Genomic DNA, 115,343 nt, shown 5'->3' with positions numbered 1-115,343 from the left:
CACGTACATCAACGGCCAGCCGGTCCCCAAGTCCGGCAAGGCGCCGGTCGGCCCGAACGACATCATCGGCGTCGGCCACTCCACCTTCCGGCTGGTCGGCGACCGCCTGGAGGAGTTCGTCGACACCGGCGAGGTCTCCTTCTCGGCCCGCCACCTCACGGTCACCGTCGACGGCGGCAAGCAGATCCTCAAGGACGTCTCCTTCGGCGTCCCCGAGAAGTCGCTGGTCGCGGTCATCGGCCCCTCCGGCTCCGGCAAGTCGACGCTGCTCAAGGCGCTGACCGGCTACCGCCCCGCCAACCAGGGCGATGTCCTCTACGACAACCGGAACCTCTACAAGCAGTTCGCCGAGCTGCGCCAGCGGATCGGTCTGGTTCCGCAGGACGACATCCTGCACAAGGAGCTGACCGTCCAGAAGGCCCTCAAGTACGCGGCCAAGCTCCGCTTCCCCGGCGACACCGCGGAGGCCGAGCGCGAGGCCCGGATCGACGAGGTGCTGCACGAGCTCAAGCTCCACGTCCACAAGGACAAGAAGGTCACCTCGCTCTCCGGCGGCCAGCGCAAGCGCGTGTCGGTGGCCCTGGAGCTGCTGACCAAGCCGTCTCTGATCTTCCTGGACGAGCCGACCTCGGGTCTCGACCCGGGCATGGACCGCGATGTCATGCAGCTGCTGCGCGGCCTCGCCGACGACGGCCGTACGGTCCTGGTCGTCACGCACTCGGTGGCCGAACTCGGCCTGTGCGACAAGCTGCTGGTGATGGCGCCGGGCGGCGGCGTGGCCTACTTCGGCCCGCCCGAGGAAGCGCTCAACTTCTTCCAGTACGACTCCTGGGCGGATGTCTTCTCGGCGTTCGAGAACTACCGCGACTACGACTGGATGGGGCGCTGGCGCGGCTCCCCGCACTACCAGATGTACGCCGCGGACATCGACGCCGTCGCCCCGCAGTCGGTCAATGTCCAGGTGCCGCCGGCCCGGATACAGAAGTCCCAGAGCTGGGGCTCGCAGCTGTGGACGCTGATGCGCCGCTACGTCTCGGTGCTCGCCTCCGACCGGGGCTTCCTGGGCCTGATGCTGATCCTGCCCGCGGTGCTCGGTGTGGTCTCGATGCTGATCCCCAGCGATTACGGTCTCGGCTACGGCCCGGTCAACAAGAGCCGCACCAACCGCGACGCGAGCACGATCATGCTGATCCTCGCGGTCGGCATGTGTTTCTCGGGCGCCGCCAACTCGGTCCGTGAGCTCATCAAGGAACGGGTCATCTACGAGCGCGAACGGGCCACCGGTCTGTCGCGGTCGGCGTATCTGATGTCCAAGGTGATCGTGCTCGGCGTGGTCACGGCCTTCCAGGGCGTGATCATCGCGGCGATCGGTTTCTCCACCCGGAACATGCCCGACGAGGGCCTCGTGGTGGCGAAGGCCCCGGCCATCGAGATGGCGCTGGCGATCATCGCGCTCGGCTTCACCTCGATGATGTTCGGCCTGATCATCTCCGCACTGGTCAAGACCGCCGAGAAGACCATGCCGCTGCTGGTCATGTTCGCCATCGTCCAGGTCGTCTTCACCGGCGTGCTCTTCCAGCTCTTCGACACCGTGGGCGTCGCCCAGTTCGCCTGGCTGATGCCGTCGCGCTGGGCCGTCGCCGCGATGGGCGCGACCGCCGATATGAACACGCTCCTGCCGTGGGAGCCGGGCAACCCGGACCCGCTGTGGAAGCACCAGACCGGCGTCTATGTGATGGACATGATCATCCTGATCAGCCTGGGCATCGCGCTCGCCTTCGTCGTCGCGCGGCTGCTGCGCCGCCACGAGCCGGAGGTCATGCGCAAGTAGCGCCCTGCCGTATCCATGGCGCGCCCGAGGGGCGGCACCCGGTACCGGGTGCCGCCCCTCGGCGGTGTGCGCGACTGCGGACTGCCTGAACCGTCGGCTCAGTAGGCCGAGTTGACGTTGTCCATCGAGCCGTACTTGTCGGCCGCGTAGTTGCAGGCGGCGGTGATGTTGGCGACCGGGTCGTAGGCGTTCCAGGAGGTGCCCTCGACGTGGTACGCCTTGAAGGTCGGGGCGATCACCTGGAGCAGGCCCTTGGAGGGGACGCCGTTGATGGCGTTGATGTCCCAGTTGTTGATGGCCATCGGGTTACCGCTGGACTCCCGCATGATGTTGCGGTGGATGCCCTCGTACGAGCCGGGTATGCCCTTCTTGGCCATGATGTCCAGCGACTCGCGGATCCAGCCGTCCAGGTTGTCCGGGTAGGTCTTCTTGGCGGGCTTCGCGACCGGCTTCGCGACGGGCTTCGCGACCGGCTTCGCAGCGACCGCCTTCGGCGCGGCGGCGGGGATCGCGGTGCGTACGGCGGCCCGGTTCGCGGCAGCCTTCGCCGCGCGCGCCTTCTCGGCCTTCACTGCCGCGGCCTTCTTGGCGGCGACCTCGGCCTTGCCCTCGGCGGCGGAGTTCTCGGCCTGCTTGGCGATCGTGGCCTGCTGGGCCTTGGCGGCGGTACCGACCGCGCTGAAGGCAACCGGCTGGACGTTCTCGACGGCGGTGGCCTGGCTCTTGCCCTGATCGGCGTCGGCACCGGGAACGACGGTGAAGACCAGAGCGGCGGCACCGGCTGCGGCGACACCGGCGACGGAGAGCTTGTGCGTCCGGGTCAGGCGGCGGAGACCAGAAGTGGCGTGCTGAGGCATGGCAGGACAGACCTTCCGATGGGGGGACGACGCACGGGCCGAGAGCGGTGGCAAACGCCGTATTCCGATCACGGCGCCGAGCGACGGGAGCCATTCTTAGCGGCAGGAAATTCCCCCGGCAAAGGTGTGACGTACGATGCTGGTTAGTGGAACCAGGGTGGCGGATATTGCATCCCGAATAAGACTTTCCCAGCTCATGCACTATTCGGGGGTCCACTAACCCGGCTCGTAAGTGACCTGCGTCCTATGCGCGGCGTCACAGTGTGAAGACTTTTGTTTCGCCGGACGTAATTGCAAATGCACAGTCCGTATGCGTCGGATCTCCACGATGCCCTGGTCGAGCGACGTGCGAATCGGATCGAGCCTTTCGCATTCCGGCGCCGGACGGCCCACCGGCTCCTCGCCCCGTACGAATGCCGCGGCTGCTGGTGCGCGCCGGACCGCGCGGTGGCCGCGTCGGCGATCGTGGCCCCCTCGGTCCGGCAGCACCAGATGCAGAGCGCGGTGAGCGGACCGCCCACCGCCCGCACCTCGCGATGCGGCATCACGACAGGATCCGTCCAGCCCGCCGCGGCCCGTACCGGCCCTGGAGTCCACGCCGGTCGCCGACTCCAGGGCCCCGTACGGCCGTGGTCCATCGCCACGATCCGCCGGGGGAGTCCAGCGCGAACACCGACCGGTGTGCGGCCGGCGGCCGGTCCCGGTCCGTGCAGCCGTCGCGAATGGGTATCCCGTGGTGCCGCATCAGCCCCCTCACCCGGCCCCCGCTGCTCGGCCGGAACCCGGCTGCCGCCGCATGTGCTTCGACAACTACACCCTCTATCCCGATATAAGGGGGCGAATCGGACAATCCGGCATTTAGGGCATTCTCGGTATAAGGGTTTGAATCGTATGCCTGCACATTGTCGACATCCGCCGTATAAGACCTGTTCCCTGTATAAGGGGCAAGTTCTTCATACGAGGGCAGCTAGGAGGAACTGCGCAAGAGTGGCAAAGCCTCCTGGGGAAGGGAGAGCGGTGCCATCACATTCCCCTCCAGCGCAGCCCGCAGCCCGCAGCCCACGGCCCGCAGCCCGTCCACCAGCCGCACCAGCCGCACCGGCGGCTCGGCCCCCTGCACGCTCGCTTTGTTCACGCCGTCGGGCGCCGGACCGGCCGTGGCCAGGGCATTCGGCCTAGGCCGGTGGGCGTAGGCGGCAGCCGTCATCGGACCGATACGGGCTGGTCGCCCCGCCGGTACGGTGAGGCCATGACCAACGGAGCGGGAGCCGGGATCCCCGCGGTGAGCACCGCGATCCTGGCGATGAGCAGGCATCTGGAGGTGCGCGACGTCCTCAAGACGATCGTGGCCTCGGCCCGCGAGCTGCTGGACGCCGAGTACGCCGCCCTGGGCGTGCCCGACGACCACGGCGGCTTCGCCCAGTTCGTGGTGGACGGCGTCAGTGCCGAGCAGTGGAAGGCCATCGGCCCGCTGCCCCGCCAGCACGGCATTCTGGCCGCGATGCTGCACAACGCCACGCCCGAGCGGCTCGCCGACGTCCGCGAGGACCCCCGCTTCGGCGGCTGGCCGGCGGCCCACCCGGACATGTCCGACTTCCTCGGCCTGCCGGTCGCCGACGGCGACGAGATCCTCGGCGCCCTCTTCCTCGCCAACAAGCGCTGCCCCACCCCTCCCTCCCGCGGGGACGGCTGCCGCTTCACCGAGGAGGACGAGCGGCTGCTCGGGATACTCGCCCAGCACGCCGCCATCGCGCTGACCAACGCCCGTCTCTACGAGCGCAGCCGCGAGCTGACCATCGCCGGGGAGCGCGCGCGGCTCGCCCATGAGCTGCACGACGCGGTCGCCCAGAAACTCTTCTCGCTCCGCCTCACCGCCCAGGCCGCCACCGCCCTGGTCGATCGCGACCCGGCCCGCGCCAAGGACGAGCTGCACCAGGTCGCCGCGCTGGCCGCGGAGGCCGCCGACGAACTGCGGGCCGCCGTCGTCGAACTGCGGCCCGCCGGCCTGGACGAGGACGGCCTGGTCGCCACCCTTCGCTCCCAGGCCCAGGTCCTGGACCGCGCCCACTCCGCACGTGTCACCTTCGCGGCCCACTGCGTCCGGGCGCTGCCCGCCGCCCAGGAAGAGGCCATGCTCCGGGTCGCCCAGGAGGCGCTGCACAACGCCTTGCGGCACTCCGGTGCCGGACATGTCGAGGTGACCCTCACCCGGAACGGCCAGGGCGCCCTGCTGCGGATCGCCGACGACGGCTGCGGATTCGACCCCGGTACGGTCCGCCGGGCCGGCCGCCACCTGGGCCTGGTCTCGATGCGCGACCGCGCGGGCGGCGTCGGCGGAAAGCTCACCGTGAAATCGGAGCCCGGCAAGGGCACCGCTGTCGAGATGGAGGTGCCCGGTGGCTGACAAGGACAGGGACGGCGCGAGGGGCGTCCCCCCGGAGGAAGCCGGGGCGGGCTCCGGCCGTCGGTCGGCGGACGGGGGCCGGGCGATCCGCGTCCTGCTCGTCGACGATCACCAGGTCGTGCGCCGCGGACTGCGGACGTTCCTGGAGATCCAGGACGACATCGAGGTGGTGGGGGAGGCCTCCGACGGCGCGGAGGGCATCGCCGCCGCCGAAGAGCTGCGCCCCGACGTCGTCCTGATGGACGTCAAGATGCCCGGCATGGACGGCATCGAGGCGCTCCGCACGCTGCGCGAACTGGCCAACCCCGCCCGGGTGCTGGTGGTGACCAGCTTCACCGAACAGCGCACCGTCGTCCCGGCGCTGCGCGCGGGCGCGGCCGGCTATGTCTACAAGGACATCGACCCGGAGGCGCTGGCCGGCGCCATCCGCTCGGTGCACGCGGGCCATGTACTGCTCCAGCCCGAGGTGGCCGGTGCCCTGCTGGCCCAGGAGGAGAACAACGGCGGCCAGGGGCGCGGTACTTCCCTCACCGACCGGGAGCGCGAGGTGCTCGGCCTGATCGCGGACGGCCGCTCCAACCGCGAGATCGCCCGCGCCCTGGTGCTGTCCGAGAAGACCGTCAAGACCCATGTCTCCAACATCCTCATGAAGCTCGATCTCGCCGACCGGACGCAGGCCGCGCTCTGGGCCGTACGGCACGGCATCGGGGCCTGAACGCCGTACGGGAGCACCGCCGTGAGGGGTGCTCCCGTACCGTCGGCACAACCGGAATGTCGTCTTCAGATCCGAGATTCATACTGTCGTGTAGCGGTAGCCCATTCGGCGTATCCCTTCTCGGGCCGGGCCGTTGTCCAGTGCAGTCGTGGCGGCTGGCCACGGCAACGGCAACGAGGAGCTAGAGATAGTGAAGAACATCAAGCGCGCAGCGGTCCTCACGATGGCGGCGAGCGGCCTCGCCCTCGCAGGCGCCGGCGTCGCCTCGGCCCACTCCCCGCAGGCGCAGGGCGGCTCGGTGCACTCCCCGGGCATCGTCTCCGGCAACGTCATCCAGGCCCCGGTGCACGTCCCCGTGAACGCCTGCGGCCTCACCGTCACCGCCGTCGGCGCGCTCAACCCCACCTTCGGCAACCCCTGCGTCAACGTCTGACCGTCGCAGGGCCCGCCTGACCCGCGCGGCGCCATGGTCCGCGCGGGCCGGACCGGACCGGCCCCGGCACCCCTCGGGTGCGCGGCCGTCCCCCTCCCTCCACCACCGTCTTTCCGGCCCTGTGCCACCACGTGAGGAACACGCCCCCATGAACACCGCCAAGAAGGCCGCCCTCGTCCTCGCCGCCACCGGTATCGCCCTCGGTGCGGCCGCCGGATCCGCCTTCGCGACCAGTGGCGCGCAGGCCGACGGCGCGGCCACGCTTTCCCCCGGCATCGGCTCGGGCAACCTCGCTCAGGTCCCCGTGCACGTCCCCGTGAACGCCACCGGCAACAGCGCCAACGTCATCGGTGTGCTCAACCCCGCCTTCGGCAACGCCACCTCGAACAACTGAGGTTGTCCGATCAGGGCTGAACGGCTTCGCCTGCCCAGAGGCGTTCGGCCCCGTTCGGCGAAGGGCCCCGCCGGCCACACAATGGTCCGGCGGGGCCTGTTCCCGTTCACCCGCGGTGCCGCTCCCTCTCCTCCACCGCGGAGTTGTATGCCGCCACCTGCGCCCGACGGGCCGTACGCTCCACCGGCCGCAGCGCCTCGGCGCGGGCTGCGATCTCCGACGAGCTCACCGCGGAACCGTGCTCCCTGCCGTCCCCGCCGGCCTGCTGCGCGATATCGATGAGCGCACCGACGCGCTGCGCCAGCTCCAAGACCCGGACCGCGCGCGGCGGATACCCGGGGGCCAGCACCTGCCGGCCGGCCTCCGCCCGCGCCCGGTACGCCTCCAGCGCCGCCTGCGCCACGGGGCCGGCCCCGGCCACATCCAGCTTCGAGAGCAGCTCGGTCGCGTCCCGCAGCGCTTCCGCCAGCTCCCGCTCCGCCTCGCCCAGCGACGGCACATCGGCCGGCGGCCCCTCCCGCACCGGCAGACAGCGCCAGACCACCTCCACATGCACGTCGGGCGCGGCACCGCCCTCCGGCCCGGCCTCGTACGCCTCCGGGATCAGCCCCAGTCCGGCGCCCGCGGCGAGCACCGCCTCCTCGGCCTCCAGCGCCCGCGCATTGAATTCCGGCGGTCCGCACAGCCCCAGTGGATGGCCGGGCACCGGCAGGGCCACCCGCAGACCCTTCGCCCCCAGCACCCGCAGCCGCCCCAGCGCGAGCGTCAGCCCGACCGGTGCCTCCTCGCCGGGCAGGCCCTCCACGCGGTGTACCGCATCGTCGTCCGCGATCCGATGCGCGGCTTCATCAGGTGAGACAAGCCCGGCCAAAAGGGCATTTCCCCACGCCGCCAGCCGTCCTGAACGAGGTTCATTGAGCATGGTCCCCAGCCTAGAGAAGAGCACCGACAACGAGTGGCGTAGGTTTGCAGGGGGGCTGCGCCTACAGGTGTACGCGACGACCGAGAAGCAATGGGAGACAACGCGCTCATGAGCGATGTGCTGGAGCTGGTGGACGTATCCGTGGTCCGCGAAGGACGGGCTCTGGTGGACCAGGTCTCCTGGTCGGTGAAGGAGGGTGAGCGCTGGGTGATCCTCGGCCCCAACGGCGCCGGCAAGACCACCCTGCTGAACCTCGCCTCCAGCTACCTCTTCCCGACCACCGGCAGCGCGTCGATCCTCGGCGAGCAGCTCGGCCGGGTCGACGTCTTCGACCTTCGCCCCCGCATCGGTGTCGCCGGCATCGCGCTCGCCGACAAGCTGCCCCGCAGCCAGACCGTCCTCCAGACCGTGCTCACCGCCGCGTACGGCATGACGGCCGGCTGGCAGGAGAGCTACGAGGACATCGACGAGCAGCGCGCCCGCGCCTTCCTCGACCGCCTCGGCATGACCGCGTACCTCGACCGGAAGTTCGGCACCCTCTCCGAGGGCGAGCGCAAGCGCACCCTGATCGCCCGCGCCATGATGACCGACCCCGAGCTGCTGCTGCTGGACGAGCCGGCCGCCGGTCTCGACCTCGGCGGCCGCGAGGACCTGGTGCGCCGCCTCGGCCGCCTCGCCCGCGACCCGTACGCACCCTCGATGATCATGGTCACCCACCATGTCGAGGAGATCGCCCCGGGCTTCACCCACGTCCTGATGATCCGTCAGGGCAAGGTGCTGGCGGCCGGCCCGCTCGAACTCGAACTCACCTCCAGCAACCTCTCCCACTGCTTCGGCCTCCCGCTGATCGTCGAGCGCAACGGCAACGACCGCTGGACCGCGCAGGGTCTGCCCCTGACCTGACGGGCCGCCCATTGTCCGGCCGTCACCCCTCACGGAGCGTCTTCCGAGCGTCCTCCCCCCGGACTCGGTCCGGGGGAACCCCGTCATGGCGCCGCGCGCTCCCCTTGGCTGACCGATCGCGCCCTGTCCCGGACCGCCGCACCGATCTACCATGAACCCGTGGATCCATGGGTGTGGTGGCTGATCGCCGCCGTAGGACTGGGCATTCCTCTCGTCGTGACCGCGATGCCCGAATTCGGGATGCTCGCGGTCGGCGCCGTCGCCGGTGCCGTCACCGCAGGCCTGGGAGGCGGCACCGTCCCGCAATTCCTCGTCTTCGCCGCCGTGTCGGTCGCGCTGATCGCCGTCGTCCGCCCGCTCGCCAGTCGCCACCGCGGCCAGAGCCCCCAACTCGCGTCCGGCATCGACGCGCTCAAGGGCAAGAGCGCCACGGTCCTGGAGCGGGTCGACGGCGGAGGCGGCGGCCGCATCAAACTCGCCGGCGAGGTCTGGTCCGCCCGCGCCCTCGACGGCAGCCAGGTCTACGAGCCCGGCCAGCAGGTCGACGTCGTCGAGATCGAAGGCGCCACCGCCGTCGTCATCTGACCCGAACACGCTGCGCGACGAGCCACGACTCTGAAAGACTGATCAACGGCAAGCCGGTCGCCGGCCGGCAGGGACCAGCAACGAAGGGCACGGGAGCCGCTGTGGAACCGATCATCATCGTCCTGATCATCCTGGTGGTGCTCGTGTTCATCGCACTCATCAAAACGATCCAGGTCATCCCACAGGCCAGCGCCGCCATCGTCGAACGCTTCGGCCGCTACACCCGCACCCTCAACGCGGGCCTGAACATCGTCGTCCCGTTCATCGACTCCATCCGCAACCGCATCGACCTCCGCGAACAGGTCGTGCCGTTCCCGCCGCAGCCGGTGATCACCCAGGACAACCTGGTCGTGAACATCGACACCGTCATCTACTACCAGGTGACCGATGCCCGCGCCGCGACGTACGAGGTCGCCAGCTACATCCAGGCCATCGAGCAGCTGACCGTCACCACCCTGCGGAACATCATCGGCGGCATGGACCTGGAGCGGACCCTGACCTCCCGTGAGGAGATCAACGCGGCGCTGCGCGGCGTCCTCGACGAGGCCACCGGCAAGTGGGGCATCCGCGTCAACCGCGTCGAGCTGAAGGCCATCGAGCCGCCGACCTCCATCCAGGACTCGATGGAGAAGCAGATGCGCGCCGACCGTGACAAGCGCGCCGCCATCCTCCAGGCCGAAGGTGTCCGGCAGTCCCAGATCCTCACCGCCGAAGGTGAGAAGCAGTCCTCGATCCTGCGCGCCGAGGGTGAGGCCAAGGCCGCGGCCCTGCGCGCCGAGGGTGAAGCCCAGGCGATCCGGGTGGTCTTCGAATCGATCCACGCCGGCGACCCGGACCAGAAGCTGCTCTCCTACCAGTACCTCCAGATGCTCCCGAAGATCGCCGAGGGCGACGCCAACAAGCTCTGGATCGTGCCCAGCGAGATCGGCGACGCCCTCAAGGGCCTCGGCGGCGCCCTCGGCAACTTCACCCCGCCGACCGGCGGCGGTTCCATCCCGAAGCCCAGCTCGCCGAACCGTGAAGCGCCTCCCATCGACTGACCCGTTCAGCCTCGTGCATGATCAGTGGTGGCCCCTCGACCTTCATGGCGGGGAGGCGACCCTGACCATGTGAGGAGATGGCCTTGTCCATCGGGGAAGCAGTCGCAGTCTTCGCTGCCGGGATCGGCGCCGGCACGATCAACACCATCGTCGGTTCCGGGACGCTGATCACCTTCCCGGTACTGCTCGCCTTCGGCTTGCCGCCAGTCACGGCCAATGTCTCCAACACCCTTGGCCTGGTGCCCGGTTCGCTCAGCGGCGCCGTCGGCTACCGCCGCGAGCTGGCCGGCCAGCGCCGCCGTCTGCTGTGCTTCGCCGCCTTCGCCCTCGTCGGCGGCCTCGGCGGCGCGATCCTGCTACTGGCGCTGCCCTCCGAGGCCTTCGACACCATCGTCCCGGTGTTGATCGCCGTCGCACTCGTACTCGTCATCGCGCAGCCCAAGCTCGCCGCGAGGATCCGCGCCCGGCGCGAGCGCAACGGCACCACCGCCCATCCCGACGGTGGCCCCGCCCTGCTCCTCGGCCTGCTGCTGGCCAGCGTCTACGGCGGCTACTTCGGCGCCGCGCAGGGGGTGATCTACGTCGCCCTGATGGGCGTGCTGCTCAACGAGGACCTCCAGCGGCTCAACGCCCTCAAGAACGTCCTCGCGGCCGTCGTCAACGGCGTGGCGGCGATCTTCTTCCTCTTCGTCGCGGAGTTCGACTGGACCGCCGTCGCCCTGATCGCGGTGGGTTCCACCCTCGGCGGCCAGCTCGGCGCGAAGGTCGGCCGACGGATGCCACCCACCGCGCTGCGCGCCGTCATCGTCGTCGTCGGGCTGCTGGCGATCGTCCAGCTCCTCCTGAAGTAGGGGGAGCTGGACGCGCATTCCGGATGGTGTGCGCTACGCAGGCACCGGCAGCCACTCCGGCAGCCCGTCCCGCACCGAAACCCCCAGCGTCGACAGCAGCGCATCCGCCGGCGTCGGCTCGAACGGCCGCCGCAGCAGCTGCATCCCCGCCTGCTCGGGCGTACGGTCCGCCTTGCGGTGGTTGTCCTCCGCACACGAGGCGACGGTATTCAGCCAGGTGTCCCCACCGCCGTGCGACCGCGGCACCACATGGTCCACGGTCGTCGCCCGACGCCCGCAGTACGCACACCGGTGCTGGTCACGCACGAGCACACCCCGCCGCGACCATGGCGCCTGTCTTCGGAACGGCACCCGTACGTACCTGCTGAGCCTGATCACCTGCGGCACCGGTATGTCCACCGCGGCGGCCCGGATGCGCAGCCCGGGGTGAGCGTGCTCGACGACCGCCTTGTCCTGCATGACCAGCACCACCGCACGCCGCAGCGACACCGTCGACAGCGGCTCGAAGCTCGCATTCAGCACCAGCGTCTCGCGCATCCCGTCCACCTCCCGGACCCGCTTCGCCCCCGCGGCGAAGTTGCTCCACTGTGCAGCGGCAGGTATTCCCCGAACAACGCAATTTCCGCACGCCACAAGGGAAATGGAGGACGATCAGCAGATGAAGAAGAGGTGCCCGGCGGCGCTCCCCGGCCACGGAATGAGTGCGCTCCGGGTCCCGCCCCCGTGAAACACGCGAGACCCGGAGCGAACGGCAGCCGGCGAGGACGCCCCAACACGAATGCGGGCTCCGGCAAGCGGCCGGCGACACACCTGCGCCCCGCCGCTCCCGCCACTGCGGTACCAGCTGCCCGACGCCCTGATGAGGGGCGGCGGCACGGGTACCACTCTGCGTGCGGGAAGCGCCGGGGCGCAACGGAATTACGGCGCTCAGCCCGCCGCGGGCAGCTCGTACTCGGCGATCAGCTGAGCCCGCCCGAGCGTGTGGAACCGCAGGTTGAAGCCCACCACCGCGGGCGAGGCCTCGGCATCCGGACCGAGCTTCTCCTGGTCCACCGCGTACACCGTGAACACATAACGGTGCGGACCGTCCCCGGGCGGCGGCGCCGCGCCCCCGAAGTCCCGCGTCCCGTAGTCGTTACGGACATGCACGGCGCCCTCGGGCAGCCCCTTCATCTCCCCGGACCCGGCACCGGCCGGCAGCTCCGTCACCGACGCCGGGATGTCGAACAGCGACCAGTGCCAAAAGCCACTGCCCGTCGGCGCGTCCGGGTCGTAGCAGGTGACGGCGTAGCTCTTCGTCCCCGCGGGCGCACCCTCCCACCGCAGTTGCGGCGAACGGTTCCCCTCGGCGAAGACCTGCTCCGGCCGCAGCGTCCCGCCCGGCTCCACCTCGTCGCTCAGCACCGTGAACGCGGGCACCGGCGGATGGAAATCGTGCGGGAGCGGCCGCCGCTTCAGCTCGGACACTGCAACACCTCCTGGTCGCTTGCTGACACCTGTCCGGCCAGGTTAGAGCCAGTTCCGCTTACCGCCGACCTCCGCCAGCCACTGGTTGAGGTAACCCGCCCAGTCGGTCCCCTCGAAGTCGTTCAGCCCGACCGTGAACGACCGGTAGGTGTCCGAGCCCTCGCTGAACAGCCCCGGCTTCTTGTCCATCTCCAGGACGACGTCCATCTCCCGGTCGTCCGCCACGAACGACAGCTCGACCTGGTTCAGCCCGCGGTACTGCTGCGGCGCATGGAACTCGATCTCCTGGTAGAACGGCAGCTTCTGCCGCGTCCCCCGGATGTGCCCCTGCTCCAGGTCGGCGGCCTTGAAGCGGAACCCGAGCCGCCCGAACGCGTCCAGGATCGCCTGCTGCGCCGGCAGCGGATGCACATTCACCGGGTCGAGATCACCGGAGTCCACCGCACGGGCGATAGCCAGTTCCGTCGTCACCCCGACGTTCATCCCGTGCAGATGCGTCCCCAGGAACGTCGTGATCGGCGTCTCCCACGGGATCTCCAGCCCGAACGGCACGGTGTGCGCGGCACCCGGCTGCACCGCGAACGCACCACCCAGCTGCACTTTGGTGAACTCGATGTTCCGCTTGTACTCCTCGTCGCCGCTCTCGACCTCGACGCGCGCCTGCAGTCCGACGGACAGCCCCTGGATGTCCTGGGCCACGGACCCGCCCTGGATCCGCACCTCGCCCTGTACGACCCCACCGGGTACGACGTTCTCCTCGAAGAGCACCGTCTCCACCGACGCACCCCCGGCGCCCAGGCTCGCCAGCAGCTTCTTGAATCCCATGCTCGTCCTCCCCAGGCGGAACCGCCTGTGCTCTGTATTGCGCGCCGAGCTCTCGGCTTGATCCCTACGAACGCGAAACCGAACGGTCCGGTTCCACGGCCCACACTTTCCCAACCCCGACGCCCCCATGGCCAGCCGCCCTCCAAAACGGCTGCACTACCCTCGGTCCGCATGACCGACGTACCGGAACGTATGCCGCTCACCCACGACTTCTTCGACCGCCCCGTGGTGGACGTGGCCCCCGACCTCCTGGGCCGCACCCTCCTCCGCAACACCCCCGACGGTCCGATCGCGGTCCGGCTCACCGAGGTCGAGGCCTACGACGGCGAGACCGATCCCGGCTCCCACGCCTACCGGGGCCGCACCGCACGCAACGCCACCATGTTCGGCCCGCCCGGCCACGCGTACGTCTACTTCATCTACGGGATGTGGTTCAGCCTCAACGCGGTCTGCGGCTCCGAGGGCAAGGCGAGCGGAGTCCTCCTGCGCGCAGGAGAGATCCTCAGCGGCGAGCCCCTGGCAGCCGCCCGCCGCCCCAAGGCCCGCAACACCAACGAACTGGCCAAGGGACCGGCCCGCCTGGCCACCGCCCTCGACATCGATCGCACCCTCGACGGCATCGACCTGTGCGCCGGCGGCACCGCACCCCTCTCCGTACTCCACGGCCGCCCGCCCGCTCCCGAGCTGGTACGCAACGGCCCGCGCACCGGCGTTGGCGGAGACGGGGCCGGCCACCCCTGGCGCTACTGGATCGCCGACGACCCCACCGTCAGCCCCTACCGCCCCCACGTCCCCCGGCGCCGCACCTCCAGCGCTACTTGACTCTGCATCGCAGACCGCCTAACGTAGCCCGAGCCGCTGGAGACGGGCAGCGCTATTTGCGCAGACCGCCAGGCGGCACAACCAACTACTCCGATCGGTTCCCTAACGGGTCCAATTTCGCGTTGCCGAAATTCGATCAGGCCGACTCGATTATGAGTCGCCAGGGAAAGCCGCTAAAGTGGTGACCACGCCGAAAGAGCAGCAGTAAATAGCTGCTCAGGGCGAACCTCCGACGAATATCGGAACCGGAATCGAAACGAAACCGGGTCTGCTAGAGTCGGAAACGCGAAGAAGCCGAAAGGCGGAAACGCACCGGCGAAAATCGGGCCCGCAAGGATCTGATAGAGTCGGAAACGCAAGACCGAAGGGAAGCGCCCGGAGATCCTGGTGAAACAGGAACAAAGGAAGCGTCCGTTCCTTGAGAACTCAACAGCGTGCCAAAAGTCAACGCCAGATATGTTGATACCCCGTCCACTTCGGTGGATGAGGTTCCTTTGAAAGCCCACCACGGCCCATGCGGTCGGGGTGGCACACACAGCGAGGACGCTGTGAACGACCGGACCTATTCCGTCTGGTCGTTCCGCTCTCGTGTGTGTTGACCCGATTACGGGTAAACATTCACGGAGAGTTTGATCCTGGCTCAGGACGAACGCTGGCGGCGTGCTTAACACATGCAAGTCGAACGATGAACCTCCTTCGGGAGGGGATTAGTGGCGAACGGGTGAGTAACACGTGGGCAATCTGCCCTTCACTCTGGGACAAGCCCTGGAAACGGGGTCTAATACCGGATACGACACACGACCGCATGGTCTGTGTGTGGAAAGCTCCGGCGGTGAAGGATGAGCCCGCGGCCTATCAGCTTGTTGGTGGGGTGATGGCCTACCAAGGCGACGACGGGTAGCCGGCCTGAGAGGGCGACCGGCCACACTGGGACTGAGACACGGCCCAGACTCCTACGGGAGGCAGCAGTGGGGAATATTGCACAATGGGCGAAAGCCTGATGCAGCGACGCCGCGTGAGGGATGACGGCCTTCGGGTTGTAAACCTCTTTCAGCAGGGAAGAAGCGAGAGTGACGGTACCTGCAGAAGAAGCGCCGGCTAACTACGTGCCAGCAGCCGCGGTAATACGTAGGGCGCAAGCGTTGTCCGGAATTATTGGGCGTAAAGAGCTCGTAGGCGGCTTGTCACGTCGGATGTGAAAGCCCGGGGCTTAACCCCGGGTCTGCATTCGATACGGGCAGGCTAGAGTTCGGTAGGGGAGATCGGAATTCCTGGTGTAGCGGTGAAATGCGCAGATATCAGGAGGAACACCGGTGGCGAAGGCGGATCTCTGGGCCGATACTGACGCTGAGGAGCGAAAGCGTGGGGAGCGAACAGGATTAGATACCCTGGTAGTCCACGCCGTAAACGTTGGGAACTAGGTGTGGGCGACATTCCACGTCGTCCGTGCCGCAGCTAACGCATTAAGTTCCCCGCCTGGGGAGTACGGCCGCAAGGCTAAAACTCAAAGGAATTGACGGGGGCCCGCACAAGCAGCGGAGCATGTGGCTTAATTCGACGCAACGCGAAGAACCTTACCAAGGCTTGACATACACCGGAAACGTCTGGAGACAGGCGCCCCCTTGTGGTCGGTGTACAGGTGGTGCATGGCTGTCGTCAGCTCGTGTCGTGAGATGTTGGGTTAAGTCCCGCAACGAGCGCAACCCTTGTTCTGTGTTGCCAGCATGCCCTTCGGGGTGATGGGGACTCACAGGAGACTGCCGGGGTCAACTCGGAGGAAGGTGGGGACGACGTCAAGTCATCATGCCCCTTATGTCTTGGGCTGCACACGTGCTACAATGGCCGGTACAATGAGCTGCGATACCGCGAGGTGGAGCGAATCTCAAAAAGCCGGTCTCAGTTCGGATTGGGGTCTGCAACTCGACCCCATGAAGTCGGAGTTGCTAGTAATCGCAGATCAGCATTGCTGCGGTGAATACGTTCCCGGGCCTTGTACACACCGCCCGTCACGTCACGAAAGTCGGTAACACCCGAAGCCGGTGGCCCAACCCCTTGTGGGAGGGAATCGTCGAAGGTGGGACTGGCGATTGGGACGAAGTCGTAACAAGGTAGCCGTACCGGAAGGTGCGGCTGGATCACCTCCTTTCTAAGGAGCACTTCTTACCAACTTCGGTTGGTCAGAGGCCAGTACATCAGCGAATGTCTGATGCTGGTTGCTCATGGGTGGAACGTTGACTATTCGGCACACTTGATTGGTTGTCACTAGTACTGCTTCGGCGTGGAACGTGGGGATTGATGGAGTGGGCCGGGCACGTTGTTGGGTATCTGAGGGTACGGACTGTGAGTCTGGACCTTCGCGATGCCGGCCCCAGTGAACTCAGCCTTCGGGTTGGGGTGGTGGGTGGCTGGTCGTTGCTTGAGAACTGCACAGTGGACGCGAGCATCTGTGGCCAAGTTTTTAAGGGCGCACGGTGGATGCCTTGGCACCAGGAACCGATGAAGGACGTGGGAGGCCACGATAGGCCCCGGGGAGCTGTCAACCGAGCTTTGATCCGGGGGTGTCCGAATGGGGAAACCCGGCAGTCGTCATGGGCTGTCACCCGCTGCTGAACACATAGGCAGTGTGGAGGGAACGCGGGGAAGTGAAACATCTCAGTACCCGCAGGAAGAGAAAACAACAGTGATTCCGGGAGTAGTGGCGAGCGAAACCGGATGAGGCCAAACCAGTCACGTGTGATACCCGGCAGGGGTTGCGTGGTTGGGGTTGTGGGATCTCTTTACTGCAGTCTGCCGGCTGTGGGACGAGTCAGAAACCGTTGGTGTAGGCGAAGGACATGCGAAAGGTCCGGCGTAGAGGGTAAGACCCCCGTAGCTGAAACATCAACGGCTCGTTTAAGAGACACCCAAGTAGCACGGGGCCCGAGAAATCCCGTGTGAATCTGGCGGGACCACCCGTTAAGCCTAAATATTCCCTGGTGACCGATAGCGGATAGTACCGTGAGGGAATGGTGAAAAGTACCGCGGGAGCGGAGTGAAATAGTACCTGAAACCGTGTGCCTACAAGCCGTGGGAGCGTCGCACAAGGAACTTGTTCCTTGTGTCGTGACTGCGTGCCTTTTGAAGAATGAGCCTGCGAGTTTGCGGTATGTTGCGAGGTTAACCCGTGTGGGGAAGCCGTAGCGAAAGCGAGTCCGAATAGGGCGTTGAGTAGCGTGCCCAAGACCCGAAGCGGAGTGATCTAGCCATGGGCAGGTTGAAGCGGAGGTAAGACTTCGTGGAGGACCGAACCCACCAGGGTTGAAAACCTGGGGGATGACCTGTGGTTAGGGGTGAAAGGCCAATCAAACTCCGTGATAGCTGGTTCTCCCCGAAATGCATTTAGGTGCAGCGTCGTGTGTTTCTTGCCGGAGGTAGAGCACTGGATAGGCGATGGGCCCTACCGGGTTACTGACCTTAGCCAAACTCCGAATGCCGGTAAGTGAGAGCGCGGCAGTGAGACTGTGGGGGATAAGCTCCATGGTCGAGAGGGAAACAGCCCAGAGCATCGACTAAGGCCCCTAAGCGTGTGCTAAGTGGGAAAGGATGTGGAGTCGCAGAGACAACCAGGAGGTTGGCTTAGAAGCAGCCACCCTTGAAAGAGTGCGTAATAGCTCACTGGTCAAGTGATTCCGCGCCGACAATGTAGCGGGGCTCAAGCACACCGCCGAAGTCGTGTCATTGCAGCATGAGGACCAACGTCCGTTGTGATGGGTAGGGGAGCGTCGTGTGCCGGGTGAAGCAGCCGTGGAAACGAGTTGTGGACGGTTCACGAGTGAGAATGCAGGCATGAGTAGCGATACACACGTGGGAAACGTGTGCGCCGATTGACTAAGGGTTCCTGGGTCAAGCTGATCTGCCCAGGGTAAGTCGGGACCTAAGGCGAGGCCGACAGGCGTAGTCGATGGACAACCGGTTGATATTCCGGTACCCGCTTTGAAACGCCCAATATCGAATCCATTAATGCTAAGGCCGTGAAGCCGGCCTGGAGTCTTCGGACAAAGGGACGTGGTGGAGCCGCCGATCCAAGGTGGTAGTAGGTAAGCGATGGGGTGACGCAGGAAGGTAGTCCAGCCCGGGCGGTGGTTGTCCCGGGGTAAGGGTGTAGCCCGTCATCTAGGCAAATCCGGATGACATGAGGGTGAGACCTGATGCCGAGCCGATTGTGGTGAAGTGGATGATCCTATGCTGTCGAGAAAAGCCTCTAGCGAGTTTCATGGCGGCCCGTACCCTAAACCGACTCAGGTGGTCAGGTAGAGAATACCGAGGCGTTCGGGTGAACTATGGTTAAGGAACTCGGCAAAATGCCCCCGTAACTTCGGGAGAAGGGGGGCCATTGCTGGTGATGGAATTTACTTCCTGAGCTGGTGGTGGCCGCAGAGACCAGCGAGAAGCGACTGTTTACTAAAAACACAGGTCCGTGCGAAGCCGTAAGGCGATGTATACGGACTGACGCCTGCCCGGTGCTGGAACGTTAAGGGGACCGGTTAGTCACATTTCGGTGTGGCGAAGCTGAGAACTTAAGCGCCAGTAAACGGCGGTGGTAACTATAACCATCCTAAGGTAGCGAAATTCCTTGTCGGGTAAGTTCCGACCTGCACGAATGGCGTAACGACTTCTCGACTGTCTCAACCATAGGCCCGGTGAAATTGCATTACGAGTAAAGATGCTCGTTTCGCGCAGCAGGACGGAAAGACCCCGGGACCTTTACTATAGCTTGATATTGGTGTTCGGTTCGGCTTGTGTAGGATAGGTGGGAGACTTTGAAGCAGCCACGCCAGTGGTTGTGGAGTCATTGTTGAAATACCACTCTGGTCGTGCTGGATGTCTAACCTGGGTCCGTGATCCGGATCAGGGACAGTGTCTGGTGGGTAGTTTAACTGGGGCGGTTGCCTCCTAAAGAGTAACGGAGGCGCCCAAAGGTTCCCTCAGCCTGGTTGGCAATCAGGTGTTGAGTGTAAGTGCACAAGGGAGCTTGACTGTGAGACTGACGGGTCGAGCAGGTACGAAAGTAGGGACTAGTGATCCGGCGGTGGCTTGTGGAAGCGCCGTCGCTCAACGGATAAAAGGTACCCCGGGGATAACAGGCTGATCTTCCCCAAGAGTCCATATCGACGGGATGGTTTGGCACCTCGATGTCGGCTCGTCGCATCCTGGGGCTGGAGTCGGTCCCAAGGGTTGGGCTGTTCGCCCATTAAAGCGGTACGCGAGCTGGGTTTAGAACGTCGTGAGACAGTTCGGTCCCTATCCGCTGTGCGCGTAGGAGTATTGAGAAGGGCTGTCCCTAGTACGAGAGGACCGGGACGGACGAACCTCTGGTGTGCCAGTTGTCCTGCCAAGGGCATGGCTGGTTGGCTACGTTCGGAAAGGATAACCGCTGAAAGCATCTAAGCGGGAAGCCTGCTTCGAGATGAGTACTCCCACCCCCTTTGAGGGGTTAAGGCTCCCAGTAGACGACTGGGTTGATAGGCCAGATATGGAAGCCTGGTAACGGGTGGAGTTGACTGGTACTAATAGGCCGAGGGCTTGTCCTCAGTTGCTCGCGTCCACTGTGTGGTTCCCGGGTTGCGAACAGTCGCAATCGCTGGTTGAACCAAGTTCCACTCTTTTAACTAAAAAGTGTGCTTGTTCGCTAGAACCCGATAGGGTTTCGGTGGTCATTGCGTTAGGGAAACGCCCGGTTACATTTCGAACCCGGAAGCTAAGCCTTTCAGCGCCGATGGTACTGCAGGGGGGACCCTGTGGGAGAGTAGGACGCCGCCGAACAATCTTTCAGGACCCTTGGTCCCAGCGTTCATGCTGGGACCAAGGGTCCTTTTTGTTTTTTGTCGAAGCGCGCCGAACTCATTGGTGCGTGAGAATGAATGCAGTACCGAAGACAGGAGTCACGTCGATGTCCACCAACTCTTCCGACGATCGTTCGGAGCGCCGGCCGCAGCGGCGCGACGACGGTGACCGCGGTGGTTTCCGGCGTGACGACCGGGGGCCGCGTCGGGACAACAACGACCGCGGCGGCCGCCCGGCCGGCGGCGGTGGCGGTTACGCAGGGCGGGACAACCGCGGTGGTGACCGTGGTGGTGCCCGTCGTGATGACCGTCCGTCCGGCGGCGACCGTGGTGGCTTCCGCGGGGGCGACCGGCGGGACGACCGGCCGCGTGGACCGCGTCGCGATGACGAGCGCGGCGGCGGATTCCGGCGCGATGAGCGGGGTGGAGACCGCCCCGGTTTCCGTCGTGATGACCGTCCGTCGGGTGGTGACCGTGGTGGCGACCGGCGCGACGATCGCGGTGGCGACCGCGGTGGGTTCCGTCGTGACGATCGTCCCTCCGGTGGCGACCGTGGCGGGTTCCGTCGTGATGACCGGCGTGATGACCGTGGCGGCGACCGTGGCGGGTTCCGTAGGGACGACCGTCCTTCCGGTGGCGACCGCGGTGGTTTCCGTCGTGATGAGCGTCCGTCGGGTGGTGACCGTGGTGGTTTCCGTCGTGATGATCGTCCGTCGGGTGGTGACCGTGGTGGGTACCGCGGTGGCGACCGGCGCGACGATCGCGGTGGCGACCGTGGCGGGTTCCGTCGTGACGATCGTCCCTCCGGTGGCGACCGTGGCGGGTTCCGTCGTGATGACCGTCCGTCCGGCGGCGACCGTGGTGGGTTCCGTAGGGACGACCGTCCGTCGGGTGGTGACCGTGGTGGGTACCGCGGTGGCGACCGGCGTGATGACCGTGGTGGGGACCGTGGTGGGTTCCGTCGTGATGACCGTCCGTCGGGTGGTGACCGTGGTGGGTACCGCGGTGGCGACCGGCGCGACGATCGCGGTGGCGACCGCGGTGGGTTCCGTCGTGACGACCGTCCCTCCGGTGGCGACCGTGGCGGGTTCCGTCGTGACGATCGTCCGTCGGGTGGTGACCGTGGTGGGTACCGCGGTGGCGACCGGCGTGATGATCGCGGTGGGGACCGTGGTGGGTTCCGTCGTGATGAGCGTCCGTCGGGTGGTGACCGTGGTGGGTACCGCGGTGGCGACCGGCGTGATGATCGCGGTGGGGACCGTGGTGGGTTCCGGCGGGATGATGAGCGTGGGCGTCGGCCGTATGGTGCGGGGCGGGGGCGGGATGACCGTCGGGACGATCGACGGGATGACCGGCGGGATGACCGGCGGGACCGGGACCGGGAGCCGATCAAGCGGCTTCCGATTCCGGAGGATGTCACCGGTGACGAGATCGACAAGGATGTGCGTCAGGAGCTGCTGAGCCTGCCGAAGACGCTTGCCGAGGATGTCGCCAAGAACCTGGTGATGGTGGCGAAGCTGCTGGACGAGGACCCGGAGAAGGCGTACGGGTACTCGCGGGTGGCGCTGCGGCTGGCGTCCAGGGTTGCGGCGGTGCGTGAGGCCGCGGGCTTCGCGGCGTACGCGGTCGGCAAGTACAGCGAGGCGCTGGCGGAGTTCCGGGCGGCGCGGCGGATGACCGGCAGCGTCGAGCTGTGGCCCGTCATGGCCGACTGCGAGCGCGGTCTCGGGCGGCCGGAGAAGGCGATGGCCATGGCCGGCGAGCCCGAGGTGCAGAAGCTCGACAAGGCCGGACAGGTCGAGATGCGGCTGGTCGCGGCGGGTGCCCGGCGGGACATGGGGCAGGCGGACGCCGCGGTGGTGACGTTGCAGAGCCCGGAGCTCGCGTCGAGTGCGGTGCACCCGTGGACGGCGCGGCTGCGGTATGCGTACGCGGATGCGCTGCTGGCGGTCGGGCGCGAGGACGAGGCGCGCGACTGGTTCGCCAAGGCGCTGGAGGCCGACCAGGGCGGCACGACGGATGCCTCGGACCGGCTCGCGGAGCTGGACGGGGTGGAGTTCACCGACGCGCTGGACGAGGCCGACGAGAGGGACGAGGCCGCGGACGAGGGTGTGCGGGACGACGAAGGTCCGGCGAAGGACTGACCGGCTGGTGTCGTGAGATGAAGTGCCTGAAGTGATGGGCTGAAGGGCGGGACCCCCGTGGTGGGGTCCCGCCCTTCGGTGTTTGGGGGGAGGGGTCACGAGGCCGGTGCGTAGGGGGCGAGGGGGTTGCGGAGGGTGCCGATGAGCTGGAGGGCGCCCGCGGGGTCCTGGAGGTCGACCATCTGCTGGTTGTTGCGCAGCTGGAGGCGGTTGAGGCAGGAGAGGGCGAACTCGTCGGTGAACAGGTCGTACTGGCGGAACTTGTCGGCGAGGTGCGGGGCGGATGCCTGGTAGTCGGTGACGCAGGCGGCGACCGTGCGCCAGAAGGTGTCCTCGTCGAGGGTGCCGAGGTCGGCGAGGGTGGCGCTCAGGAAGCGGAAGAAGCAGTCGAAGACATCGGTGAAGACCGAGAGCAGCTTCTTGTCCTCGGGGACGTCGGCGCGGATGCGCTCGACGGCGGGGGGCAGGACCGCCTGGGGGTCCATGACGGCGATCTCTTCGGCGATGTCCTTGAAGATCACGCGCTCCACGGCGCCGTCCTCGATGACCAGGATGGCGTTCTCGCCGTGCGGCATGAAGACCAGGTCGTAGGCGTAGAAGGAGTGCAGCACGGGGGTGAGGTATGCGTCGAGGTAGCGGCGGAGCCAGACGGCGGGCTCCAGGCCGGACTCCTCGATCAGGGCGGCGGCGAACGAGCCGCCGTGGCGGTCGACGTGGAGGAGGGAGGCCATGGTGGCCAGCCGCCGGCCCGGTTCGAGGGCGGGGACGGGGCTCTCGCGCCACAGGGCGGCGAGCATCTTGCGGTACGGGGAGTCCTTGGTGGTGGCGGCCTCGTACTGGCGGTGGTGGTAGCCGAGGGCGGCGCGCTCACGGATGATCGAGAAGCGGGCGGCCTGGAAGGTGTCGTCCGCGGCGATCAGTCGGGCCAGCCAGTCGTTGATGGCCGGGGTGGCCTCCATGTAGGACGCGGACAGGCCGCGCATGAAGCCCATGTTGAGGACGGAGAGCGCCGTTTTGACGTAGTGCTTGGTGGGGCTGGTGGTGTTGAAGAAGGTACGGATCGACTGCTGGGCCAGGTAGTCGTCGTCGCCGGGGCCCAGGCACACCAGGCGCTGTTCGGCGACTTCGGCGGCGAAGGTGATGGAGAGTTTGTTCCACCACTGCCAGGGGTGGGTGGGGAAGAAGTAGTAGTCGGCGGGGTCGAGGCCGAGGGTGGTGAGGGTGGTGGTGAAGCGGGTGCGGGTCTCGTCGGTGAGCTCGTCGCGGATGAGGGTGTCGTAGTCGAGGTCGGTGCCGGCGGTGAAGGTGGCGTGGTCGCGGTGGGCGGCGAGCCAGATGAGCCGCAGGGGGCTCGCGGTTTCCGGGGCGTAGGCGTGGTACTCGTGGATGCCGAAGCCGAGGCGTCCGTTGTTGGCGACGAAGCAGGGGTGGCCCTCTGTCATGCCGGTCTCGATGGCCTGGAAGCCGGACTTGGTGAGTTCGGCGGCGGTGGGCTGCCGGGCGGCGAGTTTGTAGGCGGTGCCGGAGAGGGTGGAGCTGATCTCCTCCAGGTAGACCGGCAGGATCTCGTCGCCGAGGCCCAGCGAGCCGCGGAGTTCGATGAAGAATGCCAGGGCGTCCAGGGGGAGCGCGGTTTCGTCGCGGTGGCGGGTGATGCTGTCGGCATCGATCTGCCAGTGGTCCAGGGCCAGTCTGCGGGCGGCGAAGCGGTACGCGGTGGCGCCGTCGTCGCTGTGGACGACGTACTGGCCGTCCTGCGGGAGGCGCTTGGGGGCGAGCAGCCGCTCATGGGAGAACTCGGCCAGGCCCTTGCGGATCAGCAGGCGGTTGGCGCGGGCCCACAGGTCGGGCGTGAGGTGGGCGACGGCGTCCTGGGCGGGGAGGTGCGGGGTGCCGTCGGACGGGGCGGTCATCGGTGGTCTCCTCGGGTGGCCAGGAACTGGTCGCGGGTGCAGGTGCTGAGGCAGGCGTCTTTGGAGGGGAGCGAAACGGTCCGCAGGACCTCGAAGCCGACGGCCTTGTTGAGGGCGTGTACGGCCGTGTTGCGGGCGTCGGGTTCGACGACGACGCGGCGGGTGTCCGGGTCGGCGAAGAGCATCTCCATGACGGTGGTGAGCACGGCGAGGGTGAAGCCGTGCACGGGGGTGTCGGTGGGGGCCGACAGGAAGTGCATGCCGACGTCGCCGGGTTCGGCGGCGTGGACGCCCACCAGTTCGCGGTGGGCGGGGTCGTAGCGCTCCATGAGGAAGGCCGGGGTGCCGTTGTGCAGGCCGAGGAAGGCGTCGTGGAAGGGGTCGGCGGCTATCCGCGCGAATTCCTTCTCGACGGCGGCGAGGTCGCACTCCTGCATCAGCCAGAAGACGGATTTGGGGTGGGTGACCCAGCGGTGGAGCAGCTCGGCGTCGGCGGACGGGTCGACCGGGCGCAGCGAGAACTCTCCCAGCGCGGCGTCGGTGCGGGTGAAGAGCGGGGGCCTCATGCGGGGATCTCCATGGGGTGGTGCGGGCCGGCCGGGGCGGCGAACTCCTGGAAGGCGATGGACTTTTCGACCTGGTAGTACTCGCGGCCGAGCAGCTCTCGGACGATGCAGGCGTTGCGGTACGCGGCCATGCCCAGGTCAGGGGTGACGAAGCCGTGGGTGTGCAGTTCGGCGTTCTGCACGTAGATGCTGTGGCCGGCGGTGTCGATGCTGTAGTTGCGTGCCACGTCGTAGCGGCCGGCGTCGTCCCAGGCGATGCGGTCGCGTACGGGGGCGAGGAAGTCCGGTACGCGGTAGCGGTAGCCGGTGGCGAGGATCAGGCCCTGGGTGTCGAGGGAGAAGTCGGTGCCCTGTTCCTCCTGGCGCAGGCCGAGCGTGTAGGTGCCGCTCGTCTCGTCGTAATCCGCTTGGTGCAGCGCGGTGTTGGTGAGCAGGCGGGTGGGGACGGGGCCGGCCAGGTTCTTCTGGTAGAGCAGATCGAAGATGTCGTTGATCAGCTCGGAGTCGATGCCCTTGTAGAGGTTCTTGTGCTCGGTGTTGAGCCGGTCGCGGGTGGCCGCGGGGAGGGCGTGGAAGTAGTCCACGTACTCCGGGGAGGTCATCTCCAGCGTGAGCTTGGTGTATTCGAGGGGGAAGAAGCGCGGGGAGCGGGTGGCCCAGGTCAGGTGGTAGCCGTGGCTGTCGATGTCCTGGAGGAGGTCGTAGTAGACCTCGGCGGCGCTCTGGCCGCTGCCGATCAGCGTGATGGAGTCCTTGGCCTGGAGGGTGGCTTTGGCGTCCAGGTAGTCGGCGTTGTGCAGCAGATCGCCGCCCAGGCCCTGGCAGGCGTCGGGGAGGTAGGGCGGGGTGCCGGTGCCCAGGACGAGCTTGCGGGCGCGGTAGCTGGTGCGCTCTCCGGTGGGGAGGTGCTCGGCGAGGACGGTGTACAGCTCTTCGCTCTCGTCGTACTCGACGGTGGTGACCCGGTGGCCGAAGCGGATGCTGTCCAGTTTCCCGGCCGCCCAGCGGCAGTAGTCGTTGAACTCGGCGCGCAGCGGAGAGAAGTTCTCGCGGATGTAGAACGGGTACAGCCGCCCTGATTCCTTGAGGTAGTTCAGGAACGAGAAGGGGGAGGTGGGATCGGCGAGGGTGACCAGGTCGGCCAGGAACGGCACCTGGAGGTGGCTGCCGTCCAGCATCATGCCGGGGTGCCAGTCGAAGGACGCCTTGTCGTCCAGGAACAGGCCGTCGAGTCCGTCGATCGGCTCGGTCAGACAGGCCAGGCCGAGGTTGAACGGGCCGAGGCCGATGGCGATGAAGTCGTAAGGGGCGGACACAGAGTCTCCGAAGGGGGCTGCGGTGGGGGGAGGGTCAGCGCGCGCTGAGCGCCGGCCGGGGCTGCTCGGCGAGGAAGGCGCCGGCGTACTCGGCGATGAGATCGAGGACGGTGGCGATGTCCTCGAGGGTGGTCTCGGGGTTGAGCAGGGTGAACTTGAGGTGGTGGCGGCCGTCGACGACGGTGCCCGCGACGATGGCCTCACCGGAGGCGAAGAGGGCGTCCCGGGCGTGCAGATTGACCCGGTCGCTGAGTTCGGGGTCCTGGTCGGTGCTGGGGACGTAGCGGAAGACCAGGGTGCTCAGCTGGGGCTCGACGACGACGGAGAAGCGAGGGTCGTCGTGGAGGAGTTTCCAGGCGTCCGCGGCGCGGTCGATGACCTCGTCGAAGAGCTCCCCGACGGCGCGGGCGCCCATGATGCGCAGGGTGAGCCAGAGCTTGAGGGCGTCGAAGCGGCGGGTGGTCTGGATCGACTTGTCGACCTGGTTGGGGATGCGCTGCTCGACCATGCGGCGCGGATTGAGGTAGTCCGCGTGGTAGGTGACGTGCCGCAGGGTGGTGCGGTCGCGGACCAGGATGGCGCTCGAACTGACCGGCTGGAAGAAGGACTTGTGGTAGTCGACGGTCACCGAGTCGGCGCGCTCGATGCCGGTGAGCAGCGCGCGGCGGCGGGAGACCAGCAGGCCGCAGCCGTAGGCGGCGTCGACATGCATCCAGGCGCCGTATCCGGCGCACAGGTCGGCGATCTCGGGGAGCGGGTCGATGGAGCCGAAGTCGGTGGTGCCGGCGGTGGCGACGACGGCCATGGGTATCAGGCCGTCGCGGTGGCAGCGCGCCAGCTCCGCGGCCAGGCTGTCGGTGCGCATCCGCTTGTTCTCGTCGCTGGGGACCGCGATGACGGCCTCCGCGCCCATGCCGAGCAGGGTGGCCGACTTGCGGATGCTGAAGTGGCTGCACTCGGAGGTGAGGATCCGCAGCCGGGGGAGGACGTCCGTGAGCCGGGCGTCGGAGGGCGCGCCGTCGAGGGTCAGCGCGCGGCGGCAGGCCTCGTCGCGGGCGAGCAGCATGGCCTGGAGGTTGGACTGGCTGCCGCCGCTGGTGAAGATCCCGTCGGCGTGTTCGCCCAGGCCGATCCGGCCGGCCGTCCAGTCGATGAGCCGGCGCTCGATGAGGGTGCCGCCGGCGCTCTGGTCCCAGGTGTCCAGGGAGGAGTTGACGGCGGAGAGCACGGCCTCGCCGACGAGGGCGGGGATCACCACGGGGCAGTTGAGGTGCGCGAGGTAGCGGGGGTGGTGGAAGTAGACGGCGTCGCGGAGGTAGACCTCTTCGAGTTCGTCGAGCGCGGCGGTGGCGTCGTGCAGCGGGGCGTCGAGGTCGATGCCGGAGACGGCGGGCGCGAGGCCGTCGACGGTGATGCCGGTGAACGGGCGGGCGGTGCCGGCGATTTTGGCGCTGATCCGTGTGACGCTCTCGGTGACCGCGCTGTGGTAGCGCGCGGCCGTCTTCTCGTTGAGCAGATGTGTCCGGCTGTCGGCCGGGTCCTCGGCGGGGTGCGCGAGGGGACTCATGAAGATGTCCTCCCTGGTGCGGACTTGGCCACGTCCTGCGCAGGGCGAGAGGTGCGCAGAGGCAGGGAGACCCACCCGTGCGACGTGGTTAGGTAAGGCTAACCTAATTACGTCGCAGGGTGGCGTTCGGGGCTCCGGGGAAGGGGCCCGGCCCCGGGATTCAGGCCTCGTGGTCGTCCAGGACGCGCAGGACCAGACCCGTGGCGGGCTTGGGTCCGAAGGACGTGGACTTCCGCGGCATCGTCACACCGTGCTCGGCGAGTTGACGGACCGTCTCCTCGGAGGTGGCGCGCATCAGGACCGCGGTGCCGCCGTGCCGGGCGGCCTGTTCGACGGCGGCCCCGGTGTGATGCAGATAGCTGATGTCCGACGGGTGGTCAGGGATGTGCCAGACCTCGTCCAGCAGGACGGAGTGCAGCACCGTGGCGTCCAGCTGCCGCCAGGCCTCGGGCCGGTCGCGGCGGATCGTACGGTCCAGCAGCCCGGGGTCGGGACGGTCCAGGAGGTGGAAGGAGTCCGGACCGCCGGCGAGGACGAAGGCGGTGCCGGGTGTTTCCTGGAGGGTCTCCAGGGCGGCCGACAGGTCCCCCGGGAGGGTGCGGGCGCGGAAGGCGCCGGCCAGGTCCGCCAGCGCCTTGGCGGGCGGCAGATGCGGCAGTACGCGGTGGATCGCGCGGACCTGGAGCGGGTAGCGGGCGGTGTCGACCAGCAGCACCAGGCCGGAGGCCCACGGCGAGGCGGCGGTGGCGCCGGGCTGCTGCTCGTACAGCCGCTGGTAGGTCGCCCAGCGGTGGTGGCCGTCGGCGATCAGCGCCTGCCGGCGGCTGAGATCGTCGTGGATGGCGCCGAGGTCGGCGGGGTCGGTGACCGCCCAGAGGCGGTGCGCGAAGCCGTCCTCGGTAGTGGTGGCCAGCAGCGGGTCGCGCTCCACCGTGCGTTCGATGACCGCGGCGGCGCCGGTCGCGGTGCCCTGGCCGCGGTAGGAGAGCAGCAGCGGTTCGAAATTGGCGGCCGCCGCGCGCATCAGGGCGGCCCGGTCCTCGACCACCTCCGGGATGACGCCCTCGTGCGGCAGCACCGGACCGTCCAGGCCCAGCGCCCCGATCAGCCCGCGCTGGAGCATCTCGCCGGAGCGCTGCTCGTAGACGTACAGCGCCGGCTCCGCGTCCTGCGTCAGCACGCCCTCGGCGCGCCAGCGGCGCAGGGTGTCGGCGGCCTGGCGGTGGCGGGTCGTCGGGTCCGGGGCGTGCGGGAGGATCAGCCGGACGATGTTGTACGGGTCGGCGGTCTCCAAGTGGCGCACGCCGTCCGGCCGGACCACCACGTCATAGGGCGGGGACGTCACCGCGGTCAGACTGCTGACCCGGTCCTGGTCGTAACGCAGTCCGCGGAACGGGAGAAGGCGGAGGCCGTCGGTACTGGTCATTGAAGAATGCTATGCCGCCGGGCCGATGAGGGAAGATCGGGGCACAGCCCGTGCGTGGCTGGAAATATCGGTATGCGCGATACGGAGAACTGTGCATCCGGCGGCGCGGTGAGCGCGCCCCCGGAACGCGGCGGATCTCTTCGTACGACGTGTGGGAGTGAGGAGCGGGACGGCATGGACGAGCAGGTTCGCAGGCAGCCCGACGGGTGCCGGCGCGCGCTGAGCGAGACGTATGACACGGCGCTGCTGGATCTGGACGGGGTCGTCTACGCCGGCGGACAGGCCATCGCGCATGCCGTGGAGTCGCTGACGAGCGCGCGGGACGGCGGGATGCACCTCGCATATGTGACCAATAACGCCGCCCGGACCCCGCAGGCCGTCGCCGGCCAACTCTCCGGTTTCGGGCTGCCGACCGGTCCGGACGATGTGATCACTTCGGCGCAGGCAGTGGCGCGGCTGATCTCCGAGCAGGTGCCGCCCGGCGCGCGGGTGCTGGCCATCGGCGGTGAGGGGCTGTGGGTGGCGCTGCGCGAGCGCGGTCTGGAACCCGTCCGCTCCGCGGACGACGACCCGGCGGCCGTGGTGCAGGGCTTTGACCCCACGCTGGACTGGGAGCGGCTGGCGCAGGCCGCGTACGCGGTGCAGCGCGGGGTGCCGTGGTTCGCGTCCAACACCGATCTGACGATCCCCAAGGAGCGGGGCATCGCCCCCGGCAACGGTGCGTTGGTGGAGGTGGTCCGGATCGCCGCGGGCGGATCGCCGCAGGTGGCGGGCAAGCCGCAGCCGCCGATGCACCGGGAGACGGTGCTGCGGACCGGGGCGCGGCGGCCGCTGGTGATCGGCGACCGGCTCGACACCGACATCGAGGGCGCCACCAACGGCGAGGTCGACTCGCTGCTGGTGCTCACCGGTGTCACCACCCCCGCCGAGCTGCTGGCCGCCCCGCCGCAGCACCGTCCCGCCTACGTGGACCAGGACCTGCGCGGGCTGCTGAGCCCGCAGCCCGAGGTGACCGCGGACGGTGGCGGCTTCCGCTGCGGCGGCTGGCGGGCCGAGGCGGCCGGCGACGCGCTCGTCGTGGCAGGGGAAGGGACGCCGATGGACGGGCTGCGGGCGTTGTGCGCGGCGGCCTGGACGGCTGCCGGGGACGGCAGTTGCGGGGCGGACGCGGGGAAGGCGCTGGAGCGGATCGGGATGTGAGGTGGGGCCCGGCTCCCGGCGGCCGGGCCCTTGGCGGCGAATCAGTCCTCGTCGGTGGTCGTCGCGGCGGCGGTCAGCTCCGCGATCAGGTCCTCCTCGGTGGCGCCGCGGCGCCAGTAGCCGGTGAACTTCACGGCCCTGCGGTCGATCCCGCGCTCGCGGACGAGGTGCCGGCGCACCGCCTTGACGGTTCCGGACTCGCCGGCGATCCAGGCGTACGGCGTGCCCTCGGGCAGTTCGGCGGCGCGCAGTGCGTCGAGCACCGGCTCGCCGCCCGCGGCGGTCGTCTCGTCCCGGACGAGCCAGCTGATGTCGGCATCGGCGAAGGTCGGCAGCCGCTGCCGGTCGTCCTCGTGCGCGATCTCGATCCAGACCTTGGCCCGGGTGCCGGGGGAGAGCCAGGACAGGATGCCGGCGATCGCGGGCAGGGCCGTCTCGTCGCCGGTGATCAGGATCCAGTCGGTGCCGGCCGGCGGCCGGAAGTCGACGCCGCCGTTGTCCTCGACGGCCGGACCGAGGACGGTCAGCCGGTCGCCGGGCCGGGCGTGGGCGGCCCAGCGGGAGGCGGGTCCGCCCGCCGTGGCGGCGGCCCCCGGCCCGGCGCCGTGCAGCGCGAAGTCGACGTCGAACTCCCCGGAATCGTGGCGCTGTTCGCGGATCGTGTACGAGCGCATCACCGCGCGCTCGGCCGGATCCTGCGCCCGCCAGGCGGTGTACCAGCCGTCGCCGGTGTCGTCGAAGACCGGCGAGTCCTGGTGGGGCTGCGGGAGGAAGAGCTTGAAGCGCTGGTCCCGTCCGCCGGAGGCCAGCTCCGCGAGCCGTTCGCCGCCGAAAGTGATCCGCACCATGGAGGGGCTCAGCCGTCGGGACCGCACGACGTGCACATCGAAGAAGCGGAACGGTGCGGTGGAGGGAGCGGCGGTCGTGGTCATGCGGGGAACCTCCCGGGACGGTGGTGGGGGTGGGCCGGGCCGCGGCGGACCGCTGCGGCCCCGTGGGCGGCGGATCGCCGCGGCCGTACGTCAGTTGGCCTTCTTGGCGCCCTCGATCGCCTTGGCGAGCGACTCGATGAGCGGTGCGGCGCCCGCGTAGGAGAAGCGCGGCTCGCTCGACCAGGGGGTGATCTGGACGGCCTTGACGGCGGGCAGCTTCGCCCAGGAGGGCTTGGCGGCCAGTTCCTTGGGCTGGAGGGTGGCGGTCCGGTTGTCCAGCAGCAGGACGTCGGCCTTGTACTTGTCGGCGTTCTCCCAGCTCAGGCTCTCGAAGTAGCCGCCCTTGTCCAGGTGGTCGGGGACGATCAGGTCGACACCGAGGGACTTGTAGTACATGAGGTCGGCGTTGATGCCGGGGTTGGAGGCGTAGAAGAGGTCGGCGCTGCCGGAGCAGGCGAGCACCTTGACCGGGTGGGACTTGGCGGCCTTGCGCAGCGCCGCGGAGGCCTTCTCGAAGCGGGCCTTGGCGTCGGTGACCTTCTTGGCGTTCAGGTCGGCGCCGAGCGACTTCGCCAGGTCGGCGTAGCGCTCGATGATCTTGACGAGCGGGAGCCGGGACGAGGTGATGGCGACGGTCTTCGCCAGCGGGGTGATCTTGTCCTTGCTGTCGTCCGGTACGAACCACAGCGCGTCCGGCTCGTACATGTTCGTCACCAGCAGGTCGGGGCGCAGGGCCGCGTACTTCTCGACGTTGAACTGGTTGTAGGCGTTGCCGATGATGGTGACCTTGTCGACATCCAGGTCACCGGCCTGCGGGTCGGGCTTGCCGTTCTTGAGCTTGGTGGGGCCGAAGACGCCGACGATCTGGTCGTCGATCCCGAAGTCGTGCAGTGCGGCGGCGGTGCCGGTGAAGGCGACGATGCGCTGCGGGGTGTTCTTGAGGGAAACTTTCTGCTTACGGTCGTCGGTGAACGACCACGGGCCCGTCTTGGCATCGCCGTTGGCGCCTCCCGAGCCCTTGTCTCCGCCGCATGCGGCAAGCAGGGCGCCGATGCCGAAGGCACCGCCCGCGGCCAGGATGCCGCGACGGGACGGGGTGACGCTACGGGAGGTGCTCATGATGGCTGTGCTTCTCTCTGGGAGGGGCGGTCAGTCGGATGTGAGGGTAGGCTAACCTAACTTTCGTGTTGGTTGACAGTCCCCCCGAAGCAACAACGGCCCCGGTCTCCGTGACCCCCCGTAGGCGGCATCTCCTGCGCTCCGCGGGGCTGGTGGCCGCCGTGGCCGTACTGGCCGTGATCACCGTCCTCGGCATCGCCGTCGGCGCGAAACAGATCCCCCTCGACCAGGTGTGGCACGGGGTGTTCCACTACTCCGGCTCCGACACCGACGTGGTCATCCGCGATGTCCGCTTTCCCCGTACCCTGCTCGGCCTGATCATCGGCGCCGCGCTCGGTCTGGCCGGCACGGTCATGCAGGCGCTGACCCGAAACCCCCTCGCGGACCCCGGAGTTCTCGGCATCAACGCCGGTGCCTCGGCCGCGGTCGTCTCCGCCATCAGCTTCTTCGGCGTCACCTCGCTGAGCGGCTATGTGTGGTTCGCGTTCGCCGGCGCCGCGGTGGTCTCCGTCGCGGTGTACGTCCTCGGCGGCACCCGCAGCGCCACGCCCGTACGGCTCGCCCTCGCCGGTACCGCGCTGACCGCCGTCCTCGTCGGCTACATCAACGCCGTCAACCTGATGGACACCGCGGCCCTGGACAAGATGCGCTTCTGGACGGTGGGTTCGCTGGCCGCGGCCACCATGCCGACGGTCAGCCATATCGCGCCATTTCTCGCGGTGGGCGGCCTCCTCGCGCTGCTGATCGCCCGGCCGCTGAACGCCCTCGCGCTCGGCGACGACCAGGCGCGGGCGCTGGGCGCCCGGCTGACCCGCACCCGGGTGCTGGCGATGCTCGCCGTCACCCTGCTGTGCGGCGGGGCGACCGCCGCCTGCGGCCCGATCGTCTATGTGGGCCTGATGGTTCCGCATGCCGTACGGGCCATCACCGGGCCCGACATGCGCTGGATCCTGCCGTACTCCGCCGTGCTCTCGCCGGTCCTGCTGCTCGGCGCGGACGTCCTCGGCCGGGTGGTGGCCCGGCCCGGCGAGCTACAGGTCGGCATCGTCACGGCCGTCGTCGGCGGCCCCGTCTTCATCTATCTCGTACGGCGTCGGAGGATGGCCCAGCTGTGAGCGCGACTGTGAAGTCCCGGAAGGGCACCGAGGAGGAGACCGGGACGGCCGCGAAGGCCGGGCGCGGACGGCGGGCGGGGACGGCCCGGCGGGTCACGGTGCTGCGGACCAGGGGCGGGCTCTCCGTGCGCCTGGACGTGCCCGCCGTGGTGGTCGGAGTGGTGCTGCTGGCCGTCGCGCTGGCCGCCGGTGTCGCACTGATCGGCTCCGGCGACTACCCGATGACCCCGGCCGAGGTGATCAGTACGCTGACCGGCGGCGGCGACGCCGGGCAGGTGTTCATCGTGCAGGATCTGCGGCTGCCGCGCGTGCTGGTGGGGCTGCTGGTCGGCGCCGCGTTCGGGATCGCCGGGGCGGTCTTCCAGATCGTCTCGCGCAACCCGCTGGGCAGCCCGGACGTCCTCGGTTTCGCGCAGGGATCGTCCGTCGGCGCGCTGGTCGCGATCGTCTACTTCCAGGCCGGGACCTTCGCGGTCGCCGCCGGAGCGGTCGTCGGCGGCGTGGTCACCGGCATCGCCATCTTCCTGCTCGCCTGGAAGCGCGGCATCCACGGCTACCGCTTCGTCCTGGTCGGCATCGGCGCCGGCGCGATGCTCTACGCGATGGTGCTCTACCTCCTGACCAAGGCGAACATCGTCGAGGCGACCCGGGCCACCACCTGGATGACCGGTTCCCTCAACGGCCGCGACTGGGACCAGCTCCGGCCGCTGGCCGCCGTCTGCGTCGTCCTCGTCCCGCTGCTGCTGTGCTACGGGCGTCCGCTGCGCATGCTGGAGATGGGCGACGACGCCGCCAGCGCGCTGGGCGTACGGGTCGACCGGGTCCGCATCGTCGTTCTGCTGGCGGCGGTGGTGCTCGTCGCCGCCGCCACCGCCGCGGCCGGGCCGATCTCCTTCGTGGCACTCACCGCACCCCAGCTGGCGCGGCGGCTGTCACTCCCGCGCTTCCTCAAGGGCACGGGCCGCAGAGCGCCCCTGCCCGGCCCCAACCTGCTGCTGTCCGCCCTCATGGGTGCCGTGCTGCTGGTCGGCGCGGACTGGACCGCACAACGGCTCTTCGGCGCCGACCAGCTGCCGGTGGGCGTGCTGACCGGTGTCCTCGGCGGCGGCTATCTGCTGTGGCTGCTGGCCACGGAGCGCAAGTCGGGACGGATATGAGCGGCCGGGGGCGACCCGTGGACCCGCCGGGGGCGGGGAGCAAACGGAGCGCGCGGTGGTGAGCGGACGGGGCCGGCGGGGCGCCGGAGGCGGGCGCGGCCCGCACTGGGCGGCAGCGCCGCGTGGGCCGGGCGACGACGGAGCGGTGCGCGCCGCGCACCAGCCGACAGCCGCGCGACAGCAGAGTTACGACAACCCCAGGAGTTTCGAAGTGAGCCGTCTCACGGCCGAGCATGTCACCCTCGCCTACGACCAGCGGGTCATCGCCGAGAACCTCTCGGTCGCCATCCCCGACCAGTCCTTCACGGTCATCGTCGGCCCGAACGCCTGCGGCAAGTCCACGCTGCTGCGCGCGCTCTCGCGGATGCTCAAGCCGGCCAAGGGGTCGGTGCTGCTGGACGGCTCCGCCATCTCCTCGCTGCCGGCCAAGAAGGTCGCCAGGACGCTCGGTCTGCTGCCGCAGTCCTCGATCGCCCCGGACGGCATCACCGTCGCCGACCTGGTGGCGCGCGGCCGCTACCCGCACCAGGGGCTGCTGCGGCAGTGGTCGGCCGACGACGAGCGGATCGTCCAGGAGTCGATGGCGGCCACCGGGATCGGTGAGCTGGCCGACCGCTATGTCGACGAGCTCTCCGGCGGGCAGCGGCAGCGGGTGTGGATCGCGATGGCGCTCGCCCAGCAGACGCCGCTGTTCCTGCTCGACGAGCCGACGACGTATCTGGACATCCAGCACCAGATCGAGGTGCTGGACCTGTGCGCCGAGCTGCACGAGGAGCAGGGACGGACGCTGGTCGCGGTGCTGCACGACCTCAACCACGCGGCCCGTTACGCGACCCATCTGATCGCCATGAAGGACGGCGCGGTCGTCGCCGAGGGCGCGCCGTCCGACATCGTCACCGCGGAGCTGGTGGAACGGGTCTTCGGGCTCAGCTGCCAGATCATCGAGGACCCGGAGACCGGCACCCCGCTGGTCGTCCCGGCCGCCCGCAAGCCCCGTCAGGGCGGCCCCGGAAGCGGCCGGGCCCCGGCGGAGAAGCCGGGACGGGCCGGGGAGACCACGAAGGGCGAGGCTGCGGCTACAACAGTGTCCTGAGCCGCAGCAGGTCGCGCAGGCCGGCCTCCAGCTTGACGCGCCCGCTGCCCCAGGCCTTGGCGAAGTTCAGCTTGCCGTCGACCAGGTCGACGAGGTCGTCGCCGGCCATGGAAAGGCGGATCTCGGCCTTGTGCGGGGGCGGGCCGGGGACGCTGGCCACATCCTGGATGGCGCCGTGGGACAGCCGCCCGAGGAAGGTCACATCGAGGTCCGTGATGCGGCAGCTGAGCGAACGGTCGAACGCGGCTGCGCTGCGGACGTTGCCGTCCGCCGAGGACAGATTCTGGGCCAGCCGGTCGAGAGCGGCACGGCACTGGTCGAGGGTTGCCATCGTGATCGACGATACGCCAGGTCGGGGACGGCTCGTTCGTCCTTGTCAGCCTTTGCCAAGGTAGCGTCGGAGGCATGGAACAGCCGACGTCCGGCCCGGAGCCGGAGGCGCCCGCGGAAGCCGCGCCAGGGGAGCCCGTCCCTGCCGGGGAGCCCGCGCCGCAGCCGATCGGAGTGGGGACGACACCGACCGGACAGGCCGCGGTCGACAGCGCGCTGCGCCGTCTCGCCGATGCGGACCACCTCCCCGTGAGTGGACACCTGCGGGTGTACGAGGATGTGCACCGTGGGCTGCGCGATGTGCTGGCCGGTCTCGACCAGCACCCCGGGCCGCCCGCACCTTCCTCGACTTTCTCGACGCCGCACGACAACAGGAGCTGAACCACAGGTGGCAGGAGTGGCACGACGCCGACTCGACGCGGAGCTGGTGCGCCGCAAGCTGGCCCGGTCGCGCGAGCACGCGAGCCAGCTGATCGCCGCGGGCCGGGTGACCGTCGGCGGTGCGACCGCGACCAAACCGGCCACCCAGGTGGAGACCAGCGCGGCCGTGGTCGTACGCGAGGACGGGAGCGACCCCGACTATGTCTCGCGCGGCGGGCACAAGCTCGCCGGCGCCCTTGCCGCCTTCGTGCCGCTCGGCCTGAAGATCGAGGGCCGGCGGGCGCTGGACGCGGGCGCCTCGACCGGTGGTTTCACCGACGTCCTGCTGCGGGCCGGTGCGGGTCAGGTCGTCGCCGTCGACGTCGGCTACGGACAGCTCGCCTGGTCGCTGCAGAGCGATGAGCGGGTCACCGTGAAGGACCGCACCAACGTACGGGAGCTGACCCTCGAACAGATCGACTCGCAACCGGTCGATCTCATCGTCGGCGATCTCTCGTTCATTCCGCTGGGGCTCGTGCTGCCCGCGCTGGCGCGGTGTGCGGCGCCCGACGCGGACCTGGTGCTGATGGTCAAGCCGCAGTTCGAGGTCGGCAAGGAGCGGCTGGGCAGCGGCGGGGTGGTGCGCAGCGCGGAGCTGCGGGCCGAGGCGGTACGCGCTGTCGCACGACGGGCGGCAGAACTGGAATTTGGCGTACTTGGCGTAACTGCGAGCCCACTGCCTGGACCTTCGGGGAATGTCGAGTACTTTCTGTGGCTGCGCGCCGGGGCGCCTGCACTCGACCCGGCGGACGTCGACCGTGCAGTGGCGGAGGGGCCTCGTTGACCACTACCCAGGCAGTTGAAGGCAACGCAGCACACGAGAACACCGGAGCCGCGCGGACGGTGTTCCTGCTCGCGCACACCGGCCGCCCCGCGGCCATCCGCAGCGCCGAACGCGTCGTCCAGGGGCTGCTGCGCAGCGGCATCGGGGTGCGGGTGCTGGCGGAGGAGGCGGCGGATCTGCCGCTGCCGCCGTCGGTCGAGCGCGTCGAGTCGGAACAGTGCGCGGCCGAGGGCTGCGAACTGCTGGTGGTCCTGGGCGGGGACGGCACCCTGCTGCGCGGCGCGGACTTCGCCAGGACGTCCGGTGTCCCGATGCTCGGCGTCAACCTCGGCCGGGTCGGCTTCCTCGCGGAGGCCGAACGCGACGACCTCGACAAGGTCGTCGACCGGGTCGTCACCCGCGCCTACGAGGTCGAGGAGCGGATGACGATCGACGTCCTCGTACGCAACAACGGCAATGTCGTGCACACCGACTGGGCCCTGAACGAGGCGTCGGTGGAGAAGGCCGCGCGGGAGCGGATGCTGGAGGTCGTGACCGAGGTCGACGGCCGGCCCGTCTCGCGCTTCGGCGGCGACGGGGTGGTCTGCGCGACACCGACCGGCTCGACCGCGTACGCCTTCTCGGCCGGCGGTCCCGTGGTCTGGCCCGAGGTCGAGGCCCTGCTGATGGTGCCGATCAGCGCGCACGCCCTGTTCGCCAAGCCGCTGATCACCTCACCGCGTTCCGTCCTGGCGGTGGAGGTCCAGCCCAAGACCCCGCACGGTGTCCTGTGGTGCGACGGCCGCCGCACCGTTGAACTCCCCGCGGGCGCCCGCGTCGAGGTCCGCCGTGGCGCCGTACCCGTACGCCTTGCCCGTCTGCACCATGCCTCCTTCACGGATCGTCTGGTCGCCAAGTTCGCCCTCCCCGTAGCGGGATGGCGGGGAGCGCCGCACTAGAACCTGTCCCGGCAGATCACGGCCGGGCAGCCCCTGGATATGTCCCCCCGGACGCGGCTGTCACGGCTCGGCCGGGGCCTTCGGCGGCTGTCCGGCGCATCACCGGAAAACCCGGGCCGGCGCGCCACGGAGTGCCCCCGGGCCGACTCCCGACGGTGGCGTGGGCGATGCCCGGCCCCCGCCGTGAGTGACCCCGCGCCCGTCCTCGCCCCGGCCGCTCACACGGTCCGTCACGGCATCCGGCCACACCACCTGATCTGGGATTCTGCGACAACGGACCCTACGATCGCCGGACAGGGAAGGGGGCCGGATGGACCGGCACATCCGCACCGTCGAGGATGTACTCCAGCTTCTGGACGGCCTGTTCGCGCCGGAAGCCGACCGTTGGACAGCTGATGCGGCCTCCTGGTGGGACGGCTTCTACGCGGACCGCTCCAAGCCGGTGCCGTTCTTCGTGGCGAAGCCCGACGAGAACCTGGTCGCGTACCTCGAACGCGGGCTGCTCACCCCAGGACGCGCCCTCGACCTGGGGTGCGGCCCCGGCCGCAACGCGCTCCACCTCGCCGCCGCGGGCTTCGCGGTGGACGCTGTCGACCTCTCCCCGGCCGCCCTCGCCTGGGCCGGGGACCGCGCCCGCGAAGCGGAAGCCGACGTCAGGTTCCTCTGCGGCGACGCCTTCGCCCTCGCGGACACCGAACTCAACGGCCCGTACGACCTGATCTACGACTCCGGATGCTTTCACCATCTGCCCCCGCACCGCCGCATCAGCTACCTCGCCCTCCTCGACCGGGCCCTGGCACCCGGCGGCCATTTCGCCCTGACCTGACCTGCTTCGCCGCGGGCGCGATGGGCTCCGAACTCGGTGATACCGACTTCTACCGCCAGTCCCGCCTCCATGGCGGCCTCGCCTACACCCCGGAGTCCCTGCGCCGGCTCTTCTGCGCGCTGTCGGAGGTGGAACTGCGCCGCATGCACGACGAGCCGTCGGAGTCCCCGCGCTTCGGTGAACCCTTTCTGTGGACGGGCCTGTGGCGCGGTAAGGGCCGGCCGTAGCCGTCACGTGATACCGGGTGATACCGGGGGCGGCCACTCCGCTGCCGCGGTGTGGGTGGGGCGGGACCGTTCCCCCTCGTCGAGGCGGCTTTGCATATCGACATATTGATCGAGTGGATCGCGATGCCGATCGAGAAGACCGAGCTGCGGAGTGGGACGACGGCCGTGTCCCGATGCTGTGATCGCTCCAGCCCGCCGCGCGGTGCCCGGGACGCCGTCCGCCACGGTCGCGAGGAGCATCGTCATCGATGCGGCAACCATGGTCGCCGCACCCCACGTCACCGCCCCTGCCTGGGCAAATGCGGGCGCTGCCCCGGTCCCGGCGGGACCGTGGCCACGCAGCACCGAAGGCGCCGGTCCACTCGAGTGGAGCTCACCTCCCGTCCCGGACTGTGACCGGCCGGACGGCAGAGCGTGAGCGCGCACCATGAGCAATCCGCCCGCTTTCGCTGCGATTTTCCGCAGGGTCGGCGGCAGGAGTGAGGGAGGCCGTCGCGGGGCGGCCCCCGGACCTCGTAAGGTCGTATCCGTGTTGGAGGAGATGCGGATCCGGTCCCTGGGTGTCATTGACGACGCCGTTGTCGAGCTTTCCCCGGGCTTCACGGCGGTGACCGGCGAGACGGGCGCGGGCAAGACCATGGTCGTCACCAGCCTCGGCCTGCTGCTCGGCGGGCGCGCCGACCCCGCCCTGGTGCGGATCGGCGCCAAGTCGGCGGTCGTGGAGGGCAGGATCAGCGTCGGCCCCCGGACCTCCGCTGCCGTACGGGCCGAGGAGGCGGGCGCGGAGCTGGACGACGGCGCGCTGCTGATCAGCCGTACGCTCTCCGCCGAGGGCCGTTCGCGCGCCCACGTGGGCGGCCGCTCCGTACCGGTCGGCCTGCTGGCGGAGTTGGCCGACGACCTGGTCGCCGTGCACGGCCAGACCGACCAGCAGGGCCTCCTGCGTCCGGCCCGGCAGCGCCAGGCCCTGGACCGCTACGCCGGGGACACGGTCGCCGTACCGCTCGCCAAGTACACCGCCGCCCACCGCAGGCTGCGCGCCGTCGCCACCGAGCTGGACGAGCTGACGACCCGGGCCCGCGAGCGTTCACAAGAGGCCGATCTGCTGCGTTTCGGGCTCGACGAGATCGCGGAGGCCGAGCCGCAGCCCGGCGAGGACACCGAACTCGCCGCCGAGGCCGAGCGGCTCGGGCACGCCGAGGCACTGGCCTCTGCGGCGACCGCCGCGCATGCCGCGCTGGCCGGCAATCCCGAGGACCCCGAGGGCATCGACGCCACCACCCTGGTCGCCGGCGCGCACCGCGCGCTGGAGGCCGTACGCAGCCACGATCAGGAGCTTTCCGCGCTCGCCGAGCGGCTCGGCGAGATCGGCATTTTGATGGCGGACGTCGCCGGTGAGCTGGCCGGCTACGCGGACGGTCTGGACGCCGACCCGTTGCGGCTCGCCGCCGTCGAGGAGCGCCGTGCCGCGCTGAACCATCTGACCCGCAAATACGGCCGGGACATCGCGGCGGTGCTGGCCTGGTCCGAGGAGAGCGCCGGCCGGCTCGCCGAACTGGACGGCGACGACGACCGGATCGGCGAGCTGGCCGCCGAGCGGGACGCGCTGCGTGCCGAACTGGGCGAACTGGCACAAACGTTGACCGATGCCCGCACGGCGTCCGCGAAGCGGTTCGCCGATGCGGTCACCGCCGAACTCGCCGAACTCGCCATGCCGCACGCCCGTGTGACCGTCGAGATCCGCCAGACCGAGGTCGCGCAGGACGCCGACGGCATCGAGGTCGGCGGCCGCACCGTGGCCTACGGACCGGCCGGTGCCGACGAGGTCGAGCTCCTGCTGGCCCCGCATCCGGGCGCGCCGCCCCGGCCGATCGCCAAGGGGGCGTCCGGCGGTGAGCTCTCCCGGGTGATGCTCGCCGTCGAGGTGGTCTTCGCCGGTTCCGACCCCGTACCGACCTATTTGTTCGACGAGGTCGACGCGGGGGTGGGCGGCAAGGCGGCCGTCGAGGTCGGCAGGCGGCTGGCCAGGCTCGCGAAGTCCGCGCAGGTCGTGGTCGTCACGCACCTCCCGCAGGTCGCGGCGTTCGCGGACCGCCAGCTCCTCGTGGCGAAGACGAACGACGGATCGGTCACCAGGAGCGGCGTCAAGGTCCTGGAGGGCGAGGAGCGGGTCCGCGAACTCTCCCGGATGCTGGCCGGCCAGGAGGACTCCGAAACGGCCCGCGCGCACGCCGAGGAACTGCTGGAGACGGCGCGTACGGGGAGCTGAGCGCTCCGCGGGAAGCGCCGTGGGGTGCCGTGCGCTCCGTGGGAAGCGCCGCGAGGTGCCGTGAGGCGGCGGTGGCTGTGGTTTGTGGCCGGGCCTACGGCTGGGTCTGGGTCTGGGCTACGGCGTGGGGGAGGCCGGTGGCCTGCCATGGGGATCGCAAGGGCGAAGGCTGTGGCCGGGCCGCCGCGTGGCCGGGTGGTTCTCGTGCCTGGGGTGACGGGAGTTGAGCGCGGCAGGGCGCCGGGCGAGGGGAGCGGCATGGTGGCGGTGGCGGGCAACAGGGCGCTGGGGCGGATCTGGGCGCTCTTGGGGGCGGCAGGGGCGACCAGGGCCACTTATACGGCGCTGAGGAAGCGGCCGCCGGGTGGTGCCGTCCTGTGGGAGCGGAAGAACTACGCAGGCCGGACCGTGCACCTGCACGCAGGACTCGCGACGGCCGCCGGTACCGCGCTCGCCGCCGCCACCGCGCCAGGGCTGCCCGCCCGGACCCGTACGGCCGCGGCGCTGGCGGTGCTGGCCGCCGGCGGCTGCGGCGCGTACGACGACGTCTTCGGGGTCGATGACCCCCGCCGCGGATTCCGGGCGCACCTCTCGGCACTCCGGGACGGCGAAGTCACCACCGGAGCCGTGAAGCTGTTCGGGATCGGTGCCGCCGGGCTCGCGGCCGGCGCCCTCCTCAAGGAGCGCCCGGCCGACAAGCTGCTGGCCGGTGTGGTGATCGCGGGCTCGGCCCACCTGGTGAACCTCCTGGACGTCCGGCCGGGCCGGGCGGCCGGCGCCGTGTTGGCCCTCGGTGCGCCCGGGCTGCTGCGCCGTGGTCCGGCGGGCCCGCTGTCCGCCGCGCCCGTAGGGGCTGCGGCAGCCGTCCTCGGCGACGACCTCGGGGAGCGCACGATGATCGGTGACGCCGGGGCACATGCCCTCGGCGCGGCGCTCGGCCTCGCCATCGTCACGGGCAACGGACGCCGCGGACTGGCCGCGCACGCCGCGGGGCTGATCGCCGCCGCGGCAGTGGGGGACCGCGTCAGCCGGGCGGCCGCAGCGGTCTGAGGCGTGCGCGGGGGACGGGGCCGCAGGCTGTCCCCCTCCGGCACGCCCCTCAGAGCCCCGGGGGGCACCCCTCCGTCCGCTGCCACCACCGACGGGCAGCACCCATGGGCTCATGCGGCGCATCACTGCGCACGCGTCGCCCCCCCCCGCACACATCGCCACCGCGCCTCACCCGCACCTACCGGCGCCCTACGCTTCACTCCCCACGTGCCCCGTCACCCTCTGCTGTCACCCCCGTACTCCCCACCCTCTGCCACCCCTCCCGCGCCCTCCGAGCGCCCCTTGCCCATAGCCCATCGATTCGGATGAACACCGGGCGCTCCGGACAACGGCGTACGCGCTCCCTGCCGCAGCGCAGGCGCACTCCAGGGAGCGGACTCACTCGAACGAGCCGGTAACCCGCGCGGGCGGTTTGTCGCCCATGTGGGTGATCTGGTGGGCGCTGGGGTGAGACTTCCCACCGGAACGGCGGGCCGGCGGTGCCGAATTGGCGTCGCCGGGCTGGCATCCTGGGCGCGGTGCGCAGGCGCGGGCGTGCTCGCCTCGTCCTGCCCCTCCGCCGGGAAGCGGACGGGTCGCCGTCGCGCGTCTCAGCACCCTGCAGTAAACGGACCGACTCACCGGTACGGTCCGTCCCGCCCCCGACCCAGGAGCCCGACCACGTGATCAGCACCCCGACCTCGGCGCACGGGTTGTCGCCGCTGCGCACGGTCCAGGTGCTGGGGCACGGCAGCGCCGGCAGCGCGGCACATGTCCGCTCGCTGGCCGAGGGGCTGGTCGCGCGCGGGGTACGGGTGACCGTCTGTGCCACCCCGGAGACCGAGGAGGCCTACGACTTCACCGGCGCGGGCGCGCGGTTCGTGCAGGTCCCTCCGCGGACGGACCCGGCGAGCGTGGCCTCGTTGCGCAGCGCCTGCTGGGATGCCGACCTCGTCCATGCGCACGGTCTACGGGCCGGTCTGCGTGCCTCGATGGCGTTGCGCGGACTGCGCGGCCCCCGTGGCGGGCGGCGGGTCCCCCTGGTCATCACCTGGCACACCAAGGCGCACATCGAGGGCGCGCGGGCCGGGCTGGTGCATCTGACGGAGCGGCGGGTGGCGCGGGCCGCCGCCGTCGTCCTGGGGGCCTGCTCCGACCTCGTGGACCGGGCGCGCGAGCGGGGCGCGCGTGACGCACGGCTCGCGCCGGTCGCGATTCCACGTCCCCGGTCGGGCGCCGCACCGGCCGAGTCCGAGAGCCATGACCGGACCCGCCATAAGGAGCGGGCCGAACTGGGTGCGGTGGACCGCCCGTTGTTGCTCGCGGTCGGCCGTCTCGACCCGGCTCAGGGGCATGACCTGCTGCTGGACGCGGCGCACGCCTGGTGTGCACTCGACCCGCAGCCGCTCGTCGCCATCGCGGGGGAGGGGGAGCAGCGGGCCGTGCTGCAGCGGCGGATCGACGTCGAGCAGCTCCCCGTCCAGCTGCTCGGCCGTCGCGACGATGTGCCCGAACTCCTCGCCGCCGCCGACCTGGTGGTACTGCCCAGCAGGTGGGAGGCGCGCTCGCTGATCGCCCAGGAGGCGCTGCGGGCCGGGGTGCCGCTGGTCGCCACCGATACCGGAGGCACCCGCGAACTGGTCGGCCGGGCCGCGGAACTGGTCCGTTACGGCGACGCCGCCGCCCTGGCCCGTACGGTCCTTGCGCTCCTCGGCGACCCCGCACGGCGGGACGCGCTCGCCGCGGCGGGCCGCGCCCAGGCGGCCGGCTGGCCCAGCGAGAACGACACCGTCACCCAGGTCCTCAGCGTCTACGACGAGTTGACCCAGCCGATTCAGCCGGTCTAGGGAGTATCTCCCCGGTCTCCGTGGGCCTGCGACGCTCCCCCGGTCAACGCTGGGAGGCGCCCCCAGTCCCCCCGCTAAGGCTTCTCCGTATGCCGTCTCGCGCGCAGGGCCAGGCGCAGGCCCAGGACCGTCTGCGGATCGTCCAGGTCCGTGCCCAGCAGCTGGGCGATGCGGGCCAGCCGGTCGTACAGCGTCTGCCGGTTCACGTTCAGGTCGCGGGCGGTCTCGGCCTTGCGGCCCGCGCTGGCCAGATAGGCCTCCAGCGTCGGCAGCAGCGGCTGACGGGCGCCCCGGTCGTGCGTGAGTAGCGGCCCGATGGCGCGCTCCACGAAGTCGGTGAGCATGCCCTGGTCGCCGTGTTCGCGCATCCGCCACAGCAACAGCTCGATGTCCAGCCGGCGGGCGTCGTACCAGAGCTGTTCCGGCAGTCCCTGGGCCGAGGCCGCGGCCTCCGCGGCATGCCGCAGACCGGGACCCGCCGCGGCCCAGTCGCCCGGCGTTCCGACGACGACCACCGGGCGGTGCGCGGCCGGCCGGTCCAGGCCCGCGCGGACGACTCCGGCGCGCAGCGCCTCGGCGATCCGGTCGGCGAGCGCCTCGCGGTCCTGGCCCGCGCGGAGCGAGACGAGCAGCGGGACCCGGCCCTCCACGGGGCGTACCCCGAGGAGTACGGGCACCCCGGGGGCGGCGAGTTCCTCGCGCAAGGCCTGGGCGAGCAGCGCCCAGCTGCCGGGGGAAGGGAGGCCGGCCGGCAGCCGCATCACCACCGGGAGCACGGGTTCCGACCCGGGGCGGAAGCCCAGCAGGCGGGCCTGGGCGGGCGCCTCGGACGCGGAGATCCGGCCCTCCGCCAGGTCGGCGAGGAAGTCGCCGCGGCCGCGGGCGGCGAGCACCTCCTCCTGTCGGGACTGGAGCATCACCACGGCGAGGAGGTCGGCGGCGCGCTCGGCGGCGATCCGGTGCACCGGCGCCAGGGGGGCGTTGACGGGCAGCAGGACGAGGCGGGCGCGGACCGCGTCGGGGCCGTGGCCTCCGCCGGGGACGTCGATGCGTACGCCGGTGTCGCGCAGGCCCTCCCAGGCCAGCAGCGGGTCGGCGTCCGCGGGGCCGCCGTCGTCGTCGCTCTCCGGCCCCGCCGCGTACAGCGGGCTGCCGTCGGGGGCCTCCAGGCAGAGCGGGTTGCCGGTGAAGACGGCCAGCAGCCGCAGTACCTCGGGGGCGCCGCCGCCGCGCAGCAGCACGTCCGTGCAGCGCCGCAGGATCTCGTCGGCGCGCCGCAGCAGCGCGTAGTGGCTGTTGATGATCTCGGTGTGGATCGCCTCGGTGACCGTGACGTACGGGACCTCGCGGTGCAGCTGGATCAGCGGGAGCCCGCTGTCCCGTGCGGCGTCGACCAGCGCGGCGGGCAGCGATTCGAAACGGGAGCCGAGCTCCACGACGAGAGCCGCGATCTCGCGGTCCGCGAGCTTACGGATGAAGGCGCGCTGCTCGGACGGCCGGGCACCCAGCCCGAGGCCGGTGGTCAGCAGCAGCTCGCCGCCCTTGAGCAGCGAGGCGATATGCGGGACCTCGCCCGCGTGCACCCAGCGCACCGGGCGGTCCAGCCGGTCGCCGCCGGCCAGCACCTCCGGCAGACCGCGTCGCAGCGCGGGCAGCTCCAGCGCCCTGCGTACCGTGATCTCGGCTTCGATCTTCGCTTCCGGCCCCATGGCGTGGAACGGTACCCGTAGTCCGCTATCCGGAGCCGTCCGGTCCGGATAGCGGCCCGCCGCTTACGCCGACTCCCGCACCACCAGCCGCGCCTCAGTGATCACCGGGACCAGCCCCGTCGCGTCCGCGCCCGGAGCCTCTTCCGCCCCGGGCGATCCCTCCGTCCCTGGGGCCTTGCGCGGATCCAGCAGCCGCAGCAGCAACCGGGCCATCAGCCGCCCCATCTCCTCCACGTCCTGCCGCACCGTGGTCAGCGGGGGATCCGCCCAGGCCGCCGGTTCCAGATCGTCGTAGCCGACCACCGCCACATCGTCCGGCACCCGCCGTCCGCGGGCCCGCAGGGTGCGCAGCGCGCCGTTCGCCATCAGGTCGGAGCAGGCGAAGACGGCGTCCAGGTCCGGGGCGGCATCGAGAAGCTCGGCCATGGCCCGTTCGCCGCCCCGGGCGGTGAACCCGCCGTCCGCGATCAGCCGCGGATCCGGCTCCGTGCCCAGCGCCTCGCGGTAGCCGTCGAGCCGGTCCACCGCCGAGGTCTGGTCGAGCGGTCCGGTGATCACGGCGATCCGGCGGCGGCCGCGGCCGAGGAGATGGCGTACGGCCTGGCGGGCACCGCCGCGGTTGTCGGTGTCGACGTACAGCGGCCGCGGCGCGCGGCCGGCGCCCGCCCAGTCGGGACGGCCGCCGTAGACGGTGGGCAGTCCGGCGCGCTCGGCCATGGCGGGCAGCGGGTCGTCGCGGTGCAGCGAGAACATCAGCGCGCCGTCGACATGCCCGGCCGACAGATAGCGGCCGATGCGGTCGTAGTCGTCGCGGTGCTCGACGAACATCAGCAGGAGCTGGGTGTCGGCGGCGGCCAGTTCGCGGCTGATGCCCCGTAGTTGGCGTCCGAAGAACGGATCGCTGAAGACTCTGGTCTCCGGCTCCGCGATGACCACGGCGACCGCTCCGGTGCGGCGGGTGACCAGGGAGCGGGCCGCGCTGTTCGGTACGTAGCCCAGCTCGGCCACTGCCTGGCGGACCCGTTCCCGGACCGCGGCCCGTACGCCCGCACCGCCGTTGACCACGCGGGACACCGTTGCGCGGGAGACCCCGGCGAGCGTCGCCACCGCCTCCAGCGTCGGTCGTGGACCGTTCGGCTCAGACACCACACAACTCCTTTTTCCATACGGCGACTTGACGGTGTGCCGTCGAGTCGGCAGGGTTCACAGCGCAGGATATGAGAGCGCTCTCACGACGGACCTCCCCACGGAACTCCTCACCCCCCACTGCATCGAGGAGAGAATGTCATGAGCATGAATAATCGGCCCGGAAGCCGGGTGCAAAAACGGCTGCAAAAACGGCAGCCGAAACGGCCGGAGGATCGGCGGCAGAAGCGGGCGGGCCTGCTGCTCCTCGCCGCGAGCACCGCACTCGTCAGCACCTGTGCGCTCACCCTCCCGACGGCGTCGGCCGAAGAGGCGGGCCCCGCCCCGCGCGCCACCCCCGTAACGAACGCCGCCCCCACCGCCTTCCAGGAAGTCTGGCGTACGGACTTCGACGGCGCCGCCGGATCACGCCCCTCCGCCGACGACTGGATCACCGACACCGGCACCGGCTACCCGGGAGGCCCCTCCAACTGGGGCACCGGCGAGCGCGAGACCTACACCGACCGCCCCGAGAACCTCCAGCTCGACGGCGCGGGCCATCTGAAGATCACGGCCTTGAAGGACGGAGCCACCTGGACCTCGGGCCGCATCGAGTCCCGGCGCACCGACTTCGCGGCCCCGGCCGGCGGCAGGCTCCGCATCGAGGCGAGCATCCGGATGCCCGATGTCTCCGGTGACGGCGCGCTCGGCTACTGGCCGGCGTTCTGGACGCTGGGTGCCGAGTACCGCGGCAACTACGGGAACTGGCCGGGCATCGGCGAGTTCGACATCATGGAGAACGTCAACGGCATCAACAAGGTCTGGGGCACGCTGCACTGCGGCGTCAACCCCGGCGGGCCGTGCAACGAGACCCAGGGCAAGGGCAGTTCCCGCGCGTGCCCGGGCAGCGCCTGCCAGGCCGGATTCCACACCTACGCGCTGGAACTCGACCGCACCGACGGCGCCGCGGAGTCGCTGAACTGGTACGTCGACGGACAGAAGTTCCACACCGTGAACTCCTCCGAGACGGACGCCGACACCTGGGCGAAGGCCACCCACCACGGTCACTTCCTGCTGCTCAACCTCGCGATGGGCGGCGGCTTCCCGGACGGTGTCGCGGGCTTCGCCACCCCCACCGACGCCACCCGGCCCGGCGGCTCCCTCCTCGTCGACCATGTCGCGGTCTCCGTCCAGCAGCCCGGCCAGGCCCGTACCGCCCGGCCCTCCCGCCGCACCACCCCGCAAGGAGCCACCTCATGATCACTCGCCGCAGCCTGCTCGGCGGCCTCGCCGCCGGTGCCGCCACCGCCTCCGGAATCGCCCTGGCCGGCCGTGCGACCGGTGCCACCGCCCCGGCAGCCGGCTCCGCCCGGACCGGCCGGGCCGCCGCCGGGATGCCCCTGCACCTCGTCAACAACTCCGGTGAGTACGCCAACTCCTCGGTCTGGATCTACATCGTCGGCAATGACGGCACCCAGCAGGTGCACGTCACCCCGGAAGCCGAACTCAGGCCCGTCGCCCTGGCCGACAACGGCCCGGACGGTTTCACCGACTACGCGATCCCGCTCGCCGCCGGCGGCACCACGACCCTCCGGCTGCCGTACATGTCCGGCCGGATCTACACCGCGCTGGGCGGCAAGCTCAAGTTCAAGGCGGTCCAGGACGGCAACGGCAAGGCCGCGCTGGCCTACCCGGCGGGCTGGGTCTCCGGCGACCCCAACTACGACGTCCTGCACGACTGCGCCGAGTTCACGTACAACTCCGGCGGGATGTACTGCAACACCACCATGGTCGACATGTTCAGCGTCCCGCTCGCGATCAAGCTCACCGGGGCCAAGGAGCAGACCACCGGCACGCTCAAGGACGGCGCCCGCGCCAAGGTCTTCTCCGACGTCAGGGCCGCCGACGGCTTCGGCCGCCTGGTCATCGACGACAAGCGGGTCATCGCCCCCGGCCACGGCCTGGACAGCGGACTGTTCGCCGAGGACTACTTCGCCCCGGCCGTCGACGAGACCTGGTCCGCCTACGCGGGCAAGGACCTGACCGTCACCACCGACGCGGGCACCTTCACCGGCCGGGTCAGCGGCGGAAAGCTCTCCTTCACCGGGCCCAAGACGATCTCCTTCGACAAGCCGTCCACCCGCGATGTCCTCTTCTGCGACGGCACCCTCGCGGCCCCCAACGACGGCACCCTCGGCCCGGTCGCCGCCGTCCTGGGCGCCGCCCTCAACCGCTCCACCCTCACCGCGCAGGCACACCAGCCCACCACCGACCCGGCCGCCTTCTACCAGCAGCGGCTGACCAACCACTACGCCCGGGCCATGCACGCCGCGACGCAGGACGGCAAGGCGTACGGCTTCGCCTTCGACGACGTCGCCGGCTTCGCCTCGTACATCGAGGACGGCGCCCCGAAGGAGATCACCCTCACGCTGACCCCGTTCTGACAAAGAAAGGTGCCGTCCGAAAGCCGGACGGCACCACAGAACGCCGGGAGGTTGGCGCCCCGAAGGGGGGCGCTAACCTCCGTAGGCCCCGCTGGCCGTCAGCCGCAGCGCGGTGTCGATCAGCGGAACATGGCTGAACGCCTGCGGGAAGTTGCCCACCTGCCGCTGGGCCTTGGGGTCCCACTCCTCGGCGAGCAGCCCCAGGTCGTTGCGGAGCGAGAGCAGCTTCTCGAAGAGCTTGCGGGCCTCGTCCACCCGGCCGATCATCGCCAGATCGTCGGCGAGCCAGAACGAGCACGCCAGGAAGGCGCCCTCCTCGCCCTCCAGACCGTCCACCCCGAGATCGTCCGCACCGGACGTCGGGTAGCGCAGGACGAAGCCGTCCTCGGTGGAGAGCTCCCGCTGGATCGCCTCGATCGTGCCGATGACGCGCTTGTCGTCCGGCGGCAGGAAACCCATCTGCGGGATCAGCAGCAGCGAGGCGTCCAGCTCCTGCGAGCCGTAGGACTGGGTGAAGGTGTTGCGCTCCTTGTCGTAGCCGTTCTCGCAGACATCCCGGTGGATCGTCTCGCGCAGGTCCTTCCAGCGCTCCAGCGGGCCGTCGACGTCCCCGGACTCGATCAGCTTGACCGTGCGGTCGACCGCGACCCAGGTCATGACCTTGGAGTGCACGAAGTGCCGGCGCGGGCCGCGGACCTCCCAGATGCCCTCGTCCGGCTCGTCCCAGTGCTTCTCCACCCACTGGATCAGCTTGAGCTGGAGCAGCGAGGCGTAGTCGTTGCGGGCCAGGCCCGTCATGTGCGCCAGGTGCAGCGCCTCGGTGACCTCGCCGTACACATCGAGCTGGAGCTGTCCGGCGGCGCCGTTGCCGACCCGCACCGGACGGGAATTCTCGTATCCGGGGAGCCAGGTGAGCTCGTTCTCGCCCAGTTCCCGCTCACCGGCGATGCCGTACATGATCTGGAGGTTCTCCGGATCGCCGGCCACCGCCCGCAGCAGCCACTCCCGCCATGCCCGCGCCTCTTCGCGGTAGCCGGTGCGCAACAGGGAGGACAGCGTGATCGCGGCATCCCGGAGCCAGGTGAAGCGGTAGTCCCAGTTGCGTACGCCGCCGACGCACTCCGGCAGGGAGGTCGTCGGCGCCGCCACGATCCCGCCGGTCGGCGCGTACGTCAGCGCCTTCAGCGTGATCAGGGAACGCACCACCGCGTCGCGGTAGGGGCCGTGGTAGGTGCAGTGCTCGACCCACTCACGCCAGAACTCCTCGGTGGCCTCCAGCGACCCCTCCGGGTCCGCCACGGCCGGCGGCTGCTTGTGGGAGGGCTCCCAGCTGATCGTGAACGCGATCCGCTCACCCGGCGAGACGGTGAAGTCGGAGAACGTCGTCAGGTCCTTGCCGTAGGTCTCCGCCTCGGTGTCCAGCCATACCGAATCGGGGCCGGCGACCGCGACCGTACGCTCGTCGATCTTGTGCACCCAGGGCACGACCCAGCCGTAGGAGAACCGCATCCGCAGCTGCGAGCGCATCGGCACGCGGCCGCTGACGCCCTCCACGATGCGGATCAGCTGCGGCGCGCCATCACGCGGCGGCATGAAGTCGATCACGCGGACGGTGCCGCGCGGGGTGTCCCACTCCGATTCCAGTACGAGGGAATCGCCCCGGTAGCGCCGGCGGTCGGCCGGCGCGGGCCGGCCCCCGGGGCCGTTGACCGGCCCCATCCGCCAGAATCCGTGCTCCTCCGTGCCCAGCAGCCCTGCAAAGACCGCCGGGGAGTCGAAGCGGGGCAGACACAGCCAGTCCACTGTGCCGTCCCTGCACACTAGAGCGGCGGTTTGCATATCGCCGATAAGTGCGTAGTCCTCGATGCGCCCGGCCACGTGCATCTCCCGTCGAACTGGAGTCACGCCCCCCATGGGACGTTGTGATCTGTCCGTCCTGCCCATGAAACGTCGCCGAGCAGCGGGACCGGAAATCGGGCGGGGGTGGTGCCTTCCCGGACGGCTCGATGCGAGTGTCCGAGCAGGATACGACGCACGTCGGTGATCCGCGCGACCCTCGCGACGAGTGAGGCGGTCCAAATGGGTGGCCTCCGTCACGTGACAGTGTCACCCGGGCAGCTACTGCCAGGTTCCCATGTGTGCCCGGACACGACCATGCCCGGTCGCTGATAGCCTGGTACCCCGTGGACCGGTGGGACGCAGATAGATGTCACGGCAGAAGTCACGGCACCCCCGAACCGCAGCGACGGCACCCCTGAATCACCAGGCCCCACGCCGCATCGCACCTCTCCACCTCGCGACCACGGGAGCTCCCTCTTGGCCATGCCGCCCAAATCCACGACGACCAAGCACCTCTTCGTCACCGGGGGCGTCGCCTCCTCGCTGGGCAAGGGGCTCACCGCCTCCAGCCTGGGTGCTCTCCTCAAGGCGCGCGGCCTGCGGGTCACGATGCAAAAGCTCGACCCGTACCTGAACGTCGACCCGGGAACGATGAACCCGTTCCAGCACGGCGAGGTCTTCGTCACCAACGACGGAGCCGAGACCGACCTGGACATCGGCCACTACGAGCGTTTCCTGGACGTCGACCTCGACGGCTCCGCGAACGTGACCACCGGCCAGGTCTACAACACCGTGATCGCCAAGGAGCGGCGCGGCGAGTACCTCGGTGACACCGTGCAGGTCATCCCGCACATCACCAACGAGATCAAGCACCGCATCCGGCGGATGGCGACCGAGGACGTCGACGTCGTCATCACCGAGGTCGGCGGCACCGTCGGCGACATCGAGTCGCTGCCGTTCCTGGAGACGGTCCGCCAGGTCCGCCACGAGGTCGGCCGGGACAACGTCTTCGTCGTGCACATCTCGCTGCTCCCCTACATCGGCCCGTCCGGTGAGCTGAAGACCAAGCCGACCCAGCACTCGGTCGCGGCGCTGCGCAACATCGGTATCCAGCCCGACGCGATCGTGCTGCGCGCCGACCGTGAGGTCCCGACCGCCATCAAGCGCAAGATCTCGCTGATGTGCGACGTCGACGAGGCCGCGGTCATCGCCTGCCCGGACGCGCCGTCGATCTACGACATCCCGAAGGTCGTGCACGCCGAGGGCCTGGACGCCTATGTCGTGCGCAAGCTGGACCTGCCGTTCCGCGATGTGGACTGGACCCAGTGGGCGGACCTGCTGGACCGCGTCCACAACCCCGACCACGAGGTCAAGGTCGCGCTTGTCGGCAAGTACATCGACCTGCCGGACGCCTACCTCTCGGTCACCGAGGCGCTGCGGGCCGGCGGCTTCGCGAACAAGACCCGCGTGAAGCTGAAGTGGGTCACCTCCGACGAGTGCAAGACCCCGGCCGGCGCCGCCGAGCAGCTCGCGGACTGCGACGCCGTCTGCATCCCCGGCGGCTTCGGCGACCGCGGCGTGGACGGCAAGGTCGGCGCGATCACCTACGCCCGGGAGAACAAGCTCCCGCTGCTCGGCCTGTGCCTGGGCCTCCAGTGCGTGGTCATCGAGGCGGCCCGCAACCTGGCCGGTATCGCGGGTGCGAACTCCACCGAGTTCGACCCGGCCGCCGCCGACCCGGTCATCTCCACGATGGCCGAGCAGATGGACATCGTCGCAGGTGAGGGCGATATGGGTGGCACGATGCGGCTGGGCATGTACCCGGCCAAGCTCGCCGAGGGCTCCATCGTCCGCGAGGTCTACGACGACGAGCCGTACGTCGAGGAGCGCCACCGCCACCGCTACGAGGTCAACAACGCCTACCGCGCCGAGCTGGAGAAGAAGGCCGGGCTCCAGTTCTCCGGCACCTCCCCGGACAACAAGCTCGTCGAGTACGTCGAGTACCCGCGCGAGACGCACCCCTACCTGGTCGCCACCCAGGCGCACCCGGAGCTGCGCTCCCGCCCGACCCGCCCGCACCCGCTCTTCGCCGGGCTGGTGAAGGCCGCGGTCGCGCGCAAGACGGGCACCGCGAAGTAAGGAACACCGCGGCGGATACGGTTGCCGGGGTACGGCCTCTTCGAGGTCGTGCCCCGGTTTCTGCGTTGGGTACGAGGCAACACACAGGAGGACGCGCCATGGCGATCAAGGACACCCCCGAGGAGTGGACGGTCACCGCGACCACGACGCCGTTCACCGGGAACAAGACCAGCGTGCGCACCGACGAGGTCGTCATGCCGGACGGCTCCACCGTCACGCGCGACTACCAGGTCCACCCCGGTTCCGTGGCCGTCGTCGCCCTCGACGACGAGGGCCGGGTGCTGGTGCTGCGCCAGTACCGCCACCCCGTACGCCAGAAGCTGTGGGAGATCCCCGCCGGGCTGCTCGACATCCCCGGTGAGAACCCGCTGCACGCGGCGCAGCGCGAGCTGTACGAGGAGGCGCACGTCAAGGCCGAGGACTGGCGGGTGCTGACCGATGTGTACACCACGCCCGGCGGTTGTGACGAAGCCGTGAGGATCTTCCTCGCCCGGGGGCTGTCCGAGGCCGAGGGGGAGCGCTTCGAGGTCTCCGAGGAGGAGGCCGACATGGAGCTGGCACGGGTGCCGCAGGACGAGCTGGTCCGCGGGGCGCTCGCCGGTGATCTGCACAACAACTGCCTCGTCGTGGGCGTGCTGGCACTCGCCGCGGCCCGGCTCGGCGAGGGTCTGGACGCGCTGCGGCCGGCCGATGCGCCGTGGCCGGCCCGCCCCTTCGAGGCCTGAGCCGCCGATCCGCCACGAGCCGGTCGGATGATCTACCGATCCGATCGGGTGACCCAACCGCCCTGCTCGGCAGGGCACGTGACGGCCCGTGAACTACGCTCGGCAGCGTCCGTCCCGGCGGCGGACGCGTACGCGCAGGTGGACGGGAGCGTGACCGGTGACGGACCAGGCGGTGGGCGGGGAGCACCTCCCGCCGGAGACGGCGGACGGGCCTGCCACGGCAGCACCCGGACAGCGGGCACCGGGGTTCCGCCAGGAGGGCGGAACCGCCCGTCCCCTGGTCCCCGCGGCCTCCACCGCCCCCTCCGCCACCGGGTTCGCCGGCCGCCGCCGCGAGCTCAAGGCGCTGCACGCCGATATCGCGCGGGCCGGCCTGGACACCCTTTCCGGCCGCAAGGGCGCCCGCAGCCGGGTGCTGCTGATCGCCGGCCGCCCCGGCTCCGGACGTACGGCCCTGGCCGAGGAGCTGCTGCGCGAGCTGGCCGACCACCATCCCGACGGTGTGCTGAGGGCCACCCTGACCGGGCCGGGCGGCGAACCGGCCGACCTCGGCCGCGCCGCGCGTGACCTGCTGGCCGTGCTCGGCGTCGAGGCCCCGCCCGGCGCCGCCGAGGACGAGCTGACCGAGCTGCTGCGCGGTGCGCTCGTCGGGCGCCGTGCCCTCCTGTTCCTGGACGACGCACGGGGCGCCGAACAGGTCGAACCGCTGCTCCCCGACGCCCCCGACTGCCTGGTCGTGGTGGTCTCCCAGGGGCCGCTGACCGGCATTCCGGACGTCCGGCCGTGTGCCCTGGGCGGCCTGGACAGCGCGGCCTGTGTCGAGATCCTCAGCCGCTACGCCGGGCCGACCCGGATCACCGTCGACCCGCGGACCGCCGACAGCGTCGCCGAGGAGTGCGGCGGCCAGCCCGCCGCGCTGGTGCTGGCCGGGGCCTGGCTCGCCGCCCGCCCCAAGTCCTCGGTCGCCGATCTGCTCCAGGCGCTGCACGCCGTCCCGCTGCCCCCGGACCTGCCCACCGGCGCCCGCCCGCTGTTCCGCGCCTTCCGGCTCGCCTATGACGCGCTGCCGGCGCCCGCCGCCCGCATACTGCGGCTGATCACCCTGGCGCCGGCCGGCCTCGTGGACGCCCATATCGCCTCCGCGCTGGCCGGCTGCTCGGTGGCCGCGGCCGCCACGACGCTGGGCGACTTCGCCGCGCTCGGCATGCTGCGGCCGGTCGCCACCGAGGACGACGGGGTCCTGGGCGCGAGTACGCCCGATCCGGCCCTGCGCCCCCAGTACCGGCTGCCCGGCTGCCTCGACCCGCTGGCGCGCGAACTGCTCCGGGAACACGAGCGCCCGGCCGACGTCCAGCTGGCCCGCGCCCGGATGCTGGAGCGGACCGTACGGCTGCTCCAGTCCTGCCGGGCGATGGGCGAGCCGGCCGATTCGCCCGCCCGGCAGAAGGTCGCCGGACTGCCGCGCTCCCTGCGCTTCTCCTCCAAGGGCGCCGCCGCGCACTGGCTGCGCAGCCGTCGCGGCGCGCTGCTCGACGCCGCGAGGATCGCCGTCGCCGACGGTGAACTCGACACCCTGGACCGGCGGTTGATGGCCGCGCTGACCCGGACGCTGCTCGCGCACCAGGGCCCCGAGGCCGCCGCGCCGGACCTCTATGCACTGCACGGACTCGTCCTCCAGGTCGCCGAGCGGCGCGGGCTGCCGCGGGAGAAGGCCGCCGCCCTGCTGAACCTCGCGGACCTGGACGGCCAGGCGGGACGTACCGCTCAGGCGCTCACCCGTTACCGGGGTGCGCTGGAGGCGGCCCGCTCGGTGCAGGACCCGGTGGCTACCGGCCGGGCGCTGGAGTCGCTGGGCGGTACGTACACCGAGCTGGGCGACTGGCAGCGGGCCGCCGACTGGTACGGCCGGGCGCTGGAGCTGCGGCTCGCCCGTGACGAGGGCGGTGACGCGGCGCGGCTGCACGGCCGGATCGGTGGCGCGCACACCTACGCGGGCCGGTGGGGCGAGGCGCTCAAGGCCTGGCGGGCGGCCGTCGGGACGTATCGCAGGATCGGCGATGTGGCCGGCCAGGCGCGGGCGACCGGTGAGGTGGCCCGGGTGCAGGAGTACGCGGGGCGGCCCGAGGACGCGCTGCGGACCTGTCTCGAAGCCCTCGACATCGCCCGGAAAGCGGGCGACGGACGACTGGAGGCGGCACTGCAACTACGGATCGCGGACACCCTCGAGAGGCTCGGCGACCCAGCAGCGGCACGGCTCCACCGGGCCGTGGGGGAGCGACTCCTCGAAGATCACTCCAAGTGACCTGCGAAATCGGTGGTACTTCTCGCGAGAATTAATGCTTTGCAAGGCTAGACAACGAGAGCTCCTTCAATAGACTGGCTGGGCCGCGTTCGGCGCGGTCAGTTCCGTCATGCAGCGCATGAGGGGATAATTCCTCCTGCACCCTCTCTTTCAAGGACCGTGATCGACGTGAAGGTCGGCATCCCCCGCGAGGTCAAGAACAACGAGTTCCGCGTGGCTATCACGCCCGCCGGAGTGAACGAACTCGTCCGCCACGGCCACCAGGTCTTCATCGAGAAGGACGCCGGTCTCGGCTCGTCCATCACGAATGAGGAGTACGTCTCCGCCGGTGCCTCCATCCTGGACACCGCCGATGAGGTCTGGGGTACCGCTGACCTGCTGCTGAAGGTCAAGGAGCCGATCGCGGAGGAGTACCACCGCCTCCGCAAGGACCAGACGCTCTTCACCTACCTGCACCTGGCGGCCTCCAAGGAGTGCACGGACGCGCTGCTGGAGTCCGGCACCACCGCGATCGCCTACGAGACCGTCGAGACGGCCGGCCGCCAGCTGCCGCTGCTCGCCCCGATGTCCGAGGTCGCGGGCCGTATCGCCCCGCAGGTCGGCGCCTACCACCTGATGCGCCAGGCCGGCGGCCGCGGTGTGCTGCCCGGTGGCGTCCCCGGTGTCCACGCGGGCAAGGCCGTCATCATCGGCGGTGGCGTCTCCGGCTGGAACGCGCTCCAGATCGCCGTGGGCCTCGGCTTCCACGTCACCCTGCTCGACAAGGACATCAACAAGCTCCGCGAGGCCGACAAGATCTTCGGCACCAAGGTGCAGACGATCGTCTCCAACGCCTACGAGCTGGAGAATGCCGTCGTCGAGGCCGACCTCGTCGTCGGTGCCGTCCTGATCCCCGGCGCCAAGGCGCCGAAGCTGGTCACCAACGAGCTCGTCGCCAAGATGAAGCCCGGAAGTGTTCTTGTCGACATCGCGATCGACCAGGGTGGCTGCTTCGAGGACTCCCGTGCCACCACGCACGCGGAGCCGACCTTCCCGGTCCACAACTCGGTCTTCTACTGCGTCGCCAACATGCCCGGCGCCGTGCCGAACACCTCCACCCACGCGCTCACCAACGCCACGCTGCCCTACATCGTGGAGCTGGCGAACCGTGGCTGGGTCGAGGCGCTGCGCCGTGACCCGGCGCTGGCCAAGGGCCTGAACACGCACGACGGCAAGGTGGTCTACGGTCCCGTCGCCGAGGCCCACGGCCTCGAGCACGTCGAACTGCGCACCCTCCTGGGCTGAGGCGTCAACGAAGCGCGTCAACGCTGCATCACCGGCCGGGCCTTGTCGACAAGGCCCGGCCGGTCGCATGTGCGGCCTGCGGAACGCTCCATTCCGGAACGCCGGGCCCCAACTCGCCGCGAACGTGACCCTTTAGCCGATTCGCGCCCCCCTGAAACTTCGGTCCGATGCCATGTGCGCCCTTGACATCGGGGGTCCGGTTACCGACACATCGTGCCGGGTCCGGTGGATTGTGTTGCTGCGGACGCCCGACACGCCATAGAGTCGCCAACCGTCGGCATGGTGCCACGCTGACCTATCGATAAAGTTTCCTGGTCACATCCAAGGAGGTAAGACGACTTGTGAATGAGTCGACATTTACTCCCGGGGGTGGTCAACCAGGAGCGGTTGCACGGGGCCAGGGTCCCTCGGGGTCCGAGGCTGTCGGCTCCGTCGCGGTCCACACCTTCGCAGCCCACCAGAGCATTTCCACGACAGCCCACCAGAGCATGGACGGCCATCACGTGAACGCCATGGCCGGCGACCGGGGCAGTGGAGAACCCGCCCGTCTCGCCGACTACGACGACCTGCCCCAGGGGCACTTCTACGATCCGGACGCGGAGTACGAGCCGGACCCCGAATACGCCGCGACGCTCGCGCCGGACGCCGCGCGCCAGCGCCGCGAACGCGTCGGCCCGACCGGACGCCCGCTCCCTTATTTCCCCATCCCGGGGCCGTTGTCCGACCACGGCCCCGCCAAAATCATCGCCATGTGCAACCAGAAGGGCGGGGTCGGCAAGACCACCTCGACCATCAACCTGGGTGCCGCACTTGCCGAATACGGACGACGGGTGCTGCTCGTCGACTTCGACCCGCAGGGCGCCCTGTCGGTCGGACTCGGCGTCAACCCGATGGAGCTCGACCTGACGGTCTACAACCTGCTCATGGAGCGGGGCATGTCGGCCGACGAGGTGCTCCTGAAGACCGCGGTCCCCAACATGGACCTACTGCCCAGCAATATCGATTTGTCAGCGGCAGAGGTGCAGTTGGTCAGCGAGGTCGCGCGCGAGTCGACCCTCCAGCGCGCCCTGAAGCCGCTGCTGGCCGACTACGACTACATCGTCATCGACTGCCAGCCCTCGCTCGGTCTGCTCACCGTCAACGCGCTGACGGCGGCTCACAAGGTCATCGTGCCGCTGGAGTGCGAGTTCTTCGCGCTGCGCGGTGTCGCGCTGCTCACCGAGACGATCGAGAAGGTCCAGGAGCGGCTCAACCCCGAGCTGGAGCTGGACGGCATCCTGGCGACGATGTACGACTCCCGCACCGTGCACAGCCGTGAGGTCCTGGCACGTGTCGTCGAGGCCTTCGACGATCACGTCTACCACACCGTCATCGGCCGTACGGTCCGCTTCCCGGAGACCACCGTCGCGGGCGAGCCGATCACCACGTACGCCTCCAACTCCGTTGGTGCCGCCGCCTATCGTCAGCTCGCCAGGGAGGTGCTCGCCCGGTGTCACGCCGAGTGAGTCTGCCGGGCGCCGACGAACTGTTCCGTACCACCGGGGGAGTGGGGCTTCAGCCCTCCAGTCCCCGACGTCCGGCGAACGGCTCCCCGGCCAACGGTGAGGCGCCCCGGGTGCCCGCACCGGCCGGCGAGCCCGATCCGGCGGCGGACGGGCCGGAGACGGCCACCGCGGTACGGCAGCGGCGGGCCGGCAGCTCGGACACCCCGGCGACGGCCGGTGACGGCGGACCGGCCACGCCACCGCGGGTGCCCGCCGTCGGTCCCTCGGCCGAGCACAGCGGCCGTGAGGCGGACGGCGACACCGGCAAGAGCCACCGGGCCCAGGCGGGGCAGGGCGGCCAGGCCGGTCCGGACGCGGCCGCGGCGGCCGCGCAGGCCGGTGGCCAGGGCCGCCGGCGCGGGGGCTCCCGCGGTGCCAACCGCCGCCCCAGCGGCCGGGAACGGCACGACGAGAAGATCACCGTCTATGTCTCCGCCGAGGAGCTCATGGACCTCGAACATGCGCGGCTGGTGCTGCGCGGCGAACACGGCCTCGCCGTCGACCGCGGCCGGATCGTCCGCGAGGCGGTCGCCGTGGTCCTCGCCGACCTGGAGTCGCGCGGCGACGCCAGCATCCTGGTGCGGCGGCTGCGCGGGCGCTGACGCCCGGCCGCTGTCCGTGTGCGGGCGAGGCGGGTTCGGCACTGCGGTGCCTGCGGCGTGGCTGCTCGCCGTGGTGGCGGAGATTTCCTGCGGCGGCTGCCACGGTGCGGAAACGTCACGCCGCGCGGGACCGGCCGCGCCGGGTCGGACAGGGCGCGCTCGCCGCGGGATAGCCTGCCTCCTCGGCGGGGTCTCCCGCCCGTGACCAGCCCGCCGCCCCCGGCGCGGGACCGCAGCACCATGGACCGCGATGCCGACGACCAACGACGATGCCCCTGCGCCCCGCGCCCGTAGACCTCTCGGGCGGGGGGCGGGCGCGGGCGCGGGTCCGGGGGCACCGGACGCCCCTGTGACGCCGGACGCCCCTGTGACGCCGGACGAGCCCGCGGTGCCGGACGGGTCCGGAGCGGCCGGGGCGCCGGAGGGTGCCGACGTGCCGCAGTCGGACGGGTCGCAGGGCGCCGCCGAGGACGTGCCCCTCGCCGTTTCCGATGCCGTTCCCGCCGCGGTCGTCCCCGGTGCCGCTCCCGCCGAGGCTCCCCCCGAGGCCGGCGACGGCAAGTTCACCCTCCGGCTGGACAACTTCGAGGGGCCCTTCGATCTCCTGCTGCAACTGATCTCCAAGCACAAACTGGACGTCACCGAGGTCGCGCTGTCGAAGGTGACCGACGAGTTCATGGCGCACATCCGGGCCATGGGGCCGGACTGGGATCTGGACCAGACCACGGAGTTCCTGGTCGTGGCGGCGACGCTGCTGGATCTCAAGGCCGCCCGGCTGCTGCCCGTGGCCGAAGTGGAGGACGAGGCGGATCTCGCGCTCCTGGAGGCCCGTGATCTGCTCTTCGCCCGGCTGCTCCAGTACCGCGCCTACAAGCGAATCGCGGATATCTTCAGCGGCCGGCTGGCGGACGAGGCCCGGCGCTACCCCCGTACGGTCGGGCTGGAGCCGCACCTCGCCGAGCTGCTGCCCGAGGTCGTCATCAGCACCGGGGCGGAGGGTTTCGCCAAGCTCGCGGTGAAGGCGATGCAGCCCAAGGCCCGGCCGCAGGTCTATGTCGACCACATCCACGCGCCACTGGTGAGCGTGCGGGAGCAGGCCGAGGTGGTGATGGCACGGCTGCGGGAGGCGGGCGAGAGCAGCTTCCAGGAACTGTGCGCGGACGCACCGGACACCCTCACCGTCGTGGCGCGCTTCCTGGCCCTGCTGGAGCTCTACCGGGAGCGGGTGGTCGTCCTGGAGCAGGAGGAGGCCCTGGGGACGCTGAACGTCCGCTGGACGGGCGCGGAGGGGGCCGAGCCGGTCGTCACGGACGAGTTCGACCAGGAACCGGGGCAGCGCGCCGCCGGGGCGGAGCGGGAAGAGCACGCAGAGAAGGAGCGGGCATGAGCGGCGTGGCCGACGGCGGGGCGTACGACGTCACCGAGACCGGTACGGAGGACGTCCCGGGGGAACGGCCCGGGGCGCCGGCCGGGACGCTGGGAGTGGCCGAGCTGGAGCTGAAGCCCGCACTGGAGGCGGTCCTCATGGTCGTCGACGAGCCCGCGACCGAGGAACACCTGGCCAGGGTGCTGGAGCGGCCCCGCCGCGCGGTCGCGCTGGCGCTGCGCGAGCTGTCCGACGACTACGCGCGGCAGGGCCGCGGATTCGATCTCCGTCTGGTGGCCGGCGGCTGGCGTTTCTACTCCCGTGCCGAGTACGCCGACGCCGTGGAGAGCTTCGTCCTGGACGGCCAGCAGGCCCGGCTCACCCAGGCCGCATTGGAGACTCTGGCCGTGGTCGCGTACCGTCAGCCGGTCAGCCGTTCCCGAGTCTCGGCCGTACGCGGCGTGAACTGTGACGGTGTGATGCGCACGCTCCTCCAGCGCGGACTGGTGGAGGAGGCGGGGACGGAACCTGAAACAGGTGCGATCCTGTACAGGACGACGAATTACTTTTTGGAGCGGATGGGCCTGCGAGGCCTGGACGAGCTCCCTGAGCTCGCACCGTTCCTTCCGGAGGCGGACGCGGTCGAGGGCGACTCCCCGGAAGGTATCCCGTCGTTCGACGTAGACGACAGCGGCGACTCTCAGACGGATCATTGATGCGAAGCAGCGGCAGGAACAACAGGGACAGCGGCCGGGGCGACCACCGCGGCGCCGGCGGGGGCACCCCGCGGCCGAAGGCCGGGGGGAAGAGGGACGACAAGCAGCGCTCGGGTCGCCCCCGTCCCGAGGAGCGCCGCTACGACGTGGGCGGATCCGGCGGTCCCGGGGGCTCCTCGGACCGCAAGGACGAGCGCGGCGGCGCCAAGAGCGGTGGCCCCAAGAGCAGCGGCCCCAAGAGCAGCGGCAGCCGGGGCGCGGCGGCCCGTGGCGGTGCCAAGGGCGGCCCGCGCACCGGTGCTGCATCCAAGGGGTCCGGCCCCGGCGGCAAGGGCGGTCCCAAGGGCGGCCCGCAGCGCGGCCGCGGCCAGGTGCCCGCACGGCCCCGTGAGTACGACGCCCAGGTGGAGGAGCGCAACCGCGCCCGCCACAACAAGCCGCAGGTCAAGACCCCCAAGACCTTCGGCGACCAGGAGGGCGAGCGGCTTCAGAAGGTGCTGGCCAGGGCCGGTATGGGCTCGCGGCGGGCCTGCGAGGAGCTGATCGACCAGGCGCGCGTCGAGGTCAACGGCCAGGTCGTCATGGAGCAGGGCGTCCGGGTCGACCCGGAGAAGGACGAGATCAAGGTCGACGGCCTGACGGTCGCCACCCAGTCGTATCTCTTCTTCGCGCTGAACAAGCCGGCCGGTGTGGTCTCCACGATGGAGGACCCCGACGGCCGCCAGTGCCTGGGCGACTACGTCACCAACCGCGAGACGCGGCTGTTCCACGTGGGCCGGCTGGACACCGAGACCGAGGGCATCATCCTGCTCACCAACCACGGTGAGCTGGCGCACCGCCTGACGCACCCGCGCTACGGCGTGAAGAAGACCTACCTGGCCGCGATCCAGGGCCCCCTCCCGCGCGACCTGGGCAAGCAGCTCAAGGACGGCATCCAGCTGGAGGACGGCTACGCCCGCGCCGACCACTTCCGGGTGGTGGAGAACACCGGCAAGAACTACCTCGTCGAGGTCACGCTCCACGAGGGCCGTAAGCACATCGTGCGCCGGATGCTCGCGGAGGCCGGATTCCCCGTCGAGCGGCTCGTCCGCACGAGCTTCGGCCCGATCCCGCTGGGCGACCAGAAGTCGGGATGGCTGCGGCGGATGACCAACACCGAGGTCGGCATGCTGATGCGTGAGGTCGAGCTCTAGGTCCTCCGGGACCTCGGCGGGACCGCACGGCAGGAAATGCCTTGCGGCTCCGCAGCCCCACCCCTTAATGTCACTGTGACATTAAGGGGTGGTTTTTTCATGGTGTCCACGGGGTCCGCCGCTACCGGCTCGCTGATCGGGCTGGCTCTCGGCGATGCGCTCGGCTTTCCCACCGAGTTCAACGATGTGCCGTCGATCCTGGCCAAGTGCGGCCCGTGGCGGCGGATGCCGCTGCCCGATCCCGCGTTCGTCACCGACGACACCCAGATGACGCTGGCGCTGGGCCGCGGACTGCGCACGGCCCTGGGCCGCGGTCCGCTCACCGCGCAGGCCCTCGTGGGACCCGTGCGCGAGGAGTACGTCGCCTGGTGGCGCTCGCCCGACAACAACCGGGCACCGGGCGGCACTTGCCTCAGGGCCTGCCAGCTGCTCAGCGACCGGGACCGGCCCTGGGCCGAGGCCGCCCAGATGGGGTCGAAGGGCTGCGGCGCCAACATGCGGGTCGCGCCGATCGGGCTCGCCCCGGGGCTGAGCCCGCAGCAGCGCTCCGGTGCCGCACAGCTCCAGTCCGCGCTGACCCACGGGCACCCCACCGCGCTCGCCGCCGCCGATCTGACCGCCTGCGCCGTACGCGCCCTCGCCGACGGCACACCGCCCGCCGAGCTGCCCGCCCTGCTGCGCACGTATGCCCACGCCCACCGCACCGTCTACCGGGAGGACTGGCTCGGCGACCTGTGGCGGCGCGGCCACGACCCCTCCGCGACGGACTTCACCGCCCGCGGCTGGGACGAGTGCCTCGGTGTGCTGGACCGGCTGGACGCGGCGCTCGCTGCACCGGACCGGGAGGCCGACCCGTGCCTGGCCACCGGCGCCGGCTGGATCGCGGAGGAGGCGCTGGCCACCGGCCTGCTGTGCTTCCTGCTCTTCCCCGACGAGCCGCGCACCGCGCTGCGCCGGGCCGCCTGCACCTCCGGCGACTCCGACTCGATCGCCTGTCTCACCGGCGCCTTCGCGGGCGCCCGTCTCGGCGCCGGCGCCTGGCCCGAGGAGTGGGCCGCGCGTATCGAATACCGCGACGAGCTGCTGAGGCTGGGGGAGGCCTGGGATGCGTGAGACCCCGACAGCCGCCGGACGGGAGGCCGTCCTCCGGGCGGCCGGGCTGCCCGCCGTCGACCTGGGCGCCGTGGTCGCGGAACAGGACGACCCGCTGGTCTTCGCCACGGTCTCCGGCGCGCATCTGTACGGCTTCCCGTCCCGGGACTCCGACGTCGATCTGCGCGGCGCCCACCTCCTGCCGGCCGCCGCCCTCCTCGGGCTGCACGAGCCCGACGAGACACGGACGCGGATGTGGGACCAAGGACGCACCGAGCTGGACCTCGTCTCGCACGACCTGCGCAAATTCGCCCGGCTACTGCTGCGCCGCAACGGCTACGTACTGGAGCAGCTGCTCTCGCCCCTGGTGGTGCACACCACTCCCGTGCACGACGAGCTGATCGCGCTGGCCCCGGACCTGCTCACCGCCCACCACGCCCACCACTACCGCGGCTTCGCCACGACCCAGTGGCGGCTCTTCGTGAAGACCGGCGAGCTGAAGCCGCTGCTGTACACGCTCCGGGTGCTGCTCACCGGCATCCACCTCATGGACAGCGGCCGGGTGCAGCCCCATCTGCCCACACTGGTGGGTGAGCTGGCCGCGCCCGCCTACATACCGGAGCTGATCGCGGCCAAGGAGGCGGCCGAACACGGCACGGCCGGTGCGGTGGTGGACCCGGCACGGCTGCGTACGGACATCGAGGCGCTGCACGCCCGGCTGGACGCCGCCCAGGACGCGACCGCCCTGCCGGACGCTCCCGGCGCCGGCGAGGCGCTGCACGACCTCATCGTCCGGGCCAGGACGGCGGGCGCCTCAGCCGAGCGCTGAGGCCCGCCGGGCCCGGAACAGGAAGTCCGCCACCCGGCCCCGGTCCGGCTCGGCCGGCAACGGCGAGCCGGACACCGAGGCCTCGGCCTCCTCGGCCAGCCGCGCCATCCGGCGCTCCACCGCTTCCCAGGCCACCTCACCGCGCCGGACCGCCAGCAGCTCCTCCCGGTCCTCGCCGACGTCCAGGGTGAGCGCGCCCGTACGGAGCAGGTCGCGCGAGGAGGCCAGCAGCCGCAGCAGGTGCATGGCGTGTTTCCAGCGGGGCGCACCGTGCTGCCGTACGTCGGCCCGCAGCTGCTTGAGCTGCCCGCCGGCATAGCCCGCGAAGGTGCGGTGGGCCTGCCGGGACAAGAAGGCGTCGCGCAGCGCGAGCAGCTCCCGGCCGGTGGCGTCGATCCGCTCCACCAAGGGGGAGTGCAGACACTCCAGGATGGTGGGGTTGGCACGCAGCGCCAGATGGCAGAACCGCTCCAGCTCCCAGGAGAACTCCTCCTCGCGCGGCCCCTCCACATGGGTCGGCGGCTTCTCGAAGCCCCAGAAGAGCGGGGTGGGTGCGAGATACACCCCGCGCCGGTCGGTGTCGCTGGACTCCGTGGCCAGACCGAAGGCGCGCGAGCCCATCACACATGCGTAGACGGTGTGCTCGGCGACCAGGGTGTGACCTGCGGCGGCTTCGGACATGGCGGCGATTGTCGCTGGTGGAATGGCGAATGTCACCAGTTTTTGGAGGCGGAATGCGGGCCTCCGGAAGCGTGATCACTGTTGGTGGGCGGCCGGTCGCGGCGTGCACGGACCGCCGTCCTGACCTTCCGGCCGTCTCAGCGTCCGGCCGCCGCGTACGGATTGTCCGTGCGGCTGGTTACGCTGATCAGTGCGCGCACAGGTGCGTGACGCGGCACAGAACGCAGGGGAGCAGTGACGTGGCGGTACGAGCGGTCCGCGGGGCCGTCCAGCTGGAGCGGGACGACGCGGAGCACATGCAGGAGCAGGTCGGCGAGCTGCTCACCGCCATCCTCGAGCGCAACGACCTCCTCGCGGACGACCTGATCAGCGTGTGGTTCACCGCCACCCCCGATCTGCACAGCGACTTCCCGGCCGCCGCCGCCCGCGCCCTGGGCATCACGGACGTCCCGCTGATCTGTGCCCAGGAGCTGGACATCGACGGCGCCATGGAGCGCGTGGTGCGGGTGCTCGCCCATGTCGAGACCGGGCTGTCCAAGGCCGGGATCGCCCATGTCTACCTCGGTGCGGCCGGCGAGCTGCGGAAGGACATCGCGCAGTGAGGACCGCACTCGTCATCGGAACGGGCCTGATCGGCACGTCGGCCGCGCTCGCGCTGCAATCGCGGGGCGTCCGGGTCTTCCTGGAGGACCACGACCAGGCACAGGCCCTGACGGCCGCCGCGCTCGGCGCGGGCACCGCCGAGGCGCCCGAGGGCCCGGTCGACCTGGCCATCGTGGCCGCGCCCCCGGCCCATGTCGCGGCGGCCCTGGCCGGTGCCATCCGGCGCCGGGTGGCCCGCGGCTACATCGACGTCGCCAGCGTCAAGGGCGGCCCCCGCCGTGAGCTGGAGGCGATGGGCTGCGAGCTGTCCGGCTACCTCGGCACGCATCCGATGGCCGGCAAGGAGCGCTCCGGCCCGCTGGCCGCCACCGCCGACCTCTTCGAGGGCCGGCCCTGGGTGCTCACCCCGACCCGCGACGGCGACACCGAGGTGCTCAACCTCGCCCTGGAGCTGGTCGCGCTGTGCCGGGCCGTTCCGGTGGTGATGGACGCGGACGCGCACGACCGCGCCGTCGCCCTGGTCTCGCACACCCCGCAGCTGGTCTCCAGCCTCGTCGCCGCCCGCCTGAGGGGAGCCGACGAGACCGCCGTACGCCTCTGCGGCCAGGGCATCCGGGATGTGACGCGGATCGCGGCCTCCGATCCCGCGATGTGGATCGACATCCTCTCGGCCAATCCGGGTCCGGTCGCCGATGTGCTGGGCGAGATCGCCGCCGACCTGGACGAGACCGTACGGTCCCTGCGCGCTCTGGAGTCCGCCGACGAGGGGAAGCGCGGCGGCGGCGCCGGCGGTATCGAGGACGTGCTGCGCCGCGGCAATGCCGGCCGGGAGCGGGTGCCCGGCAAGCACGGCGCCGCCCCGGCCGCCTACGAGATCGTCGCCGTCCACATCGGCGACCAGCCCGGCGAGCTGGCCCGGATCTTCGCCGACGCCGGCCGGGCCGGGGTCAACATCGAGGACGTCCGCATCGAGCACGCCACCGGCCAGCAGGCCGGTTTCATCCAGCTCATGGTCGAGCCGCAGGCCGTGCCGGTGCTGACCGCGGAGCTGCGCGAGCGGGGCTGGTCCATCCGGCAGTGACCGCGTGGACGGCACCGTGCGGGTGAGCCAGTAACCTTGTCCGAGGCCCTTACGGCCCTTGGACCCCCGCCCCGTGTACAAGAAAGGTGTTCGTCACCGTGGAAACCGCCGCTCGGACCGCCCCGGCAGCAGTGATTGTCGCCATCGACGGCCCCGCAGGCACGGGCAAGTCCAGCACGTCCAAGGCCGTCGCCGCCAAGCTGGGCCTCGGCTACCTCGACACCGGCGCCCAGTACCGCGCGATCACGTGGTGGATGCTGACCAACGGCATCGACGTCAAGGACGCGACGGCCGTGGCCGACGCCGCCGTCAAGCCCGTGATCGTCTCCGGCACCGACCCGTCCGCCCCGACCATCTCGGTCGACGGCCTGGACGCCGCGGGCCCGATCCGCACCCAGGAGGTCACCGCCGCGGTCAGCGCGGTCAGCGCCGTCCCCGAGGTGCGGACCCTGATCACCGATCTCCAGCGCAGCATCGCCGCCGAGGCGCCGAACGGCATCGTCGTCGAGGGCCGGGACATCGGCATCACCGTCCTGCCCGACGCCGACCTCAAGGTCTTCCTCACCGCCTCCCCCGAGGCGCGGGCGGCCCGCCGCAGCGGCGAGCTCAAGGGCAAGGAGGCCACCGACCTGGCCGCCACCCGCGAGGCGCTGATCAAGCGGGACGCCGCCGACTCCGGCCGCAAGACCTCCCCGCTGGCCAAGGCGGACGACGCCGTCGAGGTGGACACCACCGAGCTGACGCTGGAGCAGGTCATCGAGTGTGTGGTCACCCTCATCGAGGGCGCCGGCGCCGAAAAGGCAGGGCGGGCCGCCCGGTGACCGACAGCGGCGGGGCTCCGACCGCGGCGGGCGCCGCGGTCGGCCGGCGGATCGGCATCGGCCTGATGTACGGGCTGTGGCGGCCGCGGGTGCTGGGCGCCTGGCGGGTGCCGTCGGCCGGCCCGGTGATCCTCGCCGTCAACCACTCACACGGCATCGACGGCCCGATGCTGATGGGCACCGCGCCGCGGCCGGTGCACTTTCTGATCAAGAAGGAAGCCTTCGTCGGCCCGCTGGACCCGTTCCTGCGGGGCATCGGGCAGCTGAAGGTGGACCGCCACACCGTCGACCGCAAGGCGATCACCGACGCCCTCGGGGTACTGGAGCAGGGCGGAGCGCTGGGAATCTTCCCGGAAGGCACCCGCGGCGAGGGCGACTTCGCCTCCCTGCGGGCGGGCCTGGCGTACTTCGCGGTGCGCTCCGGTGCCCCGGTCGTGCCGGTGGCGGTGCTCGGCAGCAAGGAGCGCCACAGCCGGCTCACACCGGCCGTGCCACCGCTGTGGTCCCGTGTCGATGTCGTCTTCGGTGACGCCTTCGAGGCGGGCGACAGCAGCGGGCGGCGCACCCGTAAGGCGCTCGACGAGGCGACCGTACGGATCCAGGAGCGGCTGACCGCCCACCTGGCAGAGGCCAGGCGCCTGACCGGGCGCTGATCCCACACTTGAGTAGTGGGCCGCGGACGAGTGGCCCACCGATCACGATGATGAACGAGGAACGGACTTCATGAACGACCAGATCCCTACCGGCGACGAGCACGGTGCGCTTGGCGACGCCGAGTACGCGGAGTTCATGGAGCTCGCCGCGGAGGAGGGCTTCGACCTCGAGGCGGTCGAGGGCGACATCGCCGCGGCCGGCCACGGCCCGCTGCCCGTCCTCGCCGTCATCGGCCGCCCCAATGTCGGCAAGTCGACCCTGGTGAACCGCATCATCGGCCGCCGTGAGGCGGTCGTCGAGGACAAGCCGGGCGTCACCCGCGACCGTGTCACCTACGAGGCCGACTGGAACGGCCGCCGCTTCAAGGTCGTCGACACCGGTGGCTGGGAGCAGGACGTCCTCGGCATCGACGCCTCCGTGGCGCTCCAGGCCGAGTTCGCCATCGAGGCCGCGGACGCGGTCGTCTTCGTCGTCGACGCCAAGGTCGGCGCCACCGACACCGACGAGGCCGTCGTCAAGCTGCTGCGCCGCGCCGGCAAGCCCGTGGTCCTGGTCGCCAACAAGGTCGACGGCCCCTCGGGCGAGGCCGACGCCGCGATGCTGTGGTCGCTGGGCCTCGGCGAGCCGCACCCGGTCTCCGCACTCCACGGCCGCGGCACCGGCGACATGCTCGACGCCGCGCTGGACGCGCTGCCCGAGGCGCCCGCGCAGACCTTCGGCACCGCCCTCGGCGGCCCCCGCCGGATCGCGCTGATCGGCCGCCCGAACGTCGGCAAGTCGTCGCTGCTGAACAAGGTCGCCGGCGAGGAGCGGGTGGTCGTCAACGAGGTGGCCGGCACCACCCGTGACCCGGTCGACGAGATGATCGAACTGGGCGGCAAGACCTGGAAGTTCGTGGACACCGCCGGTATCCGCCGCCGGGTGCACCTCCAGGAAGGCGCCGACTACTACGCCTCGCTGCGCACCGCTGCGGCCGTCGAGAAGGCCGAGGTCGCGGTCGTCCTGATCGACGCGTCCGAATCCATCAGCGTCCAGGACCAGCGCATCATCACGATGGCCGTGGAGGCCGGGCGCGCCCTGGTCATCGCCTACAACAAGTGGGACACCCTCGACGAGGAGCGCCGCTTCTACCTGGAGCGGGAGATCGAGCGGGACCTCGTACAGATCCCGTGGGCGATGCGGGTGAACGTCTCCGCGCGCACCGGCCGCCACATGGAGAAGCTGGTCCCGGCGATCGAGACCGCGCTGGCCGGCTGGGAGACCCGCATCCCCACCGGGCGGCTCAACGCCTTCCTCGGTGAGATCGTCGCCTCCCACCCGCACCCGATCCGCGGCGGCAAGCAGCCCCGCATCCTCTTCGGCACCCAGGCGGGCACCAAGCCGCCGCGCTTTGTGCTGTTCGCCTCCGGCTTCCTGGAGGCCGGCTACCGCCGCTTCGTCGAGCGGCGGCTGCGCGAGGAGTTCGGGTTCGACGGGACGCCGATCCACATCTCCGTGCGGGTGCGCGAGAAGCGCAGCAAGAAGAAGTAGCGGCGGCTCCCGGGCCGTACGGACCGCTCAGCGGCCGTGCGGCCGGGAGTCCCGCTGCGCCGGTGGCAGCGCCGCCGGGACATGGCCTCGCGGGTGGTAGGGCTGCCGGCTCACGACCTCCCAGTGCGCCGCGGACGCCGTCGTACGGCTCCAGTTCCCGCTACCGTGCAGCGCCTCCGAGATCTCCGGTTCGTCCGTACGGTCCCCGGGCAGGGCCCGGAAGGAGCGGCGGTACTCGGCGTACAGCGCGTCATAGATCGGCGTGGCCGAACCATGGTCCGTGAGGTGCGTCGTCCCGTATTCGTGGGACGGGCGCATGCCGGGGATCGGGTGGGTGTACGGGGCGCGGGAGGACGGGTCGTATGCGTGCACGTATGTGCCAACGACCTCGATGGCCGCGGGATGCGGCTTTCGTGCGGAAATGGCTGATCGCGAGGGCATGACCGTCCGGAATGGCGGTCCTGCCCCCGCGATCGGGTGCCGAGGGGCTGTCAGGTGCCGGCCAGCGGCATCTCCGCGGCGACCAGGGCGCCCCTCGCCGCGGCGTTCTCCAGTGCCTCCCGCATCAGGTCCTCGCGGGGCTGGTGGCCGATGGAGCCGGCGGGCGCGGCGTACATCACCACCGACTGCGCCTTGTTGGCCGCGGTGCGCCAGCCGTCGGAGACGGCCAGCGGCTGATGGGCCTGCCACCAGGCGGCCTGCTGGCCGGTGTTGCCCGGCTGGAGGACGGCGTGCAGCTTGCCCATGGCCAGCAGGGCGGACCAGCCCGGGTTCGGGCCCGGGAGCTGGTTCATGTCCGCCACGGGGTGGAACCCCTGCTCCAGGAGCAGCGGAAGGAAGTCGTCGTCGGGGCCGACCGAGCCGGGACGGGCGATCGGGCCGTCGGGCTCGACCACCAGGGCCGGGCGCAGGTCGCCGTCGATCAGCACCAGACCGCAGGTGATCCCGAGGGTCGCCTGGCGCGGGGTGGTGGGGGCCGGGGCGGCCGGGGACGGCTGCGATCCGGGGGCGGGGGCGGCGGCGTCCTCTCCGGTGATGGAGCGTACGGCTCCCTGGAGCTGCTCCTCCGACACCGGGACGACCTGCGAGGGGATGCAGGTGGCATGGGCGAACGCGAGCACCGCGGTCTCCTCGCCCACGAACAGGACGGTGCTGGTGGCCTCCTGCTCGCTGTCTCCGGGGGTCCGGCAGGAGGTGCAGTCGTAGCTGCCGGGGGCGTCGCCACCGGCCAGCAGGCGGTCGGCTTCTTCGTCGCCGATCTCGGCGCGAACGTCGTCGCTGACGTCGAGCATGCGCGGCACGGGTGGCTCCTCGATCTCTGTGCGTCTGCCGGGTGGTCTCCCGGCTCGTACAAGGACAACGGGTGACCTGCGGCAGGAGTCACGCGAGGAAGGGAACGGAATCGAACCAATCGCCGCACAGTGGAAATCCATGGAAAGCCGCCACAGAAGCGGTCACATAACGCCAACTCTTGCGCAGAACCTGGTGCAGTCGGCGGCGTTCCGTACACCGGACCGGGTGGGAGCGGGGGCCCGAGGGCGTGGCGCCCTGGTCAGCGGCGGACGGCTGCTTACCGTCACCGGCTATGTCGGACAACTCTTCGGCGCCGCGGCGCTTCGTGGGATCCGTCGGGCTGCTCACCGCGGCGGCCGCTGCCCTGGTGCTGTGCCTGCCCGGCGCCGCTGCCGCCGCCGACGGGCCGGACGGCGGCGGCAGCGGCGGCAGGAGGACACACGCCTGCGCCGCCGACCAGTGGCCCTGGGGCTGCCTCGCCGAGTGCGAGAGCAGCGGGGACTGGCACATCAACACCGGCAACACCTTCTACGGCGGGCTCCAGTTCTGGCAGCCCACCTGGGAGGCCTTCGGCGGCCTCGACTTCGCGGAGCGGGCCGACCTCGCCTCCCGCGCGGACCAGATCAAGATCGCAAAGCGGGTGCAGGCCGCCCAGGGATGGGGCGCCTGGCCCGAGTGCGCCCGGCGCTACGGGCTGACCCCTCCCGCCCGGACCCATGTCGTCCGGCGGGGGGAGACGCTCGGCGAGATCGCCGAGAACTACCGCGTGAAGGGCGGCTGGCGGGCGCTGTACAGCGCCAACCGCTCGACCATCGGACCGGACCCCAGCAGGCTGTCGGTCGGCACCAGGCTGCGGCTCCCGGGGGTGCCGAAGTCGCACTCCCGGTCGGCGCGCGACGACTGACGGGCGGACGGCGGGAGTTGGCAGGCCCCGGACGGTGTCCGGCGTCCCGGCGCGATCCGGCGGAAGACCTGGTCACGCGGCAACGGGTGGAGGGGATTCGGGCCCGTGAGGTTCCGTCCCACGGCTACCGATGACCTAACTTTTGCGGAACAACTTGGCGAAAGACCCAACCAGGAACCCTTTTTCGCGGTCCTACCGTTCAGCAGGGGATGTGTCGCGCCGTCGGGAGGGGGGCGCGACGCATCCCACGGGGACCAGAACGACCGAAGACCAGGGGACACGGGGACGGATGCACATCTCATTCCTGATACACAATGCCTACGGCATAGGGGGGACGATCAGGACGACGTTCAACCTCGCGCGTACGCTCGCCGAGCGGCATGACGTCGAGATCGTTTCCGTACTGCGCCACCGCGACGACCCGGTCTTCGACCTCGGTCCGCGCGTCGCGCTGCGCCATCTCGTGGACATCAGGGAGAACAGCCCCGGCTACGAGGGCGCGGACCCCGAGCACACCCGCCCCGCCAGGGTATTTCCCGCCGCCGAGGGGCGCTACGGCCAGTACAGCGAGCTCACCGACCGCCGGATCGCCCAGCATCTGCGCCGGACGGAGACGGACGTGGTGGTCGGCACCCGTCCCGGACTCAATGTGCACATCGCCAAGCAGGCGCGCCGCGGCCCGGTCCGGATAGGCCAGGAGCATCTCACCCTGGACACCCACAACCGGGCGCTCAAGCTGGCACTGCGCGGCGCCTATCCGCGCCTCGACGCGGTCACCACCGTCACCGAGGCCGACGCCCGCGCCTACCGCCGGACGCTGCGGCTGCCCGGTGTGCGCGTCGAGGCGGTGCCCAACAGCGTGCCGGAGCCCGCCCTCCGGCCCGCCGACGGCAGCGGCAAGTGGGTCGTCGCGGCCGGCCGGCTCGCCCGCGTCAAGCGCTACGACGTCCTCATCCACGCCTTCGCCCGGGTCGTCGCCGAGCGCCCCGACTGGCGGCTGCGGATCTACGGTGGCGGCGCCGAGAAGGCCGCGCTGCGCGCCCTGATAGACGAACTCGGCTTGTACAACCACGTCTTCCTGATGGGGCCGGCCAACCCTCTGGAGCCCGAGTGGGCCAAGGGCTCGATCGCGGCGGTCTCCTCCAGCCTGGAGTCCTTCGGGATGACGATCGTCGAGGCCATGCGCTGCGGTCTGCCGGTCGTCGCCACGAACTGCCCGCACGGCCCCGGCGAGATCATCGACGACGGGGTGGACGGCAAGCTGGTGCCCGTCGGCGATCCGGACGCAATGGCCGGCTCGCTGCTCACACTGATCAACGACGACGCCGCCCGCAAGCGGATGGGCGAGGCCGCGCTGGCCTCGTCGGCCCGCTTCGACCCTGCCGAGGTCGCCGGCCGCTATGAGGCGCTCTTCGGAGAGCTGCTCGCCCGAAGGCGGGGCAACCAACTGCGCGGCAGCCTGCATCGCGCCCGTGGAGCCCTGCTCAGCGGTGCATACGCCACCAAGGATGCGGCCTGCGCCGCGCTGAGAGGGGTGCGGACGGCATGACGGCGCCGAGCCAACTGACCGTGACCGGAGATGAGATGAAGGAGCCCTCTGCCATCGACCAGGAACCCATGGTTCCGGTGAGCGCGGGAACCGACGGCCGCGAGCGGCCCCAGGAGCGGAGCGACGAGGCGGAGCCGGTGGAGCTGAGGGCCGACTGCATCGCGGACTCCGCCGGCGGCCTCACCTTCGACCTGACCGCCCCTCAGGACACCCACACCGCCTGGAACGCGGCGCTGGTGCTGCGGCTGCGCGGCGGCGACGGCGCCGACGACGAGGTACGGCTGCCGCTCGGGCCGAACGGCGCCGGGCGGCTGCGCGCCGTGCTGCCCAGCACCGTCGCCCTCGCCGAGGGCCGCTGGAACGCCTACGCCGACTTCGGTGACGGCGGGGACCCGCGGCGCCTGCTGCCGGGCGTCAACGACCTGCGGTCGCTGGTGGACCGCAGGCCGCTGGCGGGCATCGGCCGGCTCGGTGTGCGCATCCCGTACGCGACCAAGTTCGGCAATCTCGCGCTGCGCAGCTGGCTGCGCGGACCGCACGCCGAGGCCGGTGACATCCTCGTCGCGCCCGACGGCATGACGGTCGCCGGCCGGCTCTACGGCGCCGCCCCGGGCGCCGGTGCCTGCGCCGAGGCCCGCGCCCGCCGCGGCCCGGCCTCCCCGGCCACCGAACCGGCCACCGTCGCCGTCCCGCTGACCGTCGAGGGCCAGGAGTTCACCTTCACGCTGCCCTACGAGGAGCTGGCCGGCCGGTGGGAGCGGGGCAACGAGCCCTGGGACCTGTGGCTGCGTCCCGCAAAGGGGGCCCGGCCGGTGCGCATCGCCCGTCTCCTGGACGACGTCGCCGACAAGAAGCAGGTCTTCAGCTACCCCGGGCTGCCGGTGCGGACGGACGCGGGAGAGCTCAAGGTCGGCCCGTATTACACGCTCGACAACGACCTGGCCGTCCGGGTCGCCGGACCGGCCGAGAGCTGACGGAACCCCGGCTGCGGTCCCGGTGGCGCACCGAGGACCGCAGCTGTCCGCAAGGGCTGCGAGACTCGGGCCATGTTGGAGACCTCGGCACGTCTGCTCCGCCTGCTCTCGCTGCTCCAGGCCCACCGGGAGTGGTCCGGCGCGGAGCTCGCCGACCGGCTCGATGTCACCCCGCGCACGGTGCGCCGGGACATCGACCGGCTGCGCGAGCTGGGCTACCCCGTCCACTCCGCACCCGGGACGGCCGGCGGCTACCGGCTCGGCGCCGGCGCCGAACTCCCGCCGCTGCTGCTGGAGGACGAGGAGGCGGTGGCGGTCGCGGTCGGGCTGCGCACCGCCGCGGCGGGCGGTGTCGAGGGCATCGAGGAGGCCTCCGTACGGGCGCTGGCGAAGCTGGAGCAGGTGCTGCCGCACCGGTTGCAGCGCCAGGTCGGTGCGCTGAACGCCTTCACCGTCCCGCTGCTCGGCAGCGGCGGCCCCCGGGTGGACCCGAACCTCCTCACCGAGCTCGCGCACGCCTGCCGGGACTGCCGCCGGCTTCGTTTCGACTACACCTCCCACGACGGCACGGTCTCCCGGCGCACCGTGGAACCGCACCGCCTGGTCTTCGCCCGGCGCCGCTGGTACCTCGTCGCCTGGGACGCGGGCCGCGCCGACTGGCGCACCTACCGGGCCGACCGCCTCACCCCCACCCCGCCGCACGGCCCGCGCTTCACCCCCCGTCCGCCGCCGGCCGAGGATCTCGCCGCGTATGTCTCCCGGGGCATCTCCACCCGCGCCTACGCACGGCAGGCCACTGTGCTGCTGCACGCCTCGCTGGAGCAGGCGGCGGAGCGCATCGGTCCCGCCGCCGGGACGCTGGAAGCGGTCGACGAGCGGCGCTGTCTGCTGCGGACCGGGGCGCACAGCCTGGAAGTGATGGTCTTCCACATCGTGATGACGGGTTTTGACTTCGAGGTCCGTGAACCGCCGGAGCTGACCGGCTACATACAGGCGATCAGGGACCGGCTGTCCCGGGCACTGGCGGCATCGCCGTCGGCTGCTTCCCCACCTCGGGATGGTGCAGATCGAACGCCGGCGACTCGGAGCGGATCTTCGGGAGAGTCGTGAAGTTGTGCCGGGGCGGCGGCGAGGAGGTCGCCCACTCCAGGGAGCGGCCGAAGCCCCAGGGGTCGTCCATGGTGATCGTTGCGCCGTGGCGGGTGGTCGTCCAGACGTTGTAGAGGAAGGGCAGCGTGGACAGGCCGAGCAAGAAGGAGCCGACGGTGGAGAGGGTGTTCAGGGCCGTGAAGCCGTCGGCGGCCAGATAGTCGGCGTAGCGCCGCGGCATTCCTTCCACGCCCAGCCAGTGCTGGACGAGGAAAGTGGTGTGGAAGCCGATGAACAGTGTCCAGAAGTGGATCTTTCCCAGGCGTTCGTCGAGCATCTTGCCGGTGAATTTCGGCCACCAGAAGTAGAAGCCCGCGTACGTGGCGAAGACGACCGTCCCGAAGACGACGTAGTGGAAGTGGCCGACCACGAAGTACGAGTCGGTGACGTGGAAGTCCATCGGCGGTGAGGCGAGGATGACACCGGTCAGCCCGCCGAACAGAAAGCTCACCAGGAACCCGATCGACCACAGCATCGGCGTCTCGAAGGACACCGAGCCGTGCCACATGGTGCCGATCCAGTTGAAGAACTTCACCCCGGTCGGCGCCGCGATCAGGAACGACATGATGGAGAAGAACGGCAGCAGCACCGCCCCCGTCACGAACATGTGGTGCGCCCAGACCATCACCGACAGGGCCGTGATGGCCATCGTCGCGCCGATCAGCATGACGTAGCCGAAGATCGGCTTCCGGGAGAAGACCGGGATGATCTCCGTGATGATGCCGAAGAACGGCAGCGCGATGATGTAGACCTCGGGATGGCCGAAGAACCAGAACATGTGCTGCCACAGCAGCGCACCGCCCCACTGCGCCTCGAACACCACCGATCCGAACTGCCGGTCCGCCTCCAGCACCAGCAGCGCCGCCGCCAGCACGGGGAACGCCATCAGCACCAGGATCGAGGTGAAGAGGATGTTCCAGGTGAACACCGGCATCCGGAACATCGTCATGCCGGGCGCCCGCAGGGTGATGATCGTGGTGATGAAGTTGACGGCGCCGAGGATGGTGCCGAAGCCGGCCAGCGCCAGCCCCATGATCCACATATCGGCGCCGATGCCGGGGGAGCGGACCATCGAGTTGAGCGGGGCGTACGCCGTCCACCCGAAGGCCGGGCCGCCGAACGGCGTGAGGAAGCTGCCCAGCACGATCAGGCCGCCGAAGAGGAAGAGCCAGTACGAGAACATGTTCAGCCGCGGGAAGGCCACATCGGGCGAGCCGATCTGAAGCGGCATGATCTCGTTCGCGAAACCGGCGAAGGCGGGGGTGGCGAAGAGCAGAAGCATGATCGTGCCATGCATGGTCAGCGCCTGGTTGAACTGCTCCGCGTCGATGATCTGTAGCCCGGGGCGGGCCAGTTCGGCGCGCATCACCAGCGCCAGCAGACCGCCCACCAGGAAGAATCCGAACGCGGTGATCAGGTAGAGGTGCCCGATCTTCTTGTGGTCGGTGGTCGTCAGCCAGTCGACCAGCACCGACCCGCGGCGCCCCGCCCCGGGAGGCCGGACGCGCGCCCGGTCGGTGTCCGTAACCATCCGCTGCACCTCGTTCGTCGAAGGTGTACTGGGCCCGGGACATGATGCTCGCGCCGGGAGCGCAGAGCGAGTGGGCGCTCCGGTCCGTTCCGGTGGGATCGGGCGGGCCGTCGGGCGGGCCCGCCCGACGGGCCGGGAGGGTACGGGACCGGCAAGCGGGGCGATGTGCGGGAAATGTGTGCGGAGTGTGTGTCGTCGGGTAATTTCGGGACGGCCGATAAAGGGCGTCGGGTAAAGGGAATCCGACGTCGCCGGGGGATTGTTTTCGGACGTCGTGTTGCGCTGTGCCGAGTGACCGCGCCCGTTTTGTATTCGATCAAGGTGGAATTTCGGCTGTTTAATTTTCCACCCGGTTGCGCCATCGCACGGCGCGTAAGGGTGACGGAAGTTCCGGCAAACGTACGAACGGGTGCTGTGACACAAGTGTGACCAATGCCGGACCGGAAAGACACGGAGGTGTGCGACGGCCCGGCCTTCCATGGGCCGTTGCGGGCGCCTACGGTGGCTGTCATGGCTGACGTACCGAACCTTCCGGACAACCCTCAGGACGACATGGAGGCGTATGTCGGCCTCGCCCGGCAGGACGCCGAGGAGCAGGCCAGGGCGCGTGGCTGGACCACCATCCGCTCACTGCCCCCGGGCGCGATCATCACCATGGAGTACCTGGCCGGCCGGCTCAACTTCGAGGTCAAGGACGGCACGGTGCACCGCACCTGGCAGGGCTAGGGCGCGTCCTGGCGCCGCACATACGACGAAGGCCCCGGCCGCTCCGTGGGGAGCGGCCGGGGCCTTCGCTGCGGGGTGGGGGTGTGTGCGTACCGGCCCCGCGGCTCGTGGGGCGGTCAGCCGCTCCCGTTGCGGCCGCGCCCGGTCGTCGGGCTCAGCGGCGTGGTGCGCGGGACGCGGTCCGCGTGCGGCGGTCGCCGGCTGCCCGCCGGGGTGACCGGAGCGCGCTCCGAGCGGATGGTGTACGGGCGTGGCGCGTGGTGCGGCCAGCCGTCCGGGGTGTGGGCGGACCGGCTGCCCGTGCCGGCGGGGATCGTCTCGCGGACGAGCACCTCGCCGTCGGAGGCGATGCGCTGCCGGGACACCCCCGGGGCCAGCGAGCCGACCGGCAGCGGGCCGCGCAGCGAATCGGGGCGCAGTCGCAGCCACAGACGCAGCAGCACGCCCATGAGCCGGTCCTCGAACCAGGTGATCCCGGGCTCCAGCCACGGCATCGCCAGCAGCACCAGCAGCCCCGCGGCCCAGCCGAGCAGCACATCGCTGACCCAGTGGGTGCCGAGGTAGACGGTGGTCATGCCGACGCCCAGCGCGCCCAGCGCGGCGATCACCGACAGCGAGCGGCGGCGCAGCGAAGTGGTCGCCAGGTAGGCCAGCACGCCCCAGGTCACCACGGCGTTCGCGGTGTGACCCGAGGGGAATATGTCGCCGCCGAGTCCCATCTCGTTGGCGCCGACCACGGTCGCGTAGTGCGGGCCGAGCCGGCCCATGCCGAGCTTGGCGGCGCCCACGGTGATGTTCAGCAGCAGCAGCGAGGCGCCGAGCACCAGCAGCGGGTGGAGGTTGCGCTGGCGCCAGCAGCGCCAGCCCAGCCACGCCGCCACCGCCACCGCGGTCGGTCCGCGCTGCCCCAGTACAACGAAGTAGTCGAGGAAGGCATGGATCTCAGGCCATTGCTTGTAGGGCCTGAAGAACATGACTTGCCAGTCGAACGTGACCAGCCATGAAGTGGCCAGCACCCCGGCCACGATCGCGAGGTACACCGCCAGGGTTCCCCAGAACAGCCCCAGGCGGGTCCGGGTCATACGGGGCGGTCGGACGCGATCGGTCGGGCGCTGCTCCTCCATCTGGTCGAGCTTGTCATCGGTACGCACTCAATCGACGTTACCGCGTGTGATGTAGGTGCTTGGTCAAACTGTGCGCTTTGTAATGACGATGTGATGTGGAATGTGTCTCAATCGGGGCTTCGGCGCGGGGATTTGGAAGCGAATTCCCGGCGATTCCCAATGAGCTCCCGGGGGGCCGCGTGTCGTGGCCCCGAGCGCCTTATCTGCTTTTCCCCGGCAGAGTTTATCGGCCCTTTGCTCGGGGGTGGCGCGAAGTTTCCCCGGAGGGGTGGTGACGGAACGGGATCATTCGGTCACGCGGGGTCTCGGGCGTCACGGCGGCCCCGACCCGTTCAGCCAGAACGCCCCGTACGCCGCGGAGCCCGCCGTCACCAGGCCGATGACCAGCCAGGCCCGTACCGGCCGCGCTCGCGCGAGCCCGACCGCCGGCGGCAGCAGCAGCGGGTAGGCCGGCAGCATCAGCCGCGGCTTGGACCCGAAGTAGCCCTTGGCGGTCAGCGCGAGCAGCAGCACCGTCCCGCCGTAGACCGCCAGCGGCAGCGGCTGGCCCTGCCGTACGCCGTGCAGGTACAGCCAGACCACCAGCGCGACGCCGACGAGCAGTCCGAGTCCGGCCGCGAACGCGGGCCCCGAGAGCTGGTGCCAGAGGAAGGCAGCGAAGGCGATGCCCCCGTCGAAGCCGTTGCCCCAGTCCCCCTGGACGTCGAGATAGCCGGTGAACGAGCCCTGCCGTGCCCCCACCCACAGGAAGAAGCCGCACCAGCCGAGCGGTGCCAGCAGCACACCGGGCAGCATGCCCGGGTGGGCCCGCAGCGCCGCGCGCAGCCGTACGCCGCCGGCCCGCTCCCGCCACAGCGTCACCGCCGCGGTCAGCCAGACGGCCGCGACCACCGCGGCACCCACCGGCCGGGTCAGCCCGGCCAGCGAGGCCAGCACCCCCGCCCACATCCACCGCCCGGTCAGCACGGCGTACACACCCCAGGCCGCGAGCGCGGTGAACAGCGACTCCGAGTACGCCATCGACTGCACGATCCCGACCGGCAGCGCGGCCCACAGGGCGGCCAGGGCGATTCCGGCCCGCGGCCCGTGCAGCCGCTCACCGGTCGCGTACAGCGCCCAGGCCGCGGCCAGCGACGTGAGCCAGGCCACCACCATCCCCGCGTCGGCCGGCGACAGCGGCGAAAGGGCCGACAGTCCCCGCTCCAGCCACGGCAGCAGCGGGAAGAAGGCCAGGCTGGAGTGCACATCGCCGTTGGGCAGCTGGACGGTGTAGCCGTAGCCGTGCTCGGCGACCCGGGTGTACCAGAGCGCATCCCAGCGGCCGGTCAGCAGCGTGTGCCAGTCCTTGCCGTTGACCGTGGACCAGACCGCGAGGACGACGAGCCCCAGCAGCCGGATCGCGGCAAAGGCCGCCAGCGCGGGCGCGGCCGCGCGCAACGCGGCCCGTATGGCGGGCGCATCGCACAGCGGCCGGCCGGGAACGCCGGCGGAGGCAAGATCGTTCATCGGGACGATTATCCAGGTGGCCGGGGAACGATCGGTGACGGCGGTGGGGAACGCACAGCGCTGCGATGCGCGTCTCATCGTGAGGTGAGCCACGCGGCACCCTGGGGGACTCGCGTAGTCTGACGTCCCTACTCGCTTGTGCCGCCGGTTCTTCCCGGGGCGTTTTCGCGCCCTGATCCGTGGCCGCGAGAGCATGACTGGAGGTGCTGCATGTCCGGGACGACCGCGTCCGGCAGTGGACGGACGGCTGGTGTTCCCCGGCTCACAGGCGGCGGCGCGAACCGCTGGACCGTGCTGATCGTGCTCTGCGTCAGCCTGCTCTTCGTCGCGCTGGACACCACGATCCTCTACGTCGCCGTGCCCTCCGTCACCGAGGATCTGCGGCCGGGCCCGGTGGAGCTGCTCTGGATCGTCGACGTCTACCCGCTGATCGCGGCATCGCTGCTGATCCTCTTCGGCACCCTCGGCGACCGTGTCGGCCGCCGGCGCATCCTCCTTCTCGGCTACGGCCTCTTCGGTCTGGCCTCGGCCGCCGCCGCGCTCGCGCCCAACCCGCAGATCCTCATGGTGGCCCGCGCCCTGCTCGGCATCGGCGGCGCCATGATCATGCCGGCGACGCTGTCGATCCTGCGGCAGGTCTTCCCCGACCGGCGCGAGCGCGCGGTCGCCATCGGTGTGTGGAGCGCGGTGGCCGCGGTCGGCGCCGCGGTCGGTCCGGTCCTCGGCGGCTTCCTCGTCGAGAACTTCTGGTGGGGGTCGGTCTTCCTCATCAACATCCCGATGATGGCCGCGATGCTGCTGATAGGCCGGTGGCTGCTGCCGGAGTCGCGCGGTGAGCGCAACGGCCCCTGGGACGTGATCGGCGCGATCGTCGCGGCGCTCGGTGTGCTGGGCATCGTCCTCGGCGTCAAGCGGATCGGCAGTGGCGAGGCCGTGGTGGGCCTGACGACGCTCCTGCCCATCGTCCTCGGCGTCCTGCTGCTGGTTCTCTTCGTACGCCGTCAGCGCCGGCGCGAGCACCCGCTGATCGATGTGCGGCTGTTCGCCCGGCCCGCCTTCGGCACCTCCGTCACCTGCATCGTGCTGGCCATGCTCGCCCTGGTGGGCCTGCAGCTGATCGCCGTCCAGTACCTCCAGCTCGTCCTCGGACTGAGCCCGTTGGAGACCGGACTGCGGATGCTGCCGCTGGTCTTCGCCGCGATGGCGGCCGGGCTGACCGGTTCGAAGATGCTCCAGGCGCTCGGCCCTCGTGCGATGGTCTCGCTCGGCTTCGTGCTGACCGCCGTCGCGGTGCTCTGTCTGACCGCGATGAGCAGCCAGGACCGCCCCTGGCTGCTGTCGTTGGGCTTCGTGCTGCTCGGCTTCGGCTTCCAGTCCACGCTGTTCGGGGCGTACGAGTCGATGCTCAGCGAGGCGCCCGCCGAGCAGTCGGGCGGCGCCGCCGCGATCGGGGAGACCTCCTACCAGCTCGGGGCCGGTATCGGTGTCGCCCTGCTCGGCAGCGTCATGAACGCCGCCTACGCCCCGGGCCTGGCGCATGTCGACGGTGTCCCCAAGCGGGTCTCCGCCTCGGCCGCGCACTCCCTCGGCGAGGCCTACAAGGTGGCCGCCGGTCTGGGGGAGGGGGCCAAGGCCGCGCTGCGCGAGACGGCCCGGGAGTCCTTCGTCCGCGGGCTGCACATCACCCTCGTCGCCAGCGCCGTGCTGCTGCTGGTCGGCGCGGGGATCGCGCTGCGGCTGCCGCGCCGGGCGGCGGACTCCACGGAGCGCGCGGAGGCCGACGGGGAGCCTGCTGCGGGCGATCAGACGGCCGGCGCCGGCCGCGGCAACGGCGAGCCCGCCCCGGCGGCGAGCTCCGGCCGCTGACCCGCGTTTCCCCTCTTGCGAGTCCCCGGCCCGCCGCGCGGCGGTGACCCTTGCCGCGCGGCACCACGGGCCGTACCGTCGGAAGCGAAATAACTACCACTGCTAGTTTTTCGCGCTGAACCCGCCGGAGGCCCCGCCATGTCCGCAAAGCCGTCCTCAGAGTCCGCAGCATCGTCGGTGTCATCGGCGGTTCCGCCATTCGACCCCAGCGACCCCCTGGGCCTCGACGACCTGCTGACCGACGAGGACCGTGCCGTCCGGGACACCGTCCGCAGCTGGGCCGCCGAGCGTGTCCTGCCGCAGATCGCCGACTGGTACGAGCGCGGCGAACTGCCCGGCATCCGTGAACTCGCCCGCGAGCTGGGCTCCCTCGGCGCGCTCGGGATGTCCCTGACCGGCTACGGCTGCGCGGGTGCCTCCGCCGTCCAGTACGGCCTGGCCTGCCTGGAGCTGGAGGCCGCCGACTCCGGCATCCGCTCCCTGGTCTCCGTCCAGGGCTCGCTCGCCATGTACGCGATCTGGCGCTTCGGCTCCGAGGAGCAGAAGCAGCAGTGGCTGCCGGGGATGGCGGCCGGCGAGATCATCGGCTGCTTCGGGCTGACCGAACCGGACATCGGCTCCGACCCCGCCGCGATGCGGACCTACGCCAAGCGCGACGGCGGGGGAGACTGGGTGCTCAACGGGCGCAAGATGTGGATCACCAATGGCTCGGTGGCCGGGGTCGCGGTGGTCTGGGCCCGTACCGACGACGGCATCCGCGGGTTCGTGGTCCCCACCGACACCCCGGGGTTCTCGGCCCCCGAGATCAAGCACAAGTGGTCCCTGCGGGCCTCGGTGACCAGCGAACTCGTCATGGACGAGGTACGGCTGCCGGCCGACGCGGTGCTCCCCGAGGCCACCGGACTGCGCGGCCCGCTCGGCTGTCTCAGCCACGCCCGCTACGGCATCGTCTGGGGCTCCATGGGGGCCGCCCGCGCCAGCTTCGAGGCGGCGCTGGACTACGCGAAGACGCGGGAGCAGTTCGGCAAGCCCATCGGCGGCTTCCAGCTCACCCAGGCCAAGCTCGCCGACATGGCCGTCGAACTGCACAAGGGGATCCTGCTGGCCCATCATCTGGGGCGGCGGATGGACGCGGGGCGGCTGCGCCCCGAGCAGATCAGCTTCGGCAAGCTGAACAACGTACGGGAGGCGATCGAGATCTGCCGTACGGCCCGGACGATCCTCGGCGCCAACGGGATCTCGCTGGAGTACCCCGTCATGCGGCATGCGACCAACCTGGAATCGGTGCTCACCTACGAGGGCACCGTCGAAATGCACCAGCTGGTGCTGGGCAAGGCGCTCACCGGTCTGGACGCCTTCCGGTGAGCGGCCTGGCCGGCTGACGCCGGTCGCCGCACTGTCCGGGGGCCCGCACACCGGTGGCTGCCGGTGCGGGCCCTGGGGCCCCCGGCCGGGAACACGCGGGTCGCGCTCAACTCTGGTTGAAGAAGCCGCCGTTGCGGTGGGCGCGGGCCTCGCCGCTGACGACCTTGTAGTCGGCGGGGGTCAGCAGGAACACCCGGGTGGCGACGCGCTCGATCGAACCGCGCAGACCGAACGTCAGACCGGCCGCGAAGTCCACGACCCGCTTGGCGTCGGCGGACTCCATGGACGTCAGGTTGACGATGACGGGGACGCCGTCCCGGAAGAGCTCGCCGATGCCGCGGGCGTCCCGGAAGCTCTCCGGAGTGACCGTGGCGATGCGGGTGCCCTGGTCCTGGGCGGCCTCGTCGGCCACCAGGACCCGGGGGTCGGTGACCCAGGGGCTGTTGCCCGAGTCGCCGGCATCGGGTCCCTCGGCGTAGTCGTCGTCGTAGTAGCGCTCGTCATCACTGTCGTCGACGAGGCCAAGCCAGGCGCTCGCCTTGCGCACCGATCCCATTGACGCCTCCTCTCACCCGCGGTGTCTGTGTGTGTACCCCTATCGTCGTCCATCAGGCCGACAGTGTGCCAAGTGGATAGCCGCCGCACGGGGGGTTCGTGACACATCTGGTGCAAAGAGGGTGGCGCGGCATCAGCTTACGCGCCCCGTAAGGAAACTGACAGTACGAAGAACATCACGGTCGGTACGTGACCCTGCGTCGACGGCAAGCGGTCAGCAGAAGGCGGACCCAACCCGGGGGTCGGTTCGTACGCGGACCAGGGCACTTGCCCTCGTCCCCCGGTCAGCGGATCTCCGGCGGGCTGATCCGCGAGGTCTTGAGGGCCGAGGGGCCGGTGCCCCACTTCTTGAGGATCCGTTCGTAGGTGCCGTCCTTCTTCAGGTGGTTGACCGCGGCCTGGACGGCGGGCGCCAGCGGGGTGCCCTTCTTGAACGCGAAGCCGACGTCCAGCCGCTTGAACTCATTGAGGAACCGCAGGCCCGGCTGCTGCCGCACGGCGTAGCGCAGCCCGTTGATGGTGCTCATCACCACATCGGTCCGGCCCTGCTGGAGCGAGATCCACAGGGCGCCCTGTTCGGCATAGGTCTTGACGTCGTACGGCTTCTTGCCGGCCTCCGTGCACCGCTGCCGGTTCTCCTCCAGCGTCGCCTCGAAGGTGGTGCCCGCGCCGGTGGCGACCGTCAGCCCGCACAGCTGCCGCAGGGAGCCGACCTTCTTCAGCGGGCTGTCCTTGCGGACCGCGAAGCCCTGGCCGTCGTTGATGTACGTCACGAAGTCGATGGCCTTGCGGCGCTCGTCGGTGACGCCGAAGTTGCCGGTGCCCACGTCGTATTTGCCGCTGCCGAGGGCCGGCAGGATCGCCTCGAAACTCGCCACCTCGCGGTCGATCTTCAGGCCGAGCACCTTGCCGACGGCATCCGCGAAGTCGATGTCCTGGCCGGCCAGGGTCTTGCCGTCGGCCAGATAGGCCGCGCCGGGCGGGGTGCCGACGCTGGTGGCGAGGGAGAGGCTGCCGCGTGCGCGGACGTCCGCGGGGAGCAGTTTCGCCGCGGCCGGGTCCTTCCGCACGCCGGAGACCACGTCCGCGGTGGGGATCTTGTCGTCGGCGGCCGACGGACCCGCGGCCCCGGCTGCGCCCGACGGGCCGCCCGAGCCGCAGGCGGTGAGCGCCAGGGCCGCGGCGGCCAGGACCGCGGTGGTGCGCAGGGCGGTGGAGCGGGGCGTGGTGAGGCTCATGGCTGTGGGATCTCCAGGTGCTTTTCGAACGGCAGCGGGCCGATCGACTCCGGGGCGGCGGACAGATCGAACAGGGGGCGGTAACCCGCCGCGAGATAGAGGCCCTTGGCCTCCGGCTGGCGGGGGCCCGTCGTCAGGAAGACGCGGGTGCAGCCCCGGCCGGCGGCCTCCCGCTCCAGGGCGTCCAGGACCCGCCGCGCCAGCCCGCGCCTGCGGTGCGCGGAGTGCGTCCAGATGCGTTTGAACTCGGCGGTGTGTGCGTCGTAGCGGCGGTAGGCGCCCCCGGCGACCGGGCTGCCGTCCTCCAGGAGCAGCAGGAACGCACCACCGGGCGGGGCGAACTCCTCGGCCGGGTACTCCCGGCTCAGATCGACGGGTTTCTCGTACCGGGTGCTGTATTCGTGGGTCAGTTCGTCCAGCAGGGGACGGGCCAGCGGATCGTGGACGGTGGTGTGCCGGATCGTCAGGCGGGTGGTCGGCGGCGGACCGGGCGCGGCGCTCACCGGACCGCCGCCGTGACGGGCCGCGGCACCGGGGCCGCGGTGGCGGACGGCCACGGGAGCGCGTCCGGCAGCTCATGGCGCAGCTGCGGCAGCACCTCGGCGGCGGTCAGCCGCAGGACGTCGGCCTTGCGGGGGAACGGCAGGCCGGCGCTGTCCACGGAGAAGAACTGGAGCGCGTGGCCGTAGGCGGCATGCTGCTGGAGGATCTTGCCGGCGATCCGCGCCGGCGAGCCCACCAGCGCCGGGCCGTGGTCGGCGGCGTCGTCCAGGGAGCGGAAGGGCGTGTTGTTGCCCGGTACGTCGCGGGCGGCGACGGCCGCTTCGTAGTACGGCGCGAACTCCCGGCGGGCGGTGCGGTCATCGGCGGCGGCATAGAGCGTCCCGCCCGAGGCGACCAGCGCCGCCGAGGGGTCGTGTCCGTAGTCCGCCCAGCGGGCGCGGTAGTGGTCGATCAGCTTGGCGTAATCGGCCACCGGCTGGATGACGTTGGCGGCGAAGACCGGGTCGCCCCACAGGGCGGCCAGCTCCACCGAGCGTTCGCTGGTGGCGCTGCCGTGCCAGACGGTGGGCGGCTGCTGATGCGGACGGGGGAGCGTGGTCGCGCCGTCGAGCGGGGGCCGGAAGCGGCCCGACCAGGTGACCTGCTCCTCGCTCCACAGCCGGCGCAGCAGCTCGTAGTTCTCCTCCTGCAACGCGTACTGGTCGTCCGGATCCCGGCCGAAGAGCCGCCAGGGCTCGGGGGCGTTGCCCTTGCCGATGGCCAACTCCAGCCGGCCGCCGGAGAGCTGGTCGACGGTGGCGTAGTCCTCGGCGACCCGTACCGGATCGAGGGAGGACAGCACGGTGACGGTGGTGAAGAGCCGGATGCGGTGCGTACGGGCGGCGATCGCGCCCAGCACCGCGGGCGGCGAGCTGGACAGGAACGGCGCACCGTGCCGCTCGCCGACGCCGAAGGCGTCGAACCCCAGCTCCTCGGCCAGCACGGCGAGTTCGACGACCTCCTGGAGGCGGTCGTGCGGGGTGAGGAGGCGTCCGGACAGCGCGTCCGGGACGTTGTCGATCAAAGTCATGACACCGAAGCGCATACTGCGCCCTTCTTCGAGCATGCCGAAGGAACAACAGGACAGGGACAGCGGAGGTGAAAGGGACTGCGGTGAAAGGGAAGTGCGGTGGGGCGAGGGGAGGGTGCGCCGGACGGCGGCGCGAGGTGTGAAGGCGCGCGGTTGACGGAAGAGAAAGAACCGCGGAACGGCCCGGCCTTAGCGGCGACGGGCTTCAGGGCAGGGCGTCAGCTCAACAGGACGACGACCACACGCGACCGAAGTCGATGTGGTCGCGGGTGACCAGCCGCTGCCAGAGATACATGCGGCTAAGTGGAACAGGCATCCGTTTCCGCGTCAACCAGGAAGTGATCCCTCGCTCACAGTGTGGACACCCTTGACAGCGACGCGTGTTCACCCCATAGCCTCAAGAGCCGGTCGTGCTGAGGGGCACGGCCCGTTCCGCCTGTGTGAAGGCGCTCTACTCCCGTGCTCGCTCTCGGCACCCACGGAGCCTTCGCATGCCTTCCGACACCCTCGCCGCCCGCGCCGCATCCGCCACGGCTCCGCCTGACGACGGCACGGACCGCACCGTCCCCCGGATCGTGCCGCGCCGCCGTACCGGCCAGTGGGCCGCGGCCGCCGCCGTGCTGGCTCTGCTGGCACTCGCCCTCCGCTCCGTCGTACGCAACGACGCCTTCCAGTGGGACGTCGTCGCCGACTACTTCCTGACCAGCGCCGTACTGCGCGGCCTGGGACTCACCCTCTGGCTGACCGCGGCCGTCATGGCGCTGGGCTTCGTGCTGGGCACCCTGCTCGCCACGATGCGGCTCTCCGCCAACGCGGTGCTGCGCGGAGTCAGTTGGGGTTACGTCTGGCTCTTCCGGTCGATGCCGGTCCTGGTGCAGCTGCTGTTCTGGTTCAACATCGGGGCGCTCTACCCGACGATCCTCGGCATCAGGACCGTCCATCTGCTCGGCCCGGTCACCATCGCCCTGATCGGGCTGACCCTGCACGAGGCCGCCTACGCCGCCGAGGTGGTCCGCGGCGGCATCCTCTCCGTCGAGGCGGGGCAGCTGGAGGCGGCCCAGTCGCTGGGGCTCGGCGCCTGGCGGCGGCTGCGGCGCATCGTGCTGCCCCAGGCGATGCGCTCCATCGTGCCGCCGGCCGGCAACATGCTGATCGGCACCCTCAAGGGCACCTCCATCGTCAGCGTCATCGCCGTCCAGGACCTGCTCTACTCCGTCCAGCTGGTCTACCACCGCACCTACCAGGTCATCCCGCTGCTGCTGGTCGCCACCCTCTGGTACATCGCGGTCACCTCCGCGCTCGGCGTCGGCCAGTACTACCTGGAGCGGCACTACGCCCGCGGTACGGCCGGTGCCCGATGAGCCGGACCGCGAATCCGTCAGGCCGGCCGTCCGTCGTGATCGTGGGAGCCGGGCCGCGCGGCACCGGGCTGATCGAGCGGATCGCCGCCAACGCCCCCGAGCTGTACGGCGACACGCCCCTCGACCTGCACCTCGTCGATCCCCACCCGCCCGGCGGCGGGCGTATCTGGCGCGCCGGCCAGTCGCCCCTGCTGTGGATGAACTCCACCGCCGAGGACGTCACCATGTTCACCGACGAGACCGTCGAACAGGACGGTCCGGTGCGGCCGGGACCCTCGCTCGCCGAGTGGGCGCGCGCGGTGCGCGACGGCGAGATCCCCCTCGCGCCCGGCCCGGCCGCGGCGCTCGCGGCCCTCGGGCCCCGCGACTTCGCCGGCCGCCGGCTGCAGGGCGCCTATCTGAGCTGGGCGTACGAGCGGTCGGTGGCCGCGCTGCCGCCGGCCGTCGCCGTCCATGAGCACCGGCGGAGGGCGGTACGGGTCTCGGGCTCGCGCAACGGCCGGCTGCAGGTGCATCTGGCGGGCCGCCCCGCACCGCTCACCGCCGACGCCGTGGTGCTCACGCTGGGCCACCTGGAGGCCGAACCCAAGCCGGAAGAGCGCGAGTTGACGGACTTCGCGACCCGGCACGGTCTGACGTATCTGCCGCCGGCGTTCACCGCCGACAGCGAGCTGAGCGCACTGCGGCCCGGTGAGCCGGTGCTCGTGCGCGGCTTCGGGCTGGCCTTCGTCGATCTGATGGTGCTGCTGACGGAGGGCCGCGGCGGCACCTACACGACCGGCGCCGACGGGCAGCCGGTCTACCGGCCCTCGGGGCGCGAGCCCGTCCTGCACGTCGGGTCACGGCGCGGAGTGCCCTACCACTCCAAGATCGGTTACGAACCGGACGGCGAACGGCCGCCGCTGCCGCGCTTCTTCGGACCGGAGCAGGTCGATGCGCTGCTCGCCAGGGCCGACGGGTTCGACTTCCGGCGCGACGTCTGGCCGCTGATCGACAAGGAGCTGGGCTTCGCCCACTACCACCGGCTGTTCACCGCCCACCCCGGTCGCACCCGGATGAACTGGGCGGACTTCGAGGAGAAGTACGCCGCCGCCGACCCCGGCAGCGCCGCCCTCCAGGCCCTCGTCGGCGCCGCGGTCCCGGACCCCGCCGACCGCCTCGACCTCGAGGCGCTGGACCATCCGCTGGACGGCCTGCGCTACCCCGACGCCGAGGCGCTGCAAGACGGGCTGCGCGGCTATATCGAGGCCGACCTGGCCCGCCGTCACGACCCCGCGCACAGCCCCGACCTGGCGGTCTTCCTCGCGCTGCTGTCGGTCTACGGCCAGCTGGTGCGGATCGGCGACCGCGGCCCCTGGTGGCACGGGTTCTTCAGCTATCTCGCCTCCGGCCCGCCCGGACCGCGGCTACGACAGCTGCTCGCGCTCTCCCGGGCCGGGGTGGTCCGCTTCCTCGGCGCCGGCACCACCGTCACCGCCGATGCGCGGCGCGGGGTGTTCCGCGCGGAGAGCGCCAGTGTGCCGGGGGAGTCGGTCGAGGCGCGGGCACTGGTGGAGGCGCGGCTGCCGGCGGCGACCGTCGAGCACACCCGTGACGCCCTGCTGCGCGCCCTGTACGCCGATGGTGCGGCCACGACCCCCACCGGGCTGCTGGCGGTGGCCCCCGCCGACGGCCGGATCCTGGACCGGGCCGGCCTCCCCCTGGTTCTCGGCTCCTCCCCCACTCCCGGCTTCGCTCGACCGGGGGGACCCCCATGCACAGGGAGGGACCCCCACCACCCGCGCCTCTTCGCCCTCGGCCCGCACACCGACGCCCGCTCCGGCGGCGCCTTCGCCCGGCCCCGTACCAACGCACCCGCCTTCCGGCAGAACGACGCCACCGCGCGGGCGCTGCTCACCTTCCTGCGGGACCGGGCCGCCCCGCCCGCGCCCCGGCCAGCCGCCTCCCTCGTCCGCCCCGCTCCCACCCCCGAGGACTCCCATGCCCCTGACCAGTGATCCACCCGTCGAACAGGCCGTTCCCGAGCAGACCGTTTCCCAGCAGGCCGGACCACCGCCGGCGGACGACCCGGCGGCCCTGAAGGTCGTGCCCGTACGCCACCCCTGGCGCTGGGCCGCGATCGTGGTGACGGCGGTGCTGATCGCGCAGTTCGTGCACGGTCTGGTCACCAACCCCGCCTGGGAATGGGGGGTTTTCGCCCAGTTCTTCACCGCGGAGACCGTGCTCAGGGCGGTCTGGGTCACCCTTCAGCTCACCGTCTACGGCACCGCACTCGGCTTCGCGCTGGGCATCGTGCTGGCCTTCATGCGGCTGTCCGCGAGCCCCTTCCTGCGCTGGGTCGCCTTCGGCTACATCTGGGCCTTCCGCTCCATCCCGCTGATCGTCCAGCTGCTGTTCTGGTTCAACCTCGCCTATCTCTACAAGCGCCTGGACTTCGGTATCCCCTTCGGTCCCGGCTTCGTCCACGTCGACACCATGGGCCTGGTCGGTGCGATGGGCGCGGCGGTGCTCGGGCTGGCGCTGCACCAGGCCGCGTACGCCGCCGAGATCGTGCGCGGCGGGGTGCTGGCCGTGGACGGCGGACAGCTGGAGGCGGCCGCCGCGCTCGGCATCCCCCGGCTGCGGCAGTTGCGCCGCATCGTGCTGCCGCAGGCGGCACGCTCGATCCTGCCGAACGCCACCAACGAGGTCATCTCCCTCTTCAAGGGCACCTCGATCGTCTCCGTCATGGCGATCGGCGAACTCTTCTACCAGGTCCAGGTCATCTACGGACGGAACGGCAGGGTCGTGCCCCTGCTGATGGTCGCCACCGCCTGGTACGTCCTGCTGACCACCGTGCTCTCCGTCCTCCAGTACTACGTCGAACGCCACTTCTCCAAGGGAGCCACCCGATGAGCGCGCAGGGCGCGATGGTCGAAATCCGCTCGGTCCACAAGAGCTTCGGCTCGCTCGCTGTGCTCAACGGGGTGGACCTCCAGGTCCGTACCGGCGAGGTCACCGTCGTCCTCGGCCCGTCCGGCTCCGGGAAGTCCACCCTGCTGCGCACCATCAACCACCTGGAGAAGGTCGACAGCGGCTCGGTGAGCGTGGACGGTGCGCTGGTCGGCTACAAGAGGTCCGGCAACAAGCTCTACGAGCTGCGCGAACGAGAGATCCTCCGGCAGCGCACGGAGATCGGCTTCGTCTTCCAGAACTTCCACCTCTTCCCGCATCTGACCGTGCTGGAGAACATCACCGAGGCGCCCGTCGCCGCGCTCCGCAGGCCGAAGAAGGACGCCGACAAGGCCGCGCGGGCGCTGCTCGCCCGGGTCGGGCTCGCCGACAAGGCGGACGCCTACCCCAAAACGCTCTCCGGCGGCCAGCAGCAGCGCGTCGCCATCGCCCGTGCGCTCGCCCTGGAACCCAAGCTGCTGCTCTTCGACGAGCCCACCTCCGCGCTCGACCCGGAGCTGGTCGGCGAGGTCCTCGACGTCATCAAGGATCTGGCGCACCAGGGCACCACGATGATCGTCGTCACCCATGAGATCGGCTTCGCCCGTGAGGTCGCCGACACCGTCGTCTTCATGGACGACGGACGGATCGTCGAACAGGGCCCGCCCGGCGAGGTCCTCGACCGTCCGCGCCATGAGCGCACCAAGTCCTTTCTCTCCAAGGTCCTTTGAACATGAGGAGTCATCCGTTGAACCGCCGCCGTACCCTGACCGCAGCCCTGGTGCTCGCCGCCGGCTCCGTAGCGCTCACCGCCTGCGGCGGCACCGCGGCGTCGGGCGGGAACAGCGTGAATGCCGCCGCCGGGGGCCGGGGACCGAAGATCAATATCGGTCCCGACCAGCACCGCATCCACGGCACCAAGGACCCGGAGAGCGCCGCGCTGGTGCCCGCCCGGGTCCGTGAAACGGGCGCCCTGCGCATCGGCGTGAGCGCCGACGGCAGCCCGCCGCTGACCTTCCACGCCACCGACGACAAGACCCTCATCGGCGTCGAGGAGGACATCGCCACCCTCGTCGCCGACACCCTCGGCCTCGAACCCCGCTTCGAGGCGCTGTCCTGGGAGAACCTCTTCGTCGGCCTGGACAGCGGCAAGCTCGACGCGGTGTTCTCCAACGTCACCGTCACCGAGGAGCGCAAGGACAAGTACGACTTCGCCACCTACCGGCTCGACCAGCTGGCGATGGAGGCGAAGAAGGGCAGCGGGTGGAAGGTGCGCGGCCCCAAGGACGTGGCGGGCCGGACCATCGCGGTCGACTCCGGCACCAATCAGGAGAAGATCCTGGTCGACTGGAGCAAGGAGAACGAGAAGGCCGGCCGCAAACCGGTCGACATCAAGTACTTCCACAAGCCCTCCGACACCTACCTCGCGCTCCAATCGGGCCGTCTCGACGGTTTCTTCGGCCCGAACCCGACCGCCGCGTACCACGTGAACACGGCAGGGCAGACGGAGATCACCGGGACCTTCTCCGGTGGCGGCGACCGCGTCCGGGGCGAGATCGCCGCCACCACCAAGAAGGACAGCGGCCTGGTCAGGGCCTATGCCGCCGCGCTGCGGAAGGTCATCGACAACGGCCGCTACGGCAAGGTGCTGGCGCGCTGGGGGCTGACCGGCGAGCAGCTGAAGACCTCGCGGATCAACCCGCCCGGCCTGCCCAGGACCGCCAACTGACCGGCGCCGGGCGCCCGGCGCGCAGCGGAAGCCCGCCCATGCCGTCGCGCGAGACGGCCGGCGGCCGGGACGCCTTTGCCGGACGGGCCGTCCCACCGCTCCAGGAGTGCGGTGTCCGCCGCACGGAATACTCCGGCAGCACGCCGCGCTCCCTCCTGGGGCTGCCGGAGCCCGCACCCCCCTAGGAAGGGCCGACGGTCATGAGTATCCCCACGCTCCAGGAATGGCAGGACTGGCACAGCCGGCGGACGGCCATGGTCTCCCAGCCGTACGGGCCGCCGGCCCTGGCCGCCACCCACTGGCTCGCCGGCCGCCCCGGCGGCCGGATCGAGGGCCTGCCCGGCACCTGGACCGAGGAGGGCGACGCGGTCGTGCTGCGGGCCGGCGCCGACGACGGACTGACCGTGGACGGCGAGCCGGCGGACGGCGAGATCCGGCTCGGCGAGGACAGCGGCCCCGACGCCACTCGGGTGGTGCACGGCGCGCGGCATCTGCTGGTGCTGCGCCGTGCCGGGCGGTGGGCGGTACGCGACTACGATCCGGACGCTCCGGCCCGCCGGACGTTCGCCGGTATCGAGGTCTCCCCGTTCGACGAGCGCTGGGTGCGGCCCGGCTTGTTCCGGCCGTACGACCGGGGGCGCACCGTCCAGGTGCCGCACGCCGACGGGCAACAGCGCGGCCTCGGTCTCGCCGGTGAACTCGCCTTCACCCTCGACGGCGACGAGCACACCCTGCAGGTCGCGGTCGAGGGCGACGGCTCCCTGTGGGCGGTGTTCGCGGATGCCACCAGCGGCAGGGGCAGTTACCGCTTCCGCTTCCTGCGGCCGCCCGCGCCCGCCGAGGACGGCACCGTCACCGTCGACTTCAACCGCACCCTGCTGCCGCCCTGTGCGTTCGCCGACCACTTCCTCTGCCCCTTCCCGCCGCCCGGCAACACCCTGCCCGTCGCCCTGCCGGCCGGGGAACGGAACCGCATCGTCCACTGATCCGTCCAAGGGCCGACCGAGGGGGTCAGCGCCGCCCCGGCAGCCGTCAACGCGGCTGCCGGGGCGGAGTGTTGCCGGTGGTGAGGCCATGAAGAACGTGTATCCGGCACAAGACATTCGGGTGGCCCTCTTGCGCTGCGGGGGTGGAGCGCCCGAAACTCCGCTCAGCGCTTGTCAGGGGCACGCTGAAAATGAACGTGCGGATTCCCGCGTGCCCTTCGGCTGCGCCTCACGGGCTGCCCACCGGCGGCCCCCCGATCCCCCTCGGAGGAATCAGTGAGGAACGAGCGCACCACCCCCCGCAGCGGCGTTGCGAGACGCACCCGGCTGATCGCCGTGGCGTCCGGACTGGTGGCCGTCGGAGCCATCGCCATCCCGAGCGCCAACGCCCAGGACCCCGCCCCCGCAAAGACGTTCAGCGCCACCCAGCTCACCGCCGTCGGCAACGCGGTACGCGCGGCGGATGTCGCGGGCACCGCCTGGCGGGTCGACAGCAAGACCCACACCCTGGTCGTCACCGCCGACCGCACGGTCTCCCAGGCCGGGATAGCCAAGATCGAGCGGGCCGCCGGCAGCAATGCCGACGCGGTCCGTATCGACCGCATCGCGGGCACCTTCCGCAAGTTCATCTCCGGCGGCGACGCCATCTACGCCCCCAGCTGGCGCTGCTCGCTGGGCTTCAACGTCCGCAGCGGCAGCACCTACTATGCGCTGACCGCCGGTCACTGCACCGACGGCAACCCGCCGTGGACCACCGGGTCCGGTGCGAGCATCGGCCCGACCGCCGGCTCCAGCTTCCCCGGCAACGACTACGGCATCATCAAGTACACCGGCTCGGTCTCCCATGAGGGCACGGTCGGCGGCCAGGACATCACCAGTGCCGCCACCCCGAGCGTCGGCCAGACGGTCACCCGCCGCGGCTCCACCACCGGCACCCACAGCGGCAAGGTCACCGCGCTGAACGCCACCGTCAACTACGGCGGCGGCGACGTCGTCTCCGGTCTGATCCAGACCACCGTCTGCGCCGAGCCCGGCGACAGCGGCGGTCCGCTCTACTCCGGGAGCACGGCGCTCGGCCTCACCTCGGGCGGCAGCGGCAACTGCTCGTCCGGCGGCACCACGTTCTTCCAGCCCGTCACCGAGGCGCTGAGCGCCTATGGGGTGAGCGTCTACTGACGCCGGCCGGCTGACTTCCGTACGGACCGGTCCCCGCGCGCGCCGGGGCCCGTACGGAGGGACATCCGCGCCGACCGCCGGGCCTGGCTCCGGCAGCACGAGGGCCCCCGTCCGCCGGCGGACGGGGGCCCAGTCGCGCCCGGTGTGAGCCTCGACCGCCTTCCCGGGCCGGGCATACCATGGTAAATGACGTGATTCGGACGGCGTACGGCACATGTCAGGGAGCCGTGATGGTCGAAGAACTGGTGACGACCGGGGTGGCGCTGGCCTCCGCCGGTGCCGTGTATCTCGTGGCCGCGGCGCGCGTGGTCAAGCAGTACGAACGCGGTGTGGTGCTCCGGCTGGGCCGGCTGGCCTCCGAGGTGCGCGGGCCGGGATTCACCATGATCGTTCCGGGCATCGACCGGATGCGCAAGGTCAACATGCAGATCGTCACGATGCCGGTGCCCGCCCAGGAGGGCATCACCCGGGACAACGTGACCGTCCGGGTCGACGCGGTCGTCTATTTCAAGGTCGTGGACGCCGCCGACGCCGTCATCCGGGTCGAGGACTACCGCTTCGCGGTCTCGCAGATGGCGCAGACCTCGCTCCGGTCGATCATCGGCAAGAGTGAACTGGACGATCTGCTGTCGAACCGGGAGAAGCTCAACCAGGGCCTGGAGCTGATGATGGACAGCCCGGCCATCGGCTGGGGTGTGACCGTCGACCGGGTGGAGATCAAGGATGTCTCGCTGCCGGAGACGATGAAGCGGTCGATGGCCCGCCAGGCGGAGGCGACCCGGGACCGGCGGGCCCGGGTGATCAACGCCGATGCCGAGCTCCAGGCCTCGAAGAAGCTGGCCGAGGCGGCCGCGGCGATGTCCGACCAGCCCGCGGCGCTGCAATTGCGGCTGCTGCAGACGGTGGTGGCGGTCGCCGCCGAGAAGAACTCCACCCTCGTCCTGCCCTTCCCCGTGGAGCTGCTGCGGTTCCTGGAGCGCTCCGGGCTGCAGGCCCAGGCGCAGACCGCGGCGGCCGAAGCGGAGCGGGACGCCGCACAGCGGCCGGCCGCCCCGGCGCCCGAGGCCTCGCACGGGGCCGTCGAGGAGGGCGCCTTGCCGCCGGAGCTGGAGGACCTTCCGGAGGCGGAGGACCTGCCGTAGCGGCGGAGCGCCGATAAGTCCCTGATGTCCCTCTGATCGCCGTAAATGCCTGTTGGTGCGGGTGCTTACGGCGGTCTCTGCTGTGCGGGGGCCGGTTCCCGGCCGGTGCTTTCCGGCCAGCTATAGTCCTCACACGTTGCCGTCCGCCGAGCGCCTCGCGTGCCTGCTGATGTCCGTGCCCGGGACCGAGGCGTGCGGACATGGGTGTGACCATCGTGTGGCGAAAACGTGAACTCCCGCATGGGGGACCGGAACTCGGTCTTGTGCGCGAGTGAGGCGGATGGGAATACTCTGCTCCGCGCATTGGCATGGACGCGCCCCCCGGGACGTCGGGGCGGACCCGTTCGTGCCCTGACTCCTCACTCTCCGGGCCCGTGCAACTCCCCACAGTTTCCGGGCTCTTCCCCCCACGGAGGCTCCGACTTGAAGCACCGTCGCATACCCAACCGGCGCGTCATCGTCGCAGGTGCGGGAGCCCTTGCGCTCGCCGCCACCGCCACTGTCACCCTCGCCAACGCCAACGCGTCCCAGGCTCCCGCGCCCACCCCGGCGCTCGCCAAGCTGACGTCCGCCGCGGCGACCACCCTCGCCTCCCACCTCAAGACGGACACCGCCGGTGCCTTCTACGACGCCAAGGCCAAGAAGCTCGTGGTCAACGTCGTGAACAAGGCGGCGGCCCGTGCCGTACGGGCAAAGGGGGCGGAAGCCAGACTTGTCGCCCATACCTTTGCCCAGCTGGACTCGGCCCGGCAGACGCTGAAGTCGAAGGCGACCATCCCCGGTACCTCCTGGGGCATCGACCCGCAGAGCAACAAGGTCGTGGTCACCGCCGACCGTACGGTCAAGGGCGCCAAGCTGGACCGGCTCACCAAGGTCGCCGAGAGCCTCGGCAGCAAGGTCGAGGTGCGCCACAGCAAGGGTGAGTTCAAACCCTTCATCGGCGGCGGCGACGCGATCTGGGGGAGCGGTGCCCGCTGCTCGCTCGGCTTCAACGTCGTCAAGGACGGCCAGCCGTACTTCCTGACGGCCGGCCACTGCGGCAACGACATCAAGAGCTGGTCCGACAAGCAGGGCGGCTCGGCGATCGCGACCACCGAGGACTCCAAGTTCCCGGGCGACGACTTCTCCCTCGCCAAGTACACGGGCGACACCGCGCACCCGAGCGAGGTCAACCTCTACAACGGCAGCACGCAGAAGATCACCAAGGCCGCGGAGGCCACCGTCGGTGAGAAGGTGCAGCGCAGCGGCAGCACCACCCAGGTGCACGACGGCACCGTCAAGGCGCTGAACGCCAGCGTCAACTACCAGGAGGGCACGGTCGAGGGTCTGATCCAGACCGACGTCTGCGCCGAGCCCGGTGACAGCGGCGGCGCGCTCTTCGACGGCGAGACCGCGCTCGGTCTCACCTCCGGCGGCAGCGGCGACTGCTCCCAGGGTGGCGAAACCTTCTTCCAGCCGGTCCCGGAGGCCCTGAAGGCCTACGGCGCGGAGATCGGCTGACCCGCGCGGAGATCGGCTGACCCGCGCGGCGGACCGCACCGCCCGGTGTACGGCGCCGGCCCCGGGCCCGCTCGGCGCCTGGGGCGGCCCCCGGACACACTCGGCGTCCGGGGCGGCACCGGCCTCCGCCCGGTGTCCGCCGCACAGGACGATCCCCGGGCACCGCCCTCCGGTGCCCGGGGATCTCAAGCCGGACCGGTCAGAAGTTGAAGACCGAGTCGCTGTCGTTGTTCATCGCGCAGGGGTTGGCGAAGGTGTGGCTGTACGAGACCCGCTTGCCCTGCCACACACCGTCGGCGGTGACCACGAGGGGGTTCCACTCCTTGGTGCACAGCCGGTCCGAGGTGGCGCCGGTTATCGCGTTGAAGTCGCCGGCCACCGCACGCAGTTGGGTGCAGGCGGCTTTCGCGTACGGGTGGCTGCCCCTGGCCCCCGGCATACAGCTGAGCGTCACGGCGCGCTGCACCGTGGCGGTCGCACGGCTTTCGCCCTGGCCCACCGTCAGCACCAGTTCCGTCGGGGCATACAGGCCGCCGGTCCGCGTCGGCTGCGCCGGTGCGGCGGCCTGTGCGGTGGTGGCCAGCGTGCCCAGGACCAGTGCCGCGCCGAGCGCGACCGCCCCAGTGATGTACCGCATGACGAACACTCCCTTGCTCGAAGGTGCAGATACCGGTCGGGAGTCTGGCCCAACCGCACCCCGAAAGCATCTTGAGTGCGCACGAGACGATCGCTTTGAGTCATTAGCTGAAAGCTGAGAGTAATGGCGTGAACGAGCCGGAGGGGGTGCGCGGCGGCCGGGTGAAGCGGGGTGTGCGGCCAGCGCGGATGTCGCGCCGGTCATGCTCCTGGCAAGGGCCACCCGGGCCCGGAACGAAGGAATCCGGCCGCCGACCGGCCGTTCGGGCGGGTTTCGATCTCCGGCGATTGGCTGAAGAGAGGGGCCGGAGGGCCCCTCCGTGCTGCCCTGGATGCCCGCTGAGGTAAGAACCGGCCACCGGCCGCTCGCCTTACCGGCCCGATGCTTGCGGTCTCGGCGGGGGTCAGCGACCGCCGGGCCGTCCGCTCCAGGGCCGCGTGTACGGGGGGTGCGTCCGGGCCGGCCGGTGCGGTGTCCGGCTCGTCTCCACTGCCGCACCCCGTCGGCGAGCAGTGGGTCCCTACGTCCTGGTTCCTGCGCCCGACCTCAAGCCTGCCCCGTTTCGAACCGGCTCACCTTGCCGTCCGCCACCGTGAACTGCCAGCGCGTGCGCATCTCGCCCCAGGTGTCGTTGCGGTAGTCCGCCACGAGGGACAGGCCCTGGTGCGACTCGGACTGCACGTCCATGTGCCCGCGGGTGGTGAAGATCTCCCGCTCGCACCACTCGCGCAGGTCCCGGTCGGACCCGTCGTCGGACATGGTGGCGTCGGGGGTGAGAGCGGCGAAGAACGCCTGCTCGTCGTTGCTGTTGAGGGCCGTGACCAGGGCACGTACCGCAGGGTCGGACAGCCGGTTGGCGGAGATGGTCATGAGGGGGTCTCGCCCTTCTTGCGGAAGATCGACAGTGCCAGGGTGATCAAGGTGCCGCCCACCGCCCAGGTCGACAGCACCAGGAGCGGGCCGGTGACCGCGCGGCCGTGGAAGTAGGCGAGGGAGCGCGCGGCCCAGGTGCCCGCCCCCGGGGGGAGAGCGGGGCCGATGGCACGCCAGAACGGGGGCAGCAGCGGGTAGGGGTAGGCGCCGCCCGCGCTCGGGTTGCCGAGGATGACGATCAGCAGGATCGCCAGGCCGATGCCGATGATGCCCAGCAGGGCCTGGCAGGCCAGGGTGGTGGCGCCCACCGCGAACACGATCAGGGCGCCCAGCCCCCAGAGCCCGAAGAAGGTGCCGGGCAGGGCGCCGAGGACCGGTCCGACGATGATCGCGCCGGCCAGTCCGGCGACGATCGCGTACAGGGCGAGCGCGGCCAGCCGGATGACCGCCCGGTGCCCGTTGGAGGGCCGCGCCCCGGCGCTGATCGCGAGGATCGCGGCACACAGATAGCCGCCGACGCACCAGCCGACGACCAGGTAGAAGGACGACAGGCTGCGGCTGTCGCCGGGGGCCGCCGGATTCATATCCACCGTGCGGACGGTGCGGTGCTCGGCCTTCTCCGCCGCGCGGACGACCAGCTCGACCGCCTGGGCCAGGGAGGCGCCGCCACCGCCGGCCACCAGCAGCCGGTCGGGTCGGCCGCGCGGGCCGACGATCAGTGCGCCGTCGATCGTCCGGTCCGCGAGCTGCTGTCGCGCGGCCCGCTCGGAGGGCACCGCGCGGGGGTCCAGGGGGGAGCCGGGCAGCCGGTCCAGTTTGCCCACCAGCTGCCCGCTGACCTGCGCAGGGGCGACGACGCCGAACGGCACATCGGCCGGCTTGGGGTGGTGGAAGGCGCCGGTGTACGACGTGATGAACGCGATCATCAGCCCCAGCACGCCGAGCACCAGCAGCGAGGCATGGGGCGTCACCGCGCTCTTCACCTCCCTGAGGAAGGTGGTGCGGGCGCCGTCGTCCGTCGTGGTCATGCGTCGCTCCTCGCCGCACTTCCGGCTGCCGGTCCGGTGCTGTCGGTGCTTTTGCTCCGCCATCTTCCGGTCGGTGGTGGGGGTGTGCAGATCGGGCGGGGCTGATCGGTGGATGGGCGGGCGGTGCCCCTCGGCAGGTGTTCGTACGAAGTGTTCGTACGGATGTTCGATGAGCGGGTTATGGTGGAGGTGAGGAACGAGAGACACAAGGTCAGCCGGGGGGCGGATGAGGCGCAGGAGGTGCGGATGCCCGGGTTCACGCATCTGCATACCGCTTCGGGGTTCTCCCTGCGCTACGGCGCCTCCCATCCGGAGCGGCTCGCCGAGCGCGCCGCCGAACGCGGGATGGACGCCCTCGCGCTGACCGACCGGGACGGGCTCTCCGGAGCCGTACGCTTCGCCAAGGCCGCCGCCGAGGCCGGTGTCCGCCCGCTGTTCGGCACCGAACTCGCGGTGGCGGAACACGAGCCGGGACCCGTGGCCGGCACGGCCACCGCGCGACGGCGTACCCCGGTGCGCGGCGGCGCCTTCCTCGACGAGTCCGCCGCCCGCGCCGTCTTCCTGGCCCGCGACGGAGCGGCCGGCTGGGCCGCCCTGTGCCGGCTGGTCTCGGCCGCCCACGCCGGCCGGGCCGAGCAGCCCGTCCTCCCGTGGAGCTCCCTGGAATCCGCCACGGACGGACTGACCGTGCTGCTCGGACCGGAGTCCGAGGTCGGCCGGGCGCTGGCCGCCGGCCGCCCGGACCGCGCCGCCCGGCTCCTCGCCCCCTGGCGCGAGCTGTACGGCGAGGCGCTGCGCCTGGAGGTCGTCGACCACGGGCGGCCCGGCAGCGGCCCCGGCTCTCCGCGGCTGGCCGCCCGCACCCTCGGCTTCGCCGTCGACCAGGGCGTCCGCGCCGTCCTGACCAACGCGGTCCGCTATGCCGACCCCGGCCAGGGCCCGGTCGCCGACGTCCTGGATTCCGCCCGCCGTCTGGTGCCGGTGGACCGGCGCCGGCCCGAGGCCTGGGACAGCGGCGAGCGCTGGCTCAAGGACACCGCCACGATGAGCCACACCGCCGAGCGGATCGCCGAGGCGGCCGGATTCCGGCGCGACCTGGCCCACCGGCTGCTCGCCATGACCGAGGAGACCGCCGGCGCGTGCCTGGTCGACCCGCAGGACGACATCGGGCTCGGCCATGTCCACTTCCCCGAGCCGCGGCTGGTCGGCGCGGGCCACCGCACTGCCGCCCGGGTGCTGCGCTCGCGCTGCGCCGCCGGGATGGTGCTGCGCGGCTACGACCACGACCGCACGCGCTGGGACCGGCTGCACGACGAACTGCGCACGATCGAACGGCTCGGCTACCCCTCGTACTTCCTGACGGTCTCTCAAGTCGTGGACGACATACGGGAGATGGGTATCCGGGTCGCGGCCCGCGGGTCCGGCGCCGGCTCCCTGGTCAACCACCTCCTCGGCATCGCGCACGCCGACCCGGTCGAGCACGGCCTGCTGATGGAGCGCTTCCTGTCCGAGCGGCGGGCGGCGCTGCCGGACATCGACATCGACGTCGAGTCCGCCCGCCGGCTGGAGGTCTACCGCGCGATCTTCGACCGCTTCGGTGCGGAGCGGGTCGCCACGGTCTCGATGCCCGAGACCTACCGCGTACGGCACGCCGTACGGGACGTGGGCGCCGCCCTGGGTATGGACCCGGCGCAGGTGGACCGCCTCGCCAAGGCCTTCCCGCACATCCGCGCCCGGGACGCGCGGGCGGCGCTGGCCGAGCTGCCGGAGCTGCGCGGGGTGCGGGAGGCCGGCGGCGAGCGGCTGTGGCCGCTGGTCGAGGCGCTGGACGCGCTGCCGCGCGGGATCGCCATGCACCCGTGCGGGGTGCTGCTCTCGGACGCCACGCTGCTGGACCGTACGCCGGTCGTCCCGACCAGCGGTGAGGGCTTTGCGATGTCCCAGTTCGACAAGGAGGACGTGGAGGACCTGGGGCTGCTCAAGCTCGATGTGCTGGGCGTGCGGATGCAGTCGGCGATGGCGCATGCGGTCGCCGAGATCGGCCGGGCCACCGGGCGCCGGATCGATCTCGACGACCCCGCGCAGGTGCCGCCCGGCGACGACGCGACCTACGACCTGATCCGCTCGACCGAGACGCTCGGTTGCTTCCAGATCGAGTCGCCGGGCCAGCGCGACCTGGTCGGCAGGCTTCAGCCCGCCACCTTCCACGATCTGGTCGTCGACATCTCCCTCTTCCGGCCGGGGCCGGTCGCCGCCGATATGGTGCGGCCCTTCATCGAGGCCCGGCACGGCCGGAAGCCGGTCCGCTATCCGCATCCCGACCTGGAGGAACCGCTGCGCGAGACCTACGGGGTGGTGGTGTTCCACGAGCAGATCATCGAGCTGCTGCGGATCATGACGGGCTGTGCACGGGACGAGGCGGACGAGAAGCGGCGCGCGCTGTCGCATCCGGAGCTCCAGGGCAGGCTCCGCGCCTGGTTCGCCCAGCGCGCCGAGCGGCGCGGCTATACGTCCGAAGTGATCGCGCGCACCTGGGAGATCGTCGAGGCCTTCGGCTCGTACGGCTTCTGCAAGGCGCATGCGGTGGCCTTCGCGGTGCCCACCTACCAGTCCGCCTGGCTCAAGGCGCACCACCCCGCGGCCTTCTACGCCGGGCTGCTCACCCACGACCCCGGGATGTACCCGAAGCGGCTGCTGCTCGCGGATGCGCGGCGGCGCGGGGTGCCGGTGCTGCCGCTGGATGTGAACCGGTCGGCGGTCGCTCACCGGATCGAACTGGTGTCCGGTTCCGGTGAGGGCGGCGGGCCCCGCTCCGGCGCGGTCTGGGGGCTGCGGCTCGCGCTCTGCGATGTGCACGGCATGAGCGAGGCCGAGGCGCGGCGGATCGAGGCCGGGCAGCCCTACCGCTCGCTCCAGGACCTGTGGCAGCGGGCCAGGCCGAGCCGCCCGGTGGCCGAACGCCTCGCCCGGGTGGGCGCGTTGGACGCCTTCGGCGCGAACCGGCGGGATCTGCTGCTGTACCTCGCCGAGCTGCACCACCACGGGCGGCAGACGTCCGGTGGTCAGCTGACGCTGCCGGCCGGGGCCCTCGACGGCGCGGGCACGGAACGGACGGCTCCGGCCGATCTGGTCGAGCCGGTGGGACTGCCCGACCTCAGCGATGTCGAACGGCTCAGCGCCGAGCTGGGCGTCCTCGGCATGGACGCCTCCCGCCATCTGATGGCCGACCACCGGGAGTTCCTCGCGGAGCTGGGCGCGCTGCCGGCCCGGCTGCTGCGCGGCGCCAGGCACGGCGAGACGGTGCTGGTCGCCGGCGCCAAGGCGGCCACCCAGACACCGCCGATCCGCTCCGGCCGCCGGGTCATCTTCACCACCCTGGACGACAGCACGGGACTGGTCGACTGCGCCTTCTTCGACGACAGCCACGCGGCCTGTGCGCACACGGTCTTCCACTCCTGGCTGCTGCTGGTGCGCGGTACGGTCCAGCGGCGCGGTCCGCGCAGCTTCAGCGTGGTCGGCGCCGCCGCCTGGAACCTCGCCGAGCTGGCCGAACTCCGGCGCGAGGGCGGGCTGGAGGCGGTCGCCGCCCGGCTCGCGACGGGGCCGGACACGCCGCCGGACGACGGGGCGGAGGGGGCGGATGACGGGGCGGGCGGCGGAGCGGCGGACGGGGCGGGCAAGGGGCTGCCGGGGGAGGAGTCCGGGACGGGCCGGGAACCCGAGCCGGCCGCCGCCCGGGGCCGCACCATCCGGCTGGAGACCGGCTATGAGCTGCACCCGTGGGCCGACCTCCAGCCCCCGGGCGAACGCGCCGCCACCGGCCGCAAGTTGTGGCACTCCAGCCCGGGGAGCGCGGGATGACCCCCGCGCCGAGGCCGCCCGCCGCGCCGTCGGAGCCGCCCGGTGCCCCGCGGCAGCCGGGCATGCTCCACATACGCTTCAAGGCCGCCGACGACACCCCCGTGAGCGCCGGAGGGTTCGAGCAACTACTGCGACTGCTGGCGCAGTTCACCCCGGTGATCGAGGCGCTGCCGCCGGACGCCGCGCTGGCGGATGTGCGCGGTGCGGTGCGCTACTTCGACCGGGACGCGGCGGGCATCGCCGAGCTCGTACGGCTGCGCGCGCTGGCCTGGCACGGCGTACGGTGCACGATCGGGATCGGCGCCAACCCGCTGCTCGCCCGGATGGCGGCCCAGGAAGCGGCGCCCGGGGAGATCCGGTCCGTGCCCGAGGACGCCGAGGCCGTCGCCTCGTTCCTCGACCGCCGGCCGGCCTCGGCGCTGCACGGCGTCGGCCCGGCGACCGCGCGCGCCCTGTGTGCGTACGGGCTCGACAGCGTCGGCCGGATCGCCGCCGCACCGCCCGCGACCCTGCAACGGATCCTCGGCGCGAAGACCGGCCGCGTCGTGTACGAGCGGGCCCGCGGCATCGACCCGACGCCGGTGACGCCCAACCCCGCGGCCCGCTCGATGGGCGCGGAACACCGCTTCGTCCACGACGAGCTGGACCCGGCCAGGCGCCGCCGGGCGCTGCTCTCGCTCGCCGACGGCCTCGGTGCCCGGATGCGCGCGAGCGGGCAGGTGGCCCGTGCGCTCACCCTCACCGTCCGCTACGCCGACCGCTCCACCACGACCCGCACCCGGCGGCTGGACGGGCCGACCGCGCACGGGCCCGCACTGACCGAGACGGCCTATGCGCTGCATGCCGCGCTCGGATTGCAGCGGGCGCGGGTGCGGTCCGTGGCACTGCGGGCGGAGGACCTGTGCCGCGCCGAGCTCGCCGTGCGCCAGCTGACCTTCGACCCGTCCGACGACAAGGCGCACCGTATCGAGGCGGCCGTCGACCGGGCGAGGGCGCGCTTCGGGTCGGGGAGCGTACGGCCCGCGGCGACCCTCGGCCACACCGGCCGTATGCCCCCGCCCCCGGGCGCCAAGCCACCCGGCCCCGGGGCCGCCCGGCCGTAGCGCCGGCCGTGTCGCCTCAGCCGTAGAGCCTCTCCGCATACCCCGGGCCGTAGTGCTGCTCCAGCGCCTCCAGCGGCATGTCCTGGGCCTCGACGCCCTTGACGATCCGGGCCCGTGAGGGCAGTGCGTCCGGCTGCCAGGTCTCCGGGTTCCACAGCTGCGAGCGCAGGAACGCCTTGGAGCAGTGGTAGAAGAGCTCCTCGACCTCCACCAGCAGCGCCAGCCGCGGGCGGTTGCCCTTGACGGTCAGCTCGTCGAAGAACGGGGCATCGCGCAGCAGCCGGGCGCGGCCGTTGATCCGCAGGGTGTCACCGCGCCCCGGCAGGAAGTAGTTCAGCCCGACATGGGGGTTGCCGAGGAGGTTCACCATGCCGTCCAGGCGTTTGTTGCCGGGACGGTCCGGGATCACGAGGGTGGTGTCGTCCAGGACGTGGGTGAAGCCCGCGGGGTCGCCCTTGGGCGAGACATCGCACCGGCCCTGTGCGTCCGCGGTGGCGATCACGCAGAACGGCGAGTGGGCCAGCCACTGCCGGTCGAGGTCGTGCAGCCGGCGGCGGGTCTTGTGCGCCGCGTGGGAGCTGGGCTCGCCGATCAGCTCGCGCAGCTCCGCCTCCGACGAGACCTCCACGATGCCGGCCGGATCCGCTGCCCCTGCCGTCTCCATCGGTATCCCCCTCCTGTTACGTCTCATGTCTTATGCCACTGGTCAAGGCGTTGTCGACGATACGGGACCGCTCCGGCAACCGAAGCGGTCACGACGTACGGAACAGGGCGCAGGCACACAAACGGCGCTCTGCACCCCGGACGTCCGGTGAGGGTCATGTGCGGTTTCCTTCACCGTCGCACCGCTGGTACACCGTGCTTACCCAGCCGTAACTTACTTGCCAGTCAACTGCGTTGGCCCTTGCGATCCGGATCGCAGGTGAACGGCTCACCGAGCACTTCGGAGTCCCCCTCACCCCGCAAGGAGCATCGTATGAAGCTGCCCTGGTCCAGAACGCTCACCCTGCTTCCCGCCCTCGCCCTGGCCCTCGGTGTCACCACCACCGCGCCCGCAGCTGCCGACGCCCCCACCGTCCGCAGCGGCTGGAACAACTACTCCTGCAAGCCCTCCGCCGACCACCCGCGGCCGGTGGTCCTGGTGCACGGCACCCTGGGCAACGCCATCGACAACTGGCTGGGCCTCGCGCCCTACCTGGTGGCCCGCGGTTACTGCGTCTTCTCCCTGGACTACGGGCAGTTGCCCGGCGTCCCGTTCTTCCACGGGCTGGGGCCGGTCGACGCCTCCGCCCAGCAGCTCGCCGCCTACGTCGACCGGGTGCTGGCCGCCACCGGCACCTCGAAGGTCGATCTCGTCGGCCACTCGCAGGGCGGCATGATGCCGCGGGTGTACATGAAGTTCCACGGCGGCGCGGACAAGGTGAACGCGCTGGTCGGGCTGGCCCCCGACAATCACGGTACCGATCTGAACGGTCTGACCCGTCTGCTGCCCTACTTCCCCGGCGCCAAGCAGTACCTCGACAAGCTGACCCCGGGCCTGTCCGACCAGATCGCCGGCTCGGAGGTCCTCAACCGTCTCAACGAGGGTGGCGACACCGTCCCCGGAGTGCACTACACCGTGATCGCGACCAAGTACGACGAGGTCGTCACCCCCTACCGGACCGCCTTCCTCGACGGCCCCGATGTGCGCAACGTCGTGCTCCAGGACCTGTGTTCCGCCGACTACTCCGAGCATGTGGCCATCGGCATCGTCGACCGCCTCGCCTTCCACGAGACGGCCAACGCCCTCGACCCGGCCCACGCCACCCCGACCACCTGCGCGTCGCGCTGACCGGGAGCCGGTCCGGCCCACCGCCCGTGCGGGGGCCGGACCGCGCTCCGTATCGGGCCGGCCCTGTCGTACGGTCCTGGCCGCGCCGTCCGCGGTTCTCGTCTCCGTCGTCGCCGTCAGTCGCCGGCCAGCAGTGCGTCGGTGCACCGCTCCGCCAGGTCCTCGGCGTGTGCGGGCAGCGGCGTTCCGCCGCGCAGGTGGCGGCGCACCACGGACAGCGGGAGATCGATGACGGCGAGTGTCACCCGGTCCAGGCCCGGCCTGCCGTGCATCCCCAGTGCCCCCGCGAGCGCCGCCACGGCCGCCCGGACCTGCATGTTCCCCTCCTCCGCGCGGAGCAGATGCTCGTCGGACCAGTCGTCCCGCCCGAACTCCTGCGCCCCGTAGAGGAGCAGCGCGGCCTCCGCCGGGTGTGTGCGGCTCCACGACACGATGTGCCGGGCGGCCGCCCGCCCGCCGGCGCGAGGGTCGTCCCTTGATTCAAGGGCCTCGAAGTAGCCCTCCTGGAAGCCCTCGACGGTCCGCAGCCATACCTCGGCGAGCAGCGCCGAACGGCCCGTGAAGCGGTGGTAGAGCGAGCCGCTGGGGGCGCCGACGGCCGCCGCGACCGCGGACATGGTGACGCCCGAGGGCCCGGCCTCGGCTGCCAGCCGGACGGCGGCGTCGAGGAGCTGCGGCGTATCGAAACGGGGTGGCCTGGCCATGTTCTAGAGGGTACTCTCCACTATATTGGAGAAGCGCCTCTAGAACCTTCCTGGAAGAGGTGCGGACCAGGTACGGAAAGGGGCGCGATGGGCGTCTACAACGTGCACGAGAGGGTGCTTCCGGCGCCTCGGGCCGAGGTGGGCCTGCTGCTCGACGGCCTGTCCGGCGACACCGACCGGCTCTGGCCGGGTCGCGACTGGCCTCCCATGCTGCTCGACGGCCCGCTGGCACCGGGCGCGGCCGGCGGCCACGGCCCGGTCCGTTACACCGTGGCGGCCCACGTCCCGGGCCAATGGGTGCGCTTCACCTTCAGCGGACCACGCGGCTTCCACGGCTTCCACGAATTCACCGTCCACCCGGTCGGCCCGGACCGCACCCTGCTGCGCCACACCCTCGCCATGCACGCCCGCGGCCCGGCCCGGCTCAGCTGGCCGCTGGCCTTCCGGCACCTGCACGACGCGGTCCTGGAGGACGGCCTGGACCGCGCCGAACACGCCTGTACGGGCACCGTCGCCCGGCCCGCCCGCTGGAGCCGCTACGTCCGGCTGCTGCGCCGCCTCATCGGCTGACGCGGTCCCGGCGGATCCCCCGGCGCAGCGTCAGAAAGCAGAACGCGGCGCCCGCCAGACCCGCGGGGATCAGCAGCAGCCATCCGGAGAAGGCCAGCACCGCCGCCGTCAGCAGCGTGCTTGCGCACACGCCGCACCACAGGGGAGTGCGGCGCGGCAGCAGCACCAGTGCGGCGGCCAGGCCGGCGAGGGTCACCGCCGCCAGACAGGTGGCGGTGGCCCTCATCAGGACGTCCAGATCGGCGCCGCCGAACCCGGCCGCCGCGCCGACGAGAACGGCCGCCCCGCCCAGCACCGCCAGCGACCGCCGCGGCACCTCGCCCGGCGCGCCGCCCTCGGCCAGCAGTCGTGGCGCCGCCCCGTCCCGGCCGAGCGCCGCACCGAGCCGGGACGCCCCGGCCAGATACGAGTTGACCGCGCCGAAGGTGAGGAAGAGCGCCGCCGCGGCAGCCACGGGGCGCGCCGCGCCGCCCACGCTCCGGGCGAGCAGCTCGGTCAGCGGGGTGTCGGTGGCGGCCGCGGCCGGCCCCAGCGCACCGATCGTGACCACCGCGAGCCCCAGGTAGAGCACGGTGATGACGGCGAGCGTACGGCGCGTCACCCGCGGCAGATCCCGTCCGGGATCGGCGAACTCGCCCGACAGATGGCTGGCCGCCTCCCAGCCCGCGAACGCGAAGAACAGCACCGAGGCCGCCGACCCCACCGAGGACCAGCCGCCGGGCAGGAACGGTGTGAAGTGGCGGGCGGATACCTGCGGGGCGGCGGCCAGCACCGTGCACAGCAGCACCGCCGCCAGCAGTCCGCCGAACAGCAGCTGCACCCGGCCCGACAGTCGCAGCCCCACCGCGTTCGAGGCCAGTGACCCCGCCAGCACCGCCCCGGCCACGGCCGCCGCGCCCGTGCCGCCCCAACCGGCCGCATCGGCCACGTACTTCCCGCCGATCCAGGCCGCCGAGACCACACCGATCGGCACCGCTCCGTAGAACCACCACCCCACCACGGCCGCCGCCCGCGGCCCGATCGCCCGGTGCACATACGTGGCCACGCCCCCGCCGTCGGGGAACCGCGCGCCGAGCGCCGCGAAGGCGGTGGCCACCGGCACGCACAGGGCCAGCAGCACCACCCAGGCCACGAGCGAGGCGGGTCCGGCCGCGTCGGCGGCCAGGGACGGCAGGGCCAGGACACCGGGGCCGAGCACCGCGCCGGCGCACAGCGCGGTACCGCTGCCGATGCCCAGCCGCCGTACATCCGGACGTTCGGAAGCGGGAAGGGATGTTTCTTGTACGGTCACAGTCGCAGAAGGTAACCGTGCAAATGATCAAATGGGGCTCCGGCCGAACGAAATTCGGTTGGCACGGCACCATGGAGTCCATGGACGACATTGATTCGGCGATTGTCCGCGAACTGCAGCGCGATGCACGGCAGACCAATCGCGAGCTGGCCGGCAGACTCAACATCGCGCCCTCCACCTGTCTGGAGCGGGTCCGCGCGCTGCGCGCCCGCGGCGTGCTCACCGGCTTCCGGGCCACGGTCGATCTGCGCGCCCTCAACCGCCCCGTACAGGCGTTGCTCACGATCCGGATCCGTCCGATGAACCGCGAGGTCATCGAGTGGTTCAAGGCGTTCTTGACCTCGTTGCCGGAGGTGCTCAACGTCTATGTCGTCGCGGGCGGTGACGACTTCCTGGTCCATGTCGCCGTCCCGGACGTCGACCGGCTGCATGCGCTCCTCATGGACCAGGTCTTCAAGCGCCGCGAGGTCGTCGACTGCCGCAGCTCGGTCATCTACCAGCACGTCGCCAACGACATCATCGAGCCGTTGCCGCCGAACGGCCCATAACAGGGCGACGCCGCCCCCGAGGTGAAGAAAAGGGGGCGGCGTCGGTTCCCGGACGGCGGGGGCGGAGGACTCAGCCGTGGTGCCGGGCGGCCTTGCGGCGGGTGGTGGCGAACAGCACCCCGGCACCCACGGCCAGGACGGCGGCGCCGCCGATGGCCAGCGGGGCGGTGGAGCTGTCACCACCGGTCTCCGCCAGCCGCCGGCCGCCGGCGGGCGTGCCGCCGCCCTGGGCCCGCGCGGCGTTGCCCTCGGCCTTCGAACTGCCGCCCGGCGCAGGGGCGTCGGCGCCCGCCGGCGTCACCGCATCGGTGTGCGTGCCGGTCCCGCTCTCCGTGTGCTCGTGCCGGTCCGTCCCGCTCTCCGTGTGCTCGTGCCGGCCCGTACCGATCGACGACTTGCCGGCGGCCGCCGAGAGCTGGGTGGCGCTCGGCGCGGAGGCGGTGGGCGCGGGCTTCGCGGCGGTCCCGCCGCTGTCCTTCCCGAAGACCACGTCCGAGCAGGTGTAGAACGCCTCCGGGCTGTCCGACCGCTGCCAGATGCTGTAGATCAGATGGCGCCCGGACCGTGCCGGCACCTTCCCGTCGAAGACGTACTCCCCGTTGGTCAGCTTCGGATCGGTGACCTTCGCGAACGGCTTCGACTCCAGGTCGGACCACTTCAGCGGCTTGGCCGGGTTGTAGCTGCTCTTGGTGAGGTACAGCTCGAAGGACCCCCGGTGGGGCGCCGTGGCCTTGTAGTGGAAGGTGTGGCGGCCCGCCCGCATCGTGGACGAGGGCCAGTCGCCCCGGGGCAGGTCCAGGCCCTTGTACTCCGCGCTGTTGGCACTGCACAACTTGCCGTCCGGGATGCGTGTTTTGGACTGCCCTCCCGCGTTGCCGTCCCGTACGCCGTTCCAGTCGTAGAGCGCCTGGGTGCCACCGGCCTGCACGGCCGCCTTGCACGCCGCGGACTTCGGGCTCTCCGGCCCCTCGGCGAAGCAGGCCGAGACCCGGCTGACCGGGTCCGTCATCGAACCGTGCGCGGCGGCCGGGCTCGCGGTGAGCACGGTGAGCGCGAGCGGCGCGATGCCGGTCAGCGCGATCCCGGTGGCTTTACGACGAACGCTCATCGTGGGGGTCTCCTTCATCAGTTGTGTCGAGCGAGAGCACGAGGAAGCGCAGTGGTGGGGGGCCGGACGCAGACCACGGCGCCGTCCCCCCGTGAGCGGCGCCAACGGCCCGCAGCGCCGCCTGACGAGAAGCACGCTAGCCCCGCTGAACAGCGCATTTGACGCTCGAAGGCCGTTCCGGAGGATCTTTATGGCGGGCTTAAGGAGCGGCTAAGCGGGGGCACAGGAAGGCGGGGAGGAAAGGGGCATCGGGGGCCGGGGGCTCCGCCAGTTGTCCGTGACTGCCCGCGTCGGTCCGCGGGGATGTGCCTCCGTGGCTCCCTGCTCGGCTCCCCGACCGCTTCGTTGCGGCGCCCGGCAGGCCGCAGGGAAGTCTCTCGTCCAAGGCCGGTGCGAAGGCGGCACCCGCCTTCCTGTGTCATCCCAAGCCCAGCAGCTCCGCCAGATTCCCGCCCAGCACCCGCGCGCGGACCTCGCCGGGTGGCGTGACCCGTTCCACTGTGGCGCGGGACAGAAGGGGGTCGCCGTAGGGGGCGTCCGAGCCGAAGAGGGTACGAGTGGGGAGTTCGCGGACGGCCAGGCGGACGGCGAAGATGATGTGAGCTGTCGACAGTTCCAGGTAGATGTTCGGCGTGGCACGGGCCAGCTCGATCGCCTCCATCCAGTGGGTTCCGGCCAGTTGGCTGATCACGAGCGGCACCCTCGGGTAGCGGGCAGCCAGGCCGGCCAGGGTGCGCAGGTCCGCTGCGGTCGTGGGAGCGTAGCCGTGGACGACCACCGGGAGGCCGGCATGGTCGCGCGCCGCCCGGAGCACCGGCTCGACCAGGGCCGCCTGGTCCGGGGGCGGGGTGAGCTCCCCGATGCCGTGCAGTCCGCGGCCTGCCACTGCGTGCGCCACCGCGGCGGCGGTCTCGGCGGCGGAACGGCCCAGGGGGACGGAGCCGAAGCCCAGGAAGCGGTCGGGGTGGGCGGCGAGGGCCTCGTGCAGCTCCCGCTCCGCCCTGGCGTAGCCGTCGTCGATTGCGTAAGTACCGCCGTCGGTCCGGCCCGCCAGCGCGCGGTCCAGCACGCTCATCTCGTGGCGGAGGGAGGCCAGGTCCGTCGCTCGTTCCGGGTGTGGGCGGGTGGGGAAGAGGACCGTACGGTCCACGCCCGCGTCGTCCAGCACGGACAGATGGGCGTCGAGCGGGTCGTGGACATGGCTGTGGGCATCGATGATCATGTGCGCCTTCCGGTGGTGCGGGCCGCCGGCGGAATGCGGGCAGCGGGGGCCAGTGTTGATCCCTGACACCATGGGAAGGTCAAGCGAGAGGGGCAGGCCTTGCTGATCGGGGAGTTGGCCGAGCGGACCGGGACCAGTGAGCGGCTGCTGCGCTACTACGAGCGGGCGGGGCTGCTGCGGCCCGAGCGGCTGCCCAACGGCTATCGCGCCTACACCGAGTCCGACGCCGCCGCCGTACGGCGCATCCGCGCTCTCCTCGCGGCCGGGCTGCCCACCCGCATCATCCGCCAGGTGCTGCCCTGCACCACCGGCACGGTCGCGGTGCAGCCCTGCCCCGGCGTGCTCGACGCGCTCCGCGGCCAACTGCGCGCCCTCGACCGCCGGTCCGCCGAGCTCGCCGCGGCCCGCGAGGTGCTGCGCGAGACCATCGCCGGTGCGGAGGGCCGGCGCGGCGAGCACCCGCAGCACAGGCCCGTTCCCCAGCGGCCGGACATGTGACGACGCCTGGGGCCGGTCCGGCGGATCAGGGTCGGCAGGCGCTATGCCCCCGTGAAGTCCCCCTGGTCCTCGAGGTGTTCGAGGAGTGTGTCCAGGTCGTTCGCCGGTTCGGGGCCGGTGGTGGGGCCGAGGGGGAGTTCGGCCCAGATGATTTTTCCCTCGGCGGTGTAGCGGGTGCCCCACCGCTCGGCGTAGCGGGCGATGAGGAACAGGCCGCGGCCTCCCTCGTCGGTGGTCCGTGCGTGGCGGAGGTGCGGGGAGGTGCTGCTGGCGTCCGAGACCTCGCAGATCAGCTCGCGGGCCCGGATCATCCGCAGGCCGATCGGTGCGGAGGCGTGCCGGAGGGCATTGGTGACCAGTTCGCTGACGATCAGCTCGGCGGAGAAGGCGAGTTCGTCCAGCCCCCACTCCCTCAGCTGTCCGGCAGCGGTCCTGCGGGCCTCGCCGACCGCGGACGGGTCGGCGGCGATCTCCCAAGCGGCCAGCCGGGTACGGGGCAGGGCCCGGGTACGTGCCAGCAGCAGCGCCACATCGTCGACCGGCCGCCCGCCCGGCAGACCGCCGATCACCGTCTCGCAGATGTCCTCCAGAGGAGCCTGCGGATCGGCCAGCGCGTCGCGCAGCCTGGTGATCCCCCCGTCGAGATCGAGGGCCTTCCCCAGCAGCAGTCCGTTGGTGTACAGGGCCAGCAGACTCCCTTCCGGCAGCGGCAGTTCGACGGATTCGAAGGGCATCCCGCCCAGCCCCAGCGGCGGGCCGGTCGGCAGCTCCAGAAGCCGGCCGGTGCCCTCGGGGCTGACGAGCAGCGGAGCGGGGTGACCGGCGCGGGCCAGGGCGCAGGAGCAGCTGACGGGGTCGTAGACGGCGTAGAGGCAGGTGGCCCCGATGGACCCGTCGTCGGTGTTCGTGTCGTGGGCGACGCGGTTGAGCATGTCGTCCAGATGCGCCAGCACCTCCTCCGGGGACAGGTCCAGGTCCGCGAGCGCCTGTACCGCCGCGCGCAGCCGCCCCATCGTGGCCGCGGCATGCACGCCGTGGCCGACCACATCGCCGACCACCAGCGCGACCCGTGCTCCGGACAGCGGGATCACGTCGAACCAGTCACCGCCGACCCCGCTGAGGGAGTCGGCCGGCAGATAGCGGTAGGCGGCTTCCACCGCGCACTGCTCGGGCAGATCGCGCGGCAGCAGGCTGTGCTGGAGGGTGAGGGCCGCGGTGTGCTCGCGGGTGTACCGGCGGGCGTTGTCGATGGAGATCGCGGCGCGGGCGACGAATTCCTCGGCGAGCACCAGGTCGTCGGGCTGGAACGGTCCGATGGGCTGCCGGCGGGCGAACGCGGCCGCTCCCAGGAAGACGCCCCGTGCCCGGAGCGGCACCACCATCAGCGAATGAAAGCCCAGTCCTTGCAGGTGCGCCGCCCGGAACGGGTCATCGGCCGACCGGTCACCCTCGGCGAGGTCCAGCGTCTGGAGCAGCGTGGAGTCGCCCTTGGTGAGGCTCCGCACGACGGGCGCCGACGGGGG

At 71.0% G+C, this 115,343-nt stretch carries 96 protein-coding genes, 3 rRNA genes and 2 pseudogenes (2 of these 101 running past the window's edge); 66 read left to right on the top strand and 35 right to left on the bottom strand.

Going from position 1 to position 115,343, the window contains the following annotated elements; all coding sequences use genetic code 11:
- A protein-coding gene (locus K7C20_RS08525) for an ABC transporter ATP-binding protein/permease (RefSeq protein ID WP_053209880.1) crosses the window boundary here: on the top strand, positions 1-1,831 show its 3' portion. Its footprint begins 752 nt before the window's first position; 1,831 of the gene's 2,583 nt are visible here — the last part of the coding sequence; its start codon lies beyond the left edge, outside the window; its stop codon occupies positions 1,829-1,831.
- 98 nt (positions 1,832-1,929) lie between these two features.
- Here the strand turns inward: K7C20_RS08525 and K7C20_RS08520 are convergent, their stop codons facing one another.
- Complete coding sequence (locus K7C20_RS08520) at positions 1,930-2,688, bottom strand: transglycosylase SLT domain-containing protein (RefSeq protein WP_030087590.1); 759 nt, start codon at positions 2,686-2,688, stop codon at positions 1,930-1,932.
- 1,249 nt (positions 2,689-3,937) lie between these two features.
- On the opposite strand from K7C20_RS08520, the gene K7C20_RS08515 reads away from it, so the two are divergent.
- From K7C20_RS08515 to K7C20_RS08500, 4 genes are all read left to right on the top strand, one after another.
- Positions 3,938-5,092, top strand: a complete 1,155-nt coding sequence (locus tag K7C20_RS08515; protein ID WP_053209879.1) for a GAF domain-containing sensor histidine kinase — start codon at positions 3,938-3,940, stop codon at positions 5,090-5,092.
- 85 nt (positions 5,093-5,177) lie between these two features.
- Positions 5,178-5,807, top strand: coding sequence for a response regulator (locus K7C20_RS08510; RefSeq protein WP_030087596.1), 630 nt, complete (start codon positions 5,178-5,180; stop codon positions 5,805-5,807).
- Positions 5,808-5,997: 190 nt separating this feature from the next.
- Positions 5,998-6,240: a chaplin gene (locus K7C20_RS08505; RefSeq protein ID WP_030087604.1), complete on the top strand. Its 243-nt coding sequence runs from the start codon at positions 5,998-6,000 to the stop codon at positions 6,238-6,240.
- Positions 6,241-6,388: 148 nt separating this feature from the next.
- A complete protein-coding gene (locus K7C20_RS08500; protein ID WP_030087606.1) occupies positions 6,389-6,634 on the top strand; it encodes a chaplin in 246 nt (81 codons plus the stop codon).
- 106 nt (positions 6,635-6,740) lie between these two features.
- Here the strand turns inward: K7C20_RS08500 and K7C20_RS08495 are convergent, their stop codons facing one another.
- The gene (locus K7C20_RS08495) at positions 6,741-7,556 is read right to left on the bottom strand and encodes a hypothetical protein (RefSeq protein WP_030087607.1); all 816 of its coding nucleotides are present in this window, start codon (positions 7,554-7,556) and stop codon (positions 6,741-6,743) included.
- Between the two features lie 90 nt (positions 7,557-7,646).
- Between K7C20_RS08495 and K7C20_RS08490 the strand changes: the two genes are divergently transcribed.
- The 4 genes from K7C20_RS08490 (at position 7,647) to K7C20_RS08475 (ending at position 10,935) form a co-directional block, all read left to right on the top strand.
- Positions 7,647-8,459: an ABC transporter ATP-binding protein gene (locus tag K7C20_RS08490; RefSeq protein WP_030087609.1), complete on the top strand. Its 813-nt coding sequence runs from the start codon at positions 7,647-7,649 to the stop codon at positions 8,457-8,459.
- 171 nt (positions 8,460-8,630) lie between these two features.
- A complete protein-coding gene (locus tag K7C20_RS08485) occupies positions 8,631-9,044 on the top strand; it encodes an NfeD family protein (RefSeq protein ID WP_030988294.1) in 414 nt (137 codons plus the stop codon).
- Between the two features lie 101 nt (positions 9,045-9,145).
- Entirely contained in the window at positions 9,146-10,084 is a 939-nt protein-coding gene (locus K7C20_RS08480; protein ID WP_030087611.1) for an SPFH domain-containing protein, read from the top strand.
- A 77-nt stretch (positions 10,085-10,161) separates the two neighbouring features.
- Positions 10,162-10,935 (top strand): sulfite exporter TauE/SafE family protein, encoded by a 774-nt coding sequence (locus K7C20_RS08475; RefSeq protein ID WP_053209878.1) that lies wholly within the window; start codon positions 10,162-10,164, stop codon positions 10,933-10,935.
- 33 nt (positions 10,936-10,968) lie between these two features.
- Here the strand turns inward: K7C20_RS08475 and K7C20_RS08470 are convergent, their stop codons facing one another.
- The 3 genes from K7C20_RS08470 to K7C20_RS08460 all read right to left on the bottom strand — a co-directional run bounded on the left by K7C20_RS08470 (position 10,969) and on the right by K7C20_RS08460 (position 13,227).
- Positions 10,969-11,472 carry an HNH endonuclease gene (locus tag K7C20_RS08470; RefSeq protein ID WP_053209877.1) on the bottom strand — a complete coding sequence of 168 codons (504 nt, stop codon included), beginning with the start codon at positions 11,470-11,472 and terminating at the stop codon, positions 10,969-10,971.
- A gap of 390 nt (positions 11,473-11,862) precedes the next feature.
- Positions 11,863-12,402 (bottom strand): YbhB/YbcL family Raf kinase inhibitor-like protein, encoded by a 540-nt coding sequence (locus tag K7C20_RS08465; RefSeq protein ID WP_030087615.1) that lies wholly within the window; start codon positions 12,400-12,402, stop codon positions 11,863-11,865.
- 42 nt (positions 12,403-12,444) lie between these two features.
- Entirely contained in the window at positions 12,445-13,227 is a 783-nt protein-coding gene (locus K7C20_RS08460) for a sporulation protein (protein ID WP_030087617.1), read from the bottom strand.
- A gap of 171 nt (positions 13,228-13,398) precedes the next feature.
- Here K7C20_RS08460 and K7C20_RS08455 point away from each other — a divergent pair, with 171 nt between their 5' ends.
- From K7C20_RS08455 to K7C20_RS08430, 6 genes and pseudogenes are all read left to right on the top strand, one after another.
- The gene (locus K7C20_RS08455; RefSeq protein ID WP_030087619.1) at positions 13,399-14,049 is read left to right on the top strand and encodes a DNA-3-methyladenine glycosylase; all 651 of its coding nucleotides are present in this window, start codon (positions 13,399-13,401) and stop codon (positions 14,047-14,049) included.
- A 617-nt stretch (positions 14,050-14,666) separates the two neighbouring features.
- Positions 14,667-16,195 (top strand): 16S ribosomal RNA (locus K7C20_RS08450).
- 302 nt (positions 16,196-16,497) lie between these two features.
- A 23S ribosomal RNA gene (locus K7C20_RS08445) occupies positions 16,498-19,619 on the top strand.
- A 115-nt stretch (positions 19,620-19,734) separates the two neighbouring features.
- Positions 19,735-19,851: ribosomal RNA gene (rrf, locus tag K7C20_RS08440) — 5S ribosomal RNA — on the top strand.
- Together the 16S, 23S and 5S rRNA genes form the textbook arrangement of a ribosomal RNA operon.
- A gap of 511 nt (positions 19,852-20,362) precedes the next feature.
- A pseudogene (locus K7C20_RS39435) lies at positions 20,363-21,121 on the top strand (hypothetical protein); the annotation flags it as partial.
- 138 nt (positions 21,122-21,259) lie between these two features.
- Positions 21,260-22,015 (top strand): tetratricopeptide repeat protein, encoded by a 756-nt coding sequence (locus K7C20_RS08430; protein ID WP_209443838.1) that lies wholly within the window; start codon positions 21,260-21,262, stop codon positions 22,013-22,015.
- Positions 22,016-22,110: 95 nt separating this feature from the next.
- Here K7C20_RS08430 and K7C20_RS08425 read toward each other — a convergent pair whose 3' ends face one another.
- The 5 genes from K7C20_RS08425 to K7C20_RS08405 form a co-directional block, all read right to left on the bottom strand.
- Positions 22,111-23,928 (bottom strand): IucA/IucC family protein, encoded by a 1,818-nt coding sequence (locus tag K7C20_RS08425; RefSeq protein WP_030085822.1) that lies wholly within the window; start codon positions 23,926-23,928, stop codon positions 22,111-22,113.
- The gene (locus tag K7C20_RS08420; RefSeq protein WP_030085819.1) at positions 23,925-24,494 is read right to left on the bottom strand and encodes a GNAT family N-acetyltransferase; all 570 of its coding nucleotides are present in this window, start codon (positions 24,492-24,494) and stop codon (positions 23,925-23,927) included. The genes K7C20_RS08425 and K7C20_RS08420 overlap by 4 nt, the downstream gene beginning before the upstream one ends.
- On the bottom strand, positions 24,491-25,810 hold the full coding sequence (locus K7C20_RS08415) for a lysine N(6)-hydroxylase/L-ornithine N(5)-oxygenase family protein (RefSeq protein ID WP_030085817.1): 1,320 nt from the start codon (positions 25,808-25,810) through the stop codon (positions 24,491-24,493). Before K7C20_RS08415 ends, K7C20_RS08420 begins: the two co-directional genes overlap by 4 nt.
- Before the next feature lie 34 nt (positions 25,811-25,844).
- The gene (locus K7C20_RS08410; protein WP_030085815.1) at positions 25,845-27,377 is read right to left on the bottom strand and encodes a pyridoxal phosphate-dependent decarboxylase family protein; all 1,533 of its coding nucleotides are present in this window, start codon (positions 27,375-27,377) and stop codon (positions 25,845-25,847) included.
- Positions 27,378-27,537: 160 nt separating this feature from the next.
- Positions 27,538-28,803, bottom strand: coding sequence for a DUF1015 family protein (locus K7C20_RS08405; protein ID WP_030085813.1), 1,266 nt, complete (start codon positions 28,801-28,803; stop codon positions 27,538-27,540).
- A gap of 174 nt (positions 28,804-28,977) precedes the next feature.
- Here K7C20_RS08405 and K7C20_RS08400 point away from each other — a divergent pair, with 174 nt between their 5' ends.
- On the top strand, positions 28,978-30,003 hold the full coding sequence (locus K7C20_RS08400; protein ID WP_053208405.1) for an HAD-IIA family hydrolase: 1,026 nt from the start codon (positions 28,978-28,980) through the stop codon (positions 30,001-30,003).
- A gap of 41 nt (positions 30,004-30,044) precedes the next feature.
- On the opposite strand, the gene K7C20_RS08395 is transcribed toward K7C20_RS08400, so the two are convergent.
- Positions 30,045-30,935: a siderophore-interacting protein gene (locus K7C20_RS08395; protein WP_053208404.1), complete on the bottom strand. Its 891-nt coding sequence runs from the start codon at positions 30,933-30,935 to the stop codon at positions 30,045-30,047.
- Positions 30,936-31,025: 90 nt separating this feature from the next.
- Positions 31,026-32,054 carry an ABC transporter substrate-binding protein gene (locus tag K7C20_RS08390; RefSeq protein ID WP_030078513.1) on the bottom strand — a complete coding sequence of 343 codons (1,029 nt, stop codon included), beginning with the start codon at positions 32,052-32,054 and terminating at the stop codon, positions 31,026-31,028.
- 110 nt (positions 32,055-32,164) lie between these two features.
- Here K7C20_RS08390 and K7C20_RS08385 point away from each other — a divergent pair, with 110 nt between their 5' ends.
- From K7C20_RS08385 to K7C20_RS08375, 3 genes are all read left to right on the top strand, one after another.
- Positions 32,165-33,169, top strand: a complete 1,005-nt coding sequence (locus K7C20_RS08385; protein WP_107083313.1) for a FecCD family ABC transporter permease — start codon at positions 32,165-32,167, stop codon at positions 33,167-33,169.
- On the top strand, positions 33,166-34,326 hold the full coding sequence (locus K7C20_RS08380) for a FecCD family ABC transporter permease (protein ID WP_030078517.1): 1,161 nt from the start codon (positions 33,166-33,168) through the stop codon (positions 34,324-34,326). The genes K7C20_RS08385 and K7C20_RS08380 overlap by 4 nt, the downstream gene beginning before the upstream one ends.
- A gap of 211 nt (positions 34,327-34,537) precedes the next feature.
- A complete protein-coding gene (locus K7C20_RS08375; RefSeq protein ID WP_048829051.1) occupies positions 34,538-35,419 on the top strand; it encodes an ABC transporter ATP-binding protein in 882 nt (293 codons plus the stop codon).
- On the opposite strand, the gene K7C20_RS08370 is transcribed toward K7C20_RS08375, so the two are convergent.
- Entirely contained in the window at positions 35,403-35,750 is a 348-nt protein-coding gene (locus K7C20_RS08370) for an SCP2 sterol-binding domain-containing protein (RefSeq protein ID WP_030078521.1), read from the bottom strand. The genes K7C20_RS08375 and K7C20_RS08370 overlap by 17 nt on opposite strands.
- Positions 35,751-35,824: 74 nt before the next feature.
- On the opposite strand from K7C20_RS08370, the gene K7C20_RS08365 reads away from it, so the two are divergent.
- From K7C20_RS08365 to K7C20_RS08335, 7 genes and pseudogenes are all read left to right on the top strand, one after another.
- Positions 35,825-36,130 carry a hypothetical protein gene (locus K7C20_RS08365; RefSeq protein WP_030078523.1) on the top strand — a complete coding sequence of 102 codons (306 nt, stop codon included), beginning with the start codon at positions 35,825-35,827 and terminating at the stop codon, positions 36,128-36,130.
- Positions 36,131-36,137: 7 nt separating this feature from the next.
- Positions 36,138-36,953, top strand: a complete 816-nt coding sequence (locus K7C20_RS08360; RefSeq protein ID WP_030078525.1) for a TlyA family RNA methyltransferase — start codon at positions 36,138-36,140, stop codon at positions 36,951-36,953.
- Between the two features lie 59 nt (positions 36,954-37,012).
- Positions 37,013-37,891, top strand: a complete 879-nt coding sequence (locus K7C20_RS08355) for an NAD kinase (protein ID WP_030078527.1) — start codon at positions 37,013-37,015, stop codon at positions 37,889-37,891.
- 310 nt (positions 37,892-38,201) lie between these two features.
- Positions 38,202-38,944: pseudogene (locus tag K7C20_RS08350) on the top strand (class I SAM-dependent methyltransferase).
- A gap of 541 nt (positions 38,945-39,485) precedes the next feature.
- Entirely contained in the window at positions 39,486-41,213 is a 1,728-nt protein-coding gene (gene recN, locus K7C20_RS08345; protein WP_053208403.1) for a DNA repair protein RecN, read from the top strand.
- 258 nt (positions 41,214-41,471) lie between these two features.
- A complete protein-coding gene (locus K7C20_RS08340; protein WP_053208402.1) occupies positions 41,472-42,263 on the top strand; it encodes a hypothetical protein in 792 nt (263 codons plus the stop codon).
- Between the two features lie 662 nt (positions 42,264-42,925).
- Positions 42,926-44,089, top strand: coding sequence for a glycosyltransferase family 4 protein (locus K7C20_RS08335; RefSeq protein WP_053208401.1), 1,164 nt, complete (start codon positions 42,926-42,928; stop codon positions 44,087-44,089).
- A gap of 74 nt (positions 44,090-44,163) precedes the next feature.
- Here K7C20_RS08335 and K7C20_RS08330 read toward each other — a convergent pair whose 3' ends face one another.
- Together K7C20_RS08330 and K7C20_RS08325 are read right to left on the bottom strand one after the other, a co-directional pair.
- On the bottom strand, positions 44,164-45,798 hold the full coding sequence (locus K7C20_RS08330) for a PucR family transcriptional regulator (RefSeq protein ID WP_030078545.1): 1,635 nt from the start codon (positions 45,796-45,798) through the stop codon (positions 44,164-44,166).
- A gap of 63 nt (positions 45,799-45,861) precedes the next feature.
- A complete protein-coding gene (locus K7C20_RS08325; RefSeq protein WP_107083312.1) occupies positions 45,862-46,947 on the bottom strand; it encodes a LacI family DNA-binding transcriptional regulator in 1,086 nt (361 codons plus the stop codon).
- Positions 46,948-47,085: 138 nt separating this feature from the next.
- Here K7C20_RS08325 and K7C20_RS08320 point away from each other — a divergent pair, with 138 nt between their 5' ends.
- Both K7C20_RS08320 and K7C20_RS08315 read left to right on the top strand, forming a co-directional pair.
- On the top strand, positions 47,086-48,183 hold the full coding sequence (locus K7C20_RS08320; protein WP_245170930.1) for a glycoside hydrolase family 16 protein: 1,098 nt from the start codon (positions 47,086-47,088) through the stop codon (positions 48,181-48,183).
- Positions 48,180-49,367 carry a beta-1,3-glucanase family protein gene (locus K7C20_RS08315; protein WP_030078554.1) on the top strand — a complete coding sequence of 396 codons (1,188 nt, stop codon included), beginning with the start codon at positions 48,180-48,182 and terminating at the stop codon, positions 49,365-49,367. The genes K7C20_RS08320 and K7C20_RS08315 overlap by 4 nt, the downstream gene beginning before the upstream one ends.
- Before the next feature lie 72 nt (positions 49,368-49,439).
- Here K7C20_RS08315 and K7C20_RS08310 read toward each other — a convergent pair whose 3' ends face one another.
- Positions 49,440-51,251 (bottom strand): glycoside hydrolase family 15 protein, encoded by a 1,812-nt coding sequence (locus K7C20_RS08310; protein WP_030078556.1) that lies wholly within the window; start codon positions 51,249-51,251, stop codon positions 49,440-49,442.
- A 438-nt stretch (positions 51,252-51,689) separates the two neighbouring features.
- On the opposite strand from K7C20_RS08310, the gene K7C20_RS08305 reads away from it, so the two are divergent.
- From K7C20_RS08305 to K7C20_RS08255, 11 genes are all read left to right on the top strand, one after another.
- Positions 51,690-53,345: a CTP synthase gene (locus K7C20_RS08305; protein WP_030078558.1), complete on the top strand. Its 1,656-nt coding sequence runs from the start codon at positions 51,690-51,692 to the stop codon at positions 53,343-53,345.
- A gap of 98 nt (positions 53,346-53,443) precedes the next feature.
- Positions 53,444-54,070, top strand: a complete 627-nt coding sequence (locus tag K7C20_RS08300) for an NUDIX domain-containing protein (protein WP_030078559.1) — start codon at positions 53,444-53,446, stop codon at positions 54,068-54,070.
- A gap of 157 nt (positions 54,071-54,227) precedes the next feature.
- Complete coding sequence (locus tag K7C20_RS08295) at positions 54,228-56,372, top strand: tetratricopeptide repeat protein (RefSeq protein WP_053208399.1); 2,145 nt, start codon at positions 54,228-54,230, stop codon at positions 56,370-56,372.
- A gap of 168 nt (positions 56,373-56,540) precedes the next feature.
- Complete coding sequence (ald, locus tag K7C20_RS08290; RefSeq protein WP_030078560.1) at positions 56,541-57,656, top strand: alanine dehydrogenase; 1,116 nt, start codon at positions 56,541-56,543, stop codon at positions 57,654-57,656.
- Between the two features lie 488 nt (positions 57,657-58,144).
- Positions 58,145-59,161: a ParA family protein gene (locus K7C20_RS08285; protein ID WP_030078562.1), complete on the top strand. Its 1,017-nt coding sequence runs from the start codon at positions 58,145-58,147 to the stop codon at positions 59,159-59,161.
- Entirely contained in the window at positions 59,158-59,802 is a 645-nt protein-coding gene (locus K7C20_RS08280) for a hypothetical protein (RefSeq protein ID WP_053208398.1), read from the top strand. The genes K7C20_RS08285 and K7C20_RS08280 overlap by 4 nt, the downstream gene beginning before the upstream one ends.
- Before the next feature lie 250 nt (positions 59,803-60,052).
- On the top strand, positions 60,053-61,189 hold the full coding sequence (locus K7C20_RS08275; protein WP_030078566.1) for a segregation and condensation protein A: 1,137 nt from the start codon (positions 60,053-60,055) through the stop codon (positions 61,187-61,189).
- Complete coding sequence (gene scpB / locus K7C20_RS08270) at positions 61,186-61,884, top strand: SMC-Scp complex subunit ScpB (protein ID WP_030078568.1); 699 nt, start codon at positions 61,186-61,188, stop codon at positions 61,882-61,884. Before K7C20_RS08275 ends, scpB begins: the two co-directional genes overlap by 4 nt.
- Positions 61,884-63,077 (top strand): pseudouridine synthase, encoded by a 1,194-nt coding sequence (locus tag K7C20_RS08265; RefSeq protein WP_030078570.1) that lies wholly within the window; start codon positions 61,884-61,886, stop codon positions 63,075-63,077. Before scpB ends, K7C20_RS08265 begins: the two co-directional genes overlap by 1 nt.
- 99 nt (positions 63,078-63,176) lie before the next feature.
- Complete coding sequence (locus K7C20_RS08260; protein WP_030078572.1) at positions 63,177-64,190, top strand: ADP-ribosylglycohydrolase family protein; 1,014 nt, start codon at positions 63,177-63,179, stop codon at positions 64,188-64,190.
- Positions 64,183-64,998 (top strand): nucleotidyltransferase domain-containing protein, encoded by an 816-nt coding sequence (locus tag K7C20_RS08255; RefSeq protein ID WP_078952790.1) that lies wholly within the window; start codon positions 64,183-64,185, stop codon positions 64,996-64,998. The genes K7C20_RS08260 and K7C20_RS08255 overlap by 8 nt, the downstream gene beginning before the upstream one ends.
- Here the strand turns inward: K7C20_RS08255 and K7C20_RS08250 are convergent.
- Complete coding sequence (locus K7C20_RS08250) at positions 64,984-65,679, bottom strand: nucleotidyltransferase domain-containing protein (protein WP_053208397.1); 696 nt, start codon at positions 65,677-65,679, stop codon at positions 64,984-64,986. The two genes, K7C20_RS08255 and K7C20_RS08250, sit on opposite strands and share 15 nt — an antisense overlap.
- A gap of 239 nt (positions 65,680-65,918) precedes the next feature.
- On the opposite strand from K7C20_RS08250, the gene aroH reads away from it, so the two are divergent.
- The 5 genes from aroH (at position 65,919) to der (ending at position 70,368) form a co-directional block, all read left to right on the top strand.
- The gene (aroH, locus tag K7C20_RS08245) at positions 65,919-66,281 is read left to right on the top strand and encodes a chorismate mutase (protein WP_030078580.1); all 363 of its coding nucleotides are present in this window, start codon (positions 65,919-65,921) and stop codon (positions 66,279-66,281) included.
- The gene (locus K7C20_RS08240) at positions 66,278-67,363 is read left to right on the top strand and encodes a prephenate dehydrogenase (RefSeq protein WP_053208396.1); all 1,086 of its coding nucleotides are present in this window, start codon (positions 66,278-66,280) and stop codon (positions 67,361-67,363) included. The genes aroH and K7C20_RS08240 overlap by 4 nt, the downstream gene beginning before the upstream one ends.
- 86 nt (positions 67,364-67,449) lie before the next feature.
- Positions 67,450-68,184, top strand: coding sequence for a (d)CMP kinase (cmk, locus tag K7C20_RS08235; protein ID WP_030078582.1), 735 nt, complete (start codon positions 67,450-67,452; stop codon positions 68,182-68,184).
- Positions 68,181-68,837: a lysophospholipid acyltransferase family protein gene (locus K7C20_RS08230; RefSeq protein ID WP_053208395.1), complete on the top strand. Its 657-nt coding sequence runs from the start codon at positions 68,181-68,183 to the stop codon at positions 68,835-68,837. The genes cmk and K7C20_RS08230 overlap by 4 nt, the downstream gene beginning before the upstream one ends.
- Before the next feature lie 70 nt (positions 68,838-68,907).
- Positions 68,908-70,368, top strand: coding sequence for a ribosome biogenesis GTPase Der (der, locus tag K7C20_RS08225; protein WP_053208394.1), 1,461 nt, complete (start codon positions 68,908-68,910; stop codon positions 70,366-70,368).
- Between the two features lie 27 nt (positions 70,369-70,395).
- Here der and K7C20_RS08220 read toward each other — a convergent pair whose 3' ends face one another.
- Positions 70,396-70,740, bottom strand: coding sequence for a hypothetical protein (locus K7C20_RS08220; RefSeq protein WP_030078584.1), 345 nt, complete (start codon positions 70,738-70,740; stop codon positions 70,396-70,398).
- Between the two features lie 119 nt (positions 70,741-70,859).
- Entirely contained in the window at positions 70,860-71,669 is an 810-nt protein-coding gene (locus K7C20_RS08215) for a hypothetical protein (protein WP_030078586.1), read from the bottom strand.
- 284 nt (positions 71,670-71,953) lie between these two features.
- On the opposite strand from K7C20_RS08215, the gene K7C20_RS08210 reads away from it, so the two are divergent.
- From K7C20_RS08210 to K7C20_RS08195, 4 genes are all read left to right on the top strand, one after another.
- Entirely contained in the window at positions 71,954-72,565 is a 612-nt protein-coding gene (locus K7C20_RS08210; RefSeq protein ID WP_053208393.1) for a LysM peptidoglycan-binding domain-containing protein, read from the top strand.
- A 289-nt stretch (positions 72,566-72,854) separates the two neighbouring features.
- A complete protein-coding gene (locus K7C20_RS08205; RefSeq protein ID WP_030078592.1) occupies positions 72,855-74,114 on the top strand; it encodes a glycosyltransferase family 4 protein in 1,260 nt (419 codons plus the stop codon).
- A complete protein-coding gene (locus K7C20_RS08200; protein ID WP_078952788.1) occupies positions 74,111-75,088 on the top strand; it encodes a hypothetical protein in 978 nt (325 codons plus the stop codon). Before K7C20_RS08205 ends, K7C20_RS08200 begins: the two co-directional genes overlap by 4 nt.
- A gap of 72 nt (positions 75,089-75,160) precedes the next feature.
- Positions 75,161-76,198, top strand: a complete 1,038-nt coding sequence (locus tag K7C20_RS08195; RefSeq protein WP_053208392.1) for a helix-turn-helix transcriptional regulator — start codon at positions 75,161-75,163, stop codon at positions 76,196-76,198.
- Here the strand turns inward: K7C20_RS08195 and ctaD are convergent.
- Positions 76,086-77,768, bottom strand: coding sequence for an aa3-type cytochrome oxidase subunit I (gene ctaD, locus K7C20_RS08190; RefSeq protein WP_053208391.1), 1,683 nt, complete (start codon positions 77,766-77,768; stop codon positions 76,086-76,088). The two genes, K7C20_RS08195 and ctaD, sit on opposite strands and share 113 nt — an antisense overlap.
- A gap of 510 nt (positions 77,769-78,278) precedes the next feature.
- Here ctaD and K7C20_RS08185 point away from each other — a divergent pair.
- A complete protein-coding gene (locus K7C20_RS08185; protein ID WP_030078603.1) occupies positions 78,279-78,494 on the top strand; it encodes an I78 family peptidase inhibitor in 216 nt (71 codons plus the stop codon).
- A 116-nt stretch (positions 78,495-78,610) separates the two neighbouring features.
- On the opposite strand, the gene K7C20_RS08180 is transcribed toward K7C20_RS08185, so the two are convergent.
- Together K7C20_RS08180 and K7C20_RS08175 are read right to left on the bottom strand one after the other, a co-directional pair.
- Positions 78,611-79,645, bottom strand: coding sequence for a phosphatase PAP2 family protein (locus K7C20_RS08180; protein WP_053208390.1), 1,035 nt, complete (start codon positions 79,643-79,645; stop codon positions 78,611-78,613).
- Between the two features lie 285 nt (positions 79,646-79,930).
- Positions 79,931-81,124, bottom strand: a complete 1,194-nt coding sequence (locus K7C20_RS08175; protein ID WP_053208389.1) for a hypothetical protein — start codon at positions 81,122-81,124, stop codon at positions 79,931-79,933.
- A gap of 210 nt (positions 81,125-81,334) precedes the next feature.
- Here K7C20_RS08175 and K7C20_RS08170 point away from each other — a divergent pair, with 210 nt between their 5' ends.
- Together K7C20_RS08170 and K7C20_RS08165 are read left to right on the top strand one after the other, a co-directional pair.
- Positions 81,335-82,990: an MFS transporter gene (locus K7C20_RS08170; RefSeq protein ID WP_053208388.1), complete on the top strand. Its 1,656-nt coding sequence runs from the start codon at positions 81,335-81,337 to the stop codon at positions 82,988-82,990.
- Between the two features lie 138 nt (positions 82,991-83,128).
- Positions 83,129-84,355 carry an acyl-CoA dehydrogenase family protein gene (locus K7C20_RS08165; protein WP_053208387.1) on the top strand — a complete coding sequence of 409 codons (1,227 nt, stop codon included), beginning with the start codon at positions 83,129-83,131 and terminating at the stop codon, positions 84,353-84,355.
- Between the two features lie 106 nt (positions 84,356-84,461).
- Here K7C20_RS08165 and K7C20_RS08160 read toward each other — a convergent pair whose 3' ends face one another.
- The 4 genes from K7C20_RS08160 to K7C20_RS08145 all read right to left on the bottom strand — a co-directional run bounded on the left by K7C20_RS08160 (position 84,462) and on the right by K7C20_RS08145 (position 87,721).
- Positions 84,462-84,911 (bottom strand): cell division protein SepF, encoded by a 450-nt coding sequence (locus K7C20_RS08160; protein ID WP_030078614.1) that lies wholly within the window; start codon positions 84,909-84,911, stop codon positions 84,462-84,464.
- Between the two features lie 283 nt (positions 84,912-85,194).
- Complete coding sequence (locus tag K7C20_RS08155; protein WP_053208386.1) at positions 85,195-86,148, bottom strand: ABC transporter substrate-binding protein; 954 nt, start codon at positions 86,146-86,148, stop codon at positions 85,195-85,197.
- Positions 86,145-86,651, bottom strand: coding sequence for a GNAT family N-acetyltransferase (locus K7C20_RS08150; RefSeq protein ID WP_078952795.1), 507 nt, complete (start codon positions 86,649-86,651; stop codon positions 86,145-86,147). The genes K7C20_RS08155 and K7C20_RS08150 overlap by 4 nt, the downstream gene beginning before the upstream one ends.
- A complete protein-coding gene (locus K7C20_RS08145; RefSeq protein WP_245170929.1) occupies positions 86,648-87,721 on the bottom strand; it encodes an LLM class flavin-dependent oxidoreductase in 1,074 nt (357 codons plus the stop codon). The genes K7C20_RS08150 and K7C20_RS08145 overlap by 4 nt, the downstream gene beginning before the upstream one ends.
- A 491-nt stretch (positions 87,722-88,212) precedes the next feature.
- Between K7C20_RS08145 and K7C20_RS08140 the strand changes: the two genes are divergently transcribed.
- The 9 genes from K7C20_RS08140 to K7C20_RS08100 all read left to right on the top strand — a co-directional run bounded on the left by K7C20_RS08140 (position 88,213) and on the right by K7C20_RS08100 (position 98,546).
- Positions 88,213-89,082, top strand: coding sequence for an amino acid ABC transporter permease (locus K7C20_RS08140; RefSeq protein ID WP_053208384.1), 870 nt, complete (start codon positions 88,213-88,215; stop codon positions 89,080-89,082).
- Positions 89,079-91,079, top strand: coding sequence for an FAD/NAD(P)-binding protein (locus K7C20_RS08135; protein WP_053208383.1), 2,001 nt, complete (start codon positions 89,079-89,081; stop codon positions 91,077-91,079). Before K7C20_RS08140 ends, K7C20_RS08135 begins: the two co-directional genes overlap by 4 nt.
- Complete coding sequence (locus K7C20_RS08130) at positions 91,063-91,977, top strand: amino acid ABC transporter permease (RefSeq protein ID WP_053208382.1); 915 nt, start codon at positions 91,063-91,065, stop codon at positions 91,975-91,977. The genes K7C20_RS08135 and K7C20_RS08130 overlap by 17 nt, the downstream gene beginning before the upstream one ends.
- Positions 91,974-92,744 (top strand): amino acid ABC transporter ATP-binding protein, encoded by a 771-nt coding sequence (locus K7C20_RS08125; RefSeq protein ID WP_030078624.1) that lies wholly within the window; start codon positions 91,974-91,976, stop codon positions 92,742-92,744. The genes K7C20_RS08130 and K7C20_RS08125 overlap by 4 nt, the downstream gene beginning before the upstream one ends.
- A gap of 17 nt (positions 92,745-92,761) precedes the next feature.
- Positions 92,762-93,742 carry an ABC transporter substrate-binding protein gene (locus tag K7C20_RS08120; RefSeq protein ID WP_245170928.1) on the top strand — a complete coding sequence of 327 codons (981 nt, stop codon included), beginning with the start codon at positions 92,762-92,764 and terminating at the stop codon, positions 93,740-93,742.
- A 200-nt stretch (positions 93,743-93,942) separates the two neighbouring features.
- Positions 93,943-94,728 carry a DUF1684 domain-containing protein gene (locus K7C20_RS08115; protein WP_053208380.1) on the top strand — a complete coding sequence of 262 codons (786 nt, stop codon included), beginning with the start codon at positions 93,943-93,945 and terminating at the stop codon, positions 94,726-94,728.
- A 276-nt stretch (positions 94,729-95,004) separates the two neighbouring features.
- Positions 95,005-95,904 carry a S1 family peptidase gene (locus tag K7C20_RS08110; RefSeq protein ID WP_030078630.1) on the top strand — a complete coding sequence of 300 codons (900 nt, stop codon included), beginning with the start codon at positions 95,005-95,007 and terminating at the stop codon, positions 95,902-95,904.
- A gap of 230 nt (positions 95,905-96,134) precedes the next feature.
- On the top strand, positions 96,135-97,046 hold the full coding sequence (locus K7C20_RS08105) for a slipin family protein (protein ID WP_030078632.1): 912 nt from the start codon (positions 96,135-96,137) through the stop codon (positions 97,044-97,046).
- Between the two features lie 423 nt (positions 97,047-97,469).
- Complete coding sequence (locus tag K7C20_RS08100; protein WP_030078634.1) at positions 97,470-98,546, top strand: S1 family peptidase; 1,077 nt, start codon at positions 97,470-97,472, stop codon at positions 98,544-98,546.
- A gap of 199 nt (positions 98,547-98,745) precedes the next feature.
- Here K7C20_RS08100 and K7C20_RS08095 read toward each other — a convergent pair whose 3' ends face one another.
- The 3 genes from K7C20_RS08095 to K7C20_RS08085 all read right to left on the bottom strand — a co-directional run bounded on the left by K7C20_RS08095 (position 98,746) and on the right by K7C20_RS08085 (position 101,084).
- The gene (locus K7C20_RS08095; protein WP_053208379.1) at positions 98,746-99,183 is read right to left on the bottom strand and encodes a subtilase-type protease inhibitor; all 438 of its coding nucleotides are present in this window, start codon (positions 99,181-99,183) and stop codon (positions 98,746-98,748) included.
- Between the two features lie 546 nt (positions 99,184-99,729).
- The gene (locus K7C20_RS08090; RefSeq protein ID WP_030078638.1) at positions 99,730-100,053 is read right to left on the bottom strand and encodes a hypothetical protein; all 324 of its coding nucleotides are present in this window, start codon (positions 100,051-100,053) and stop codon (positions 99,730-99,732) included.
- The gene (locus K7C20_RS08085; RefSeq protein WP_030078640.1) at positions 100,050-101,084 is read right to left on the bottom strand and encodes a YhgE/Pip domain-containing protein; all 1,035 of its coding nucleotides are present in this window, start codon (positions 101,082-101,084) and stop codon (positions 100,050-100,052) included. The genes K7C20_RS08090 and K7C20_RS08085 overlap by 4 nt, the downstream gene beginning before the upstream one ends.
- 246 nt (positions 101,085-101,330) lie before the next feature.
- Between K7C20_RS08085 and K7C20_RS08080 the strand changes: the two genes are divergently transcribed.
- Positions 101,331-104,945, top strand: coding sequence for a DNA polymerase III subunit alpha (locus K7C20_RS08080; protein ID WP_053208417.1), 3,615 nt, complete (start codon positions 101,331-101,333; stop codon positions 104,943-104,945).
- Positions 104,942-106,048, top strand: coding sequence for a DNA polymerase Y family protein (locus K7C20_RS08075; RefSeq protein WP_053208378.1), 1,107 nt, complete (start codon positions 104,942-104,944; stop codon positions 106,046-106,048). The genes K7C20_RS08080 and K7C20_RS08075 overlap by 4 nt, the downstream gene beginning before the upstream one ends.
- Before the next feature lie 16 nt (positions 106,049-106,064).
- On the opposite strand, the gene K7C20_RS08070 is transcribed toward K7C20_RS08075, so the two are convergent.
- A complete protein-coding gene (locus tag K7C20_RS08070; protein WP_048829058.1) occupies positions 106,065-106,712 on the bottom strand; it encodes a pyridoxamine 5'-phosphate oxidase family protein in 648 nt (215 codons plus the stop codon).
- Positions 106,713-107,024: 312 nt separating this feature from the next.
- Here K7C20_RS08070 and K7C20_RS08065 point away from each other — a divergent pair, with 312 nt between their 5' ends.
- On the top strand, positions 107,025-107,879 hold the full coding sequence (locus K7C20_RS08065) for an esterase/lipase family protein (protein ID WP_053208377.1): 855 nt from the start codon (positions 107,025-107,027) through the stop codon (positions 107,877-107,879).
- A gap of 116 nt (positions 107,880-107,995) precedes the next feature.
- Here the strand turns inward: K7C20_RS08065 and K7C20_RS08060 are convergent, their stop codons facing one another.
- Entirely contained in the window at positions 107,996-108,583 is a 588-nt protein-coding gene (locus K7C20_RS08060; RefSeq protein WP_030078657.1) for a TetR/AcrR family transcriptional regulator, read from the bottom strand.
- An 87-nt stretch (positions 108,584-108,670) separates the two neighbouring features.
- Between K7C20_RS08060 and K7C20_RS08055 the strand changes: the two genes are divergently transcribed.
- The gene (locus K7C20_RS08055; RefSeq protein ID WP_053208376.1) at positions 108,671-109,153 is read left to right on the top strand and encodes a hypothetical protein; all 483 of its coding nucleotides are present in this window, start codon (positions 108,671-108,673) and stop codon (positions 109,151-109,153) included.
- Here K7C20_RS08055 and K7C20_RS08050 read toward each other — a convergent pair.
- Positions 109,143-110,444, bottom strand: a complete 1,302-nt coding sequence (locus tag K7C20_RS08050) for an APC family permease (protein WP_245170927.1) — start codon at positions 110,442-110,444, stop codon at positions 109,143-109,145. The two genes, K7C20_RS08055 and K7C20_RS08050, sit on opposite strands and share 11 nt — an antisense overlap.
- Positions 110,445-110,524: 80 nt before the next feature.
- Here K7C20_RS08050 and K7C20_RS08045 point away from each other — a divergent pair, with 80 nt between their 5' ends.
- A complete protein-coding gene (locus K7C20_RS08045) occupies positions 110,525-110,992 on the top strand; it encodes an Lrp/AsnC family transcriptional regulator (protein WP_030078661.1) in 468 nt (155 codons plus the stop codon).
- Between the two features lie 70 nt (positions 110,993-111,062).
- Here K7C20_RS08045 and K7C20_RS08040 read toward each other — a convergent pair whose 3' ends face one another.
- Together K7C20_RS08040 and K7C20_RS08035 are read right to left on the bottom strand one after the other, a co-directional pair.
- Positions 111,063-112,100 carry a lytic polysaccharide monooxygenase gene (locus tag K7C20_RS08040; RefSeq protein ID WP_053208375.1) on the bottom strand — a complete coding sequence of 346 codons (1,038 nt, stop codon included), beginning with the start codon at positions 112,098-112,100 and terminating at the stop codon, positions 111,063-111,065.
- A gap of 418 nt (positions 112,101-112,518) precedes the next feature.
- Positions 112,519-113,322 (bottom strand): amidohydrolase family protein, encoded by an 804-nt coding sequence (locus tag K7C20_RS08035; protein ID WP_030078667.1) that lies wholly within the window; start codon positions 113,320-113,322, stop codon positions 112,519-112,521.
- 99 nt (positions 113,323-113,421) lie between these two features.
- Here K7C20_RS08035 and K7C20_RS08030 point away from each other — a divergent pair, with 99 nt between their 5' ends.
- Positions 113,422-113,820: a MerR family transcriptional regulator gene (locus tag K7C20_RS08030; RefSeq protein WP_048829059.1), complete on the top strand. Its 399-nt coding sequence runs from the start codon at positions 113,422-113,424 to the stop codon at positions 113,818-113,820.
- A gap of 41 nt (positions 113,821-113,861) precedes the next feature.
- Here K7C20_RS08030 and K7C20_RS08025 read toward each other — a convergent pair whose 3' ends face one another.
- A protein-coding gene (locus K7C20_RS08025; protein WP_053208415.1) for a SpoIIE family protein phosphatase crosses the window boundary here: on the bottom strand, positions 113,862-115,343 show its 3' portion. Its footprint extends 1,026 nt past the window's final position; the window shows 1,482 of its 2,508 coding nt (coding positions 1,027-2,508); its start codon lies beyond the right edge, outside the window; it ends in the stop codon at positions 113,862-113,864.

The organism is Streptomyces decoyicus (genome assembly GCF_019880305.1).
In the GTDB taxonomy this organism is placed as follows: Bacteria; Actinomycetota; Actinomycetes; order Streptomycetales; family Streptomycetaceae; genus Streptomyces; species Streptomyces decoyicus.
The sequence above is the reverse complement of the archived record's forward strand: the minus strand, read 5'-3'. Positions and strand labels throughout refer to the sequence as shown.

Excerpts from the sequence above, each read along its gene's own strand:
- K7C20_RS08460 (WP_030087617.1), bottom strand. The coding sequence starts at position 13,227 with ATGGGATTCAAGAAGCTGCTGGCGAGCCTGGGCGCCGGGGGTGCGTCG.
- K7C20_RS08260 (WP_030078572.1), top strand. The coding sequence starts at position 63,177 with ATGGTGTCCACGGGGTCCGCCGCTACCGGCTCGCTGATCGGGCTGGCT.
- K7C20_RS08305 (WP_030078558.1), top strand. The coding sequence starts at position 51,690 with ATGCCGCCCAAATCCACGACGACCAAGCACCTCTTCGTCACCGGGGGC.
- recN (WP_053208403.1), top strand. The coding sequence starts at position 39,486 with ATGCGGATCCGGTCCCTGGGTGTCATTGACGACGCCGTTGTCGAGCTT.
- K7C20_RS08370 (WP_030078521.1), bottom strand. The coding sequence starts at position 35,750 with ATGGCAACCCTCGACCAGTGCCGTGCCGCTCTCGACCGGCTGGCCCAG.
- K7C20_RS08040 (WP_053208375.1), bottom strand. The coding sequence starts at position 112,100 with ATGAGCGTTCGTCGTAAAGCCACCGGGATCGCGCTGACCGGCATCGCG.
- K7C20_RS08470 (WP_053209877.1), bottom strand. The coding sequence starts at position 11,472 with ATGCGCGAGACGCTGGTGCTGAATGCGAGCTTCGAGCCGCTGTCGACG.
- K7C20_RS08155 (WP_053208386.1), bottom strand. The coding sequence starts at position 86,148 with ATGAGCCTCACCACGCCCCGCTCCACCGCCCTGCGCACCACCGCGGTC.
- K7C20_RS08195 (WP_053208392.1), top strand. The coding sequence starts at position 75,161 with ATGTTGGAGACCTCGGCACGTCTGCTCCGCCTGCTCTCGCTGCTCCAG.
- K7C20_RS08070 (WP_048829058.1), bottom strand. The coding sequence starts at position 106,712 with ATGGAGACGGCAGGGGCAGCGGATCCGGCCGGCATCGTGGAGGTCTCG.
- K7C20_RS08185 (WP_030078603.1), top strand. The coding sequence starts at position 78,279 with ATGGCTGACGTACCGAACCTTCCGGACAACCCTCAGGACGACATGGAG.
- K7C20_RS08410 (WP_030085815.1), bottom strand. The coding sequence starts at position 27,377 with ATGAGTCCCCTCGCGCACCCCGCCGAGGACCCGGCCGACAGCCGGACA.
- K7C20_RS08175 (WP_053208389.1), bottom strand. The coding sequence starts at position 81,124 with ATGAACGATCTTGCCTCCGCCGGCGTTCCCGGCCGGCCGCTGTGCGAT.
- K7C20_RS08200 (WP_078952788.1), top strand. The coding sequence starts at position 74,111 with ATGACGGCGCCGAGCCAACTGACCGTGACCGGAGATGAGATGAAGGAG.
- K7C20_RS08515 (WP_053209879.1), top strand. The coding sequence starts at position 3,938 with ATGACCAACGGAGCGGGAGCCGGGATCCCCGCGGTGAGCACCGCGATC.
- K7C20_RS08145 (WP_245170929.1), bottom strand. The coding sequence starts at position 87,721 with ATGACTTTGATCGACAACGTCCCGGACGCGCTGTCCGGACGCCTCCTC.
- K7C20_RS08300 (WP_030078559.1), top strand. The coding sequence starts at position 53,444 with ATGGCGATCAAGGACACCCCCGAGGAGTGGACGGTCACCGCGACCACG.
- K7C20_RS08125 (WP_030078624.1), top strand. The coding sequence starts at position 91,974 with ATGAGCGCGCAGGGCGCGATGGTCGAAATCCGCTCGGTCCACAAGAGC.
- K7C20_RS08095 (WP_053208379.1), bottom strand. The coding sequence starts at position 99,183 with ATGCGGTACATCACTGGGGCGGTCGCGCTCGGCGCGGCACTGGTCCTG.
- K7C20_RS08090 (WP_030078638.1), bottom strand. The coding sequence starts at position 100,053 with ATGACCATCTCCGCCAACCGGCTGTCCGACCCTGCGGTACGTGCCCTG.
- K7C20_RS08425 (WP_030085822.1), bottom strand. The coding sequence starts at position 23,928 with ATGACCGCCCCGTCCGACGGCACCCCGCACCTCCCCGCCCAGGACGCC.
- K7C20_RS08055 (WP_053208376.1), top strand. The coding sequence starts at position 108,671 with ATGGGCGTCTACAACGTGCACGAGAGGGTGCTTCCGGCGCCTCGGGCC.
- K7C20_RS08275 (WP_030078566.1), top strand. The coding sequence starts at position 60,053 with ATGCCGACGACCAACGACGATGCCCCTGCGCCCCGCGCCCGTAGACCT.
- K7C20_RS08060 (WP_030078657.1), bottom strand. The coding sequence starts at position 108,583 with ATGGCCAGGCCACCCCGTTTCGATACGCCGCAGCTCCTCGACGCCGCC.
- K7C20_RS08365 (WP_030078523.1), top strand. The coding sequence starts at position 35,825 with ATGGAACAGCCGACGTCCGGCCCGGAGCCGGAGGCGCCCGCGGAAGCC.
- K7C20_RS08160 (WP_030078614.1), bottom strand. The coding sequence starts at position 84,911 with ATGGGATCGGTGCGCAAGGCGAGCGCCTGGCTTGGCCTCGTCGACGAC.
- K7C20_RS08135 (WP_053208383.1), top strand. The coding sequence starts at position 89,079 with ATGAGCCGGACCGCGAATCCGTCAGGCCGGCCGTCCGTCGTGATCGTG.
- K7C20_RS08315 (WP_030078554.1), top strand. The coding sequence starts at position 48,180 with ATGATCACTCGCCGCAGCCTGCTCGGCGGCCTCGCCGCCGGTGCCGCC.
- K7C20_RS08420 (WP_030085819.1), bottom strand. The coding sequence starts at position 24,494 with ATGAGGCCCCCGCTCTTCACCCGCACCGACGCCGCGCTGGGAGAGTTC.
- K7C20_RS08115 (WP_053208380.1), top strand. The coding sequence starts at position 93,943 with ATGAGTATCCCCACGCTCCAGGAATGGCAGGACTGGCACAGCCGGCGG.
- K7C20_RS08080 (WP_053208417.1), top strand. The coding sequence starts at position 101,331 with ATGCCCGGGTTCACGCATCTGCATACCGCTTCGGGGTTCTCCCTGCGC.
- K7C20_RS08405 (WP_030085813.1), bottom strand. The coding sequence starts at position 28,803 with ATGACCAGTACCGACGGCCTCCGCCTTCTCCCGTTCCGCGGACTGCGT.
- K7C20_RS08330 (WP_030078545.1), bottom strand. The coding sequence starts at position 45,798 with ATGGGGCCGGAAGCGAAGATCGAAGCCGAGATCACGGTACGCAGGGCG.
- K7C20_RS08400 (WP_053208405.1), top strand. The coding sequence starts at position 28,978 with ATGGACGAGCAGGTTCGCAGGCAGCCCGACGGGTGCCGGCGCGCGCTG.
- K7C20_RS08035 (WP_030078667.1), bottom strand. The coding sequence starts at position 113,322 with ATGATCATCGATGCCCACAGCCATGTCCACGACCCGCTCGACGCCCAT.
- K7C20_RS08255 (WP_078952790.1), top strand. The coding sequence starts at position 64,183 with ATGCGTGAGACCCCGACAGCCGCCGGACGGGAGGCCGTCCTCCGGGCG.
- K7C20_RS08065 (WP_053208377.1), top strand. The coding sequence starts at position 107,025 with ATGAAGCTGCCCTGGTCCAGAACGCTCACCCTGCTTCCCGCCCTCGCC.
- K7C20_RS08250 (WP_053208397.1), bottom strand. The coding sequence starts at position 65,679 with ATGTCCGAAGCCGCCGCAGGTCACACCCTGGTCGCCGAGCACACCGTC.
- K7C20_RS08310 (WP_030078556.1), bottom strand. The coding sequence starts at position 51,251 with ATGCACGTGGCCGGGCGCATCGAGGACTACGCACTTATCGGCGATATG.
- K7C20_RS08075 (WP_053208378.1), top strand. The coding sequence starts at position 104,942 with ATGACCCCCGCGCCGAGGCCGCCCGCCGCGCCGTCGGAGCCGCCCGGT.
- K7C20_RS08285 (WP_030078562.1), top strand. The coding sequence starts at position 58,145 with ATGGACGGCCATCACGTGAACGCCATGGCCGGCGACCGGGGCAGTGGA.
- K7C20_RS08165 (WP_053208387.1), top strand. The coding sequence starts at position 83,129 with ATGTCCGCAAAGCCGTCCTCAGAGTCCGCAGCATCGTCGGTGTCATCG.
- K7C20_RS08495 (WP_030087607.1), bottom strand. The coding sequence starts at position 7,556 with ATGCTCAATGAACCTCGTTCAGGACGGCTGGCGGCGTGGGGAAATGCC.
- K7C20_RS08130 (WP_053208382.1), top strand. The coding sequence starts at position 91,063 with ATGCCCCTGACCAGTGATCCACCCGTCGAACAGGCCGTTCCCGAGCAG.
- K7C20_RS08045 (WP_030078661.1), top strand. The coding sequence starts at position 110,525 with ATGGACGACATTGATTCGGCGATTGTCCGCGAACTGCAGCGCGATGCA.
- K7C20_RS08455 (WP_030087619.1), top strand. The coding sequence starts at position 13,399 with ATGACCGACGTACCGGAACGTATGCCGCTCACCCACGACTTCTTCGAC.
- K7C20_RS08500 (WP_030087606.1), top strand. The coding sequence starts at position 6,389 with ATGAACACCGCCAAGAAGGCCGCCCTCGTCCTCGCCGCCACCGGTATC.
- ctaD (WP_053208391.1), bottom strand. The coding sequence starts at position 77,768 with ATGGTTACGGACACCGACCGGGCGCGCGTCCGGCCTCCCGGGGCGGGG.
- der (WP_053208394.1), top strand. The coding sequence starts at position 68,908 with ATGAACGACCAGATCCCTACCGGCGACGAGCACGGTGCGCTTGGCGAC.
- K7C20_RS08490 (WP_030087609.1), top strand. The coding sequence starts at position 7,647 with ATGGGAGACAACGCGCTCATGAGCGATGTGCTGGAGCTGGTGGACGTA.
- K7C20_RS08395 (WP_053208404.1), bottom strand. The coding sequence starts at position 30,935 with ATGACCACGACCGCCGCTCCCTCCACCGCACCGTTCCGCTTCTTCGAT.
- K7C20_RS08340 (WP_053208402.1), top strand. The coding sequence starts at position 41,472 with ATGGTGGCGGTGGCGGGCAACAGGGCGCTGGGGCGGATCTGGGCGCTC.
- K7C20_RS08265 (WP_030078570.1), top strand. The coding sequence starts at position 61,884 with ATGCGAAGCAGCGGCAGGAACAACAGGGACAGCGGCCGGGGCGACCAC.
- K7C20_RS08085 (WP_030078640.1), bottom strand. The coding sequence starts at position 101,084 with ATGACCACGACGGACGACGGCGCCCGCACCACCTTCCTCAGGGAGGTG.
- scpB (WP_030078568.1), top strand. The coding sequence starts at position 61,186 with ATGAGCGGCGTGGCCGACGGCGGGGCGTACGACGTCACCGAGACCGGT.
- K7C20_RS08320 (WP_245170930.1), top strand. The coding sequence starts at position 47,086 with ATGAGCATGAATAATCGGCCCGGAAGCCGGGTGCAAAAACGGCTGCAA.
- K7C20_RS08210 (WP_053208393.1), top strand. The coding sequence starts at position 71,954 with ATGTCGGACAACTCTTCGGCGCCGCGGCGCTTCGTGGGATCCGTCGGG.
- K7C20_RS08205 (WP_030078592.1), top strand. The coding sequence starts at position 72,855 with ATGCACATCTCATTCCTGATACACAATGCCTACGGCATAGGGGGGACG.
- K7C20_RS08105 (WP_030078632.1), top strand. The coding sequence starts at position 96,135 with ATGGTCGAAGAACTGGTGACGACCGGGGTGGCGCTGGCCTCCGCCGGT.
- K7C20_RS08140 (WP_053208384.1), top strand. The coding sequence starts at position 88,213 with ATGCCTTCCGACACCCTCGCCGCCCGCGCCGCATCCGCCACGGCTCCG.
- K7C20_RS08170 (WP_053208388.1), top strand. The coding sequence starts at position 81,335 with ATGTCCGGGACGACCGCGTCCGGCAGTGGACGGACGGCTGGTGTTCCC.
- K7C20_RS08390 (WP_030078513.1), bottom strand. The coding sequence starts at position 32,054 with ATGAGCACCTCCCGTAGCGTCACCCCGTCCCGTCGCGGCATCCTGGCC.
- K7C20_RS08475 (WP_053209878.1), top strand. The coding sequence starts at position 10,162 with ATGGCCTTGTCCATCGGGGAAGCAGTCGCAGTCTTCGCTGCCGGGATC.
- K7C20_RS08520 (WP_030087590.1), bottom strand. The coding sequence starts at position 2,688 with ATGCCTCAGCACGCCACTTCTGGTCTCCGCCGCCTGACCCGGACGCAC.